The 112,070-nt window shown below is 63.2% G+C and carries 111 protein-coding genes (2 of these 111 cut by a window edge); 46 read left to right on the top strand and 65 right to left on the bottom strand.

Annotation, left to right across the window (positions count from 1 at the left end; translation table 11 throughout):
- Positions 1-141 carry the beginning of a chromate efflux transporter gene (gene chrA / locus V3C40_RS21095; protein ID WP_331778440.1) on the bottom strand. Its footprint begins 1,197 nt before the window's first position, so only the first 141 of its 1,338 coding nucleotides appear in the window; it begins with the start codon at positions 139-141; the stop codon falls past the left edge of the window.
- Between the two features lie 91 nt (positions 142-232).
- Complete coding sequence (locus V3C40_RS21090) at positions 233-3,385, bottom strand: Rne/Rng family ribonuclease (protein WP_331778439.1); 3,153 nt, start codon at positions 3,383-3,385, stop codon at positions 233-235.
- Between the two features lie 696 nt (positions 3,386-4,081).
- Here V3C40_RS21090 and V3C40_RS21085 point away from each other — a divergent pair.
- The 4 genes from V3C40_RS21085 to V3C40_RS21070 all read left to right on the top strand — a co-directional run bounded on the left by V3C40_RS21085 (position 4,082) and on the right by V3C40_RS21070 (position 7,243).
- On the top strand, positions 4,082-5,077 hold the full coding sequence (locus V3C40_RS21085) for an RluA family pseudouridine synthase (RefSeq protein WP_331778438.1): 996 nt from the start codon (positions 4,082-4,084) through the stop codon (positions 5,075-5,077).
- Positions 5,078-5,167: 90 nt separating this feature from the next.
- Positions 5,168-5,827, top strand: a complete 660-nt coding sequence (locus tag V3C40_RS21080) for an HAD-IIIA family hydrolase (protein WP_034754241.1) — start codon at positions 5,168-5,170, stop codon at positions 5,825-5,827.
- On the top strand, positions 5,824-6,201 hold the full coding sequence (locus V3C40_RS21075) for a Rieske (2Fe-2S) protein (RefSeq protein ID WP_175560532.1): 378 nt from the start codon (positions 5,824-5,826) through the stop codon (positions 6,199-6,201). The genes V3C40_RS21080 and V3C40_RS21075 overlap by 4 nt, the downstream gene beginning before the upstream one ends.
- A gap of 40 nt (positions 6,202-6,241) precedes the next feature.
- A complete protein-coding gene (locus V3C40_RS21070; RefSeq protein ID WP_072455402.1) occupies positions 6,242-7,243 on the top strand; it encodes a S49 family peptidase in 1,002 nt (333 codons plus the stop codon).
- A 377-nt stretch (positions 7,244-7,620) separates the two neighbouring features.
- On the opposite strand, the gene V3C40_RS21065 is transcribed toward V3C40_RS21070, so the two are convergent.
- Entirely contained in the window at positions 7,621-8,010 is a 390-nt protein-coding gene (locus V3C40_RS21065; RefSeq protein WP_072455400.1) for a hypothetical protein, read from the bottom strand.
- A 256-nt stretch (positions 8,011-8,266) separates the two neighbouring features.
- On the opposite strand from V3C40_RS21065, the gene V3C40_RS21060 reads away from it, so the two are divergent.
- The 11 genes from V3C40_RS21060 (at position 8,267) to V3C40_RS21010 (ending at position 19,661) form a co-directional block, all read left to right on the top strand.
- Positions 8,267-8,977 (top strand): pseudouridine synthase, encoded by a 711-nt coding sequence (locus V3C40_RS21060; RefSeq protein WP_034754110.1) that lies wholly within the window; start codon positions 8,267-8,269, stop codon positions 8,975-8,977.
- A gap of 88 nt (positions 8,978-9,065) precedes the next feature.
- Complete coding sequence (locus tag V3C40_RS21055) at positions 9,066-10,064, top strand: fumarylacetoacetate hydrolase family protein (RefSeq protein WP_331778437.1); 999 nt, start codon at positions 9,066-9,068, stop codon at positions 10,062-10,064.
- 139 nt (positions 10,065-10,203) lie between these two features.
- Positions 10,204-11,397 carry a flagellar biosynthesis protein FlhB gene (gene flhB, locus V3C40_RS21050; protein WP_034754106.1) on the top strand — a complete coding sequence of 398 codons (1,194 nt, stop codon included), beginning with the start codon at positions 10,204-10,206 and terminating at the stop codon, positions 11,395-11,397.
- Positions 11,394-13,490 carry a flagellar biosynthesis protein FlhA gene (flhA, locus tag V3C40_RS21045; RefSeq protein WP_070303618.1) on the top strand — a complete coding sequence of 699 codons (2,097 nt, stop codon included), beginning with the start codon at positions 11,394-11,396 and terminating at the stop codon, positions 13,488-13,490. The genes flhB and flhA overlap by 4 nt, the downstream gene beginning before the upstream one ends.
- A 305-nt stretch (positions 13,491-13,795) precedes the next feature.
- Positions 13,796-15,124 (top strand): flagellar biosynthesis protein FlhF, encoded by a 1,329-nt coding sequence (flhF, locus tag V3C40_RS21040; RefSeq protein ID WP_034754102.1) that lies wholly within the window; start codon positions 13,796-13,798, stop codon positions 15,122-15,124.
- On the top strand, positions 15,117-15,980 hold the full coding sequence (locus tag V3C40_RS21035; RefSeq protein ID WP_034754231.1) for a MinD/ParA family ATP-binding protein: 864 nt from the start codon (positions 15,117-15,119) through the stop codon (positions 15,978-15,980). Before flhF ends, V3C40_RS21035 begins: the two co-directional genes overlap by 8 nt.
- Positions 15,981-16,025: 45 nt before the next feature.
- Complete coding sequence (locus V3C40_RS21030; protein WP_010400804.1) at positions 16,026-16,757, top strand: RNA polymerase sigma factor FliA; 732 nt, start codon at positions 16,026-16,028, stop codon at positions 16,755-16,757.
- Positions 16,739-17,485 carry a flagellar motor protein gene (locus V3C40_RS21025; protein ID WP_034754098.1) on the top strand — a complete coding sequence of 249 codons (747 nt, stop codon included), beginning with the start codon at positions 16,739-16,741 and terminating at the stop codon, positions 17,483-17,485. The genes V3C40_RS21030 and V3C40_RS21025 overlap by 19 nt, the downstream gene beginning before the upstream one ends.
- Before the next feature lie 5 nt (positions 17,486-17,490).
- Complete coding sequence (gene motD / locus V3C40_RS21020; RefSeq protein ID WP_072455728.1) at positions 17,491-18,285, top strand: flagellar motor protein MotD; 795 nt, start codon at positions 17,491-17,493, stop codon at positions 18,283-18,285.
- 64 nt (positions 18,286-18,349) lie between these two features.
- The gene (locus V3C40_RS21015; RefSeq protein WP_034754096.1) at positions 18,350-18,712 is read left to right on the top strand and encodes a translation initiation factor Sui1; all 363 of its coding nucleotides are present in this window, start codon (positions 18,350-18,352) and stop codon (positions 18,710-18,712) included.
- Positions 18,713-18,794: 82 nt separating this feature from the next.
- A complete protein-coding gene (locus V3C40_RS21010; RefSeq protein ID WP_331778436.1) occupies positions 18,795-19,661 on the top strand; it encodes a hypothetical protein in 867 nt (288 codons plus the stop codon).
- 118 nt (positions 19,662-19,779) lie between these two features.
- On the opposite strand, the gene V3C40_RS21005 is transcribed toward V3C40_RS21010, so the two are convergent.
- From V3C40_RS21005 to flgA, 4 genes are all read right to left on the bottom strand, one after another.
- Complete coding sequence (locus V3C40_RS21005; RefSeq protein WP_072455392.1) at positions 19,780-20,343, bottom strand: FxDxF family PEP-CTERM protein; 564 nt, start codon at positions 20,341-20,343, stop codon at positions 19,780-19,782.
- A gap of 400 nt (positions 20,344-20,743) precedes the next feature.
- On the bottom strand, positions 20,744-21,211 hold the full coding sequence (locus V3C40_RS21000) for a flagella synthesis protein FlgN (RefSeq protein WP_070303619.1): 468 nt from the start codon (positions 21,209-21,211) through the stop codon (positions 20,744-20,746).
- Positions 21,212-21,219: 8 nt separating this feature from the next.
- Positions 21,220-21,528, bottom strand: coding sequence for a flagellar biosynthesis anti-sigma factor FlgM (gene flgM, locus V3C40_RS20995; protein ID WP_034787161.1), 309 nt, complete (start codon positions 21,526-21,528; stop codon positions 21,220-21,222).
- Positions 21,529-21,639: 111 nt separating this feature from the next.
- Positions 21,640-22,335 (bottom strand): flagellar basal body P-ring formation chaperone FlgA, encoded by a 696-nt coding sequence (gene flgA, locus V3C40_RS20990; RefSeq protein ID WP_034754087.1) that lies wholly within the window; start codon positions 22,333-22,335, stop codon positions 21,640-21,642.
- 191 nt (positions 22,336-22,526) lie between these two features.
- On the opposite strand from flgA, the gene flgB reads away from it, so the two are divergent.
- The 13 genes from flgB to V3C40_RS20925 all read left to right on the top strand — a co-directional run bounded on the left by flgB (position 22,527) and on the right by V3C40_RS20925 (position 35,375).
- On the top strand, positions 22,527-22,979 hold the full coding sequence (gene flgB / locus V3C40_RS20985) for a flagellar basal body rod protein FlgB (RefSeq protein WP_034754084.1): 453 nt from the start codon (positions 22,527-22,529) through the stop codon (positions 22,977-22,979).
- 2 nt (positions 22,980-22,981) lie between these two features.
- Positions 22,982-23,383 (top strand): flagellar basal body rod protein FlgC, encoded by a 402-nt coding sequence (flgC, locus tag V3C40_RS20980; RefSeq protein WP_034754081.1) that lies wholly within the window; start codon positions 22,982-22,984, stop codon positions 23,381-23,383.
- 15 nt (positions 23,384-23,398) lie between these two features.
- On the top strand, positions 23,399-24,097 hold the full coding sequence (locus V3C40_RS20975; protein ID WP_331778435.1) for a flagellar hook assembly protein FlgD: 699 nt from the start codon (positions 23,399-23,401) through the stop codon (positions 24,095-24,097).
- 54 nt (positions 24,098-24,151) lie between these two features.
- A complete protein-coding gene (locus V3C40_RS20970) occupies positions 24,152-25,699 on the top strand; it encodes a flagellar hook protein FlgE (RefSeq protein WP_034754076.1) in 1,548 nt (515 codons plus the stop codon).
- A 58-nt stretch (positions 25,700-25,757) separates the two neighbouring features.
- Complete coding sequence (locus V3C40_RS20965) at positions 25,758-26,501, top strand: flagellar basal body rod protein FlgF (RefSeq protein WP_034787153.1); 744 nt, start codon at positions 25,758-25,760, stop codon at positions 26,499-26,501.
- 72 nt (positions 26,502-26,573) lie between these two features.
- The gene (gene flgG / locus V3C40_RS20960; protein WP_034754070.1) at positions 26,574-27,356 is read left to right on the top strand and encodes a flagellar basal-body rod protein FlgG; all 783 of its coding nucleotides are present in this window, start codon (positions 26,574-26,576) and stop codon (positions 27,354-27,356) included.
- A gap of 50 nt (positions 27,357-27,406) precedes the next feature.
- The gene (locus V3C40_RS20955; protein WP_034754066.1) at positions 27,407-28,057 is read left to right on the top strand and encodes a flagellar basal body L-ring protein FlgH; all 651 of its coding nucleotides are present in this window, start codon (positions 27,407-27,409) and stop codon (positions 28,055-28,057) included.
- Between the two features lie 2 nt (positions 28,058-28,059).
- Positions 28,060-29,175, top strand: coding sequence for a flagellar basal body P-ring protein FlgI (locus V3C40_RS20950; RefSeq protein WP_034754065.1), 1,116 nt, complete (start codon positions 28,060-28,062; stop codon positions 29,173-29,175).
- 10 nt (positions 29,176-29,185) lie between these two features.
- Complete coding sequence (gene flgJ, locus V3C40_RS20945; protein WP_331778434.1) at positions 29,186-30,112, top strand: flagellar assembly peptidoglycan hydrolase FlgJ; 927 nt, start codon at positions 29,186-29,188, stop codon at positions 30,110-30,112.
- Between the two features lie 88 nt (positions 30,113-30,200).
- Positions 30,201-32,168 carry a flagellar hook-associated protein FlgK gene (gene flgK, locus V3C40_RS20940; protein ID WP_051991489.1) on the top strand — a complete coding sequence of 656 codons (1,968 nt, stop codon included), beginning with the start codon at positions 30,201-30,203 and terminating at the stop codon, positions 32,166-32,168.
- Positions 32,169-32,219: 51 nt separating this feature from the next.
- Positions 32,220-33,461 carry a flagellar hook-associated protein FlgL gene (flgL, locus tag V3C40_RS20935; protein WP_034754058.1) on the top strand — a complete coding sequence of 414 codons (1,242 nt, stop codon included), beginning with the start codon at positions 32,220-32,222 and terminating at the stop codon, positions 33,459-33,461.
- Positions 33,462-33,626: 165 nt separating this feature from the next.
- On the top strand, positions 33,627-34,070 hold the full coding sequence (locus V3C40_RS20930) for a MarR family winged helix-turn-helix transcriptional regulator (RefSeq protein ID WP_331778433.1): 444 nt from the start codon (positions 33,627-33,629) through the stop codon (positions 34,068-34,070).
- Positions 34,071-34,115: 45 nt separating this feature from the next.
- Positions 34,116-35,375: an MFS transporter gene (locus V3C40_RS20925; RefSeq protein ID WP_331778432.1), complete on the top strand. Its 1,260-nt coding sequence runs from the start codon at positions 34,116-34,118 to the stop codon at positions 35,373-35,375.
- Between the two features lie 9 nt (positions 35,376-35,384).
- Here V3C40_RS20925 and V3C40_RS20920 read toward each other — a convergent pair whose 3' ends face one another.
- A complete protein-coding gene (locus V3C40_RS20920) occupies positions 35,385-36,281 on the bottom strand; it encodes a LysR family transcriptional regulator ArgP (RefSeq protein ID WP_331778431.1) in 897 nt (298 codons plus the stop codon).
- 73 nt (positions 36,282-36,354) lie between these two features.
- Here V3C40_RS20920 and V3C40_RS20915 point away from each other — a divergent pair, with 73 nt between their 5' ends.
- The gene (locus tag V3C40_RS20915; protein WP_331778430.1) at positions 36,355-36,999 is read left to right on the top strand and encodes a LysE/ArgO family amino acid transporter; all 645 of its coding nucleotides are present in this window, start codon (positions 36,355-36,357) and stop codon (positions 36,997-36,999) included.
- Between the two features lie 9 nt (positions 37,000-37,008).
- Here the strand turns inward: V3C40_RS20915 and fliR are convergent, their stop codons facing one another.
- The 13 genes from fliR to fliF form a co-directional block, all read right to left on the bottom strand.
- Positions 37,009-37,875, bottom strand: a complete 867-nt coding sequence (gene fliR / locus V3C40_RS20910) for a flagellar biosynthetic protein FliR (RefSeq protein ID WP_070303629.1) — start codon at positions 37,873-37,875, stop codon at positions 37,009-37,011.
- A gap of 16 nt (positions 37,876-37,891) precedes the next feature.
- On the bottom strand, positions 37,892-38,161 hold the full coding sequence (fliQ, locus tag V3C40_RS20905) for a flagellar biosynthesis protein FliQ (RefSeq protein WP_034754044.1): 270 nt from the start codon (positions 38,159-38,161) through the stop codon (positions 37,892-37,894).
- A 9-nt stretch (positions 38,162-38,170) separates the two neighbouring features.
- Complete coding sequence (gene fliP / locus V3C40_RS20900; protein WP_034754042.1) at positions 38,171-38,947, bottom strand: flagellar type III secretion system pore protein FliP; 777 nt, start codon at positions 38,945-38,947, stop codon at positions 38,171-38,173.
- Entirely contained in the window at positions 38,937-39,527 is a 591-nt protein-coding gene (gene fliO, locus V3C40_RS20895; protein WP_331778429.1) for a flagellar biosynthetic protein FliO, read from the bottom strand. Before fliO ends, fliP begins: the two co-directional genes overlap by 11 nt.
- A complete protein-coding gene (gene fliN / locus V3C40_RS20890; RefSeq protein ID WP_034754038.1) occupies positions 39,524-39,958 on the bottom strand; it encodes a flagellar motor switch protein FliN in 435 nt (144 codons plus the stop codon). The genes fliO and fliN overlap by 4 nt, the downstream gene beginning before the upstream one ends.
- A 176-nt stretch (positions 39,959-40,134) precedes the next feature.
- Positions 40,135-41,121: a flagellar motor switch protein FliM gene (fliM, locus tag V3C40_RS20885; RefSeq protein WP_034754035.1), complete on the bottom strand. Its 987-nt coding sequence runs from the start codon at positions 41,119-41,121 to the stop codon at positions 40,135-40,137.
- A gap of 6 nt (positions 41,122-41,127) precedes the next feature.
- On the bottom strand, positions 41,128-41,640 hold the full coding sequence (gene fliL / locus V3C40_RS20880) for a flagellar basal body-associated protein FliL (RefSeq protein WP_034754032.1): 513 nt from the start codon (positions 41,638-41,640) through the stop codon (positions 41,128-41,130).
- Between the two features lie 186 nt (positions 41,641-41,826).
- Positions 41,827-43,092, bottom strand: coding sequence for a flagellar hook-length control protein FliK (locus V3C40_RS20875; protein WP_331778428.1), 1,266 nt, complete (start codon positions 43,090-43,092; stop codon positions 41,827-41,829).
- A gap of 19 nt (positions 43,093-43,111) precedes the next feature.
- Positions 43,112-43,552, bottom strand: coding sequence for a flagellar export protein FliJ (fliJ, locus tag V3C40_RS20870; protein ID WP_070303632.1), 441 nt, complete (start codon positions 43,550-43,552; stop codon positions 43,112-43,114).
- Between the two features lie 32 nt (positions 43,553-43,584).
- Entirely contained in the window at positions 43,585-44,901 is a 1,317-nt protein-coding gene (gene fliI, locus V3C40_RS20865; protein WP_235194273.1) for a flagellar protein export ATPase FliI, read from the bottom strand.
- Positions 44,902-44,990: 89 nt separating this feature from the next.
- Positions 44,991-45,692, bottom strand: a complete 702-nt coding sequence (locus V3C40_RS20860) for a flagellar assembly protein FliH (RefSeq protein ID WP_070303646.1) — start codon at positions 45,690-45,692, stop codon at positions 44,991-44,993.
- 43 nt (positions 45,693-45,735) lie between these two features.
- Entirely contained in the window at positions 45,736-46,734 is a 999-nt protein-coding gene (gene fliG / locus V3C40_RS20855) for a flagellar motor switch protein FliG (RefSeq protein WP_034754023.1), read from the bottom strand.
- A complete protein-coding gene (gene fliF / locus V3C40_RS20850) occupies positions 46,727-48,442 on the bottom strand; it encodes a flagellar basal-body MS-ring/collar protein FliF (RefSeq protein WP_034754020.1) in 1,716 nt (571 codons plus the stop codon). The genes fliG and fliF overlap by 8 nt, the downstream gene beginning before the upstream one ends.
- A 328-nt stretch (positions 48,443-48,770) precedes the next feature.
- On the opposite strand from fliF, the gene fliE reads away from it, so the two are divergent.
- Positions 48,771-49,073, top strand: coding sequence for a flagellar hook-basal body complex protein FliE (gene fliE / locus V3C40_RS20845; RefSeq protein WP_254798560.1), 303 nt, complete (start codon positions 48,771-48,773; stop codon positions 49,071-49,073).
- A 139-nt stretch (positions 49,074-49,212) separates the two neighbouring features.
- Here fliE and V3C40_RS20840 read toward each other — a convergent pair whose 3' ends face one another.
- From V3C40_RS20840 to V3C40_RS20780, 13 genes are all read right to left on the bottom strand, one after another.
- Positions 49,213-49,959 (bottom strand): flagellar brake protein, encoded by a 747-nt coding sequence (locus V3C40_RS20840; protein WP_080698661.1) that lies wholly within the window; start codon positions 49,957-49,959, stop codon positions 49,213-49,215.
- Positions 49,960-49,984: 25 nt separating this feature from the next.
- A complete protein-coding gene (locus tag V3C40_RS20835) occupies positions 49,985-50,311 on the bottom strand; it encodes an EscU/YscU/HrcU family type III secretion system export apparatus switch protein (protein WP_034787205.1) in 327 nt (108 codons plus the stop codon).
- On the bottom strand, positions 50,304-51,485 hold the full coding sequence (gene fliK, locus V3C40_RS20830) for a flagellar hook-length control protein FliK (RefSeq protein WP_331778427.1): 1,182 nt from the start codon (positions 51,483-51,485) through the stop codon (positions 50,304-50,306). Before fliK ends, V3C40_RS20835 begins: the two co-directional genes overlap by 8 nt.
- Before the next feature lie 26 nt (positions 51,486-51,511).
- The gene (locus V3C40_RS20825; RefSeq protein WP_070303636.1) at positions 51,512-51,838 is read right to left on the bottom strand and encodes a flagellar protein FliT; all 327 of its coding nucleotides are present in this window, start codon (positions 51,836-51,838) and stop codon (positions 51,512-51,514) included.
- A 3-nt stretch (positions 51,839-51,841) separates the two neighbouring features.
- Positions 51,842-52,288, bottom strand: coding sequence for a flagellar export chaperone FliS (fliS, locus tag V3C40_RS20820; protein ID WP_034754008.1), 447 nt, complete (start codon positions 52,286-52,288; stop codon positions 51,842-51,844).
- A gap of 22 nt (positions 52,289-52,310) precedes the next feature.
- Positions 52,311-54,989: a flagellar filament capping protein FliD gene (fliD, locus tag V3C40_RS20815; RefSeq protein ID WP_252867337.1), complete on the bottom strand. Its 2,679-nt coding sequence runs from the start codon at positions 54,987-54,989 to the stop codon at positions 52,311-52,313.
- 233 nt (positions 54,990-55,222) lie between these two features.
- Positions 55,223-55,588, bottom strand: a complete 366-nt coding sequence (locus V3C40_RS20810) for a flagellar protein FlaG (RefSeq protein ID WP_070303638.1) — start codon at positions 55,586-55,588, stop codon at positions 55,223-55,225.
- 84 nt (positions 55,589-55,672) lie between these two features.
- Positions 55,673-57,157 carry a flagellin N-terminal helical domain-containing protein gene (locus V3C40_RS20805; RefSeq protein WP_331778426.1) on the bottom strand — a complete coding sequence of 495 codons (1,485 nt, stop codon included), beginning with the start codon at positions 57,155-57,157 and terminating at the stop codon, positions 55,673-55,675.
- Positions 57,158-57,644: 487 nt separating this feature from the next.
- The gene (locus tag V3C40_RS20800; protein WP_331778425.1) at positions 57,645-58,238 is read right to left on the bottom strand and encodes a PEP-CTERM sorting domain-containing protein; all 594 of its coding nucleotides are present in this window, start codon (positions 58,236-58,238) and stop codon (positions 57,645-57,647) included.
- A 285-nt stretch (positions 58,239-58,523) separates the two neighbouring features.
- Positions 58,524-60,095 (bottom strand): diguanylate cyclase, encoded by a 1,572-nt coding sequence (locus tag V3C40_RS20795; RefSeq protein ID WP_034754000.1) that lies wholly within the window; start codon positions 60,093-60,095, stop codon positions 58,524-58,526.
- 198 nt (positions 60,096-60,293) lie between these two features.
- On the bottom strand, positions 60,294-60,941 hold the full coding sequence (locus tag V3C40_RS20790; RefSeq protein ID WP_034753998.1) for a response regulator: 648 nt from the start codon (positions 60,939-60,941) through the stop codon (positions 60,294-60,296).
- A gap of 30 nt (positions 60,942-60,971) precedes the next feature.
- Positions 60,972-62,474 (bottom strand): sensor histidine kinase, encoded by a 1,503-nt coding sequence (locus tag V3C40_RS20785; RefSeq protein WP_331778424.1) that lies wholly within the window; start codon positions 62,472-62,474, stop codon positions 60,972-60,974.
- Between the two features lie 17 nt (positions 62,475-62,491).
- Positions 62,492-63,079 (bottom strand): hypothetical protein, encoded by a 588-nt coding sequence (locus tag V3C40_RS20780; RefSeq protein ID WP_331778423.1) that lies wholly within the window; start codon positions 63,077-63,079, stop codon positions 62,492-62,494.
- A 115-nt stretch (positions 63,080-63,194) separates the two neighbouring features.
- Here V3C40_RS20780 and greB point away from each other — a divergent pair, with 115 nt between their 5' ends.
- Positions 63,195-63,761: a transcription elongation factor GreB gene (gene greB, locus V3C40_RS20775; RefSeq protein ID WP_035821325.1), complete on the top strand. Its 567-nt coding sequence runs from the start codon at positions 63,195-63,197 to the stop codon at positions 63,759-63,761.
- Between the two features lie 69 nt (positions 63,762-63,830).
- Positions 63,831-64,472 carry a transposase gene (locus V3C40_RS20770; RefSeq protein ID WP_331778422.1) on the top strand — a complete coding sequence of 214 codons (642 nt, stop codon included), beginning with the start codon at positions 63,831-63,833 and terminating at the stop codon, positions 64,470-64,472.
- A gap of 49 nt (positions 64,473-64,521) precedes the next feature.
- Here V3C40_RS20770 and V3C40_RS20765 read toward each other — a convergent pair whose 3' ends face one another.
- The 4 genes from V3C40_RS20765 to V3C40_RS20750 form a co-directional block, all read right to left on the bottom strand.
- Positions 64,522-66,804: a RelA/SpoT family protein gene (locus V3C40_RS20765; RefSeq protein WP_070303641.1), complete on the bottom strand. Its 2,283-nt coding sequence runs from the start codon at positions 66,802-66,804 to the stop codon at positions 64,522-64,524.
- An 82-nt stretch (positions 66,805-66,886) separates the two neighbouring features.
- The gene (gene rpoZ / locus V3C40_RS20760) at positions 66,887-67,090 is read right to left on the bottom strand and encodes a DNA-directed RNA polymerase subunit omega (protein WP_010400723.1); all 204 of its coding nucleotides are present in this window, start codon (positions 67,088-67,090) and stop codon (positions 66,887-66,889) included.
- A gap of 54 nt (positions 67,091-67,144) precedes the next feature.
- Entirely contained in the window at positions 67,145-67,783 is a 639-nt protein-coding gene (gene gmk, locus V3C40_RS20755; RefSeq protein ID WP_080753685.1) for a guanylate kinase, read from the bottom strand.
- 135 nt (positions 67,784-67,918) lie between these two features.
- A complete protein-coding gene (locus V3C40_RS20750) occupies positions 67,919-68,809 on the bottom strand; it encodes a YicC/YloC family endoribonuclease (protein ID WP_034753986.1) in 891 nt (296 codons plus the stop codon).
- A gap of 302 nt (positions 68,810-69,111) precedes the next feature.
- Here V3C40_RS20750 and rph point away from each other — a divergent pair, with 302 nt between their 5' ends.
- The 3 genes from rph to hemW all read left to right on the top strand — a co-directional run bounded on the left by rph (position 69,112) and on the right by hemW (position 71,834).
- Positions 69,112-69,840, top strand: a complete 729-nt coding sequence (gene rph, locus V3C40_RS20745) for a ribonuclease PH (RefSeq protein ID WP_331778421.1) — start codon at positions 69,112-69,114, stop codon at positions 69,838-69,840.
- A 138-nt stretch (positions 69,841-69,978) separates the two neighbouring features.
- Positions 69,979-70,563 carry an RdgB/HAM1 family non-canonical purine NTP pyrophosphatase gene (gene rdgB, locus V3C40_RS20740; RefSeq protein WP_331778420.1) on the top strand — a complete coding sequence of 195 codons (585 nt, stop codon included), beginning with the start codon at positions 69,979-69,981 and terminating at the stop codon, positions 70,561-70,563.
- Positions 70,560-71,834 (top strand): radical SAM family heme chaperone HemW, encoded by a 1,275-nt coding sequence (hemW, locus tag V3C40_RS20735; RefSeq protein WP_331778419.1) that lies wholly within the window; start codon positions 70,560-70,562, stop codon positions 71,832-71,834. Before rdgB ends, hemW begins: the two co-directional genes overlap by 4 nt.
- Here the strand turns inward: hemW and V3C40_RS20730 are convergent.
- From V3C40_RS20730 to V3C40_RS20720, 3 genes are all read right to left on the bottom strand, one after another.
- Positions 71,831-73,006, bottom strand: coding sequence for a tetratricopeptide repeat protein (locus V3C40_RS20730; protein ID WP_331778418.1), 1,176 nt, complete (start codon positions 73,004-73,006; stop codon positions 71,831-71,833). The genes hemW and V3C40_RS20730 overlap by 4 nt on opposite strands.
- A 167-nt stretch (positions 73,007-73,173) precedes the next feature.
- On the bottom strand, positions 73,174-74,904 hold the full coding sequence (locus V3C40_RS20725; protein WP_331778417.1) for a methyl-accepting chemotaxis protein: 1,731 nt from the start codon (positions 74,902-74,904) through the stop codon (positions 73,174-73,176).
- A gap of 120 nt (positions 74,905-75,024) precedes the next feature.
- Positions 75,025-76,098, bottom strand: a complete 1,074-nt coding sequence (locus V3C40_RS20720) for a patatin-like phospholipase family protein (protein ID WP_331778416.1) — start codon at positions 76,096-76,098, stop codon at positions 75,025-75,027.
- 204 nt (positions 76,099-76,302) lie between these two features.
- Between V3C40_RS20720 and V3C40_RS20715 the strand changes: the two genes are divergently transcribed.
- Positions 76,303-77,172: a hypothetical protein gene (locus tag V3C40_RS20715; protein ID WP_331778415.1), complete on the top strand. Its 870-nt coding sequence runs from the start codon at positions 76,303-76,305 to the stop codon at positions 77,170-77,172.
- Positions 77,173-77,247: 75 nt separating this feature from the next.
- Here the strand turns inward: V3C40_RS20715 and tal are convergent, their stop codons facing one another.
- Complete coding sequence (gene tal / locus V3C40_RS20710) at positions 77,248-78,183, bottom strand: transaldolase (protein WP_331778414.1); 936 nt, start codon at positions 78,181-78,183, stop codon at positions 77,248-77,250.
- Between the two features lie 207 nt (positions 78,184-78,390).
- Here tal and V3C40_RS20705 point away from each other — a divergent pair, with 207 nt between their 5' ends.
- The 6 genes from V3C40_RS20705 to V3C40_RS20680 all read left to right on the top strand — a co-directional run bounded on the left by V3C40_RS20705 (position 78,391) and on the right by V3C40_RS20680 (position 86,081).
- On the top strand, positions 78,391-81,255 hold the full coding sequence (locus V3C40_RS20705; RefSeq protein ID WP_331778413.1) for a type VI secretion system Vgr family protein: 2,865 nt from the start codon (positions 78,391-78,393) through the stop codon (positions 81,253-81,255).
- A 10-nt stretch (positions 81,256-81,265) separates the two neighbouring features.
- Complete coding sequence (locus V3C40_RS20700) at positions 81,266-82,198, top strand: DUF4123 domain-containing protein (protein ID WP_331778412.1); 933 nt, start codon at positions 81,266-81,268, stop codon at positions 82,196-82,198.
- 40 nt (positions 82,199-82,238) lie between these two features.
- Positions 82,239-82,691: a DUF3304 domain-containing protein gene (locus V3C40_RS20695; protein ID WP_331778411.1), complete on the top strand. Its 453-nt coding sequence runs from the start codon at positions 82,239-82,241 to the stop codon at positions 82,689-82,691.
- A gap of 273 nt (positions 82,692-82,964) precedes the next feature.
- The gene (locus tag V3C40_RS20690) at positions 82,965-83,417 is read left to right on the top strand and encodes a DUF3304 domain-containing protein (protein ID WP_331778410.1); all 453 of its coding nucleotides are present in this window, start codon (positions 82,965-82,967) and stop codon (positions 83,415-83,417) included.
- Positions 83,418-83,421: 4 nt separating this feature from the next.
- The gene (locus tag V3C40_RS20685; RefSeq protein WP_331778409.1) at positions 83,422-85,590 is read left to right on the top strand and encodes a phospholipase effector Tle1 domain-containing protein; all 2,169 of its coding nucleotides are present in this window, start codon (positions 83,422-83,424) and stop codon (positions 85,588-85,590) included.
- A gap of 38 nt (positions 85,591-85,628) precedes the next feature.
- Positions 85,629-86,081 (top strand): DUF3304 domain-containing protein, encoded by a 453-nt coding sequence (locus tag V3C40_RS20680; RefSeq protein ID WP_331778408.1) that lies wholly within the window; start codon positions 85,629-85,631, stop codon positions 86,079-86,081.
- Between the two features lie 50 nt (positions 86,082-86,131).
- Here the strand turns inward: V3C40_RS20680 and V3C40_RS20675 are convergent, their stop codons facing one another.
- Together V3C40_RS20675 and zwf are read right to left on the bottom strand one after the other, a co-directional pair.
- A complete protein-coding gene (locus V3C40_RS20675; protein ID WP_034750862.1) occupies positions 86,132-86,986 on the bottom strand; it encodes an SIS domain-containing protein in 855 nt (284 codons plus the stop codon).
- 87 nt (positions 86,987-87,073) lie between these two features.
- Positions 87,074-88,546: a glucose-6-phosphate dehydrogenase gene (gene zwf, locus V3C40_RS20670; protein ID WP_034750861.1), complete on the bottom strand. Its 1,473-nt coding sequence runs from the start codon at positions 88,544-88,546 to the stop codon at positions 87,074-87,076.
- Between the two features lie 563 nt (positions 88,547-89,109).
- On the opposite strand from zwf, the gene V3C40_RS20665 reads away from it, so the two are divergent.
- Positions 89,110-90,063 (top strand): chemotaxis protein, encoded by a 954-nt coding sequence (locus V3C40_RS20665; RefSeq protein ID WP_034750860.1) that lies wholly within the window; start codon positions 89,110-89,112, stop codon positions 90,061-90,063.
- A gap of 240 nt (positions 90,064-90,303) precedes the next feature.
- Here the strand turns inward: V3C40_RS20665 and V3C40_RS20660 are convergent, their stop codons facing one another.
- On the bottom strand, positions 90,304-91,200 hold the full coding sequence (locus V3C40_RS20660) for an SMP-30/gluconolactonase/LRE family protein (protein ID WP_331778407.1): 897 nt from the start codon (positions 91,198-91,200) through the stop codon (positions 90,304-90,306).
- Positions 91,201-91,214: 14 nt separating this feature from the next.
- Complete coding sequence (gene pgi, locus V3C40_RS20655; RefSeq protein WP_331778406.1) at positions 91,215-92,879, bottom strand: glucose-6-phosphate isomerase; 1,665 nt, start codon at positions 92,877-92,879, stop codon at positions 91,215-91,217.
- Positions 92,880-93,215: 336 nt separating this feature from the next.
- Here pgi and edd point away from each other — a divergent pair, with 336 nt between their 5' ends.
- The 3 genes from edd to V3C40_RS20640 are packed head-to-tail and all read left to right on the top strand — an operon-like array spanning position 93,216 to position 96,341.
- On the top strand, positions 93,216-95,129 hold the full coding sequence (edd, locus tag V3C40_RS20650) for a phosphogluconate dehydratase (RefSeq protein ID WP_072455326.1): 1,914 nt from the start codon (positions 93,216-93,218) through the stop codon (positions 95,127-95,129).
- Positions 95,130-95,132: 3 nt separating this feature from the next.
- Positions 95,133-95,762 carry a bifunctional 4-hydroxy-2-oxoglutarate aldolase/2-dehydro-3-deoxy-phosphogluconate aldolase gene (locus tag V3C40_RS20645; RefSeq protein WP_070303463.1) on the top strand — a complete coding sequence of 210 codons (630 nt, stop codon included), beginning with the start codon at positions 95,133-95,135 and terminating at the stop codon, positions 95,760-95,762.
- 57 nt (positions 95,763-95,819) lie between these two features.
- The gene (locus V3C40_RS20640) at positions 95,820-96,341 is read left to right on the top strand and encodes a hypothetical protein (RefSeq protein WP_072455324.1); all 522 of its coding nucleotides are present in this window, start codon (positions 95,820-95,822) and stop codon (positions 96,339-96,341) included.
- A gap of 8 nt (positions 96,342-96,349) precedes the next feature.
- On the opposite strand, the gene V3C40_RS20635 is transcribed toward V3C40_RS20640, so the two are convergent.
- From V3C40_RS20635 to V3C40_RS20545, 19 genes are all read right to left on the bottom strand, one after another.
- Positions 96,350-97,366, bottom strand: a complete 1,017-nt coding sequence (locus V3C40_RS20635) for a LytR C-terminal domain-containing protein (RefSeq protein WP_331778405.1) — start codon at positions 97,364-97,366, stop codon at positions 96,350-96,352.
- A gap of 13 nt (positions 97,367-97,379) precedes the next feature.
- Entirely contained in the window at positions 97,380-98,327 is a 948-nt protein-coding gene (locus tag V3C40_RS20630; RefSeq protein WP_034750850.1) for a type II secretion system F family protein, read from the bottom strand.
- Between the two features lie 19 nt (positions 98,328-98,346).
- Positions 98,347-99,321: a type II secretion system F family protein gene (locus V3C40_RS20625; protein WP_331778404.1), complete on the bottom strand. Its 975-nt coding sequence runs from the start codon at positions 99,319-99,321 to the stop codon at positions 98,347-98,349.
- 10 nt (positions 99,322-99,331) lie between these two features.
- Positions 99,332-100,699: a CpaF family protein gene (locus V3C40_RS20620; RefSeq protein ID WP_331778403.1), complete on the bottom strand. Its 1,368-nt coding sequence runs from the start codon at positions 100,697-100,699 to the stop codon at positions 99,332-99,334.
- A gap of 44 nt (positions 100,700-100,743) precedes the next feature.
- Complete coding sequence (locus tag V3C40_RS20615) at positions 100,744-101,895, bottom strand: AAA family ATPase (RefSeq protein ID WP_331778402.1); 1,152 nt, start codon at positions 101,893-101,895, stop codon at positions 100,744-100,746.
- A gap of 36 nt (positions 101,896-101,931) precedes the next feature.
- On the bottom strand, positions 101,932-102,450 hold the full coding sequence (locus V3C40_RS20610) for a TadE/TadG family type IV pilus assembly protein (protein ID WP_051991109.1): 519 nt from the start codon (positions 102,448-102,450) through the stop codon (positions 101,932-101,934).
- Between the two features lie 10 nt (positions 102,451-102,460).
- Entirely contained in the window at positions 102,461-102,928 is a 468-nt protein-coding gene (locus tag V3C40_RS20605; protein ID WP_034750833.1) for a TadE/TadG family type IV pilus assembly protein, read from the bottom strand.
- A gap of 7 nt (positions 102,929-102,935) precedes the next feature.
- The gene (locus V3C40_RS20600) at positions 102,936-104,486 is read right to left on the bottom strand and encodes a Tad domain-containing protein (protein WP_331778401.1); all 1,551 of its coding nucleotides are present in this window, start codon (positions 104,484-104,486) and stop codon (positions 102,936-102,938) included.
- 46 nt (positions 104,487-104,532) lie between these two features.
- On the bottom strand, positions 104,533-104,820 hold the full coding sequence (locus V3C40_RS20595; protein WP_034750828.1) for a hypothetical protein: 288 nt from the start codon (positions 104,818-104,820) through the stop codon (positions 104,533-104,535).
- Positions 104,821-104,829: 9 nt separating this feature from the next.
- Positions 104,830-106,380, bottom strand: a complete 1,551-nt coding sequence (locus tag V3C40_RS20590; protein ID WP_331778400.1) for a type II and III secretion system protein family protein — start codon at positions 106,378-106,380, stop codon at positions 104,830-104,832.
- 22 nt (positions 106,381-106,402) lie between these two features.
- Complete coding sequence (cpaB, locus tag V3C40_RS20585; protein ID WP_331778399.1) at positions 106,403-107,251, bottom strand: Flp pilus assembly protein CpaB; 849 nt, start codon at positions 107,249-107,251, stop codon at positions 106,403-106,405.
- Entirely contained in the window at positions 107,248-108,594 is a 1,347-nt protein-coding gene (locus tag V3C40_RS20580; RefSeq protein ID WP_331778398.1) for an ATP-binding protein, read from the bottom strand. Before V3C40_RS20580 ends, cpaB begins: the two co-directional genes overlap by 4 nt.
- A gap of 31 nt (positions 108,595-108,625) precedes the next feature.
- Positions 108,626-109,246 (bottom strand): methyltransferase family protein, encoded by a 621-nt coding sequence (locus V3C40_RS20575; RefSeq protein WP_034750813.1) that lies wholly within the window; start codon positions 109,244-109,246, stop codon positions 108,626-108,628.
- A gap of 40 nt (positions 109,247-109,286) precedes the next feature.
- Positions 109,287-109,874, bottom strand: coding sequence for an A24 family peptidase (locus V3C40_RS20570; protein ID WP_051991107.1), 588 nt, complete (start codon positions 109,872-109,874; stop codon positions 109,287-109,289).
- The gene (locus tag V3C40_RS20565) at positions 109,871-110,941 is read right to left on the bottom strand and encodes a phosphatase PAP2 family protein (RefSeq protein WP_331778397.1); all 1,071 of its coding nucleotides are present in this window, start codon (positions 110,939-110,941) and stop codon (positions 109,871-109,873) included. Before V3C40_RS20565 ends, V3C40_RS20570 begins: the two co-directional genes overlap by 4 nt.
- A complete protein-coding gene (locus V3C40_RS20560; RefSeq protein WP_080698528.1) occupies positions 110,938-111,111 on the bottom strand; it encodes a Flp family type IVb pilin in 174 nt (57 codons plus the stop codon). The genes V3C40_RS20565 and V3C40_RS20560 overlap by 4 nt, the downstream gene beginning before the upstream one ends.
- A 95-nt stretch (positions 111,112-111,206) precedes the next feature.
- Positions 111,207-111,377: a Flp family type IVb pilin gene (locus V3C40_RS20555; protein ID WP_070303472.1), complete on the bottom strand. Its 171-nt coding sequence runs from the start codon at positions 111,375-111,377 to the stop codon at positions 111,207-111,209.
- An 82-nt stretch (positions 111,378-111,459) separates the two neighbouring features.
- Positions 111,460-111,606, bottom strand: a complete 147-nt coding sequence (locus tag V3C40_RS20550; protein WP_157814672.1) for a hypothetical protein — start codon at positions 111,604-111,606, stop codon at positions 111,460-111,462.
- 241 nt (positions 111,607-111,847) lie between these two features.
- Positions 111,848-112,070, bottom strand: the end of a protein-coding gene (locus tag V3C40_RS20545; protein WP_254671641.1) for a response regulator. It continues 479 nt past the right edge of the window; the window shows 223 of its 702 coding nt (coding positions 480-702); its start codon lies off the right edge, out of view; it ends in the stop codon at positions 111,848-111,850.

Raw genomic sequence — 112,070 nt, 5'->3', positions numbered from 1 at the left:
CCGCTTTTCCACCAGCTCCGCATGCATCATGGCGATTTGCCCGGCCGGGCCGCCAAAGCTGACGCAGCCCAGCTTGAGCCAGTACCAGAAGGCGCTGCGCAGGCTGACGGGGGCGGGAGGCAGGTTGGCGTTCTCGTGCATGGCGGGTGGATGGCAGCAAAAAAGTGGACATAAAAAAGGGGAAGCCTGAGCTTCCCCTTTTATCATTGGCGGCTGGGCGAACCCGGCGCGCTTATGGACGTTGCGTGTTGACCTGGATCAACGGCTCATCCGATTGCGGCGGCAATGGCTTGCGTTCGCGTGGCTTGCGGACCGGAGCGACTGCCTTGGCGGCCGCTTCCTGCGCCAGGCGCAGTTTTTCCGGATCGGTGGCAGCCAGGGTCAGGCCGGCCGAACCGAGCACCGCGCTCAAGTCCAGCGGCGCGGCAGGAGCAGGAGCAGGAGCAGGAGCAACGACAGGCGCTGGCGCTGGTGCCGGAGCAGGCACGGGAGCAGGGGCGGGAGCCGCTTCGGCAACCACCGGGGCAGCTTCCACTACGGCTGGTGCCGCTTCGGCGACTGGCGCCGCTGCTGGAACTTCTTCCGCCGCGGCGGCGGTTTCCACGGCAGCTGCCGTTTCCACGACTGGCGCCGCTTCGACGATGACTTCCGCCGGAGCCGGCGTCGGTGCTGGTTCCGCTTTCTCGGCAAAGCTGTACTCGGCAGCTGGTGCTGGTTCGGCAGCGGCTGGTTCAGCTTGCGCTGCAGCAACGGCGGCTTCGACAGGGGCTGGCGGCACGATCACTTCAGCGGCTGGTGCGGCTTCTTCAACCTTGACCACTTCCACCACTTCGACCACTTCCACGACTTCAGCCACGACGGCAGGAGCGGCATCCAATGCAGCTTCCACTGGTGCGGTAACGGCGACGACAGCGGCGGCGGCCACGACGGCGACTGGAGCGGCATCCGCTGCAGCTTCCGGCGCCGGAGCGACCGTAAAGCTGATCACTGGTGCGTCCTGGCCTTCGTTGTCACCGTTTGCCGATTCGATCAGCTCGCCCGTTTCGCGATCGCGGCGGTTGCGGTTGCGGCCGCCACGACGACGGCGGCGGCGCGGTTCTTCGCCTTCCACGTCATTTTCCGTCTCTTCGCCTTCAGGGCCGGCATTTGCCGACGCTTTCAGCAGGTTTGCCGGTGCGGCGTCGGACTCAGGACCGTTTGACGGCACGACGACATTGACTGCGCTGGCGGTGGCGCCAACCAGTGCCAGCTCTTCAGCTTTCACTTCAGCAACAACAGCCTTGTCGGCGCGTGGTTCGCGTGCTTCGCGTGGCTGGCGTGGCGGACGCTCGGCGCGCTCTGGACGTTCCGTGCGTTCCGGACGCTCGGCGCGTTCAGGGCGTTCACCGCGTTCGCGTGGTGCTGCCGCCGTATCGCCGTTCTCGCGCGCTTCACGCGGTTCGCGTGGCGGACGCGGTGGACGTGGCGGACGGGCCGCTTTTTCCAGTGCTTCCGCTTCTTTCGCTGCATCGTCCTGGGCTGGACGGCCCTGGCCCGGTTCGCGTTCTTCGCGGCCAGGCTTGCCGTTGCGGCCACGGCCACGCGGGCCACGGCTGTTGCGGTCGCCACGGTCGGCGCCGGCCGGCTTGGCTGGTACGACAGGAGCAGGTGCGGGCGCCACCGGTGCCGGAGCGCCGGTGAAGAAGCTGATGATCTTGGCGATCAGGCCCTGTGGTGCGGCAGGCGCGGCCACTGGAGCCGGTTTCGCTTCGACGGGCTTGCGCTCGACCAGCGGTGCCGGCTGGTCAGGGGTAATCGTCTTGACGACGGCTTCCTGGCGCGGCTTGGCTTCTTCCTTCTGGCGCTTGCTGTACGCCATGTCGGTTTCAGCGCTTTCCGCCAGGTTGTAGCTGGCCTGGCTGTCTTCCAGACGCGGGTCGTCGTGCTTGATGCGTTCCAGCTTGTAGTGCGGCGTTTCCAGATGCTTGTTCGGGATCAGGATCACGGCGATGCGGTGGCGGTTCTCGATCTTCAGTACTTCGCCGCGCTTTTCGTTGAGCAGGAAGGCGCCCACGTCCACGGGCACTTGCACGTGGATGGTGGCCGAGTTTTCCTTCATCGCCTCTTCCTGGATGATGCGCAGCACCTGCAGGGCGGACGATTCCGTATCGCGGATGTGGCCGGTGCCGGAGCAGCGCGGGCACGTCACGTGCGAACCTTCGGACAGCGAAGGACGCAGGCGCTGACGCGACAGTTCCATCAGGCCGAAGCGCGAAATCTTGCCCATTTGTACACGGGCACGGTCATGGTGCAGCGCATCTTTCAGACGCTGTTCCACTTCGCGCTGGTTTTTCGCCACTTCCATGTCGATGAAGTCGATGACGATCAAGCCGCCCAAGTCGCGCAGACGCAGCTGGCGGGCCACTTCTTCGGCCGCTTCGCAGTTGGTGTTGAAGGCGGTCGTCTCGATGTCCGAGCCGCGCGTGGCGCGGGCCGAGTTGACGTCGACAGAGACCAGCGCTTCGGTATGGTCGATAACGATGGCGCCGCCCGATGGCAGCGGCACGGTGCGGCTGTACGCCGTTTCGATCTGGTGTTCGATCTGGAAGCGCGAAAACAGCGGCACGTCGTCGCTGTAGCGTTTTACGCGGTGCACCATGTCGGGCATCACGTGGCTCATGAACTGGTGCGCCTGGTCGTAGATCTCGTCGGTGTCGATCAGGATCTCGCCGATGTCGGGCTGGAAGTAGTCGCGGATGGCGCGGATGACGAGCGACGATTCCTGGTAGATCAGGAAAGCACCGTTGGCCGACTTGCCGGCGCCTTCGATGGCGCGCCACAGTTGCATCAGGTAATTCAAGTCCCACTGCAGTTCATCGACGTTGCGGCCGATGCCTGCCGTGCGGGCAATCACGGACATGCCAGCTGGCAAGTCCAGTTTGTCCATGGTTTCGCGCAATTCCTGGCGCTCTTCACCTTCCACGCGGCGCGATACGCCACCGCCACGCGGGTTGTTCGGCATCAGGACCAGGTAACGGCCGGCCAGCGAGACGAACGAGGTCAGGGCGGCGCCCTTGTTGCCGCGCTCTTCCTTCTCCACCTGCACCATGATTTCCTGGCCTTCGCGCAGCGCTTCCTTGACGGAAGCGTTACGCACGTCGACGCCTTCGCGGAAATACGTGCGGGCAACTTCCTTGAAAGGCAGGAAGCCGTGGCGGTCTTCGCCATAGCTGACGAAGCACGCTTCGAGCGAAGGCTCGATGCGCGTGATCACGCCCTTGTAGATGTTGGATTTGCGCTGTTCGCGCCCGGCTGTCTCGATATCGATGTCGATCAGTTTTTGTCCGTCGACAATCGCTACGCGCAGTTCTTCTTGCTGCGTGGCATTAAACAACATGCGTTTCATTTTTATAACTCCGCGACCCGTAGGCCATCTCAAAGCCGCTTCCGGGGAAGCGGCGAAGTACAGGGATATATGCGAGAACGGGAGTGCTGGCGGGGGAAATGCCCAGGCGTGCGGAGCAACAACGCGTACGAGGTATACGTTACGGCCGCAACAGGCGCGGTGAGGTCGATCGTCATGCCGAGTGCACAGGACACTTGCAACTCATCTGAAACAGCCCGGATGAGAATGAACTGCATCGGGGGCAGAGAATGCAAGTGGTCAGCAAATTCAGAGCCAAAATCGTTAGCCGGCTCATTACAGGGATCGCGATGGCGAGGCTTGGCCTCAGCCTATCATCGACAACCCTCAGTATTTGGCCACATACGGGGTTTGGCGAAAACGGCAAGCGTTATCAACTTCATCAACCCGCGAGCCCGACTCGATAAGTCGCGCTAACGGGTACTTATCCTTATAATCCCACACTCACTTCAGCATCTCCACGCGTTATCCGATTACAACTACGGTGCAACCTTGATTCGCGCAGGGATGGTGCATATACATTTTTTTCCACCGAATTTGCAATTTGGCGAGGCCGGTGGAGACGCCCCTGTGTAAAATGTGCTTTTATTCTTACACTCGCAGCAGCCAGGGCCGCAGCAAAAACAATTATATATTCAAAATGAAGGACTTAGAGAGATTTCTGGGAAGACATAGTAAATGAAGAGTCAAAATGATGTTGTTCCCCCTTCAACACCCCCGGTTCAGCCGCAAGCCCAATTCGTAACGATCGCCGAGGAAGAAGCAGGCCAGCGCATCGACAACTACTTATTAAGAGTGTGCAAGGGAGTGCCTAAAAGCCACATCTACCGGATCTTGCGATCGGGAGAAGTGCGGGTCAATAAAGGCCGTATCGATCAGCTGTACCGTCTCGCCGCTGGCGACGTGGTGCGTATTCCACCCGTGCGCGTGGCCGAAAAGGCCCCTACGGGCGCGCCGGCCGCCGAATTCAAGATCATCTTCGAAGATGCGCAGCTGCTCGTCATCGACAAGCCGGCCGGCGTGGCCGTGCATGGCGGCTCGGGCGTGTCGTTCGGCGTGATCGAGCAATTGCGCGCTTCGCGCCCCGACGCCAAGTTTTTGGAACTGGTACACCGCCTGGACCGCGACACGTCCGGCCTGCTGTTGCTGGCAAAGAAACGCACGGCGCTGACCAACCTGCACGAGCAGATGCGCGACGGCGTCACCGACAAGCGCTACCTGGTGCTGGTAGCCGGCGACTGGAAGAATGCGCGCCAGCATATCAAGTTGCCATTGCACAAATATACGACGGCCGAAGGCGAGCGCCGGGTGGCCGTGCAGGCCGATGGCCTGGCGTCGCACACGGTGTTTTCACTGTTGCATAAATATCACAACTTCGCCTTGCTGGAAGCGGAATTGAAGACGGGACGCACGCACCAGATCCGCGTACACCTGTCTTCGTCCGGTTTCCCCATCGCCGGCGACGATAAATATGGCGACTTTGCCCTCAACCGTTCCCTGTTGAAGGCCGACAGCACGCGCGGCGCCCTGAAACGCATGTTCCTGCACGCGCACCAGATCACGTTTACGCATCCGGAAACGGGCAAGACGATGACCCTGAACGCACCGCTGGCTGCCGAATGCGAGCGTTTCTTGGTAAGCTTGGGCAAACCATTGGCCGTTGCCGCACGATAAGTATCCACCGCGTGCGCGCGACACTACTCATAAGGTAGTCAGTTGCCATCATTCATTCTCAAGGAGCCGGCGGCTATGCTGTCGGGAAACATGGCAAGAAAGCAATTTGATCTGATCGTCTTCGATTGGGACGGTACCCTGATAGACAGTACCTCGACCATCGTCAAGTGCATCCAGGCATCGGCCAAAGACCTTGGCTTGCCCATTCCCACCGAGTTGCTCGCTTCGCACGTGATCGGCCTGGGCTTGCAGGAAGCGATGCAGCTGGTGATGCCGGACGTGGAGCCGAAATACCATGCGCGCATGGCCGAGCGCTACCGCTATCACTACCTGTCGCGCGACCATGAGCTGACCTTGTTTCCCGGCGTACATGAGATGCTGCAGGAACTGTCGCAGCAGGCGTACTTCCTGGCGGTGGCCACAGGCAAGAGCCGTGTCGGCCTGAACCGCTCCCTGAATGCCGTCAAGCTGCTGTCCCTGTTCGATGCCACACGCTGCGCCGATGAAACGTTTTCCAAGCCCCATCCGGCCATGCTGCAGGAACTGACGCGCGAGTTGGGGCAGGATATGCGCCGTACCGTGATGATCGGCGACACCAGCCATGATTTATTGATGGCAAGCAATGCAGGCGCGGCAGGTATTGCCGTAGAGTATGGAGCGCATCCGGTGGCGCAGTTGCAAGCTTGCAATCCCCTGTATTCGGCCGCCACGGTGGCCGACCTGCATCAATGGCTGAGCGAGCACGCATGATGACTGATGTTGCGGAAGTGTTGATTTGTGCGGCCGATGCCGTGGCCGATGGTGGCAAGGGCGTGCGCTTTCCCGTCGCTGCCGGCGGCGAAGCGACTACGGGCTTTGTCGTGCGCCATGGCGGCAAGGCGTATGGCTACCTGAACCGCTGTGCCCACGTGCCGATCGAACTGGACTGGGCCGAAGGCGAGTTTTTCGAGTCCAGCGGCTTGTACCTGATGTGTTCGACGCATGGCGCCATCTATGTGCCGGAAAGCGGCTTGTGCGCGGGCGGCCCCTGCAAGGGAGGGCGCCTGCGTCCGATCGCCGTGGCCGAACGCGATGGCCAGCTGTACTGGCAACCCGACGAGTATGTCCAGCCGCTGCCGGCCTGAGGCCGGGGCAGGCTTTATTGCAATTTAAACAAAGTGAATCATGAGCGATAACACGAATGACAAGCTGGACAGTAGCGCGCCAGCCGCCGGCCACGGCGTCCCTGCGGGGAACTGGGAGCGCGACGTGCTGGAAAAGCTGGTATTTGCCACTTTGCAAGAACAACGCGCGCACCGCCGCTGGAGCATCTTTTTCAAGGTCTTCGGCCTGCTGATCGTGCTGTTCGCCCTGTGGGTGTTTTATGACTACAACACGGCCGACGACAGCGAAACCCTGGGCCGCCACACGGCCCTGATCGACATCAACGGCGCCATCGAGTCCGAAGGCAGCGGCTCGGCCGCCGTCGTCATCCCCGCGCTGGACAAGGCGTTTTCCGATAGCGGCTCCGTGGCCGTGGTGCTGCATATTAATAGTCCGGGCGGCAGTCCCGTGCAGGCCGGCATGATCGTCGACGAAATGCAGCGCCTGCGCAAGGGCTATCCGGACAAGCCTTTATATGTGGTGGTCGATGAAATGTGCGCTTCGGGCGGCTATTACATCGCGGCCGCCGCCGACCGCATCTACGTCAACAAGGCCAGCGTGGTCGGCTCCATCGGCGTGCTGATGGATGGCTTCGGCTTTACGGGCGTGATGGAAAAGGTCGGCGTCGAGCGCCGTTTGCTGACGGCGGGCGAGAACAAGGGCTTCATGGACCCGTTCAGCCCCCTGACGGAAAAGCACAAGGCGTATGCGCAAGGCATGCTCAATGAAATCCACCAGCAATTCATCGAGGTGGTGCGGGCGGGACGGGGCAAGCGCCTGAAGGAAACGGCCGATACCTTCTCCGGTTTGTACTGGACGGGCGCGAAAGCCGTGGAAATGGGCCTGGCCGACGATTTTGGCACGGTCGACAGCGTGGCGCGCGACGTCGTCAAGGCGGAAGACATCGTCGACTACACGCAGCATGAAGGCTTGCCGGAACGGGTGCTGAAAAAGTTTGGCGCCGCCATGGGCGCGGGCGCCATGAAAGCGGCCGTGCAGCAGTCACAACCGGCGTTGCGCTGAGGACATCACTCTTGGCTGGCAGGCAAGCCAATCGAGAATGATTTTCAATAAGGTGGTAAATTGGCTTGAAAATGGAGCTGCTTGGGCTATAGTGAAAGCGTAGTTCTTTTCAAGGAGGGGCGATATATCAACTATGTTGTCAGTACTAACTTGATTGGCAGGTCATGGAACTACTCGCCGCATCGCAGATGTGGTTTTGAGTGAATTTACATTCCTCACTAAAGTCCCGATGGGGCTTGGGAACGGCGGCGCAATGCCGCCGTTTCCTTTTGTGCGTCGTTCGTGCCGAATGGGCAAGTGTTGCTCGATGTTGGAGTTGGGCGTGCTGGCAAGGAAGGCATGCGAGGGCAGGGCATGGCCGGTTGGATGGGGGGCGCTCAGACGGCGCAGCCGTTGCAGTGCGCGGGCAGGGCGGTTGCCTGCCGGGACTGCGCTGCGCCGGCACTGGCGTTGGCGCCGGAACTGATCTCGGGCGCTGTGTCCACCATGACGGGCGCCGTCACGTTGTCGGTCTCCGCGTTTGCGTCCGCATCCGCGTGCGCAAAACCGCCGAGTTCCAGCCAGCACATGAAATGGCATTGCGCTTCGGCATGCCAATGCGTCTGGCTCGCTGGCGATGGCGTTGCGTCCGCATCCTGCGGCGCCGGGGCGCTGCTCCAGCGCGCCACGCCGAGTCTGACCTTGTGCATGGCCGCCTGTTCCGTAGCGATGCGCAGGCGCATGTCGGCGATGCTGCCTTGTAAGGCGATGGTATCGGTATGCTTCATACAATGTCCTTGTGAATCGTTGCTTGGTTATTATTCCTAAAGCTCGTTAGGCGGATTCCTAACGAAGTTTCAGTCTATCAATGCGATATTCCGAGCGCTTGATATTGCTCAAAGGAATTGGCCATTTATATCGAAATCTCACCTTGTACTTCAGCTCATCTGTGCATGCGCAAGGCTGGTGCGCCCTCGGCGGCCTTGCGCAGGCCGCGCGCGCGGCCGCTTCACGCTGCCAGCCGCTTCTGGTAAAGTCACGCCCATGAGTAAATTATCCCTAGACCGCATCCTGCAATCGCAGGGTTTTGGCACCCGTAAATATTGCCGTTCCCTCATCGAAGATGGCGATGTCGTTATCGATGGCGTCACCCAGACCAATTACCGCACCACCGTCGAGACCGAAGGCCTGGTGCTGCACGTGTTCGAAGAAGAGTGGGTCTACCGCGCGCACCTGTACCTGGCACTGAACAAGCCCGCCAACTTCGAATGCTCGCGCAAGCCCAGCCATCACCCAGGTGTGCTGACCCTGCTGCCGGAGCAGTTCACCTGGCGCGAAGTCCAGCCCGTCGGCCGGCTCGACCACGATACGACCGGCATGCTGCTGATGTCCGACGATGGGCCGTTTATCCATGCACAGTCGTCGCCGAAGCGCCACGTTCCCAAGATTTACCAGGCCACCACGCAGGAGCCCGTGACCGATGAACTGGTGGCCCTGTTATTGGCCGGCGTGCAATTGCACGACGAGCCGGCTCCGCTGGCGGCCCTCGTCTGCGTCAAGCGCGGCGAACACCAGCTGGAAATCGTGCTCGAGCAAGGCAAGTACCACCAGGTCAAGCGCATGCTGGCCGCCGCCGGCAACCATTGCAGCGCGCTGCACCGTTCCGCCATCGGCAGCCTGACCCTGGAATCGCTGGGCATTGCTGAAGGCGAGTGGTGCTATCTCACGCCTGAGCAAATAGCGCTGCTGGCGTAATCTCTTCCTGATCGCCAAAGCCGGGGATGTCCCGGCTTTTTGGCGTCTTTAGCCCCCTATTGCCTGCATTTGACGAAATTTCCCGCACATGAAATTAGCTACCCTGAACGATGGCACGCGCGATGGCCAGCTCGCTGTCGTCTCGCGCGACCTGAAAACGGCCCACCTGGCCGATGGCATCGCCTCGACCCTGCAAGCGGCGCTCGACGACTGGAGCTTCATCGCGCCCCAGCTCGACTTGCTGTACCAGACCATCAATAGCGGCCGCGGCCATCGCGCCTTCGAGTTCGACCCGGCCAACTGCATGGCGCCCTTGCCGCGCAGCAGCTTGCGCGTGGCCGGCGCATCCTACCTGCAGCAGATCGAGCGGGCCTGCAAGGCGGCGGGACTTGAAGCGCCCGCCAATCTGCGCGATGCGCCAAGGATGTACCAGGGCGCCAGCGACGATTTCCTCGGCGCCCACGATGCCATCATCCTGGCGCACGAGCAGTGGGGCATCGATTACGAGGCCGGCATCGCCGCCATCACGGACGACGTGGCCATGGGCTCGACGCCGGACCAGGCCCACCTGAACATCAAGCTGTTGATGCTGGTCAACGACATCACCCTGCGCAACCTGGCGCCCGACGAACAGGCCAGCGGCTACGGCTTCCTGCAAGCGAAGCCGGCCATGGCTTGCTCGCCTGTCGCCATCACGCCCGACGAACTCGGTGACGCCTGGCGCGGCGGCAAGGTGCATTACGCCTTGCGCTGCAGCCTGAATGGCAAATTGACGGGCCAGCCGAACGCGGGCGCCGACATGGCGTTCAATTACCCGCAATTGCTCGCCCATCTGTGCCAGACGCGCAACGCGCGTGCCGGCAGCGTGGTCAGTGCGGGCGGCGTCGCCAACAAGGAAGTCAAGAAGGGATTTTCCAGTATCGTTGAGCGACGTAACCAGGAGATGATCGCCGATAGCGTCGCCAGCACGCCGTATCTGCTGTTTGGTGATGTTGTTCGCCTGGAAATGCTGGGTGATGACGGGAAGTCCCTGTTTGGCGCGATCGAGCAGACCGTGAAGCAGGCGGAAGCCAGGAAGTCCCGCTAAGGTTTCTGAGGAGCAAAGGAAATGCAGGGGATTTGTCCCCCTGTTCCCCCGATGGCAACAAGGTACTTGACTCGATAATGCTCCATGCCCAGTCCGTATTGCGCCTAGCCAGGCTGCAGGACTTCACCGGAGTTGATTGATGTCGGAAGACAGCGACGCAGAAAAGACCGAAGCCGCGTCACCGAAGCGCCTCGAGCAGGCGCGTGAGGAAGGCGACGTTCCGCGATCGCGTGAAGTGGCCACGTTTACGGTGTTGATGGCGTCCGGCTGCTGCCTGTGGTTTGCCGGCGACGCCATCGTGCGGCGGCTGACTGCTGTCATGGTTTCCGGGCTGACGCTGGACCGGGAGCAGATACTCAATCCCGACGCGATGATGTTGCGCATCGGCTATGACGTGGGCTCGGTCTTGCTGACCTGCCTGCCGTACGCCGCGGCCATCATGCTTGTCGCCCTGGCCTCGCCCGTGCTGGTGGGCGGCTGGCTGTTCAGCTCCAAGGCGTTCACCCCCAATTTTGGCAAGCTCAATCCGATTCGCGGCCTGGGCAATATGTTTTCGAAGAATGCGCTGGTGGAGCTGCTCAAGGCCATTGCCAAGACCCTCGTCGTTGGCGTCGTCGCCTGGATGGTGATGCAGCATCAAAAGGATGCCGTGCTGGGCCTGTCGGTGGAATCCTTGCGCGCCGGTTCGGCCCATTTGATCAGCCTGCTGATCACGGCCTTTTTGCTGATCGTGGGCGCCCTGGGCCTGATCGCCGCCATCGACGGTCCGTACCAGATGTGGCACTACGCTAACAAGATGAAAATGACCTTGCAGGAAGTCAAGCAAGAGTCGAAGGAGTCGGACGGCAATCCGCAGATCAAGGCGAAGATACGCCAGATGCAGCATGAAATGTCGCGCCGCCGCATGATGGCCGACGTGCCGACGGCCGACGTGGTGGTAACCAATCCTACGCACTACGCCGTGGCCTTGAAGTATGGCGAGAATTCGCGCGGCGCACCGCAGGTGGTGGCCAAGGGCATCGACGAAGTGGCGGCGAAGATCCGCGAACTGGCCGGCGAACACAAGGTCGCCATCCTAGAAGCGCCGGCCCTGGCGCGCGCGCTGTACAAGCACACGGACATCGGCGACGAGATTCCCGAGGCGCTGTACGGCGCCGTGGCCGAAGTGCTGGCCTACGTGTTCCAGCTGCGCAGCTACGGCAGCGGCCACGGCGAGCGCCCCGACAAGCCGAAAAAACTCGATGTCCCGCCCGAGCTCGACCCGCTCGACCCCGCATCGCAGACCAAACCCGCAGCAGACGCGGCAGACAAGAATAAAGGAAGCACACCATGAACGGCCTGACCATGCCAGCCTGGCTCAGCGGATTGAAAGGCAACGCCAGCAAGGGCCTCGCCGCGCCGATCATCATCATCATGCTGCTGGCGATGATGGTGCTGCCGCTGCCCGCCTTCATCCTCGACATCTTCTTCAGCTTCAATATCGCACTGTCCATCATCGTGCTGCTGACGGCGCTGTACACGGTCAAGCCGCTCGACTTCATGGCGTTCCCGACCATTTTGCTCGTGTCGACCATGCTGCGCCTGTCGCTGAACGTGGCATCCACGCGCGTGGTGCTGACGGAAGGCCATACGGGTGCCGACGCGGCCGGTAAAGTGATTGAAGCGTTCGGTCACTTCCTGATCGGCGGCAACTTCACGGTCGGTATCGTGGTCTTCATTATTTTGACGATCATTAACTTTACCGTCGTGACCAAGGGTGCGGGCCGTATCGCCGAGGTGGGCGCCCGCTTCGCGCTGGACGCCATGCCTGGTAAACAGATGGCCATCGATGCCGACCTGAACGCCGGCCTGATCGGCGAAGACGAAGCGCGCCGCCGCCGCACGGAAGTGGCGCAGGAAGCGGAATTCTATGGCGCCATGGACGGTGCCAGCAAATACGTGCGCGGCGACGCCATCGCCGGCATCATGGTGACCGTCATCAATATCGTCGGCGGCTTGCTGGTGGGCTTGCTGCAGCACGACATGGGCTTTGCCGACGCACTCAAGAACTACACCTTGCTGGCCATCGGTGACGGCCTGGTGGCGCAGATTCCTTCGCTGATCATATCCACGGCGGCCGGTATCGTTGTCTCGCGCGTGGCCAGCGAACAGGACATCGGCACCCAGCTGGTGGGCCAGCTGTTTGCGAAACCGCAAGTGCTGTATATTACCGCCGGCATCATCGGCGGCATGGGCTTGATCCCCGGCATGCCGAACATGGTCTTCATCCTGCTGGCCTCGCTGCTGGCCGGCTCCGCCTATTTGATCAGCAAGAAGCGCACGCAGGAAAAAGAAGCGGCCGAGAAACCGGCCGAAGCGCCGCAGGCGACCGTGGCGCCCGAGCAGGAAGAAGCGAGCTGGCAAGACATCATGCCCGTCGACACCCTGGGCCTGGAAGTGGGTTATCGCTTGATTCCCCTGGTCGACAAGACGCAGGGCGGCGAATTGCTCAAGCGTATCAAGGGCATCCGCAAGAAATTTGCCCAGGAAGTGGGTTTCCTGGCGCCGCCCGTGCATATCCGCGACAACCTGGAATTGAAGCCGTCCGCCTACCGCATCACCTTGAAAGGCGTGGAAGTGGGCGTGGGCGAAGCGTTCAACGGCCAGTTCCTGGCCATCAACCCCGGCATGGCCAGCGGCACCTTGCCGGGCCTGGCCACGAGCGACCCCGCTTTCGGCTTGCCGGCTACCTGGATCGATGCCAGCCTGCGCGACCAGGCCCAATCGATGGGCTACACGGTCGTCGATGCGGGCACCGTGGTGGCCACGCACTTGAACCATTTGATCACCTCGCATGCGTCCGAGCTGCTGGGCCGCGCGGAAGTGCAGTCGCTGCTCGACCACCTGGGCAAGGATGCGCCGCGCCTGGTGGAAGACCTGGTGCCGAAGATGCTGTCGCTGTCGGCTCTGCAAAAAGTGCTGCAGAACCTGCTGGCCGAGGGCGTGCACATCCGCGACATGCGCACCATCATCGAAACCCTGGCCGAGTACACGGTCAGCACGCAAGACCCGAACGAGCTGACGGCGCTGGTGCGCGTGTCCCTGGGCCGCGCCATTGTGCAGCAACTGTTCCCCGGTGCGGCCGAGCTGTCCGTGATGACGCTCGACAGCCGCCTGGAGCGTTTGCTGATGCAGGCGATGGGCAATGGCGGCGACGGCGCCGGCATCGAGCCGGGCCTGGCCGACACCATCGCCCACCAGGCGGGCCTGGCTGCCCAGCAGCAGGAAGCGCTGGGCCTGACACCAGTGCTGCTGGTGCCAGCGCCGCTGCGCGCCCTGCTGTCGCGCTTCCTGCGCCGCGCCTTGCCTCAACTCAAAGTGCTGTCGCATGCGGAAGTGCCGGAAACCAAGACGATCCGCGTCACGGCGCTGGTGGGTGCGCAGTAGTTATCTTCATTAGCATCGGGGTCAAACCCCCGCTAGCGTTAGCGCGGAGCTTTGCGTTAGCGTCAGTGGGGGTCTGACCCCAGCAGTTGCTTTTGGTCAAAAAAAACATCAATTTCCTCCCGGCAAACTGAATAACGGGTACTTTCCCGTCCTGTTCCTTCGATCGTTTCCTGCAAGCATCGCTAATAATGGAAACTGTCCGAGTGATCTGTGTCCATGTGGAAGACAGCACTCAAGCAACAGGAGTCGATGATGGTCACACAGTTCAGCCAATATTGCGCCACCCCCGCCTTGGGAGGCCGGTCATGAATGTGAAGAAATTTACGGGCGCCTCGTCGCGCGATGCGCTGCGCAAGGTGCGCGAAGCGCTGGGCCCCGATGCCGTGATCCTGTCGAACCGCCAGGCCGATGGCGTGGTGGAAATCCTCGCGCTGGCCAATGACGATGCCGCTTCGCTGGCGTCGCCGCCGGCCGCGTCCGAAATGGCCCAGCCCCGTCCCCAGTTGCAGACCCAGTTCGCCACGCCGCAGCGTCCGGCCGCCCCGGCCCAGCGCCCGGCTGCGCCCCGTCCTGCCGCGCCGCGCCAAGCTGCCTCCGAGCCAGTGGACATGGCCCGCATGCAGCAGATGATGGCCAGCGCGCTGGCGCACGTCAAAGAGAACGCCGCCGCCGAGATGAGCGGCATGATGAATGAAATCCGCGCCATGCGCGGCATGATGGAAACCCAGCTGGCGGAAATTTCGTGGGGCTCGACGCAGCAGCGCGAGCCGCAAAAAGCCGTCGTGCTGCGCGAAATGCTGGCCGCCGGCTTTTCCGCCAGCCTGGCGCGCTATCTGATCGACAAGCTGCCCGCCGGCCTCGACGGTGCGCAAAGCATGCGCTGGATCAAGACCGTCCTCAGCCGCAACCTGAACACGGTGGCCAATGAAGACGCCATGCTGGAGCAGGGCGGCGTGTTTGCCCTGGTGGGCCCGACCGGTGTCGGCAAGACCACCAGCACGGCCAAGCTGGCGGCCCGCTGCGTGATGCGCCACGGCCCGGAAAAGCTGGCCCTGATCACCACCGATGCCTATCGTATCGGCGCGCATGAGCAACTGCGCATCTACGGCAAGATCCTCGGCGTGATGGTGCATTCCGTGAAGGATGAAGCGGACTTGCGCATCGCCTTGAAAGAATTGAAGAACAAGCACACGGTGCTGATCGATACGGTGGGCGTGAGCCAGCGCGACCAGATGGTGACGGAACAGGTGGCCATGCTGTCGGGCGCCGGCGCGGACGTGAAGCGTTTGCTGTGCCTGAACTCCACGGCGACCCAGGAAACCCTCAACGAAGTGGTGCGCGCCTATCAGGGCAGCGGCCTGGCCGGCTGCATCATGACCAAGCTCGATGAAGCGGCGTCGATCGGCAACGTGCTCGACGTGGTGATCCGCCAGAAGCTGAACCTGTTCTATGTGTCGAACGGCCAGCGCGTGCCGGAAGACCTGTACCTGGCCGACCGTGGCTACCTGATCGACCGCGCCTTCAAGCTCAAGCGCGACTCGGCGGCCACGCAGTTTTCCGATGCCGAACTGCCGCTCCTGATGGCGCAGGCGGCCGCCCGCAACAATGAAGCGCGCGGGGTGCACCTTGGCTAATTTCGATTTCGACCAGGCCGAAGGCTTGCGCCGCATGCTGGCCGGCCCGCAGCCGCGCGTCATGACGTTTCTCTCGGCCACGCCGCAGGACGACAAGGGCGCCATGCTGGTCAACCTGGGCGCTTCGCTCGTCTACGGCGGCAATGACGTGCTGCTGCTTGACGCCAGCGGCGGCAGCGATGGCGTGGCCGCGCGCCTGGGACTGGCGCACGGCGCCAGCCTGCGCGACGTGGCGCGCCAGCAGTGCGGCTTGAACCAGGTCATCCACCAGGTGCCGCAAGGTTTTGGCGTGGCCAGCCTGGGCGCGCGCAACCACCTGATGGACAGCATGGACTATGCGGGCGAGGAGGAATTGCGCCGCCTGGGCAAGACTTTCGACGTGCTGGCGCGCCGGAGCGGCATCGTGCTGGTCGACGGCGTCGTGGCAGACGAGGGCGCCTGTTTCCCCGTGCCCTTGATGGCGTCGTCCGATATCGTCGTGCAAGTGTCGACCAGCGCCACCTCGATCAAGGCGGCGTACTGCCTGATCAAGCGCCTGAGCCAGGAACTGGGACGCCGTCCGTTCGGCATTCTCGTCACCGGCGCTTCCGAATCCGAAGCAAAAGTGGTATACGATAATATGGCACAGGCGGCGAGCCGTTACCTGGCCGTGAAGCTGACGTCGATGGGTTCGGTGCCTGCCGATGAGTATCTGCACCGCGCGGCGCGCCTGGGCCGCAGCGTGGTCGATGCGTTTCCGCTGGCCGGCGCCTCGGTGGCGTTTCGCGGACTGGCCGAGCGGCTGGCCCGTTCGGCGGCGCCCGTGCTCGGCGGCACCTTGTACCAGACGGGGAGCCCGCACCAGTTCAGCGCCTGAAGCCAACCGTAGCACCAGATAAGATGAGAAAACAATAAGCAGCCTATGTACACGGTCAAAGGGAAATCGAACAAGGACTATTTGCTGACGGAGCACATTCCGCTGGTGAAGCGTCTGGCGCACCATATGAAGGCGAAATTGCCGCCTTCGGTCGAGGTCGATGACCTGATCCAGGCCGGCATGATCGGCCTGCTCGATGCCATCAGCCGCTATGAAGAGACGCATGGCGCGCAGTTCGAGACGTATGCCGTGCTGCGCATCCGCGGCGCCATGCTCGACGAATTGCGCACCAGCGACTGGCTGCCGCGCAGCATGCGCCAGAACATGCGCAAGATCGAAGAGGCGATGAGCACCTTGCAGCAGCGCCTCGGCCATCCACCGACAGAGTCGGAAGTGGCGAAACTGCTCAAGATGTCGCTGGCCGACTACCAGGAAATGCTGGGCGACGGCGGCGGCCACCAGCTCGTGTACTACGAAGACTTTCATGACCCGGACGGCAATGACAGCTTCCTCGACCGCCATTGCGTGGACGAGGACAGCGACCCCTTGCGTTCCCTGCTCGATACCGATTTCCGGCAATCCGTGATCGATGCCATCGACGCGCTGCCACCACGCGAGAAAATACTCATGGGCCTGTATTACGAAGAAGAGCTGAACCTGAAGGAGATCGGCGCGGTGATGGGCGTATCCGAATCGCGCGTCTCGCAGCTGCATACCCAGGCCGTCGCGCGCCTGCGCGCAACCTTGAGGGAGCAGGCGTGGACTGGTCCAGCGTAATCGGGCTGGCGCTGGCGCTGGCTGGCCTCCTGGTCGGCCAGGCACTGGAGGGCGGCAAGATGGCCTCCCTGCTGCAGCCGGCCGCCTTTGCCATCGTGGTCATCGGCACTTTCGGCGCCGTGCTGCTGCAAACGCGGCTGCGCACTTTCGTGCGCGGTCTGGAAATGCTGCGCTGGGTCTTCCTGCCGCCAGCCGACACGCGCGCCGCGCTGGCGCGCGACATCGGGCAATGGAGCTTGACGGCGCGCCGCGACGGCCCGCTGGCGCTCGAGCGCCTGATGGAAAACACGGCCGACCGCTTCAATGCCAAGGGCTTGCGGATGATCGTGGACGGCATCGCGCCCGACAAGCTGCGCCAGCTGCTCGACGTGGAAATCTCGGCCTACGAAATGGCCGAACGCCAGGCCGTCAAGGTGTGGGAATCGGCGGCCGGCTATTCGCCCACCATCGGTATTCTGGGCGCCGTGCTGGGCCTGATCCACGTGATGGAAAACCTCACCGATCCAAGTAAATTAGGCAGCGGCATCGCCGTGGCCTTCGTCTCCACCATCTACGGCGTGGGCCTGGCCAACCTGCTGTTCCTGCCGGTGGCGAATAAACTCAAGGCCATCGTCTCGCGCCGCGTGCTGCAGTACGAAATCACAGCCGCCGTGCTGTACGACATCGCCACGGGCGACCACACGCGCATCATCGAAGAGCGCGTGTCCAGCCTGCTGCACGAGCACTGACCATGATGCGGCGCGCGCGCAGGAAGTATGACGAGGAACCGGACAACCAGGACCGCTGGCTGATCTCGTACGCCGACTTCATCACCCTGCTGTTCGCCTTCTTTGTCGTGATGTACGCCATTTCTCAAGTCAACGAAGGCAAGTACCGCGTCTTCCAGAACGCCATCGGCCAGGCCTTCAGCCTGGAAAAGGGCGCGCCGCCCATCATCATGGAAGCGCCCCAAGCGATCCCGCTGCCGAATCCCGCCCTGAAACGCCGCACGGAAGCCATCCGCCGCGAGCGTGAACACATGACGCGCCTGGCGCAGGACTTGACGTCGACCCTGGCGCCGCTGGTCAAGGAAGGCAAGGTGCGGGTCACGCAGACGAGCCGCGGCGTGAGCGTGGAAATCAATGCCAGCGTGCTGTTCGACCCGGGCGCGGCGCGCCTGACGGCTGAGTCGGACCAGGCCCTGCGCGCCGTCGCCGTGCTGCTCAAGGACGATACGCACGACGTCCAGGTGGAAGGGCATACGGACGTGCAGCCGATCAGCAATTCCAACTTTGCCTCGAACTGGGAATTGTCGGCCGCGCGCGCCAGCGCCGTGGTGCGCCTGTTCATTGCCAGCGGCGTCAAGGCGTCGCGCCTGACGGCCGTCGGTCACGCCGACAATATCCCCGTGGCGCCCAATGAAACGGCGGAAGGGCGCGCGCGCAACCGCCGGGTCGCCGTGACGATCCTCTCGGGCATCCCGGAAACGGTGACGGAAGTGCCGACAGCGCCCGTGGCGCCGGCACCGGCACCTGCTCCGGCCAACTGACGGTCGTCAACTGCGGGCCGCCGCTTGGTACAATCGCGGCCTTCTTTCTTTTTATTTCTCCATCATGAAAAGCAGCTCCCAGGGCGGTCTCGTCTATTCCACCGAAACGGGCCGCATGTGTCCGGCCTGCCGCCAGCCGCTGGCGCAATGCGCGTGCAAGGCGCAAGCCAAGGCGGCGCCGGCGGGCGACGGCGTGGTGCGCGTGTCGCGCCAGACCAAGGGCCGCGGCGGCAAGAGCGTCACCGTGGTCAAGGGCTTGCCGCTGGACGCCATCGCGCTGGCCCTGCTGGGCAAGCAGCTGCGCACGCAGTGCGGCTCGGGCGGCACGGTCAAGGATGGCGTGATCGAAGTGCAGGGCGACCATGTCGACACCATTCTTGCCGCGCTGACCAGGCTGGGCCACCAGCCGAAAAAGGCTGGCGGCTAGCCGGGGCGCGTGCGAGCGGAGGCGTGCGGCCCGCTGCCATGCGCCTGTGGTAACGTGCATTTCCTTTTATGCGCCACCTCATATGAATAACAAACTGACCGGTATCGCCATCGCCGCTGCCATCGCGGCAGTGCTGGCGGTCGTGTACTGGCCCGCGCCCGATGGCGGCGTACCGGACGCTGCCGCCACTGCCGCCACTGCCGCCGCCAGCGCGCCGCCTGGGCGCAGCCTGGCATCGTATTTGAATATCGATGCCACCCCGGCCGCCGATGCCGCGCCCGTTGTCGTGTCCCTGGCGCAGCGGCTCGAACGCCTGAGCGCCAGCGGCAAGCCGGAAGACGCGTATGCGGCCTATAACCTGATCGACGACTGCATCGTTTTTCAGCGCGAAAGCCGCTTGCCGGGGATGGAATTCGAGCTGGGACGCGAGATGACGGCGGAAGAAAAAGCAGCCCAGCAGCAGTTGTGCGCGGGCATGACGCAGCGCCAGCGCGAGGATCGCCTCGGCTACCTGGCCACTGCCGCGCAAGGCGGCGTGCCGGGCGCGGCCACCCTGTTCCTGTCGGAAGGCCCGTTCGGCGACCGCAGCGCGCTGCGCAACCGTCCCGACGATCCGCTGGTGCAGGCCTGGAAGCGGCAAGCGATCGCCCAGCTGACGGCACAGGCGGACGCGGCGGAACTGACCAGCGTGTCGACCCTGATGATGGCTTACCTGCGCGATGGCGACGTGGTGCAGAAGGACGCGCCGCAAGCGTATGGCTACCTGCTGGCCCTGCGCATGGTCTACAACGACATCCTCACGCCAGGCACGACGAACCCTTACCAGGATGAATACTGGCACTGGCTGCAAAACGAGCTGACGCCGGAACAGCAGGCCGCCGCCCTCACCAAGGCGAATGGCATCGCCGCGAAATTCCGCCAGCATACGGGCCGGCCCGCGCACGGTTGAGTGCGTAGGCCTGCCCCTGCCTGGGCTGGCCCGTGCAGAGGCCAGCCCGTGCGTGGAACCGCTGCGCCTGCCCCGTGTCTGCCAGCTACGGCAGTGCTTGCAGGCGCCCCGATGCCGATCAGGCAGCCATCTTGCGGCGCCGTATGCTATACCCGATCAGGCCCAGTCCCGCCAGCAGCATGCCATAGGTTTCCGGTTCCGGTACGGCCGTGGTGATGGAAATGTCCAGCACGGAATCACGCACGCCGATGCCGCTTGCCACCAAGGTGTAGGTGCCAGGTCCCAGCAGGCCGTCGAAGGTCGAATGGGCAAACGCGCCCAGCACGCCGGTGAAGGTATCCGATTGCACCAGGTTATTGCTGGAGTCGAACAGGTCAATGTTGACGCCAGTCAGGCGGGGACCGAAGTCGTTGGCGCCCGTGACCAGCCAGGCCGCGTTGCCCGTGAACGACTGCACGCCGGCGCCGACCGTAAACGTGGTCGTTTGCAGCAGCGAGCCGCGCTCCGTCGTGAAGGTGTCGACGAACAAGGTGTCTTGCGCCAGCAGCGGCGTGGCCACCACGGCGGTCGATACGAGGTGGTTATAGAACACGGCTTGCGTTTCGGCCTGCGCGACCGGCGCCAGCAGGGTGCAGCCGAGCAGCAGCGCCGCGCCAGCCTTGCTTACTGAGAGAGAGTTCATATCATGCTCCTGTGTACTTGCGATTGAGGTGGTGTGCGTCGTGGCGCAGCGCAAAAGCGCAGGCTGGGGCGTGAAATGGATCAGCTATGCCTGCGGGAACGAAGTTCGTGTCGGCGAGGAAAGTCCCACCTGGAGATGTACGGCGTACGCCAGGGATTAGCATATAGTCATCACCTGTCTCAAGTTTGAGCATGCTCAAACGTGCGGCGTCAAAAAGGGCTTGTGTTGTTTCTGCGTGCGGTGTTGTGGGGGGAATGCGGACGCGCTGGCACCGCCGCAGTCTCCCTGGAGGGAGCGACACGGCGATGATGTTCTCGATGGCAGCCGTATGGGTGCCGCTGCTGGGGACGGCGTCAGGCGTGCAGCAATGGCTTCTTGCTGGGGTGAAACGGGAAGACGCTTAGCCGATGACGACGCGCCGGCTGGCCGGGTTCGACATCGGTTGGCCGCTCGGGCCGTAGAAATTGCCGCTTTGGGCCGTGGGGCGCATGGCGTTCAGGGCGCCTTGCGTGTGCAGCATGTGTTTGTTGACCAGCAGGCTGTTCAGCCGGTTCTGTTCCTTCGCTTCGCGCGTCGTCTCGAGCAGGGCTTTCCACAGGGGCGCCGCCTCGGCTTCGCTGGCGCTGACCAGCCAGTCTTCCATGCCCGCTTCGGCGGCGGTAAAGCCTGCTGCCGCCAGCGCCTGGTGGCGTTGCGCCGCCAATTGGCTCAATTGTCCTACGAGTGCCGTCTTGCGCACCGTGAGCTCCGTGATTGCATCGATGTCAGCGGCAACCAGATGCCGCTGTTCTTCTTTCATCAATGCCAGCAATGTGGTCATGAGCTGTTGCTCGTCGCGCAGGCTGGAAAACGGAGTCACTGATTGCATGAGAGAACCTATCTATTTCGTGAGTGCAGCAAGTCCTTGACTGTGTCGAGGAGACCGTCCGCCACTTTTTCAGAGTTGACCTGGAACTGGCCGTCGGCGATCGCCAGCTTGATGCGTTCGACTTTTTTCGTGTCGAACACGGCGCCGCTGCCGGCAGTTGCACTGGCCGCTAATGCCTGTCCTTGCGGCGACAGGCGTACATTGTCCGACGTCGTCGGTGTTGCCTGGGCTTTCTCGGCATTCCGGGCGCCGGAGGTACTCGCGGGCGCCACCGGCAGGCCGGGATTGCTTTTAATGGTGTTATCGGTAATTTTCACAGCGTGATCCTCGTCTGGTCGAAGTCAAAAAACTCCGGGATATGTGTCATTATCGGCACCTTCTTCCGAAACTTTAGTGCGCCAGACCACAATATCGCTGTCCATCCGGGTTTAAAAGGCGACCTCCACCAAGCCGCCCGCGCGCGCCACGCCGCTGATCTGCTGCCCGCTCTGCGTGCGCACCTGCACCGTCTGGCCATCGCCTGCGCTGCCGATGGCGCGTCCTTCTGATGCCACCTGGAAACCGTTGCCACTGGAAACGACACGCACCAGCTGGCCCTGCATCACCACCGGCTTGCGGCGCAGGGTGTCGAGGCGCATCGGCGTGCCTGGTGGCAAGGAAATATTCGTGCTCGCCCCTACTACCTGGGCCATGTCCGTGGCGATACCTGCCGGCAATGCGGCCAGGTCGCCCTGCATCGTCACCAGCTGGCTGGCGTCGATGGCTTGTCCTTGCGCCAGCGGCACGGCGCTGGCCACGTAGTCGCCCACGACGGCCACGTTCGCCTGCAAATAGATAGTCCAGCTGGAGGGCGCCGTGCAGCGCACGCCGACGGTGGTCTTGCCCCAGGCGCGCGCGCCCGGTGCCATGAACGCTTGCGGCGCGGGGCAGGCAGCCAGGTTCAGGCGCGGATCGACGGCGCCGACGGTGATGGTTACCTTGCCCGGCAAGCCATTGCTTTGCACTTGCAGGAATTGTTCCACGCTGTTGCGCAGCGCTTCCGGCGTTTGCCGGCCGGCGTTTTGCGCCTGGGCCAGCAGTGGCAGGGCGGCAAGAGCGAAGAGGAAAGCAAGCGGTGTTTTCATGGTGATAGGCCTCTGGAATACTGCCATGATAGTGGGCGCGGCCCCGTTCGAAGCGCCGATTAAGGGGTAAAAGTACGGTCTGATCCGGCGATGGTCTTGCTGGTGGGCACCGTACTATGTTTCCTGTCATCACTATACCGCCATCCTTCCGCCATCTCGGGCGCCAGTGGCAGATCTTTCCGGAGCCTGACATGATAGGGAAACTCGACGATTACATGCGCTTCAACGAGACGGCGCTGAGCCTGCGCTCGACGCGCCAGGAATTGCTCGCCTCGAATATCGCCAATGCCGACACGCCCAACTACAAGGCGCGCGATGTCGATTTCGCCGCCGCCCTGAAGGGCGCGATGGCGCGCAAGGACGGCGTGCCGCCGGCCCTGAAGGGCACGGCGCCACAGCATATGCCGGGCAAGGGCGTGGCTGCCGCAGCGGGCGCGGCCGGCGGCGGCAAGGTCGAGACCCTGGCCGACGGCACGCCGCTGCTGTACCGCGCGCCTGCCCAGGGCGCCGTCGATGGCAACACGGTCGACATGGACCTCGAGCGCAATGCCTTTGCCGACAACGCCATCCGCTACGAGGCGGCCGTGACGTTCCTCAACTCGCAGATCAAGGGCATGCTGACGGCCATCCAGGGAGGACAATAATCATGTCGCTATTTAATATCTTCAATGTTTCCGGTTCAGCCATGAGCGCCCAGGCGCAGCGCTTGAACACGGTGGCCAGCAACCTGGCCAATGCCGACAGCGCCACCAGCGCCACGGGCGAAGCCTACCGCGCCAAGCAGGTGGTGTTCGAAGCCGTGCCGATGGCCAACGGCGCCACGGCCGTCAAGGTGCAGAAGGTGATCGAAGACCCGTCGCCGATGAAGCTGGTCTACGACCCGAAGAACCCGCTGGCCGATGAAAAGGGCTACGTCACCATGCCCAACGTGAATACGGTCGACGAGATGGTCAACATGCTGTCGGCTTCGCGTTCGTACCAGACCAACGTGGAAACCATGAACGCGGCCAAGTCGCTGCTCCTGAAAACCCTCACCATCGGCCAATAAGGCTGACTGACCATTATGGCAACCATCGATACCAGCACCGCCACCGTCACCGACCTGATGGCGACAATGAATCCGAAGAAGAACTCGGCCGCGAAAGGCAGCGTCGAGGAAGAAACGAACAAATTCCTGACCCTGCTGGTGACCCAGCTGCAAAACCAGGATCCGATGAACCCGCTGGACAATGCACAGCTGACGAGCCAGCTCGCCCAGCTGTCCACGGTGACGGGCGTCAACAAGCTCAATACCACCCTGGAAACGCTCAAGACCAGCTACCAGCAAGCCGAATCGATGCAGGCGGCCAATATCATCGGCCATGGCGTGTTGACGGCAGGCAAGAACATCAACTTGACCAAGAGCGCGGCCCTGCTGGGCGTGGACCTGGCGACGCCGGCCGACAAGGTCAAGGTCATCATCTACAACAGTACGGGCAAGGAAGTCCATTCCATCGACCTGGGCCCGCAGGACGCGGGTACCTTGCCGCTGGGCTGGAACGGCTCCACGGCCGAGCTCGACAAGGATGGCAAGAACATCGTGCTGCCTGACGGCGCCTACACCTTCTCGGTGGAAGCCACGCGCGGCGGCGCCAAGCTGACCGACGCGGCGGCGCTGATGTTCGGCTCGGTTGCCAGCGTGTCGACGGGCGCGGGTGGCGTGAAATTGAACGTGCCAGGCGTGGGCAGCATCACCATGGCCGACGTGAAGCAGATTTTGTAAGCCGCTCATTTGTAGCGTAGACCCTCTACCCCTAATTTATACCAGGAGAACACAATGTCTTTCCAACAAGGCCTGAGCGGCTTGAACGGCGCCGCCAAATCGCTGGACGTCATCGGCAACAATATCGCCAACTCGGCCACCGTGGGTTTCAAGCAATCGCAGGCGCAGTTCGCCGACATCTATGCCAACTCGCTGTATGGCGTGGGCGGCAACCAGCCCGGTATCGGCGTATCCGTGTCGCAAGTGGCGCAGCTGTTCAACCAGGGTAACCTGGAGAGCTCGTCCAATCCGCTCGACATCGCCATCAATGGCGGCGGTTTCTTTCGCACCAGCGTGAACGGCGCCATCCAGTATTCGCGCAACGGCCAGTTCCAGGTCGACAAGAGCGGCTTCATCATCAATGCGCAGAAAGCCCAGCTGACCGGCTATCCGGCCGATGCGAACGGCAAGATCCTGGCCGGCGCCACCGTGCCGCTGCAGATCGACCCGTCCGACATGGCGCCGCAGGCGACCACCAAGGTCGATACCCAGGTCAACCTCGATTCCAACTCGGCCATGCCGACCGTGGTGCCGTTCAGCGTGGGCGAGCAAAAATCGTGGACCAAGCAATTCCCCGTGCCCGTCTTCGATTCACTGGGCAATGCGCACACCATGTCCAATTTCTACGTCAAGACGGGCACCAATACGTGGGATGTCTACACGGCCACTGACGGCAAGGAAATCACCAGCGCGAAAGTAGCGTCCGCGGCGCAGACCGATGCCGCCTCGCTGGCTGCGCGCGCCGCCTACCAGGCCGCCGTCACGGCCGTGCCGCTGGTACCGGCCAATATCACGGCCGCCGCCGTTGCCTACGGCAATGCGGCCGGCGCCGCCGTGCGCACCGCCGCCGCCGCGGCCGGCGCCAGCCCCGCCCAGCTGGCCGCCATCAGCGCCACCTTTGGCAGCGCCGTGCCCAATGGTGTCAATTCCAGCCTGACGCCAGACCAGATCGACACCAATATTTCCTCGGTGACGGAAGTGCCCGCCGTGAAGTCGGCTTCGCTGGTGTTCAACAGCGTCGGCAGCCTGGACAAGGCCGCCATGCTGGGCCTGACGCCGCCGCAAACCTTGCCGGTAACGGTGAACCTGCCCGTCTTCCCCGCCACGGGCGCAAATGCGAACCTGGCGATCAAGGTCGACTTTACCAATTCCACCCAGCTCAGCTCGTCCACCAGCGAAAAGCGCACCGTGGCCGATGGCTATGCGGCCGGCCAGCTGAGCCGTTTCGTCGTCGGTTCCGATGGCGTGATCCAGGGCCAGTACAACAATGGCAAGACGCGCGACCTGGGCCAAGTGGTGCTGACCAACTTTTCCAATCCGAATGGCCTCGAACCGCTGGGTAACAATGCTTGGGCGGAAAGCTCGACCTCGGGCAGCCCCATGACGGGCGAGCCGAGTTCGGGCAACCTGGGCGACTTGCGCGCCTCGGCCGTGGAAGTGTCGAACGTGGACTTGACGGCGGAACTGGTCAACATGATCACGGCCCAGCGCGCCTATCAGGCGAATGCGCAAACCATCAAGACGCAGGATTCCGTTTTACAGACCCTCGTCAACCTGCGTTAAGAGTAAGGGGAACCGTCCTCGGACGGCTCCCCGCTTTCGTTTTGCACGGAGAAAACACATGGACCGTCTCATCTACACCGCCGGCTCGGGCGCCAAGCACATCCTCGACAAGCAGGCGACCACGGCGAACAACCTGGCGAACGCTACCAGCACGGGTTTCCGTGCCCAGCTCGACTCGTTCCGCGCCGTGCCCGTGGTGGCCGACGGCATGATGCCGACGCGTGCCTTTGTCGTCGATTCGACGGTCGGTTCCGATTTCACGCAAGGGCCGATGCAGCACACGGGCCGCGCGCTCGACGTGGCCGTGGAAAACGGCGGCTGGATCGCGGTGCAGTCGGCCGACGGTTCCGAAGCCTACACGCGCAACGGCGCCTTGAAGCTCAATGAAAACGGCATGCTGCAAACGCAGTCGGGCCTGATGGTGCAGGGCGATACGGGCCCCATGGCCATTCCGCCCGGCGTGACGGTGGCCATCGCCAGCGACGGCACGGTGGGCACGATTTCCACGGACGTGCCGCCAGGCCCGTCGACAGTGCTGGGACGCATCAAGCTGGTCAACCCGCCCGAGCAGCAGCTGGTGCGCGGCGACGACGGCCTGTTCCGCCTGAAGGATGGCACGGTGGCGCAGGCCGACCAGGCCGTCAAGCTGACCACCGGTGCGCTGGAAGGCAGCAATGTCAGCCCCGTCGACTCCATGGTCAGCATGATTGCGCTGGCGCGCCAGTTCGAAACGCAAATGAGCCTGTTGAAGAATGCCGAGAATAACGCGGCGAAAGCCACCCAGATCCTCGCTTTGAATTGATGGGGGCCACCGCATAATGGTCACATAGAAATAGTCTACAGAGCTGACTAGCGCTGTTATTGGAGAAAAATCATGATTCGTTCCCTTTGGATTGCCAAAACCGGCCTGGAAGCGCAGCAGACGCAGATGGACGTGATCGCCAATAACCTGGCCAACGTCAGCACCACGGGCTTCAAGAAGTCGCGCGCCGTGTTTGAAGACTTGCTGTATCAAAATGTGCGCCAGCCGGGCGCGCAATCGTCGCAGCAAACCCAGCTGCCATCGGGCTTGCAGATCGGCACGGGCGTACGCACCGTGGCCACCGAACGCATCCATACGCAGGGCAATCCCCAGGCATCGGGCAATTCGCGCGACGTGATGGTCAACGGCACGGGTTTCTTCCAGGTGCTGATGCCGGACGGCGCTACCGCCTACACGCGCGACGGCTCGTTCCAGACGGACGCCAACGGCCAGCTGGTCACCTCCGAAGGTTTCGTCATCCAGCCCGCCATCACCGTGCCGACCAATGCGCTGAGCCTGACCGTGGCGCGCGACGGCACCGTGTCCGTCACCTTGCCCGACACCGTGGCGCCATCGCAGATCGGCTCGCTGCAGCTGACCACCTTCGTCAACCCGGCCGGTCTGGAATCGAAGGGCGAAAACCTGTACATGGAAACGGGCGCCTCGGGCGTGGCACAAACCAACACCCCGGGCACCAACGGTGCCGGCGTGCTGATGCAGGGCTATATCGAGACGTCGAACGTCAACGTGGCCGAGGAAATGGTCAACATGATCCAGACGCAGCGCGCCTACGAGATCAACAGCAAGGCCATCACCACATCCGATCAAATGCTGCAGAAATTGTCGCAACTTTAATTTTCATAGTCGTCATGCCATCCGCCGCCGGATGGCAGCGGAGGTTCGCCATGCAATACCCCATCATCGCCCTGTTGTCCGCAGTCCTGCTGTCCGGCTGTGCCATCACGCCTACGTCCATCGTGCAATATCCGACCACCACGCGCGCGCCGATGCCGGAACCCGTGGTCGCCAACAATGGCTCCATCTACCAGCCGTCGACCTACCGTCCCGCCTTCGAAGACCGCCGCGCGCGCCACGTGGGCGACACCATGACGATCGCCATCACCGAGCGCACGAATGCCGTCAAGGCGGGCGCCAGTTCCGGCAACAAGTCGGGCAGCGTGGGCTTCAGCACGCCAGGCATGCTGCAGGGCCGCCTGGGCGGCACCGTCTCGGCGAGTGGCGCGACGAAATTTGCCGATGGCGACAACCAGTCCGCCAGCAACACGTTTTCCGGTGTGATCGGCGTGACGGTGATTGAAGTGCTGCCGAACGGCAACCTGATCGTCGCTGGCGAAAAACAGATCGCCATGAACAAGGGCACGGAATTCATCCGCTTCTCGGGCATGGTCAATCCGGACACCATCGGCACGGGCAACGTCGTGCCGTCGACCCAGGTGGCCGACGCGCGCGTCGAATACCGCACCAACAGCCAGATCGACCGCGCTGAAATGGCGTCGATGGCGTCGCGCTTCTTCCTCAGCCTGCTGCCGTTCTGATCATGGCAACGATTACTTTCCCCCGCTTTTTAGTCATCTGCGGCCTGGCTGCTTCCCTGCTGGCGCCCGTGGCGCAGGCCGAGCGTATCAAGGACCTGGCCAGCATCGCCGGCGTGCGCCAGAATCAGCTGATGGGCTATGGCCTCGTCGTCGGCCTCGACGGCAGCGGCGACCAGACCACGCAAACCCCATTTACCATCCAGAGCGTGGCGGCGATGCTGCAGCAGCAAGGCATCAACTTGCCGCAAGGCACCAGTTTGCAGTTGAAAAACGTGGCCGCCGTGATGGTGACGACGGCCTTGCCCGCGTTTGCCCAGCCGGGCCAGCTGCTCGACGTGACGGTGTCGTCGATGGGCAATGCGAAAAGCTTGCGCGGCGGCACCTTGCTGATGACCCCGTTGAAGGGTGCCGACGGCCAGGTGTACGGCATGGCGCAGGGCAATGTGCTGGTGGGCGGCGTGGGCGCGCAAGCGGCCGGCAGCTCCGTTGTCATCAATCACCTGAGCGTGGGACGCATCTCGGGCGGCGCCACCGTCGAGCGCACCGTGCCTTCGGCGCTGGGCGCCAACAATACGATCCGCCTGGAATTGAACGCCACCGATTTCGCCACCGCCAGCCGCGTGGTCGACGCCATCAACAGCCGCTACGGCGCCGGCACGGCCGCCGCGCTCGATGGCCGCGTGATCCAGGTGCAGTCGCCGGGCGGCAGCGACCAGCGCGTGTCCTTCCTGGGCCAGCTGGAAAGCATCGAAGTCAATCCGGCCCGCCTGGCGGCCAAGGTCATCATGAATGCGCGCACCGGTTCCGTCGTGATGAACCAGTCCGTGACCCTGGAAACGTGCGCCATTTCGCACGGCAACCTGTCCGTCACCATCAATGTCGAGCCGCAAGTGAGCCAGCCGGCCCCCTTGTCGGGCGGACGCACGGTGGTCACGCAGACGGCGCAGATCGATATCAAGAAGGAACCGGGCAAGGTCATGCTGGTCAAGGGCGGCGCCTCGCTGTCCGAGGTGGTGAAAGCCTTGAACGCCATCGGCGCCTCGCCGCAAGACTTGCTGGCCATCCTGCAGGCGATGAAGGCGGCCGGTTCGCTGCGCGCCGAACTTGAAATCATTTGATGGATACGCCATGATCAGCCAAACCGACCTCAGCAATACCGCCGCCTATGACGTCAAGGGCATGGATGGCTTGCGCCAGTCCGCCAAGGCGAAGGACCCCGCCGCCCTGAAAGAGGCGGCCACGCAATTCGAAGCCATGTTCATCAACATGATGATGAAAAGCATGCGCGAAGCCACGCCGCAGGACGGCATCATGGATAGCCAGCAAAGCAAGATGTACACCTCGATGCTGGACCAGCAGACCAGCCAGAACCTGGCCAAGCGCGGTACGGGCCTGGCGGACGTGCTGATCCGCCAGTTGTCGTCGTCGAACCAGGCGCTGGCCGCCGATGGCGCCGAAGCGCCATCGCCACGCTCGTCGAGCATGGCGCAGGCGCTGGCCGCCTTCCGCCAGCAGCAGGGCGCCCTCACCGGGGGCGCGAGCGGCGCCACAGGCACCGGCAAGACCCTGAGCGACAAGGCCAACGCCACGCAGGCGCCCCACGTGCGCGCCTTCCAGGAAAAGCTGGGCGTGCATGCGGAAGAGGCGAGCCGCGCCACCGGCATCCCGGCCAAGTTCATGCTGGGCCAGGCGGCGCTGGAAACGGGCTGGGGCAAGCGCGAAATCATCGCCCGCGACGGCAGCAGCAGCCACAACCTGTTCGGCATCAAGGCGTCCAGCGACTGGAAGGGCAAAGTCACGGAAGCCGTCACCACGGAATATGTGAATGGCAAGGCGCAGCGCAAGGTGGAGAAATTCCGCGCCTACGACAGCTATGCGGACAGCTTCAAGGATTATGCGCAGTTGATTACCAACAACAAGCGCTACGAAAAAGTACTGGCCAGCGCGGGCGACGCCAGCACGTTCGCTCACGGCTTGCAGAAAGCCGGCTATGCGACGGACCCGAATTACGCTGCCAAATTGACAAAAATTATCAAGAATTCGCTGGTCGGCTAGCAACCCGCCGTGCTCCCGTGCAGGCCGCGCGCTTCAAGTTTTCGCCGCGGCTGCCGTAAATACATTTGACGGTAACCAATAAGACACCATGACTTCGAATCTACTCAGCATCGGTAAGAGCGGTTTGCTTGCAGCGCAGGTGGGCCTGTCGACGACCGGGCATAACATCACCAATGCCAACGTGGCCGGCTACAACCGCCAGGTGGTGCTGCAGCAGACTTCGCAGTCCAACTATGCTGGCTATGGCTTCGTTGGCACGGGCACGGAAGTGTCGCAGATCAAGCGCCAGTACGACAGCTTCATGGCCACCCAGGTCAATGCCGCGCAAAGCGCGACCAGCTCACTCGACGCCTATTACACGCAGATCAGCCAGATCGATAACTTGCTGGCCGATCCCACGGCGGGCTTGTCGCCAGCCATGCAGGATTTCTTCAAGGGCGTGCAGGATTTCAGCGCCAATCCTTCCTCGGTGGCGTCGCGCCAGGCCCTGCTGTCGAGCGCCGGCTCGCTCGCTTCGCGTTTCCAGGGGTTGAGCGCGCGCCTGACGGAGATCGGCGACGGCGTCAATTCGCAGATCACGTCGAATGTGACGGTCATCAATACCTACGCCAAGCAGCTCGCCGAGTTGAACAAGTCGATTTCCCAGTTGTCGGTCGACGCCAGCAACCAGCCCAACGATCTGCTCGACCAGCGCGACCAGCTGATCACGGAATTGAACAAATACGTGAAGGCGACGGTGCAGCCCGCTGCCAACAATACCGTCACCATTTCCATCGGCGCGGGGCAGCCCCTGGTGGTGGCCGACCGCAGCTTCGAGCTGGCGGCCACGCCTTCGCGCACGGACCCGAACCGCATCGAGGTGGGCTATGTCACGGGCAATACCGTGACCGTGCTGCCGGACAACTCCCTGACCGGTGGCTCGCTGGGCGGCTTGCTGGAATTTCGTAGCGGCACCCTGGACAATGTCCAGAACTCGCTGGGCAAGGTCGCCATCGCGCTGGCCAGCACCTTCAACGACCAGCACAAGCTGGGCCAGGACTTGAATGGCGCCATGGGCGGCGATTTTTTCAAGATCCCCGATCCCGTGATCGGCGCCGACCGCGGCAACAACACCAGCAGCACCACCGTGCTGTCGGCCAAGGTCAGCGACCCGACCAAGCTGACGGCCAGCGATTACAGCCTGAAATATGACGGCAGCAACTATGTGGTGACGCGCGAGTCCGACGGCGCGCACACCATCATCAATCCGTATCCGCAAACGGGGCCGCAAACCATCGACGGCGTCGATTTCTCGATCTCGGGCACGGCCGCCCAGGGCGACAACTACGTCATCCGGCCGACGGCGAATGGCGCGGCCGGTCTGAACGTGCTGATCACCGACCGCAACAAGATCGCCGCCGCCGCGCCGATCGCCACGTCGGCGCCCGTGGCCAATACGGGCTCGGGCAAACTCAGCGCCGGTTCCGTCGACAAGGCCTACCTGACCCCGGGCAATGCCCTGACGGGTCCCGTGACCTTGACGTATGACAAGGCGACCACCTCGCTGACGGGTTTCCCGGCGGGCCAGGCGGTGACGGTCAAGGGTTTGAATGGCGCCACCACGACGTATCCGGCCGGCACGGCGAACATCCCGTATACGGAAGGCGACAACTTCAGCTTTGGCGGCATCAATGTCAGCATGACGGGCGCGCCGGCGCAGGGCGACACCTTTACCATCAAGCCCAATACGGGCGGCGTGGGCGACAACCGTAACGCCGCGCTGCTGGCGGGCTTGCAGACGAAGAACATCCTCGATGGCGGCAATGCCACGTTCCAGGGTTCGTATGCGCAAACCGTCAGCTTCGTGGGCAACAAGACGCGCGAAGTGCAGGTCAGCGGCCTGGCCAGTCTGGCCTTGCTGCAGCAGGTTAGCACCCAGCAGCAGGCCGTCTCCGGCGTCAACCTCGACGAAGAGGCGGCCAACCTGCTGCGTTATCAGCAGTCCTACCAGGCGTGCGGCAAGGTCATGCAGATTGCCAGCACCCTGTTCGACGTGGTGATCGGCCTGGGACGTTAATCAATTTTTGCCGCGACGTAGCGCGCGGCGGCTTTCTGGAAGGGCAGCATCATGCGCATCAGCACACGAATGATTTATGACCAGGGCAGCTCGCAGCTGAACAATCTGCAGGGCGCCTTGAACCGTACGCAGATGCAGCTGTCGTCGAACCGCCGCAATCTGACGCCGGCCGACGATCCGATCGCCTCGGCGCGCGCACTGGAAGTGACGCAGTCGCAATCGATCAATACCCAGTTCGTGACGAACCGTTCGAACGCGAAGAACTTCCTGTCGCAGGAAGAGCTGGCGCTGGGCAGCACCACCTCGCTGATCGCCGACGTCAAGGACCTGGTCCTGAAAGCCGGTAATCCGGCCCTGAAGGACGTCGACCGCGATACCCTGGCCAGGGAACTGGAAGGCCGGCTGACCGACTTGCTGGGCATCGCGAATACGGCCGATGGCGCGGGCGGCTACCTGTTCTCCGGCTATAAATCCACGACCCAGCCATTCAGCCAGACGCCGACGGGCGCCAGCTACGTGGGCGACCAGGGCCAGCGCGAACTGCAGGTGGGTTCGGCGCGCTACCTGGCCACCAGCGATTCCGGCGCCACCGTGTTTGAAAACAACCTGACGGGCAACGGCAAGTTCACCACGGCCGCCGCCGCCGCCAACTTCACGCGCGGCGGCTCGGGCGTGGTCTCGGGCGGAACGGTGACCGATCCGTCGGCATTGACGGGGCATAAATATTCGATCGACTTCAAGGTCACGGGCACGGGGACGGACGCCGTCACCACCTATACCGTCACCGACGCCACCCTGGGCCAGACGGTGCCCAATCCTGCCGTGCCCATCCCCTACAAGGCGGGCGACGCCATCACCTTCGACGGCCAGCAAGTGAACATCACGGGCAAGCCTGCCGACCAGGACAGCTTTACCCTGGAGCCGAGCGCCAAGGAGTCGTTGTTTACCACCGTGAAAAACCTGATCGGCGTACTGCGCCAGACGGGCAGTGGCGATGCTGCCCAGGCGCGCCTGACGAACGGCTTGAACGCCGCGCATAATATTCTCGACACGGCCTACGATAACGTGCTGTCCGTGCGCGCCGACGTCGGTTCCCGCATGAAGGAACTCGATTACCTCGACAGCGCCGGTGATGACCTCGACATCCAGTACGCCACCACCCTGTCGGACCTGCAGGACTTGGACATGGTGAAAGCCATTTCCACCTTCAGCCAGCAACAGGTAACCCTGCAGGCGGCGCAAAAAACGTTCACTTCGATCTCGGGCTTGTCGCTGTTTAACTACATCAGCTAAGAACGGGCATCGGCAGGATGACCGGCAAGCCGGGGCAGGGAGGATATCTCCCGCCCCGGCTTTTTTGCGTCCGCATTCTGGTCACTTAGGCAAGATATGCAGGCAAACTGTGCAGTCTACCTGCATATATGTTATAGTAGGGGCCGTTGATCCACTTTCGCTCCCATGCACACGACACAAGAAGACCACGAACAAGTCCTGCAACTGGCCGGCGAATTGCGCATCCTGATCGGCAAGTTGCGCCGCCGCCTGCGCGAAGAGGCGCACCTGGGGGATGTCAGCATGTCGCAGGCCTCCGTGCTGAGCCGTCTCGAGCGCGACGGCCCCGCCACCGCCAGCAGCCTGGCCCGTGCCGAAGGCATGCGGCCCCAGTCGATGGCCGCCACCGTGCAAGCCTTGACGGAAGCGAGGATGGTGACGGGTTCGCCCGATCCGGCTGACGGCCGGCAAACGATCCTGACCCTGACGGACAGCTGCCGCGCTTGGATCGCGGCGAGCCGCGCCGCGCGCGAAGACTGGCTGGCGCGCACCATCGAAACCCGGCTCACGCCGGACGAAGTCACCGAACTGAACCATGCGGTGGCATTACTCAAACGCTTGGCGGAATGATCCGCTGCTAGACCTTAACACCCGGCAAGGAGCCCGCACGCCCAGATGAACAACACATTCCGTTCGCTACGCATTCCCAATTACCGTATCTGGGCCGGCGGCGCCCTCGTGTCGAATATCGGCACCTGGATGCAGCGCACGGCGCAGGATTGGCTGGTGCTCAGCGAATTGACGCAGCACAATGCCAGCGCCGTCGGCATCGTCATGGCCTTGCAATTCGGCCCGCAACTGCTGTTGCTGCCCCTGACGGGCATGGCGGCCGACTTGCTCGACCGGCGCAAGCTGCTGCTGTGCACGCAGGCGGCCATGGGATTGCTGGCGCTGGGACTGGGCTTGCTGTGCATCAGCGGCCTCGTGCAACTGTGGCACGTGTATGTGTTTGCTTTCCTGCTCGGCTGCGTGACGGCCTTCGATTCACCCGTGCGCCAGACCTTCGTTGCCGAAATCGTCGGCGAGGAAGACTTGACCAATGCCGTGGCGCTCAATTCCACGTCGTTCAATGCGGCGCGCATGCTGGGCCCGGCCGTGGCCGGCTTGCTCATCAGCAGCGTCGGCAGCGGATGGGTCTTCGTCATCAACGCCGTCTCGTTTGCCGCCGTGATCGGTTCGCTGTTGCTGCTGCGCGTGGAATTGCTGCGCCGCGCGCCGCGCCTGAAGGCCACGCGCGCCAGCCTGGGCGAGGGTTTCCGCTACGTGCGCCAGCGGCCCGACCTGATGGCCATCCTGCTGATGCTGTTCCTGATCGGCACCTTCGGCCTGAATTTTCCGATTTTCCTGTCGACCATGTCCGTCACGGCCTTCCATGCGGGTGCGGGCCAGTATGGCGTGCTCAGCTCGATTATGGCTTGCGGCTCCGTGGCCGGCGCCTTGCTGGCGGCGGGGCGCGGCCAGCCCACGCTGGCCTTGCTGCTGGGCGCGGCCGCGCTGTTCGGCCTGGCGTGCGCGCTGGCGGCCGTGATGCCCAATTACTGGCTGTTCGGCATGATGCTGGTGGTCATCGGCATTGCCGCGCAAACCTTTACCACCAGCGTCAACAGCAGCGTGCAACTGTCGACGGCGCCCGCCATGCGGGGCCGCGTGATGGCCATCGTGCTGGCCATTTCGGCGGGCGGCACGCCGCTGGGCGCACCCATCGTGGGCTGGGTGGCCGACACCTTCGGCCCGCGCTGGGCGCTGGGCATCGGCGCCTTGTCCGGTCTGGCGGCGGCCCTCGTCGGCGTGCGCTATCTGGTCAAGCATCACCAGTTGCGCTTGAACGTCGACGTGCGGCGCTGGCGCTTCGCACTCAGCAGCGACCAGCGCTGACGCCAGCTGTCAGGGCGGCAGCAGGCCCGTGCGGGCGGCGGCCAGGATGGCGGCGCTCAAGCCATCGAGCAGGCTCGACGCGGCGCGCGCCGTATGCCAGTGCAGGGGCACGTCCAATGGCGCATCGGGCAGCAGTTCGACCAGGCTGCCATTATCGAGATGGGACTGGATCAGCGCCTGCGGATGCAAGCCCCAGCCCATGCCGGCCAGGGCGGCCGTGACGAAGGCGTGCGACGAGGGCAGGGTGTGGCGCGGCAACTCCACATGCCGATGGCACAGGCGCCGCACCCAGCGCGCCTGCAGCTCATCCTTGGCATTGAACACGAGGCTGGGCGCCAGCGCCAGGCTGGCGGCGCCCACGCCATGGGGAAAATACCGCCGCAGGAAGGCGGGACTGGCGGCCGCCAGGTAGCGCATGGCGCCCAGCGGACGGCTGTTGCAGCCGGAAGCTGGCCGGGCCGTGGCGCTGACGGCGGCCAGCACGGCGCCGCTGCGCAGCCATTCGGCCGTATGGTCCTGATCGTCGACGGCCACTTGCAGCAGCACCGGATGCGCGGCCCCGAAGGCGGCGATGGCGGGCGCCAGCCAGGTGGCGAGGCTGTCGGCGTTCACGGCGATGGGCACGCTGGCGCGCGACATGCCCTGCGCTGCCAGCGCCGGCAAGGTGCCCTGCAAATCCTGTTCCAACAGTTGCACCTGGTCCACGTGCTGGCACAGACGCCGGCCCGTTTCCGTGGCGCGGCAGGGCTGGTCGCGTATCACCAGCGCACAGCCGACGCGCTCTTCCAGCACGCGGATGCGCTGCGAAATGGCCGATGGCGTCACGTGCAAGGCGCGTGCCGCGCGCTCGAAACTGCCTTCGCGGATGACGGCGGCCAGCGCGGCGAGGGCGGCATAATCAAGCATGAATGAAGTTTTCCTTAATTGGCTGTAGAAAAGGTAGTTTGCCTTCATTACGTGCGGCTGGCAAGATCGCCGCATGACACTCCCGACCGCCACCACACCACTCGTTTTTTCCGTCTTTCTCCAGGGCTTGACCTTGGGTCTGGGACTCATCGTTGCCATCGGCTCGCAAAATGCCTTTGTCTTGCGGCAAGGCTTGCGCCGCGAACACGTGGGCGCCATCGTGCTGTTTTGCGCGCTGGCCGACGCGGCGCTGATTGCCGCCGGCGTCCTGGGCATGTCCCGGGCGCTGGGGCAGCGTCCCATGCTGGCCAGCGCGCTGGCGCTGGGCGGCGCCATTTTTCTGGCCGTCTATGGTTGGCAAGCCCTGCGGCGCGCCCGCCGTCCCCAGCAGCTGCACGCCGCCGAGGGCGGTGCAGGTCTCGGCCTGGCTGCCATCCTGGCGCAGGCGGCAGCATTTACCTTGCTCAATCCCCATGTCTATCTGGATACGGTATTGCTGGTGGGGAGCATTGGTGCCCAGCAGCCGGGGGCGCTGCGCGCCTGGTTTATTGCTGGCGCCAGCACGGCCAGCCTGCTGTGGTTTGCCTCGCTCGGCTATGGCGCGCGCTGGCTGGCGCCGTGGTTTGCGCGGCCGCGGGCCTGGCAAGTGCTCGATGGCTTGATCGGCGTGACCATGTTCGTACTGTCGGCGCTGCTGCTGCGCCACGCGCTGGGCTGATAGGTCTGATCAGCGCGCGGGCGGCAGCGGCGCAGGCGCAGGCAGTGCGGGACGCAAGGGGTTCGGCGGCGCCGGCGGTGGTGGCCGGTCGCGCATGGCAAAGCCGCGCGGCAGCAAACGCGCCGTTTCTATGCCGCGCAGGAACATGTTCTGGAAGGGCGTGGCCAGGTAAGGCAGGACCATGCCGATCACCAGCAAGCCCACGCCCAGGGTGACGGGAAAACCGATACCGAAAATGTTCAGCTGCGGCGCGGCGCGCGTCAAGATGCCCAGGGCCACGTTGGTCAGCAGCAGGGCGGCGATGATGGGCAGCGAAATTTGCAGGCCGGAACGGAAGATTTCCCCGCCCCAGGCAGCCAATTGCTGGAAACCGCCGCCGCTGATGGGGCTAGCCGAAATGGGCAGGCTGACAAAGCTTTCCGCCAGCGCCGCAAGCAAGACCAGGTGGCCATTGACGGTCAAAAACATCAAGGTGGCCAGCATGACGAGGAACTGGCTGATGGCGGACGACCTGCCCTTGGTTTGCGGATCAAAGAACGAGGCAAAGCCCAGGCCCATGGTGAGACTGCTGAGTTCGCCGGCCATTTCGATGGCGGAAAACACGATGCGGATGGAAAAGCCCATGGCCAGGCCCACCAGCATTTCCTGCGTGAGGATCAGCAAACCGGGCAGGGACATCGGGTTGACGGCCGGCAAGGCCGGCACGGTGGGGGCGATGATCATGGCCAGCAGCGCGCCCAGGGTCACCTTGACGGTGGCCGGCAGGGCCGCATTGCCGAACAGGGGGGCGGCCGCGATCAGGCCGAGGATGCGGCTAAGCGGCCACAGCAATGCTGCGATCCACGTATTGAGTTCGATGCTGGACAGGGTCAGCATGGCAACAGTGGCTGCACTAACCCACCAGGTTCGGGATGCCCGTAAACACCTGGCGCATGTAGTCGAGCATGACGGACAGCATCCACGGACCGGCCACGACGATGGCGACAAAGATGCCGACCAGCTTGGGGATGAAGGAGAGGGTCGCCTCGTTGATCTGCGTGGCCGCCTGGAATATACTGACGATCAGGCCGATGATGAGGGCGACGAGCAGCATGGGCGCGGCCACCATCAGCGTGATTTCCATCGCATGGCGGCCCAGGGTCATGACGCTTTCGGGTGTCATCTGCTTCCCCTAGTAAAAACTCTGAGACAACGAGCCCAGCAGTAACTGCCAGCCATCGACGAGCACGAACAGCATCAGCTTGAACGGCAGCGAGATCGTCGCCGGCGACATCATCATCATACCCATCGACATCAGCACGCTGGCGACCACCATGTCGATGATCAAAAACGGGATGAAGATGGCAAAGCCGATCTGGAACGCCGTCTTCAGTTCACTGGTGACGAAGGCGGGCACGAGGATGCGCAGCGGCACGTCTTCCGGACCTTGCAGGGCCGGTGAGCGCGACATCTTGGCAAACAGGGCCAGGTCGGCCTGGCGCGTCTGCTTGAGCATGAAGGTTTTCAGGGGATCGACGCCCTTGTCCATCGCCTGCTGCATGGTGATCTTGTTTTCCTGGTAGGGCTGGTAGGCATCCGTATAGATCTTGTCGAACACGGGGCCCATGACGAACAGGGTCAGGAACAGGGCCAGGCCCACCAGCACCTGGTTCGGCGGCGCCGATTGCGTGCCGATGGCCTGGCGCAGCAGGGACAGCACGATGATGATGCGCGTAAAGCAGGTCATCATCAACAGGGCCGCCGGCAAAAAGGTGAGCGACGTCATCAGGATGAGCGTCTGCACCGGCAGCGAGTAATTCTGGCCGCCGCCCGGCGCCGGCGTGCTGTTGAAGGCCGGGATGCCAGGCTGGGCCATCGCCCACAGCGGCAAGGCCAGGGCAACGGCCGCCAGCAGCCAGGTCAGGGGAGTCTTCAAGGTGGACCACGCCATCTGCTGCTTATTTCCCATTGCGTTTTTCGATGGTCTGTTTCAGCCACTCGGAAAAATTGGCGGCCGCGGGGCCGTTTTGCGCCGTGGCCAGTTGCGGCAGGTCGCCTTCCTGGCGCGGCATGGTGGCCAGCGCGTTGATCCGGCCGGGCGAGGCGCCGACGACGATCCACTGGTCGGCCACTTCGACGAGGACGATGCGTTCACGTCCGCCCAGGTTGAGCGAACTGACGACGCGCATCTTGTTGTTACCGCCCATGACCTTGGGGCCATAGCGCTTCATGAACCAGGCCAGGCCGATCAAGAGGGCCAGCACGAACATCAGCGCGAAGATGGTTTGCAGCAAGCTGCCGGCCGAGCTTGCCGGCGCCATCGTCGCCGGTGCGCCGGGTGGCATGGCGGGCAGGGCGGCGGCAGGCGAGGCAGCCGGAGAAGCTGCTGGCGCCGTTGCGGCGGCAGGCGGTATCTCGCTTGCCACGGCGGCGGAAGCGCTGGCGGCGCTGGCCGCCGCTGGTGCGGACGCGGCTGGCGCTTCAGCCAGCGCAATGCTGCATGCCGCCATCAGCGGCAGCATGGTGGAAATCAACAGGCCAGGCTTCATTTATTCAATTTTCGGATGCGTTCGGAAGGCGTGATGATGTCGGTCAGGCGGATGCCGAACTTGTCATTGACCACCACCACTTCGCCCTGGGCGATCAGGCAGCCGTTGACCAGCACGTCCATCGGTTCGCCGGCCAGGCCGTCGAGCTCGACCACGGAACCCTGCGCCAGTTGCAGCAGGTTCTTGATGGCGATCTTGGTGCGGCCCAGTTCGACCGTCAGCTGCACGGGGATATCGAGGATGAAATCGATATCGTTGTGCGTTTCCGACTTCGACGCCTGCTTGGAAAAGTCCTTGAACACGGCGGCGCTGGCCGCGCTGGCCGTATTGGCTGCCTGGTTCTGCAGCGCTTCGGCTTCCGCCTTGGCCTGCTCGGCAATGGCCGCGCCCCAATCGTCTTCCGCGCTTTGGTCGTCTTGGTTGTCAGACATGTGTTTCTCCTGTTGTACAGAGTTGGCCGCCAAGCGGCCAGTGTATATATTAATTGTAACGCCTGGCAAAACCGTAGCGAGCGGCAGTGATTTGTGGCTAAGAAGCGCAACCGTGCTGGAGCACGGTGAGCATCGCAGGCCGCAAAGCGCGACGCGCAGCAGGTTTGGTCAGGTGTTTAGTGGTTGTTCATGTTATCGGCATTGGCGAGGAGTTTCTCCACCTTCAATGCATATTGTCCGTTCAGCACGCCGTACGTGCAATCCATCACGGGCACGCCGTCGACGGTGGCGGCGATCAGTTCCGGAATATTCAGGGGGATGATGTCGCCCACCTTCATGTTCAGGATTTCATCGAACGAGACGCGCGCCGTGCCCAGCGAGGCCACCAGCTCGACTTCGGCGATCTGGATCTGCTGCGTCATCAGGCGGATCCAGCGCTTGTCCACTTCCAGCGCCTCGCCCTGCAGGCTCGAGGTCAGCGAATCGCGGATCGGCTCGATCATCGAATACGGCATGCAGAAGTGAATTTGTCCGGAAACAGAGCCCAGTTCCACCGTAAACGTGGAAGCCACCACCACCTCGTTCGGCGTGGCGATGTTGGCGAACTGCGTGTTCATTTCCGAGCGGATATATTCGAATTCGACGGGGAAGACCGGTTCCCACGACTTGGTATAGGCTTCGAAGACGATGTCGAGGATACGCAGGATGATGCGCTGCTCCGTCTGCGTAAAGTCGCGTCCTTCGACGCGCGTATGGAAGCGCCCGTCGCCGCCGAACAGATTGTCGACCAGCAGGAAGACGAGGCCCGGATCGAACACCATCAGGGCCGTGCCGCGCAGCGGCTTCATGTGCACCAGGTTCAGATTGGTCGGCACCACCAGGTTGCGGATGAACTCGCTGTATTTCGACACGCGCACGGAACCGACCGACACTTCGGCGCTGCGGCGCAGGAAGTTGAACAGGCCCACGCGCAGCAGCCGGGCGAAACGCTCGTTGATAATTTCCAACGTTGGCATCCGGCCGCGTACGATGCGCTCCTGGGTTGCCAGGTTGTAGGTACGAACTCCCGTGACATCTTCCGGCGCCTGCGCGTCGTCCTGGTCTCCGTTGACGCCCTTCAGAAGGGCATCGACTTCTTCCTGGGAGAGGAAATTATCGGCCATGGCTGCTTATTGAATGATGAATGCGGTAAATAATACGTCCGTCACGTCCTGCTCCGGCCCTTTGTCCTCGAACGGCTGGTTCACCTGATTGATGATTTCGGCCGCCAGCTGCTGCTTGCCTTCCACGGTATTGAGTTCGGACGCCTTCTTGCCCGACAGCAGCAACAGCAAGCGGCTGCGCACTTTCGGCATGTTCAGCTTGATGGAATCCATTTCTTCCGGGCTGCCCACCTGCAGGGTAAACGCGATCTGCAGGTATTGCTCGCCATTTTCCGGCTGCAAGTTGACGGTGAACGCATCGACGGGCACGAATACGGGTGGACCTGCCTTGGAAGCGGCATGTTTTTTCTTGCTCGGCGCCGATTCTTCTTTATCGGCCTTGCCATGCAGGAAGTACCAGGCGGCACCGCCACCGATGCCGCCGGCCACCAGCACCGAGGCCAGCACAATGATCAGAAGCTTCTTTTTCGAGGCGCCGGCGGGAGCCAGGCCTGCATCTGCTTTCGGATCTGCTTTCATTTTTGGATTTGCTTTCAATGGTACTCGGGTGCATGGAAGTGGATCACGACGCCATTATGTCATTATCGGCAAATTCTGCGCAGAAGGATGCAGTGAAAAGAGGGCGGAAGCGCCCTCAACTCGCTGTTTTTATACGAAAAGTTATGCCGTGGGGGGCGCCTGTGGCCTGCGGACGACGAATTGTCCTCAGGCAAAGGTATCCACGGCACTCAGGCTGGCCCGGCTGCGCCCGCCCGTCGCCGGCGCGATGGCGATCTCGCCACCGGAAGTGCCACCGCCCTGGCCATTGCCACGGCGTTCGCCCGAGGCGGCGCGTTCGCCATTGTTTTGCTGTTCCGGCGTGCCGGCCGAGACGGTGGCGCTGCCGAAGGCGATGCCCGCTTCGCTCATCATTTCGCGCAGGCGCGGCATGGCCGCTTCCAGCGCCTGGCGTACTTCCGGCTGGGCCGACATGAAGGCGGCGTCGGCCTGGTCATTGGTCACCGTCAAGACCACTTGCACGGGACCCAGGTCGGGCGGATTCAGGGTCAGGGTGGCGCTCTGGTCGCCACCGGCCGCCATCCACACGACTTTCTGCCCCAGTTGCTGGTCCCAGGCTGGCGAGCCGACCCGGCCCGTCAGCTTGTCGGCCGGCACGGCCAAGGCGGCGGCAGCCTGCTGCAGCGCGCCTGGCTGCAACTGGGCCGCCAGGCGGCTCAGGTCGGCTGGTGTTTCCTTGAGGATCGGTTCGGCCACGGCGGCGCCCGCCTTGGCGGTGGCTGCCAGCTGGGCGTCGATGGCCAGCTTGCCCGGTTCGGCCTTGCCTGCCGGCACGCCGGTGCCTGGTGTGGCGGCCGCCTTGCCCTGGGCCTGGCCCAGGCTGTCGGCAAAGTCGCCGCTGTCCGCTTGCGCAATGACGGCGGCCTTGCCGCTGCCCTGGCCGGCTGCCAGCAATGGCCCCGTTGCCAGGCCTTTGCCGTCAGCCTTGACGCTGGAACGCGCGGGCAGTTCCGGCATGGCCTTGGCCGCTGGCGGCTGGATGGCCAGCTGGATGTTGCCCACGAGGGCCAGCATCGCGGCGGCCGGATCGGCTGGCGGCGCTGTTTCGGCGGGAACGTTGGCCTCGGCGACGGTGCTGTCGGTGGCGGGGGGGGCCGCCGCTTCGGTGGACTGTGCTGGCGGCTGGTCGCTGCTGGCAGCGTGTTCTGTGCCCGCTTGCGCCGGCTTCGCTTCATTGGCCGGTGCCGGGGCCGCGGGCGCTGGCGTGGCGGCGGGGCTGGCAGGACGGGCCGCCGGTGCTGCCGCTTGCGTTTGCGCCATATTGCGGCTGGCCTGGCGTTGCTCGATCTGGCGGTTCAGGGTGCGCTGGAAGTCGCCCGCCGTGCCGCTGGTGGACGGCTGGCTGCGGTTGGCTGCGCCCGGCGTGGCGTTCGGCGAGATAATCTGGGAAATCGGGGTTGGCTGGGTTTGCATGATGCTGCCTTAGTGTTGCTTAGCGTTTGTAATAGGCTTGTCGCGCCGCGTGCTCATCCATTGCTTTCTGGTCGCGCTTGTTTTCCAGCTTCAGCGCCTGTTCCTGCGCCCGGTTGTTCAGGGTGGTGTACGACATGCGCTTGCGTTCGGCCAGCTGCCAGCGCATCTTTTCATTGTCGCTGCGCGCTTGCGCATGCTCGACCACTTGCTGCTGGCCCATGATGGCGCTGTCGAGCTTGCCCATGAAAGCCTGGAAATTGCGGTAAGCCATTGGCGTGATGCCGCTGCTCATGCTCGCCTCGAAGCGCTTGGCATAGTCGTCGCGGTAGCCGGACAGCATGTCGAGCTTCTGGCGGCAATCGTCGAGCGCTTTCAGGGCCGCGCCCAGGCGCTTGGCGCAGTCGTCCGTTTCGCGCTGGGCAAGGTCGATCAGGGTTGCAAGTTGGGAAGGAGAAGCCATGGCTGATTATATTCCCGCTATGCAAGTCCTAATCAGTCGAATAGAGCGGTAAGTTGCCCCAAGCTCTCGTCCATGCTGACCCGCTCCGTGATTTGCTGTTGCAAAAACGCCTCGATCTTTTCATGCAGGGCGATGGCCTGGTCCAGCACGGGGTCGGTGCCGGCGCTGTAGGCGCCCACGCTGATCAGATCGCGGCTGCGTTCATAGCGCGAATACAGCTGTTTCAGCTTGCGCGCCTGCTGCTGGTGCTCGTGCGTGGTGATCGAGTGGGCCGCGCGCGAAATCGATTGTTCGATGTCGATGGCCGGATAATGGCCCGCCTCGGCCAGGCGCCGGTTCAGCACGATATGGCCGTCCAGGATGGCGCGCGCCGAGTCGGCGATCGGGTCCTGCTGGTCGTCGCCCTCGGTCAGCACGGTGTAGAAGGCCGTGATCGAGCCGCCGCCTTCCTCGCCATTGCCGGCCCGCTCCACCAGCACGGGCAGCTTGGCGAAGACGGACGGCGGATAGCCCTTGGTGGCGGGAGGTTCGCCGATGGCCAGGGCGATTTCGCGCTGAGCCATGGCGTAGCGGGTCAGCGAATCCATGATCAACAGCACGTTCTGCCCCTGGTCGCGGAAATACTCGGCAATGGCCGTCGCATACGCGGCCCCTTGCAGGCGCATCAGCGGCGGCGTGTCGGCCGGCGCGGCCACGACGACGGAACGGGCCAGGCCTTCGGCGCCCAGGATTTGCTCGATGAATTCCTTCACCTCGCGGCCCCGTTCGCCGATCAGGCCGACGACGATCACGTCCGCTTCCGTGTAGCGGGCCATCATGCCCAGCAGCACGCTTTTACCGACGCCGGAACCGGCGAACAGGCCCATGCGCTGGCCACGGCCCACAGTCAGCATGGCGTTGATCGAGCGCACGCCCACGTCCAATGTGTCGACGATGGGCGCGCGGCCCAGCGGATTGGCGGGACGTACATTGATGGGGGCGCTGTCGACCGTGTGCAGGGGACCGAGCTGGTCGAGCGGGCGGCCAGCGCCGTCGAGCACGCGGCCCAGCAGTTGCGGCCCCACGGGCAAGTGGCGCGCGCGGTCGCTGGGGCGGCGGCGCGGGTGCGCCACGCTGCCGGGGCGGGGGATGGCCGGTTCGACGGAAAACACGCGCGTGCCGGGCACGATGCCCTCGACGTCGCTTTGCGGCATCAGAAACAGGCGCTCGCCTTCAAAGCCCACCACTTCCGCCTCGACCCGGCCGCCATTTGGCAGCGGCACGGTACAGGCGGCGCCGACGGCCAGGCGCAAGCCCACGGCTTCCATCACGAGACCAGCCACGCGCGTGACCCGGCCTGAAATTTGCATCGGTTCGACAAAGCCGACGACGGCCGAACAGTCGCTCAGGTAGGCGCGCCAGCGCGCCGCATGGGCAGTGGGGCCTTTGACGGGCTCGCTCACGGCGCCAGCCAGTCCAGGTCTTTGCCCAGCGCATGCGTCAGGCGCTGCCAGCGGGTGGACGTCTGCGCGTCGATCTGGTTGCTGGCCGTGTCGATCTTGCAACCGCCGCGTTCCACGCTGGGGTCTTCGATGACACGCCAGCCGCCCTTGTCGAGCTCGTCGCCGATGCCGTCGCGCACCACTTGCGCATCTTCCGGGTTGAGCATCAGCAAGGCCGGTTGTTGCAGCACGGGCAAGTATTCGATGGCTTCGCGCACCACGGGCAGCATCAGTTCGGGGCGCACGGGCAAGGCAGTTTTCAGCATGCCCTTGGCCAGCTGCAGGGCCAGTTCCATCACGTCGTTGGCGATCAGTTCGTCTGCCTGGTGCACGGCCGTGCCGAAGTCGACGGCGATGGTTTGCAGGTGCGCCAATTCCACGGCGGAGGCCGCCTTGCCTTGCGCATACGATTCGGCATGGCCATCGGCATGTCCGGCCGCATGGCCTTCCGCATAGCCGGCCGCGCGGCCTTCCTCGAAGGCCGTGGCGCGCGCTTCCTCGCGGATGGCGTCGAGCTCTTCCTGCGTCGGGTATTCGAGCGGCGGGGCCAGCTCTTCCTCGTGCAGTTCGGCAAACGGGTCGAGCTCGGGCTCGGGATCCGGTTCCAGCAGCTTGCGCGCCGCCACCACGCTGGGACGCTCGTCGCCAAACGAGGTCATTTCCCAGCGCTGGTAGGCGGTTTGCTGCTCTTTGGGAATCAAATTAGACAAACGAATCCTCGCCTTTTCCACCTAAGACAATCTGCCCTTCGTCCGCCAGGCGGCGCACGATCTGCAGGATCTGTTTCTGCTGCGATTCCACTTCCGACAGGCGCACAGGGCCTTTCGACTCGAGGTCTTCGCGCATCATCTCGCCGGCGCGCTGCGACATGTTCTTGAAGATCTTGTCGCGCAGCTCCTGCGAGGCGCCTTTCAGGGCGATGATCAGCATTTCCGACTGCACTTCGCGCAACAGCAACTGGATGCCGCGGTCGTCGATGTCGATCACGTTGTCGAACACGAACATTTCGTCCATGATCTTTTGCGCCATGTCGTTGTCGTAGTTCTTGATGTTGTCCATGACGGAGCCTTCTTGCTCGCCGCTCATGAAGTTCAGGATCTCGGCTGCCGCGCGCACGCCGCCCAGCGACGATTTCTTGATATTTTCGTTACCCGACAGCAGTTTCGTCAGCACGTCGTTAAGTTCGCGCAAGGCGGCCGGCTGCACGCCGTCCAGGGTGGCGATGCGCAGCACCACGTCGTTGCGCAAACGGTCCGTGAAGTGGCCGAGGATTTCGCAAGCCTGGTCGCGCTCCAGGTGGACGAGGATGGTGGCGATGATCTGCGGGTGCTCGTTGCGGATCAGCTCGGACACAGATTGCGAATCCATCCATTTCAGCGATTCGATGCCGGACGCATCCTTGCCGCCCAGGATGCGCGACAGCAGCACGGACGCCTTGTCGTCGCCCAGCGCCTTGGTCAGCACCTGGCGGATATATTCGTCCGAATCGAGGCCGACCGTGGAATTGAGTTCCGTCTGCGCGCGGAAGTCGCCGAGCACCTCGACCACCTGCTCGTGCGCGATACCCTTCATGGTGGCCATGGCGGCGCCCAGTTTCAGCACTTCGCGCGGGCCGAGGAATTTCATCACTTCGGCCGCTTCGCTTTCGCCCAGTGCCAGCATCAGGATCGATGCTTTTTGCAGTCCCGTTGTCTCAGTCATTATTGCCTATCCATGCTTTGATCACGTTGGCCACCACGCGCGGGTCTTCCTGCGCCAGTTTTCTGGCCATCGCCAGGTTTTCGCGATAACCGCGGGCAGTGTCTTCTTCCAGTTCTTCCAGTTCCGCTTCGCTGAGCAGGACTTCGTTTTCTTCGTCCGTCTTCTCCAGTTCCGGCTCGATGACGGGCGGCGGTGCGCCGAAATCGTCGATCTTGCGCATCACGGGGCGCAGCATCGGGCGCACGATCTTGATGAAGATATACAGCAGGATCAGGGCCGTGATGAGGAATTTCGCCAATTCCTTGGCCAGCGGCAAGTTGGCCGGGTCGCGCCACCACTCGAGCTTGCCTTCCGGCGCACGGTCGATGCCGTCGAACGGCGAGTTGGCCACGCTGAAGCTGTCGCCGCGTTCCTTGTTATAGCCCATCGCTTCCTTGACCAGATTATTGATCTGGACCATTTCGGCAGGGGAAATCGGCTTGACCGTGACCTTGCCATCCTTGTCGAAAGTACGGCGATAGTTGACGACGACGGCCACCGACAGGCGGCGCAGGCCGCCCATGGACTTCTGCTCGTAGCGCACGGTCTTGTCGACTTCATAATTCGTCGTCGATTCCTTCTGTGTCGGCGCCGTCGGCGCGCCGCCCGGAGCGCCCGGCGCCTCGGCCGTCAATGGCGCCGTCGCCACGCCAGGCGGCTGGTTCGACAGCGCACCCGGCACGCCGGATGGGTTGGCATTGCCGGCGCCCGTCGACTCGCTCGTTTGCTGGCTGCGGATGGTGGACGCTTCCGGCGGCGAATTCGGCTTGTAGGTTTCGGCCGCCTGCTCGCTTTGCGAGAAATCGACATCGGCCGTCGCTTCGGCGCGCACATTGCCTTCGCCGACGATGGGCAGCAAGATCGATTCGACCTGCTTGATCACGCTTTGCTGCAACTGCTGCACGTACTTCAGCTGGTTCGGGTCCAGGCTCTTGATGCCGTTGGCGCGGTCCTTATCCTTTTCCTGGTTCGACAGCAAGGTGCCGGCCTGGTCGACCACGGTGACATTGATCGGCAGCAATTCCGGTACGCTGGACGCCACCAGGTGGACGATGGCGCTCACCTGCAGCTGATCCAGGCCGCGGCCCGGATGCAGGTTCAGCAGCACGGAAGCCGTCGGTTTTTGCTGTTCGCGCACGAAGACGGACGGTTTCGGCAGGGCCAGGTGGACACGCGCCGTGTCGACGGCGGAGACGGATTCGATCGATTTGGCCAGTTCGCCTTCCAGTGCGCGCTGGAAATTGACCTGCTCCAGGAATTGCGACACGCCCAGCTTCTGGTTTTCCATCAGCTCGAAGCCCACGTTGCCGCCCTTCGGCAAGCCTTGCGCGGCCAGTTTCAGGCGCGCGTCGTGGACTTGCTCGGATGGCACGAGAATGGCGCCGCCGCCTTCGGAAAACTTGTGCTTGATGCCCAGCTGGTCCAGCGAAGCGGTGATGGCGCCGCCGTCGCGGTCCGTGTAGTTCGAGAACAGGACTTTGTATTCAGGCGGCTGGTTCCACATGTACAGGGCCACGCCGATGGCGATCAGTGCCGCCACGCCCAGGCCGCGCAGGAAATTCTTGCCCATCGGCGTCTTGGCGAACGCTTGCACGGACTCCACGGGCGAGCGGGCAGGCGCCGGTTCCGGCGGTATGCGGTTCACATCGATTTCTTCGGCTACAGCCATGATTGCCTTCCGGGGCGCGTATGTTTGGTATTGAGTGGGGGCCGCTTCCACTGGAGGAGGGGGCGATATGCAGAATTATCCGCCACTGTCACGCGCTTCAATCGTCCAAATAGAAGGCGCTTTTGCCGCCTGCTCGGCCGAGCGGCTGGCGTTGGCGCTGGTATTGTGGAACCCTGGCAACATGTGACGGAAGTTATTGTACCCGTCGTTGCCTTGCAAGCCAGGGTTTTGTTCTCTGGGTGCAACAGGCATGGAACAGATATGAAGCAGACCAGAATCGGGAGGCAAAGTGAAAACAGGCGGTATCGATAGCAGCAGGATCGAGGCGATGATCGCGCAACTGAAGTCGGCGGCCACGCGGCCGGAGGCGAAAATACCGGCGATCCAGACCGAGATGCCGGCGGCGAAGGTGAATTTTGCCGATGCCTTCAAGAGCGCGCTGGACTCCGTGAGCGGCGCGCAAAAGGCTTCTTCGGCGCTGGGCCAGCGCTTTACCATGGGCGATGAAAAGGTCAGCCTGTCGGACGTGATGGTAGCGATGCAAAAGTCGAGCATCGAATTCCAGGCGACGGTGCAGGTGAGAAACAAGTTGGTTTCTGCGTATCACGAGATCATGAACATGCAGGTGTAAACGTCGCACCAAAGCTACTGCGCGGCGCCCTTTGCGGCCTGCGATGCTCGCTGTACTTCAGTACAGCTGCGCGTCTCGGCCGCAAATCATCGCCGCTCGCTACGCTTTGGCGGGACGTTTGGTGGCCTTTAATTCTGCCTTACCCCAATCCAGCCATGCGCGCATTGCGCTCGCGCTCCAGTCGCGTGATGTAGCGCTGCACGTGCGCCAGCATGCTGCGCGGCAGGTCGACGAACTGGCAGCCGAGGCGGCGGTTCAGTTTGTTGTTCAGCAGGGTCATGTCCAGCGAGTTGCGAATTTGCAAAGTCGCGGTGACGATGCCGACGTCGGGCAAGTCGATGCGGCAACCGGGATAGTCCCTGCCGATCGTTTCGCCCAGCATCAGTTTATTGTCCAGGATGGCGATGCCGCCGCAGCTGATGTCGGCCAGCGGGAACAGGGTATCGGCGCCACCGAGCGAGGGCGGCAGGGGAATCGAGACGCGCACGGGATTGCTCACGGGCGTCGTCATGCGGTAGTACTCGCGCCGCTGCAAACGGATCAGTGTTTCTGGAATGGCAATTTTCAAGGCGGGCGTGCCGCCGTAATTACACTCTTCCACCTGGGCGCTGGCAAACAGGATGCGGATCTTGTCGAGCGAGGTTTCAAATGAAATGCCCGTGGCGGCCAGCATGCGCCGGTTCTGGTCGGCGTTCACGGAACGGTCGAGGATGACGGTATTGTGGTCGGCATCGACTTCCAGGATGGAAGTGACGCACACATCGGATTCACCGTGGATCAGCATGCGGATCAGCTGGTTTTTTTCGCTGATGCCGCGCAGCAAGGCAATGATTTCCCGCCGCGATTCCACTTCAAAATCATGCCAGTTTTCGAGGCCGGAATCCATAATATGTGCTTGCATTGATGCCTGTCTATGTATCGGTGAGGTTGACGCTGGTGTCGGGCGGCGGCGGGATCGGCCCGCCATTCGCAGATTCAATATGATATAACCAGGCCAGCAGTTCCGCAATCGCCCGATACAGGCCGGGCGGAATCTGGCGGTCCAGGTCGACATCCATCAGCAGCGCCACCAATTCCTTCGATTCATGCACGAACACGCCGTGTTCGCGCGCCGTGCTGATGATCTGGTCCGCGATCAGGCCGCTGCCCTTGGCTACCACCTTGGGCGCCGGCGTGCCGCTCTGGTAGGCCAGCGCGACGGCCGTCTGCGGCACCTTGCGTCTGGTGTCGTCAAGCATCGTCTTCTCCAGCCGCCGCCTCCGGCTTGCCGGCGATCGTCAGCGACGACAATGGCCAGCCGGCCGCATCGAGCGACGCTTCCAGCCGCGCCGCATGCTGGCGCAAGGTGTCGGCGCTGCCTTCGCTGCCCGCCTGCAACTGGATGGATACGCGGCCGCCCTGCAGGACCACATGCGCGGCCAGGTCGCCCAGCAGGGGGAACTGGAAGCGCACATTGCTGCGCCAGGCCGTCGCTTCCTCGTCGCCATCGCGTCCTTCGTGCTGCTGCCCTTCCGGCGCATCACGGCTGATATCCCACTGCATCTTCTGGCCGGGCCAGGCTTCGCCCTGCCACTGCACGCGCGCCTGTTCGTGCGTATGCAGCTGCAAATTGATCAGTTGCGCCGAAGCGAGGTCGGTGCCCGTTCTGGCCATGTCGCCCTGTGCCGCCTTCTGCATTTGCGGCTCCAGCAGCAGCGAGGCCAGCGGCCGCTTGCCTTCGGCCCATTCGGCCACGTGCGATTCATAGAACAGGCCGCTGCTGCCGACCGCATCGCGCAGGTTCTGGGCCACCTGGGCCGGAGCGGCGCCGGGCGTGGCCATCAGCGGCGTCTTGCCGACCAGCGACAGGGGTGCGCCGGGCACGCTTTCGGCCTGGCTGAGCACCGTGCTGATGGCGCGCGCGGTGGTGCTCAGCTCTGGCGCGGGCGTGTCGCCGGCCAGGGCGGGCAGCAGATTGGCGGGTGTCAGGGGTGCACGGCTGAGCAGGGTGGCGGCCGTGCTGCTGGCGCGCGTGCCCGCCTGGGCGGCACCGGCCTGGGGGCCGCGCAGGTCGGCTGCTTCCGGCTCGGCTTCCGCGTCCGCATATGTCAGCAGGGCGCTGGCGGGCTGGTCGCGGTTATTACCGATTTGAAAAGAGGGGCGGGGATTGATGCCGATCAGGGTCAGCGGGATTTCCGTGCCCGGCTGCGCGCCGGCGGGCAGCTGCATGCGGGCCGGCGTGCCGGCCACGCGCACAAGGAAGCTGCCGTCGCCCATGCGGGCCAGCACCTGTCCCTGCATGGATTTGCCGATCAGTCCCTGCAGCGAGCGCTGGAATTCGGCCTGGCGCGGGTCGGCGACGCTGTCGGCCGCCCGCGTGCCCTTGACCGGGGTCAGGGGCGTCATGCCGATCGCATCCATCTTCGGCAACATGATAGCTGACCTTGCCCCGTGGGCGTTTAGACGCCGTAGGCGTTGGCCAAGCGCCGCTCGGTCCCGGTGCTGTTGATCAGCTTGGACAAGTGGGCCATCCACGGCATGGTCAAATCGCGGATCTTGCGGTCGTCTTCGAGGATCTGCTTGATCAGGGCGACCTTGCGCTGGCGGCCGGCGCTTTCCAGCACGACTTTTTCTTCATTCGCCTTCAGCGCGGCCACATGCGCGCTCACTTGCTGTTCCAGCGCTTCGAGCTCGTCCCAGTCGGCATTGCTGGCGGCGGTCACCATCCGGCCCGTCAGGGTCTGCATGGCTTCGTAGGTGGTCAATACTTCTTGATTGGTCATCATGGGTCAGGCGCTCGCAAGGCTGGGCATACGTTTCAAATCGGCGCCGGGAATGGCGGCCGGCGTGGCGCCGATGGCGTTCCAGGTTTCGCGCAGGTCGGTCAGCAGGCGCTGCACTTCTTCCAACAGGCTGATGTCGTTTTTCAGGTTGGCCATCAGCAGGCGCGCGCTCATGTATTCGTACAGGGCGTCGAGGCCTTCGGCGATTTGGCCGCCAGCGTCCTTGTCCAGGCTGGCGCGCAAGCCATTGTCGATGATCTGGATGGCTTTCGAGATGGACTTGCCTTTTTCCGGCACATTGCCCGATTTCATGTGCATCTGTGCGCTGAGCACTGCCACCAGGGCGCCGTCGTACAGCATCACGATCAGCTTGTGCGGCGAGGCCGAGACGATGCCCGTCTCCAGGCCGACCTTGGCATAGGCGTTGACGCCGCGTTGTTGGGTTCCAAACATGTAATTCTCCTGATGATAGCGCTTAACGGTTGGCGGCGATGGCGGCCAGCTGCTGGGTCAGATAGGTCTGCGTGGTCTGCATGGCACTCAGCGACACGTCGAGGCGCGAGAACTGGGCGCGATAGCGCGCTTCGATGGCGGTCAGTTTTTCGCTGAACTTGTCGCGCTGCGCCGCCACCGATTTCAGGGTTTCGTTGATGCCATTCGTGCGGCCGGTGATCATGCCGTCCGTCCCCAGGAAGGAGGTGGCCAGATTGTTCAGCTGGTAGGCATAGCCTTGCGAGAAGCTGACGGTGCCGCGCGGGCCGATCGTGCCGCCAGTTACCTCGATTTTCAAGCCTTCCGACGACGAACCGGGCGCGCCCGTCAGCGTCTGACCGGAGCCGATGACCGGTTGTCCGCCCAGGGTGCCAGCCACGTCGGCACCCTTGACGGGCTTGGCCGTGCCAAACAAGGTTTCAATGGTGGTTCCCGTGCCGTTGCTCAGGGCCAGGTTCGACACGGAACCATAGCGGCTCGAGGCCAGCACCAGCTTGCCCGTGCCATCGATCGAGGCGGACACGGTGGCGCCATTGTCCGAGAAGGCTTTCACGCCATTGATCGACGATTGCACCAGCGCCGCCAGCTGGGCCGGTGTGTAGGTGCCGGCCGGTATCGTCACCTGGGCCGTGTTCTTGGCGGATGAAGGATCCGTATCGTTCAGGGTCACGTTCCAGGTGGTATCGCTGGCGATGGTCGTGCTGGCGCCCAGCACGCCGGTCGAGGTGAGCGAACCCTGGCTGGCCATGGTGGTGATGCTCAGTTCATACGTGCCGGGCTTGGTTGCCGCCGTCGAGCTGGTAAAGGAGACGTTGCTGTCGCTGGTCTTGCCGATGGCCGAGAACAGGCCAGCGATATCGCTGAAATTGGCACTGATGGCCTTGTCGAGTTTGCTGGAATCCAGCGCCAGGCTGCCGTCTTTCTGGAAAGAAATACCCACCTGGCTGAGGGTACTCATAGTGCTGTTCAAGCCGGTGATCGGCGCGCCCAGCTGTCGGCGCAGCTGGCTCTGGATCGATTGCACGGTCGAGTCGCCCAGCAGGACGCCGCCAGTCTTGGTGTCGGGATTGTACGCCGTCATTTTACCGATCGCCGTGTTCAGTTCGTTGTATGCCTTGACGAAGGAGTTGATGCTGGTCTTGACGGTGGTGGTGTCTTTGGCAACGGACAGGCTGCTGCTGCCGACCTTGGCGATGTTCAGGGTAATGCCTTCGATTGCCGTATCGACGCTGTTCGAGCTGCTGGTGATGGGAATGCCGTTAACACTGAACATGGTGTTCTGTGCCGCGCTGTTCTGCTTCAGATTCTGCGCGCCGCCAACGTCGTAGGCCAGCAAGGATTCCAGGGCACTGTCCGCAGGCTGGCCGTCACTGCCGCTCAGCGAGATTTTCATGGCCGAATTGGCGCCCGTCTTGCTTGAGCTGAGCACCAGGTGGAACGGTTTATCCGTGCCGTCGGAAACGATGCTGGCCGTGACGCCCAGACCGGCGTTGTTGATGGCGTCGCGGATGCCTTGCAAGGTATTGTTTGTCGAATCAATGACGACCGACCCCGTTGCCTGCGTCGCATCCTGGGTAAAGCCGGCACCCATGTAGCTGCCGACGGTGCCCGCCGTCAGGCCGGCCGCGGCCGGATTGCTGCCAGCGATGATGATGGGGCTGGCATTGCCCGATGTCAGGGTGATGGCGCTGGCAATTGTCACATTCGAGCCATCGTTGCTTGCGCCCGCTGCCTTGCCGATGCCACCGCTGACGCCACCCGTGACGACCTCTTCAATATTGATGTTGGAGCCATCGGCGCGCGTAAATTGCAAGGTGCCATCGGCAGCCTTGCCCGTGACCGTGATATTGGCTGCGGCCAGCGCATTCGAGACGGCATTCGGCCCTTCCAGCTTCGCATCGAGGCTGGCGGCGGTGATACCGGCGCCGGCGGCCACGTTCTCGCCTTGCGAGACGATTTCAATGCCGCCAACGGACAGGGAATAGCTGCTGCCCGCGCCGCTGGTGGCGACATTGCCATACGTGCCGAACATGGCGGCATCACTGCTTGCTGGCTGGGCTGTCGCCGTGACGCCCGTGGTGCTGCTCTTGGCATTGATGGCATCGGCCAGCGCGCGTGCGCTTTTCGTGCTGGCGTCCGTCGGGATGGCCGTGCCGTTGAGGCTCAGCGAACCGTTGCTCACGCCGTTCAGCAGTGTGCTGCCGCTCAGGGCCGTGCCTTTGGTGCCAAAGGTGCCGCCGCTTGCCGAGCCGAGCTGGAAGGAAATCGTCGTCTTGGCGCCCAGGCCGATGGTCGACAGCTTGCTGGCCATGCCACCTGACGTCAGGGTCTGCGCCTGCGCCAGCTGCGAGACATTGATATTGTAAGTGCCGGCCACGGCCTTGGCGCCAGCGCTGGCGGACAGCACCAGCGGATCCGATGGCGTGGCGCTGACGGCGCGGAAATTGTTCGAGTTGGTCAGTGACGACAGCGAGCTCTGGAAGGTGCTGATCGAACCGCCCAGTGTACCCAGGGCGCTGAGCTTGGCCTGGTAGGAAGCCGTTTTCTTGTCGTAGAGATTCAGCGGCGCCGACTCAGCCGTCATCAGCTTCTCGATGATGGCATTGACGTCCAGCATGCTATTGCCGATGCCCGGAGAGGATAAGGTTGGTGTGATGGCCACTGCATGCTCCTAGGAAAACACTAATATAAGCTGTTATCGGCAGAATCAATCAGGACTTGAGAGGGGGATTTACCGCGCTGTTTTCATTTCGGGGAAAAAAGCGGCCTGGTGTGCGTAAAGGGTTGCTCTTGTGGTAATAAGAATACGGGGGCCGGCAGGCTGGCTGGCGGACCCCGGTGTCGTGCTGATGCATGGCGAAACATGGCAGCGCGGACGGTTTTGCATGGCATCCGTCAGGCGCTTTGGCTGATGAGCGCGCCTTTGGCTGACTCGAAGGCCTTGGCCAGCGCCAGGGCTTCCTTGGTCGGGATCTGCCGCAAGACTTCCTTGGTTTCCTGGTCGATCACCATGACGACCGTGCGCTGGCTGTCCTCATCGACGGAAAATTCCAGGCCCTGGGTCTTGATTTGCGATGACTGGTTCAGTTCAGATACCGCCTGGTCCAATTGGGCGCGGCTGGGTTCCTGCTCATTTTGCTGCGTTGTCACGGCGTCAGTGGTGCTGCGAGATGCCGCGGCACGCGCCGGCGCGATGTCTGCCGGAGTGTAACTCTTCTCGATCCGGCTGGCCGAGGCGGCTGATATCGTGTCTATAGTCATGGTGCTCTCCTAGTGAAAATTCCCCTGCCGAAAAAATCCGGCAGGGGAACCTGGGTCTGGCGATGTGACGAGACTAATCGAAGATTAGCCGCGCAGCAGGCTCAGCACGCCGTTAGGCAGCGAGTTTGCTTGCGCCAGCATGGCGGTACCAGCTTGTTGCAGGATCTGGCCGCGGGTCAGGCTGGCTGTTTCTGCTGCGAAGTCGGTATCGACGATGCGGCTGCGCGATGCGGACAGGTTTTCCGTCGTCGATTGCAGGTTCGAAATCGCCGAGGAGAAGCGCGATTGCAAAGCACCGTACTGAGCGCGTTGGCTGTTGACCGTCGACAGTGCCGCATCGGTGATCTTCAGGGCCAATTGCGCGCCCGCAAACGTCGTGACGTCCAGCGATGCAACCGATTTCAGCTGCGAACCAGCATTCGTGGTTCCAGCGGCCGCCGCACCCAGGCCCAGGCCGGAACCCGCATCGGTCACGGAGAAGCTGCTGTCCGAATCGAACGTCACGCTGCCGTTGGCGATCGCAACGCCAGCTACGCCCTTGGCATCAGCGGCCGCCGACAACGTGTTATCCAAGTTGTAGGTTTTGACGTCCAGCTTGACAGCAGCCGTGGCGCCATTCGTCACCTGGATGTCGGCACCATTGGCATTACTCAGCTTGATGCCAGGATTTTTGGCGTCAAAACTTGCCGTGATGCCCGTTTTGGCGGTTTGTGCATTGATCGCGTTGATGCCGGCGGCAAAGTCGGCCGCCTGGTTGGCGGCGCCGGTGACGGTGAACGAAACAGTCACGGCATCAGCAGGTGCAGAATTATCGCCGTTCAATTTGAACGAGTACGATTCCGCACCCAAGCCCAGGTTGGCTTCGGTTTTTGCCGTGGCGGTGACGCCGGTGCTTGCCGTTTTGGCATTCAATGCGGCAGCGATCGACTTGGCGGTGTCGCCTGCAACGGTGGTGTACTTGTCGGTACCCAGCTTGCCGTTGACGGTGACATCTTTGGCTGCAACGACGTTGGTCGTGGTCAGTTTGGCTGCAACAGCGTTGTTTTCAACGCGGTTGTTGCCATATGTGTTCGTCAGGAAGTTCGCGCCGTTGGCGGAAATCAGCTGGTTCGCATCGGCGCCGACCTGGAAGTTGGCCGTACCCATGGTGCCATCGAGCAGTGCCTGGCCGTTGAACGAGGTGGTCGTGGCGATACGGTTCAGTTCCGAGTTCAGCTGCGTCACCTCGGTTTGCAGCGCCTGGCGGTCGCTCGACGAGTTGGTCGAGTTCGACGACTGTACGGCCAGTTCGCGGATACGTTGCAGGATGTCGCCCGAGCTCGACAGTGCACCTTCGGCCGTTTGGGCCAGCGAGACGCCGTCGTTTGCATTGCGGGTTGCTTGGGTCATGCCGCGGATTTGCGACGTCATACGGTCGGAAATCGCCAGACCAGCAGCATCATCCTTGGCGCTGTTGATGCGCAAGCCAGAGGACAAGCGTTGCAGCGAGGTGCTCAGGGATGCTTGCGAGGAGCCCAGGTTGCGTTGCGAGTTCAGGGAAGCGATGTTGGTGTTAATTACTGCAGCCATGTTAATTCTCCAGACAGGTACTACATTGCGCTATGTGCTAGTCACTTTGGCCTGCCCCGCTGTTCCGGGACAATCAAGCCGCTGTTGTTTAGGGTAACGGTTGCTCTGCGGGAAAATTTATGGCGAAAAGTGCTTTAAATTTTAATTTTTAGCCCTTCAGTTTGTCGCATGCCGCGCGCTAGACGACATGCTTTTTGGAAACTTTAGGGTGAAAATAATTTTATTTTTATATGGTGCGCATGCTGGCGGCATGCTGGAGGGAGGGGGTGTTATTGTTTACGCCATGAAGTTGCCGTCCAGCTGGGCAGCGGGACGGCATGGCGTAGGCCGGCCGGACTCAGGCGGCCAGGATCCTCGTCCTCGTCCTCGTTGGCAGGGGCCGGGATAGGCGAGGAAAAAGTGGATCAGGACTTTTTGGTGAGGTCATATGGCGGACGGATCGTTCGTGCCCGACAAGCGATAGCATATTATCCGCCAGTTGTTGTGTTCACGATTTCCGTTTACGTCGAACAATGAAACCCATCAAGCCTAAACCTGTGAGTAACATGGCATAAGTTTCGGGTTCGGGAACTGCGGAGGTAAATGTCAGGGACAATGTTTGAGCGCCAGATGGAAAACCGGTGAAGTCAGTCCAGTTTTGTCCTTCTATAGAGGATTTCATCATGAATCCCACAGGCGTACCATTTTTATAAGCCTTGTTCAGATATTCTGTCAGGTCGATGGGTTTTTTTTGGCTTATATTGGTTGCTGTCTTTGCTACCAATCCCCCGATGGGATTCGGAGCGGTATAGTAATTAAAGGATACCCAGGTTCCATCGGTAAGATAAACCTCCATGCTACGGGCAGTTATCGGTGTCCATAAAAGCCCCGATGTCAGCGTGACGGAGGGATCATAGGCTGGCAAGATGAACTTTTCATACAGGCGGCTATATCCTTCGCCAAAAATAGCCCCTACTTCACCTCTATCTAAGGTGTTTGTGTTGCCGTTGCGGGTATTGTAAAAAGTTGATAGGTGCTGGCTGCTTGTGATGGAAATTTCTTTGGCAGCCGCCTGGGAGACCGCAGGCATGATTGCAGCCATGAAGATTGCGAGCGCGAATAAGGTATTTGAGGATATATTTTTAATGCACTTAAGTGGACTTCTTTTCATATGGCATGCCCTGAAAGGTTGATTTAATAAAATTATTGGCATAACTGGTGTGTGTAGCCTTTTCTTAAAAAAAAGCACACAACCATGTTACATTGCCAATTAAGTCATTAAAACGATCAAGGTTAATTTTTTAGTAATTCGCCGAGTGATTTTTTTTCGGTAATGCCCCGAGGCAAAGTGATTGAGGTGCTGTGTGTTGCTTCGCACCACATGGGTTCACTCCGCCACCACCACCCGGTTCTTGCCCGTCTGCTTGGCTTGGTACATGGCGCGGTCGGCGCGCTTGACCAGCTCGGCCTGGTCTTCGTTGGGCAGGCGCAGGGCCACGCCGGCGGAAAAGGTGATCAAGACTTTTTCGTTATCGTGCAGGAAGAAATGCCGGGTCAGCTCGCGCTGCAGGCGCGTCATCGTCGACGAGGCCGCCTCGACCGTCGTTTCCGGCAGCAGGATGAGGAATTCCTCGCCGCCGAAGCGGGCGATGACGTCCATCGAGCGCAGGGTTTCCTTGACGATTTTCACCAGGTGTTTCAAGGCGGCATCTCCGGCCAGGTGGCCGTAGGTATCGTTCAGGCGCTTGAAGTCGTCAAGGTCCAGCATGGCGATGCATAGCGGCGTGCCGCGGCGGTCGGAGCGGGCCGTCTCGCGCTCGAACACGTCGTCCAGGCCACGGCGGTTCAGGCTGCCCGTCAGCTGATCTTCCCGCACCAGTTCGCTCATATGCTGGAGCTTTGCTTCCAGGGTGTGGATGCGCTGTTCCGCATCCTGCACTTCCTGGCGCGCCAGTACCATCTTGTCGCGTGCGCGCAAGGCCTCGTTCTGCACCATGCGCGTTTCGCGCAGGACTTCGTCGAGAACGCTGTTCAGTTCGCTGATATTTTCCGCCTGGCTGATCTTTTCCGAATAGCCGCCGATCTTTTCATGGAAGTCGCCCGTACTGGCCGCCACTTGGCCCAGGCGGTCGATGAAGGTCATCATCATGTTCTTGACCGTCAGCTTGACGTCGGACAGGCTGTGCTTGAGCTGGCTTTGCTTGTAGATGACTTCCTTCAGGCTGCGCGTGGCGTCTTCCAGCGCGCGCTGGTCGAGCGGGCCGGCGATCAGGTTTTGCACGGCATCGACCTGGCCGCGCAGCCAGCTGTCGTCGTCGAGCAACTGGCTGACGTTATCGAGCAGCAGCTTGAACAGGCGCAGCAGCAGTTCCTGCTGCTCGGCCGTGTCGCCGCTTTTCAGTTCGATCTGGTAGCACAGCTGTTTCAGGCGCAGTGCCGCTTCGTTCAGCGCTTCTTCCGTATGGGCCTGCTTGATGGCCGCGCCCAGCGATTCGGCCTCTTCCACCAGTGCGGGCGTGCCCGTCAGCAAGGTGGCGACGGCAAAGCCCAGGGTGCGGCTGAGCAATTCACGCAGGGTGCGCGTCTGTTCGCCGTCCGGCAAGGGCGGCAATTCGATGCCGCCGCCTTTCTTGACCTGTTTCTCCGCCAGCTGCGCCAGGGTGCGCGCATAGCTGTCCCAGTCGCGCGCTTTCAGTGCGCGCTGGAAACGCTTGCCAAAGTCGCCCAGTTCGCCCGCCGATTCGCTCATCTTGGCGGCAAATTGCGTCAGGACGTTTTCCGCGCCGCTCTCCGTCGGTGCGCTGGCGGCCAGCACGGCGCCCGGCGCCGCAGGGCTGTCCGCCGATTCGCTGATGCCGGCGATTTCATTGTAGATATCGCGGTAGGCGCTCGGCGTGGGGGCGATGCGGCGCGTGGCCAGGCGGCGAAACGCTTCGCGGGCGATATCGGCCGGGTTCATCGCGGCGGCGGCGGTATTCGTGGCGCCAGCGGGAGCGCTTGCTGGTGAAGATGGCAATTTACTGGACATGTAGGCACAGCCTTTTCAGATATTTCTCATTATCCCCATGATATGCGAGTTGGCAAAGAACTTATTGTGCGAGAAGCAAGGAGAAGTCCTGTCAATTCGCCCGATGCCAGCGGGCATGCCGCTTTGCCGTCAATCCACCAGCTGGTTGCGGATCGCGTAATGTGTCAGTTCCGCGCTATTCTTGAGTTTCATCTTGACCAGCAAGCGGGCGCGGTATTCGCTGACGGTTTTCACGGACAATTTGAGCTCTTCGGCGATGGCGCCCACGGCCTTGCCCGAGGCAATCATCACCAGGGTCTGGTATTCGCGGTCCGACAAGGTGTCGTGCAAGGCCGTTTCGTGGTCTTCGCCCACCGTGTTGGCCAGTTCCTGCGCCAGCGAGGCGCTGATATATTTCAAGCCCTGCGCCACCTGGCGGATGGCCGTGACCAGCTCGCGCGGCGCGCTCTGTTTCGTCAGGTAGCCGGCCGCGCCCGCCTTGAGCGAACGGATGGCGTATTGGTCCTCGCGGTGCATGGACAGCATCAGCACGGCCAGTTCCGGCTTTTCCTTCTTGATCTGCTTGAGTACCTCGATGCCGCTGCGGTCGGGCAGGGATATGTCGAGCAGCAACACCTGGCATTTGGAGCCACGGAACAGCTTGATGGCGTCGTGGCCATTTTCGGCTTCGCCGGCCACGATGATGTCCTTGGTATCGGCGAGGATTTGCTTCAAGCCTTCGCGCACGATCGCGTGATCGTCGGCGATGAATACCCGGATGGTGGCTTTTTCTTTCATGACTGCATTGTTTCCTATCTGATTCACCCACTAGGCCGCGTCTGGCGGCGGCCCGCTGTGCGCTGGCGCACTGGCTGCAGCCGCTATTATCGCCTCTCGCGCGGTGGTCAGCCGGATTTTTATGCTCAGGATGGTGCCGCCATCCGACCCATCCATCAGGCTCAGGGTGCCGCCCAGCGCGCTGGCCCGTTCTGCCATGCCGCGGATGCCGAACGACTGCGGCTTGGCGCGGTCGGACAGGCGCATGCCGACGCCATTGTCGGCGATCGACAGGCTGATATGCTGGCGCTGCCGGGCCAGGCGCACGCTGACCTTGCTCGCCTGCGCATGCTTGGCGATATTCGTCAGCGCCTCCTGGGCGATGCGGAACAGGCTCGTCGCCTGGTCCAGCTCGAGGTCGATGTGCTGGCGGTTCGAAATGAACTGGCATTCGATGCCTGCCTGGCGCGCGAATTCCTTGACTTGCCAGTCCAGCGCGGCGACCAGGCCCAGGTCCAGCATGGACGGGCGCAAGTCCAGCGAAATGCGGTGCACGGCGTCGATGCTGCGGTCGACCAGGGCGTCGACATAGTCGGCCTTTTCCTGCAATTGCGGATCGTCCGGCGGCAGGCGGCGCGCCAGCATGGCCAAGGCCATCTTGATGGCCGTCAAGTTGCCGCCCAGGTCATCGTGCAGTTCGCGCGCCAGGCGCGTGCGTTCGTGTTCCTTGACCTTGTCGATATGCGCAGTCAGCTCGGCCAGGCGGGCGCGCGACTGGCGCACTTCGATCTGTTCGAGCCGGCTTTCCGTGATGTTCGTCATGATGCCTTCCCACTGCACCGTGCCGTCGGCCAGCGCGCGCGGCGTGGAGCGCAGGTTGATCCATTTGACGTCCTTCCAGGCGTCGATCCATATGCGGCCTTCCCAGTTCCAGCTCCACAAGGCGTTTTTTGAGGCCTGCATCGATTCCAGATACGAGGCGCGGTCGTCGGCGAGGATCAATTGATAGAATAGTTCCGGGCGCGCGTGCAGCAGTGCCGGGCTTAGGCCCAGCAGGGCTTGGCAGCCGTCGCTCAGGTAGGCAAAGGACGCCCGTCCATCCGGATGCAGGCAGAACTGGTACACGAGGCCCGGCGTATTCGAGACGATGGCGTTGAAGCGCGACTGCACCTGCGCCAGGGCGGCGGCCGTCGCCTGCGGCGTGCGCAAGTCTTCGCCTTCGGCCAGCAGCAGGGCGCGGCCGTGGCGGTGGGCGCGCGACAACTGCAGGCTGAGCGAATACAGGCTGCCGTCGCGGCGGCGCTGCTGCACGTGCAGCCGGGCTTGAGCGCCGATGCTGTCGTCCAGGGTAGCCAGCACGGCGGCCAGTTGCTGCCCATCGAGCTGCGGCGCCAGCGTGAAGGGTGTCATCGCCAGCAATTCCTTGCGTGCGTACTGCAAGTTGCCGCAGGCGGCATCGTTGGCGTCCAGCAATTGCAAGCTGGCCGCGTCGTACAGGTAGATTTCCGGCGCCGCCGCGCGCATGGCGGGGGCCAGCCGGGGAGTGTCGTGCATGGAGTTGGCTTTCTTCATCAGCGGCGGGCGCGCCAGAAGGCGGCGAAGCGGCGCAGGACCCTGGCCGGGTGGGAATTATGGCGTCCTGGCGTACCTTTGCGCAAGCGCTGCCACCAGGCACGGCGGGCGCGGCCCAGCGCGGCCGACAGCCGGCTGACTCGGCGCCATGGACGCGTGGCGCGCAGGCGGGCGATCCAGCGGTCCTTGGTTTCCATGAACAATCCATGCCAGCGCGCAAACCATGGCAAACTCAACAGGGTAGGGCGCGTCAGGCTGTACAGGCGCGCGACGGCGGCCGCGCCGCCCAGCTTGGCGATGACGATCACGCCGATGCCGGAAAACGCATGGCCGCGCGCGATCGCCAGCAGGGCCAGCAGCTTGACGGGAAACAGCAGCACGGCCGGCAGCACGAAGATGGCCAGTGCCCAGTAAGGCGGCAGGCGCTTGATCCACGCTTCGAGTGCATGCAGGGGCGGAAATTGCGCGATCACCTGCATGATGCGGGCCCCGGTCGCCCACAGCCATTCCTCGATCAGCAGGAAGATGGCGGCCAGGTAGACCAGCGGCGCGAACAGCCAGCGCCTGACTCTGTAGAATTTTTTCATCCGTCTCCGTGTGCGGCGCAGGTTTGCCGCGATTGCCACGATGATACGTCAAAAAAGCCCGTTTGCCCCCGCATCCCGTGTGCCCGCGGCTCTCTGGCGGGGCTACAATAGACAGATGAATAAAGCCTTTGTAAAAGAATCCGACAACGACGACGATGAAGAAGCGGCCGCGCTGGCGCTGGCCATTCCCGCCGGCGCCAAGAACTACATCACGCCGGCCGGTTACCAGCGCATCAAGGAAGAGCTGCTGCAGCTGATCGACGTCGACCGTCCGGAAGTGGTGCGCATCGTCCATTGGGCGGCGTCGAATGGCGACCGTTCGGAAAATGGCGACTATATCTACGGCAAACGGCGACTGCGCGAGATCGACCGCCGCATCCGCTTCCTCACCAAGCGCATGGACCTGGCCGCCATCGTCGACCCCAGCGTGCACCATGGCAACGACCAGGTGTTCTTTGGCGCCACGGTAACTTACCGCACCAGCGACGGCGAAACGCACACCATCACCATCGTCGGCATCGACGAGTTCGATCCCCTGAACGGCAAGATCAGCTGGGTCTCGCCCATGGCCCGCACCATCACCAAGGCGCGCGAAGGCGACGTGATCACTCTCACCACGCCGCTGGGCGAGCAGGAACTGGAGTTGCTGGAAGTGACGTATCCGGCGCCGGGGGAGGGGTAGTTTGCGGTGACGCAGGGTTCGTCTTGATAAGCCTGTCACGCTGGGACTTTTCTTGATGGGAGAACGACCATGGCCCGCGTCCAGCGTTTGTTTATGCCTGGCATGCCCTTGCATGTGGTGCAGCGTGGGGCGGACAGGCAAATCTGCTTCTTTGATCCCGCCGATTTCCTTTGGTATTTGCAGCAACTGCAGCGGCACTCACATGCGCAAAGCTGCGCGCTGCATGCCTATGTCCTGATGACAAATCATGTGCATTTGCTGCTGTCCGCAGATAGTGTTTTGGCTGTCTCGCGCATGATGAAGGCGCTAGGGCAAGAGTACGCACATTACATCAACTGGCGGCGCCATCGTAGCGGCCCGTTGTGGGACGGGCGCTACAAGTCCTGTGTTGTGCAGGATGTGAGCTACTTGTTGATATGCCAGCGCTACATCGAACTCAATCCCGTGCGGGCCGGCATGGTACGTTATTCGGGGCATTACCGATGGTCCAGCTATCGTTGCAATGCAGAGGGGCGCGAGGATGCATTGGTATGTCCACATTCACTCTACTTGAGCATGGGCAAAAACAAAGGCGAGCGGCAGCAGGCCTATACTGCGTTATTTCATGCTGATGAGGAAACGGCGCTTCAGGTATTGCGTGCCGCCAGCCGTGGCAATGCGGTCGTTGGAAGTGCCAAATTTGTGAGGGAACTGCAAACCCGCAAAGCATGAGGGCCGGGGTCGGACCCTGAGGGTCCGACCCCAGTCTTCGCTTTGGGTTTTAGTTACGCTCGCGCAGGATGCGGTTCACGCCGGCCACTCTGCGCACATTGCGCAGCAGAGCGGCCAGGTGGACCCTGTCCTTGACTTGCACGGTGAAGCGCAGCTGGTCGAGGACGTTGTCCTTGTCTTCGTCCATGCCGACATAGATGATGTTGGCGTCGGATTCGCCGATTTCGGCGGCCACGCGTGCCAGGATGCCCCGCTCGCTGTTGATCAGCACCTTGATGCGGCAGTCGAAGCGGCGGTTCAGTTCGGTTCCCCAGCGCACGGCGATCCAGCGGTCCGGTTCCTTGGCGCGCTGGCGTTTCGCTTGCGAGCAGTCGCTCGTGTGCACGAGCAAGCCCTGGTCGCGGCGCAGCTGGCCGATGATCTGGTCGCCCGGAATCGGCAAACAGCATGGCGCCAGTTGCACGGAGACGCCTTCGCTGCCGCAGATGGTGACAGGGTCGAGCTCGCTGCCGCTGTTGTGTTCCACGGGCATGCTGGCCGCTTCGCCGCCGATCAAGCCGAAGATATGGCGCGCCACCAGGGTGGCCATGCGCTTGCCGATGCCGATGTCCGCGTACAGCTCGTCCATGGAATTGGCGCTCGATTCGTTGAGCAGGCGTTCGACCAGTGGCGCTTGCAGGTCGGCGTCGATGTTCAGGGTGTGCAGCGCCTGCGACAGCAGTTGCTGGCCCAGGGCGATCGATTCGGGCAGGTTGATCGTGCGCAAATGGTGGCGGATGGCCGAACGGGCCTTGCCGGTGCGCACGAACGACAGCCACGTCGGGCTGGGGCGCGACGAAGAATCGGTGATGATTTCCACGATGTCGCCATTGTGCAGCTCGGTGCGCAGGGGCGAGGTTTCGTTGTTGATCTTGACGGCCACGGTCTGGTCGCCGATGCCCGTGTGGATCGAGTAGGCGAAGTCGATCGCCGTGGCGCCGCGCGGCAGGGCGATGATCTTCGACTTCGGCGTAAACACGTAGACGGAATCGGGAAACAGGTCGACCTTGACGTGCTCGAGGAATTCGGCCGAGTCGCCCGTCTGCTGCTGGATGTCGAGCAGGGATTGCAGCCACGCATGCGTGCGCTGCTGCAGGTCGGACGGGTTCGATTCGCCGCTCTTGTAGAGCCAGTGCGCCGCCACGCCCGATTCGGCCGTGCGGTGCATTTCCTGCGTGCGGATCTGGAATTCGACCGGTGTGCCGTACGGGCCGATGACGGTCGTGTGCAGCGACTGGTAGCCGTTCAGCTTGCGGATCGCGATGTAATCCTTGAACTTGCCCGGCATGGGCTTGTACAGGCTGTGCAGGGTGCCCAGGGTCACGTAACAGTCGGCAAAGCTGCCCACCACCACGCGGAAGCCGTACACGTCCAGCACTTGCGAGAACGACAAATGCTTGCTGCGCATCTTTTTATAGATGTCGTACAGGGTCTTTTCGCGGCCCGTGACGTCGGCCTCGAGCTCGGCCATGGACAAGGTGCTTTTCACCGCTTCCATGATCTTGTTGACCACTTCGCGCCGGTTGCCGCGCGCCGCCTTGACGGCTTTCGCCAGGGTACGGTAGCGCATCGGGTACAGGTGCGAGAACGACAGGTCCTGCAGCTCGTGGTAGATGTTGTTCAGGCCGAGGCGGTGCGCGATCGGCACGTACACTTCCATGGTCTCGCTGGCGATGCGGCGCTTTTTCGCCGCCGTCATGAAGTCCAGGGTGCGCATATTGTGCAGGCGGTCGGCCAGTTTGATCAGGATCACGCGCACGTCGGAGGCCATGGCCAGCAGCATCTTGCGGAAGTTTTCCGCCTGCGCTTCGATCTGGCTCTGGAATTCGATCTTTTCCAGTTTCGACAGGCCGTCGACCAGGTGCGCGACCGGTGCGCCGAAGCGCTCGATCAATTCATCTTTCTTGACGTCCTGGTCTTCCATCACGTCATGCAGCAGGGCGGCCATGATGGCTTGCGCGTCGAGCTTCCAGTCGGCGCAGATTTCGGCGACGGCGATCGGATGCGAGATATACGGCTCGCCCGAGCGGCGCATCTGGCCCAGGTGCATTTCGTCGGAGAAGCGGTAGGCTTCCTTGACTTTCTTCAGGTCGGCGGGAGACAGGTATTCGGCCAGCTTGTCGGCCAGATGGCTGACGGAGGCCACGCCGAGGGCGGGCGCTGGCGGTGCTGCGGGGGTGTTGCTGCCGGACGTGCCGGTGCCGGGCGCGGAAGCGCCCTGCGGTTTTGCCGCCTGGCGCGGGGCCAGGGGCGGCAGTGCTGCGGAAGTCGTGTCGGCTGGGGTCAGACTCATAAAACGTCGCGTTGCTTCACAGTGTGAATAAAGGATACGGTAGAACCAGGGGTCAGCACTGTTCCGGCACGCGGGTTCCCAATTACATCGGGACCTTTTTCAGCATTTCGATGCCGACTTTACCGGCAGCGATTTCACGCAGTGCGACAACGGTAGGCTTGTCCTTGGCTTCCACCTTCGGGGTGTGGCCTTGCAACAACTGGCGTGCGCGATAGGTCGCAGCCAGGGTCAGCTGGAAACGGTTAGGGATCTGCTTCAGGCAATCTTCGATTGTGATACGGGCCATAGTAACTCCTAAATTTGTGTGCGTGGTGCTGTGTGAACTGGCGTGCAGAAACGATTATTCTGCGTGCAGGCCCAGCTGGGCGAATAGCGATGCGTTGCGGGCCGCTTGTTGCGCAAACCGGCAACGGGCCGCTCTCACGATCGCGCTCAGTTCGGACAAAGCGACCGTAAACTCTTCATTGATAATAACATACTCGAACTCGGGAGCGTGTGCGATTTCGCCGCCGGCCGCCAGCAGGCGGCGCGTGATCACGTGCGGCTCGTCCTGGCCGCGCTTGTTCAAGCGTTCTTCCAGCGCATCGATCGACGGCGGCAGGATGAAAATGCCGGCCGCGCGGGGGAATTGCTTGCGCACCTGGCGCGCGCCCTGCCAGTCGATTTCCAGCAGGATGTCGGTGCCGGCGGCCATTTGCTGTTCCACCATGATGCGCGAGGTGCCATAGTAATTGCCATGCACTTCCGCCCATTCCAGGAATTCGCCCTGGTCGGCGCGCGCGACAAAGTCTTCCGCCGTCGTGAAATAGTACTCGCGCCCATGCTGCTCGCCCGGACGGGGCGCGCGCGTGGTGGTCGAGATCGACAATTTGATGCCGGGCTCTTGCGCCAGCAATGCATTGACCAGTGTCGATTTGCCGGCGCCCGATGGCGCGGCAACCACGAACAGGCTGCCGGAGAAGGCGGTAGGGTGGCTCATGCGGATCTTTCAATAATCGTGTTGTTGGCGCCGATGCTCGCGCAAGCGGCGCCCAATCCGCTATTTTACCAAGAGGCAAGGCGGCGAGCCAGTCCCAAAGCGGCCGGCATGGAGGATGCCTGGCCAGGCTGGCCCTTATTCCAGGTTCTGCACCTGTTCGCGCATCTGCTCGATCAGCAGCTTCAAGTCCATCGAGGCGTCGGCCAGTTCCTTGACGGACGCCTTGGCGCCCAGGGTATTGGCTTCGCGGTTCAGTTCCTGCATCATGAAGTCGAGGCGCTTGCCCACTTGGCCGCCCTTGGTGAGGATGTGGCGCGTTTCGCCCAGGTGGGCCGACAGGCGCGCCAGTTCTTCCGATACGTCGATGCGGATGCCGTACAAGATCACTTCCTGGCGGATGCGCTCCATGGCGTCCTGGCGCGACAGGGCCGAATTCGAACCCTGGCTGGCCAGGCCCAGCGCGTCCTGCATGCGCTCGATGGCTTTTTGCTGGAAAGCCGCCACCACTTGCGGTATCAATGGCGTGATGCGCTTGACGATGGCTTCCATCGCTTCGATGCGCGACACGAGCACGGCTTCGAGCGCCGCGCCTTCGCGCTTGCGGCTGTCGACGAAAGCGGCCACGGTGCGCTTGGTCAGCGCGCCCACGTCCGCCTGCAAGGATTCCTGTCCCACTTGCGCTTCTTCGATGACGCCAGGCCAGCGCAGCAGTTCGGCCACCGTCATGACGGGCGCGGAGACAAAATGCTGGCCCACTTCGTTTTGCAGGCGCGCCAGTTCGGTCAGCAGGGGCAGGTTCAGCGCCTGCGTGCCGGCCGTCGCGGCCTTGCGGCCAAAGCTCAGGCGTACCTCGACTTTGCCGCGCGTGATGGCGGACATGACGGCGGCGCGCAAATCAGGCTCCAGAGCCCGCAGATCGTCGTTGATCCGGAATTGCAGGTCGAGAAAGCGTGAGTTGACGCTCTTGATTTCAATTGTCAGTGTGCCTGCAGCACCTTCGCTGGTGGCAACCGCGTAGCCTGTCATGCTTGAAATGCTCAAAGGATTCCCCGATTTGGTCTTGTATACAGTCACTTATACACTTAATCAGCCAGCGCAGGCAATACCGCCCGCGCCGCAAAACAGGACCGAAGTGCTCGATGGCCTGGAAATTGCTGAATAGTGTGCGTTTTACGGCATTGTAAAGAAAATTGTGTTTGGCGGGGCAGGATTGTATGGATCATGTGTGCGCCGCCCGCCATTGCGCCTTGCGCTGTTGCATGGCCGCAAATAGACGGGCGCGCGGTGGTAGAATCGCTGCCGCAACCCCAATCACACAGGACATCCCCATGACATTCGAATCCCGCCCGAGCGGCCGCGCCGTCGACGCGCTGCGCGCCATCCGCATCACCCGCCAGTACACCAAGCATGCCGAAGGCTCGGTGCTGATCGAGTGCGGCGACACCAAGGTCATCTGCACGGCCAGCATCGAAGACAAGGTGCCGGGCTTCCTGAAGGGCAAGGGCCAGGGCTGGTTGACGGCCGAGTACGGCATGCTGCCTCGCTCGACGCACACGCGCATGGACCGCGAAGCGGCGCGCGGCAAGCAGTCGGGCCGCACGCAGGAAATCCAGCGCCTGATCGGCCGATCGCTGCGCGCCGCCTTCGATCTGCAGGCATTCGGCGAACGCACTCTGCACCTCGATTGCGACGTGATCCAGGCCGACGGCGGCACGCGCACGGCCTCGATCACGGGCGCCATGGTGGCCGCGTATGACGCGTTTACCCAGCTGCAGGCGCGCGGCGCGATCGCCGCCATCCCAGTGAAAAGCTTTGTCGCCGCCATCTCGGTGGGCGTCTACCAGGGCATGCCGGTGCTGGACCTCGACTACGTGGAAGACTCGGGCTGCGACACGGACATGAACGTGGTGATGACGGAAGCGGGCCACTTCATCGAAGTGCAGGGTACGGCAGAAGGCGCCGCATTCGACCGAGCCGGCATGGACCGCTTGCTGGACCTGGCGCAGGGCGGCATCGCCGATCTGATCGCCATGCAGAAGCAAGCCCTCGGCATTTAATCTTTACACAGATTTACACATCGCCGCCCGCCGCGCCGGGCAACAAGCCCGTTTTTGCCGCCGTTGAGCGCGGCGGTGGGCCAAGGTGAGGGGAGCGCAAAAGGTTTACAATGTCGGCACTTCAACCGGACTACTGACATGACCCAACGCCTCATCCTCGCCTCCAACAACGCCGGCAAGCTCAAGGAATTCAACGAGCTGCTTTCGACCATCGGTTTTTCCGTCCACGCCCAGGGCGAGTATGACGTGCCGGAAAGCGACGAGCCGTTCCACACCTTCGTTGAAAACGCTCTGCAGAAGGCACGCCACGCGTCGCGCCTGACGGGTTTGCCGGCGCTGGCCGACGATTCCGGCGTGTGCGTCAATGCGCTCGGCGGCGCGCCGGGCGTGTACTCGGCGCGCTATGCGGGCGAGCCGAAATCGGACGCCGCCAACAGCGCCAAGCTGATCGCCGACCTCGAGGCGCATGCCGACAAATCCGCGTACTACTACTGCGTGCTGGTGTACGTGCGCCATGCGGACGACCCGCAGCCCGTGATCGCCGACGGCCACTGGAATGGCGAGATGATCGCCACGCCGCGCGGTAACGGCGGCTTCGGCTACGATCCGCATTTCTTCCTTCCCGCGCTGGGCAAGTGTGCGGCCGAACTGACGTCCGATGAAAAGAACGCGCTGTCGCACCGTGGCCAGGCCCTGCGCGCGCTGGTGGAAAAGCTGCGATGATCCCGATCAAACTGGTGGGCGCCGTTGCCAAGTCGGCAGCCAAGCCCGGCGCCGCTCCCGCGCCGCAGGAAGGCATTTCCGGCGCGGCCGGGGCGGCTCTGAAATACCTGCAGCCGGGCGCGCTGAACCTGACGGCCCTGCCGCCGCTGTCGCTGTACATCCATTTCCCGTGGTGCGTGAAAAAATGCCCGTATTGCGACTTCAATTCGCACGAGGTGCGCGGCGACTTGCCGGAAGCCGAATACCTGGCGGCCCTGCGGCTGGACCTGGAAATGGCGCTGCCGCTGATCTGGGGCCGCAAGATCCACACGATTTTCATCGGCGGCGGCACGCCCAGCCTGATGTCGGCGGCGGGCCTGGACCGGCTGATGTCGGATGTGCGCACCCTGCTGCCACTGGAGCCCGATTGCGAAATTACCATGGAAGCCAATCCGGGCACCTTCGAAGCGGAAAAATTCAAGTCCTACCGGGCCAGCGGCATCAACCGTTTGTCGATCGGCATCCAGAGCTTCAATGGCCGCCATTTGCAGGCGCTGGGCCGCATCCACGACGACAATGAAGCGCGCCGCGCGGTGGAGATCGCGCACGCCAATTTCGACAATTTCAATCTCGACCTGATGTACGCGCTGCCCACGCAGACGCTGGACGAGGCGCGGCAGGACCTGGAAACGGCGCTGTCGTTCGCGCCGCCGCACCTGTCGCTGTACCACCTGACGCTGGAGCCGAACACCCTGTTCGCCAAGTATCCGCCCGTGCTGCCGGACGACGACGAGAGCGCCGACATTGCCGACATGGTGGCCGCGCGCGCGGCGCAGGCGGGCTACGGCCGCTATGAAGTGTCGGCCTATGCGCAGCCGGGCCGCCAGGCAAAGCACAACCGCAATTACTGGGAATTCGGCGATTATCTCGGCATCGGCGCTGGCGCGCATTCGAAGATATCGTTCCCGCACCGCGTGCTGCGCCAGGCCCGCTACAAGCAGCCGCGCGCCTACATGGATGCGGTACTGGCCGGCAACCCGGTGCAGGAAGAGCGCGAACTGGCGCGCGAGGAAATGGGTTTTGAATTCATGCTCAATACCCTGCGCCTGACGCAGGGCTTTTCGCCGAACCTGTTCGCCGAGCGCACGGGCCTGGCCCTCAACGCCATCGAGCAGCCGCTCAATGCGGCCGAAGCGAAAGGCTTGCTGTACCGCGACCACCAGGTCATCCGCCCGACGGAACGGGGATTGTGCTTCCTGAACGACCTGCAGCAGATGTTCCTGGAAGATTAATGCGTGGTGACGGCGCGCAGGCGCTGCAGCTTGGCCGCATAGAGCGTGTGGTCGCTGCGCGTGGTGCTGCTGCTCATCGCCAGTTCCAGCTGCTTGCCGGCCTGCTCCAGCTGGCCCAGGCGCGCATAGGCTTGCGCCAGCCAGAAGTGGAACTCGTGGTAGTACGGGTCGCGCGCGATTTCACGTGAAAACAGCTGTATCGCCCGCACGTAATCGTTTTGCTGCATGGCCGCCTTGCCCAGGTTGAAGTAGTGGAAAGGCGGCTGCGGCTGCAGCGCCAGCAGGCGCCGGCGCAGCGGCAGCGCTTCATTCTGCAGGCCGGACGCTTCCAGCGCCTGCGCCAGGTTCGACAGCAGCACCGTGTTGTCCGGCGCGCGCGTCAGCGCATGGGCGAACGTGCGCCGCGCTTGCGCCAGGTTGCCATGGCGGAACTGGACCACGCCCAGGGTGTTGTAGGCGCCGGTGAACGAGGGGTCCTGCAGCAGCGCTGCCCGGGCCCACCAATACGCCTGGTCCAGCTGGCCTTCGCTCATGCTTTCGGCGGCTCGGTTGTTCATGTACATGGCGAGCACGGTTGCTTCGTCGAGTTCCCGCGTGCGGTAGCTGCCCATCTCCGCGGACGGCAGGAAATCGATCACCATCATGCCCTTGGCATCGTACCTGCCGGATTTGTCGTCCAGCCGCTGGCCCAGTACGAGGTTGACGTGGCCGGCGACAAAATACATGTCGCCGCTGCGGCTCCAGCTTTCTTCACCGAGCACCTCCTGGTAGCGCACCTGCAAGCCCATTTCATGCGCCAGCGCCGCCGTCATGATCACCAGCGACAGGCAGTTGCCCTGGCGCGCCGCGAACGTTTCGCGCGCATTGCGGGTCATGGCCGCATCGTATTCGAGTTTCAGCCTGCTCTTGTCGTACAGGGCGTCATACAGGGCCGCGCGGTCGTTCTTGTTGCGCGCCTCGCGCCGCACTTGTGTGCGCACATACTGGCGCATGGGCTCGTCGATGGCAAAGACCTGGCTGGCGTCGATGGCGGCGGTCGGGGCGAAATCGCTGTCGTTGAAGATGGGGGGCAGGCTGGCAGGCGGTGCGACGCTGCAGGCCGCCAAAACACAGCAGAGCAGGGCGGCGCCCAGGTGCTTGAAGCAAGGGGCGGAAACAAGATAGGGGCGCATGGTCTCTCCCTGGAGGCGCCGGCTGTCTCATGTCGCGGTGGCGCGCCAGTCCCACCTGAAATCAGTATCGGCGCGCCTGGCGCCGCTGTCAAATAGTTTCAAGCGCCTTGCCGCCGCCGGCACGGCGCTTGAAACTGTGCTTGAAAACCGGGCTTGAACCCCCGGGCTTAAAATTCTTCCCAGTCGTCGCCGGCGATGTGCGATGGCGTTTTGTGCGCCGCCGCACCGGCCGCCTTGGGTGCTGCCGGCTTGCCGGCCGTGGCCTGGGACTGGCGTGGCGCGAGTTTTTGCGTGCTGGCAATGGCGACCTTGGCTGGCCGCGCGGCGCGCACGGGCGCCGCCGCGACGACGTGTTCGAGCTGGAAGCCGGCCGCCACTTGCGCCAGGCGCGCGGCCTGGTCCTGCATGCTTTCGGCCGCGGCGGCCGCTTCTTCCACCAGGGCCGCATTTTGCTGCGTTACCTGGTCCATCTGCGCGATGGCCTGGTTGACCTGGTCGATGCCCAGGCTTTGTTCGGCACTGGCGGCGGTGATCTCGGCCATGATGTCGGTGACCCTGCGCACGCTGTCGACCACTTCACCCATGGTGCTGCCCGCCTGCTGCACCAGCCGCGTGCCATTGTTGACCTGTTCCACCGAGTCGCCGATCAGGGTCTTGATTTCGCGCGCCGCCGCGGCCGAGCGCTGCGCCAGGCTGCGCACTTCCGTGGCGACGACGGCAAAGCCGCGTCCCTGCTCGCCGGCGCGCGCCGCTTCGACGGCCGCGTTCAAGGCCAGGATATTCGTCTGGAAGGCGATGCCGTCGATGACGCCGATGATGTCGACGATTTTCGTCGATGCCGTATCGATGGCGCCCATGGTGTCGACCACCTGGCTGACGATGCTGCCGCCCCGTTCGGCCACGCCGGACGCGGCCACCGCCATCTGGTTGGCCTGGCGCGCATTGTCCGCATTCTGCTTGACGGTGCTGGTCAGTTCTTCCATCGACGACGCCGTCTCTTCCAGCGAGCTGGCCTGCTGCTCCGTGCGCGCCGACAAATCCTGGTTGCCGGCGGCGATTTCGCCCGACGCCGTGGCAATCGCGTTGGTGCCCGTCTGCACTTCCGACACCACCTTGCGCAGCGCCTCGTTCATGCCGTGCAGAGCGCGCATCAGGTCGCCGATTTCATCGCTGGCCGCCTTGCCGAAATGCGTGCGCAAGTCGCCGTCGGCCACCGTTTCGGCCACTTTCACGGCGGCCTTCAACGGCTGCGTGATCGAGCGCGTGATCAGCCAGGCGCAGACGCTGCCCAGCGCCACCACCAGCACGCACAAGGTCAGCAGCAGGGTGAAGCTGCGCCCGTTGGCTGCCTCGATCGCGTGCGCCGTGGCGTCGATGGCCTGGCGCTGCTGCGACAGCAGGGCCTTGACGTTGTTCTGGTATTTGGCGGCGGCCGGCGCGAAGCTGTCGCGGTAGGTGCTTTCCGCCTGCGCCGCGTCGCCGGCCTTGCGCGCATTCATCACCAGGGTCTTGGCATCCTGGTACTTGACGCGCTCGGCGATGGACGATTTGAAGATGGCTTTTTCTTCGTCGCTGTCGAGCAGCGCCTCGATTTTCTTCAGCAGTTCGCTGCCCTGTTTGGTGCTGTCGGCGATGGTGTCGGCAAACACGCTGGACAGGGTTTCATCCGTGCTTTTGGCGATCATCGAGGTGCGCGCGATGGCCGAATAGATCAGCACGTACCAGTCCGATACGAGGCGTTCCTTGGCCAGCGGTTTTTCCATCATTTGCCGCGTCGCTTCGGCATTCACGTGGGCGCTGTACAGCGCGTACGAGGTGGAGATCACGGACAGCAGCAGCACCAGCGCGAAGCCTGCAGCCAGGCGCGTGCCGATACGAAGGTGGGAGAGGGCGTGCATGGTTGGAGCTCCTGTCGCAAGGGGATTTAATTGCCTGTGCGACATAGTATGCACTGAGAAGTGACCAAGAGGCGAGCGAAACGCGCGCTTGTTTTGGCGTCTGTTGCAGCCACGCCCGTGCTACAGATCGCCCGCCTGGCGCAAGTCCGGCTGCTCGGCCCAGCGGGCGAAGGCGGCCGCCATGCGCTCGCTTTCCGCGATGGCGCGGCGCCAGTCGCGCATGCGCGCCGCGTGGTCTTGCCCGTAATGGGGGAAGTCGCGCCGGTCCGGCAGTTTTCCATTGGGCAGGCTGGCCACGAAGGCGGGCGACGGCGAGACGAGGATCATGTTGTCGAGTGCGCTATCGCCGCTGCGCGCGCGGCGCCAGGGCATGGCCTTGTCCAGCCAGCCCGGTACGATATGGTCGGCAAAATGCGGATACAGCACGAGGTCCGGTTCGCGCTGGTAGGGCAGGTGCAAATGGTAGTCGACCAGGCCGCCGTCCCAGTAGCGCCCGGGTGGCGCGCCGGCGATGTCCGTGACCGCATCGAGCACCAGCGGAATCGAGCCGGAGGCCAGCAGCGCGTCGCGCAGGTTGTCTTGCGCCAGCGGCACGAAGTGGGAATGAAAGGCGTCGAAGCGCGAACGCAGCCAGCTGGCGCCGTCAGGTCCGGCATGGAACACGGTGCGCTCCAGCGAGGCGGCCAGGCGCGCGCGCGCCACGGCGTTGCCGGCGGCCGCCATCAGGAAGCCGCGCCGGTCGCGCCATTTGCCCGGCTGTGCCAGCGCGCCGATGCCGCGTACGGCCAGCACCGACAGGCTATGGCGTTCGTGCCGCAGCAGCTGCGCATCCTGGCCATCGAGGACGGCGTCGAGCAGGGCGCGGCAGGTGCGGCTGACGTGCGCCGCCTCGGGTTTGTCGGGATAGCGCTGGCCCACGTATTCGCGCACCAGGCGGCGCTGCGCGGCGACAGGGTCGGGGAACACGGCGGCGGCCATGCGCCAGGCGCCGATCGAGGCGCCGACGAACTGGCGCGGACGCGGCGCTTGCGGCAGGAAGTGGCCGAACAGCCAGCAATCGAGCTGGTGCAGGATCAAGCCTTTCGGCCCGCCTGCGGCGGCAGGAACGATGGCGATATCGCTGGCGCGCACCCCGTTTTCGGCGATGCGCGCCCGGGCGCGGCGGCCCAGGCGGATAGTGATCGGTGATTGCATGAGTAGTCGTTGGCGGCCTGTAGCCAGGTATTTTACCGCCAGCGTGGCGCCACGACACAGTCGCGCTCGTTATAGTCCCATTGTTGGTATTAATAAATTTCTTTAAGGCAACTATTCTCTTGAGAAATGTTGCATAATATTGGACGTTGAATTTTTGGCATGTGCCAAGGATTCCTTATGTCTTGCTTTTTTTATTGGAATCGTATGCAACTGAATCACGCTTTTGTTCTGACCCTGATCGCCGCTTCGCTTGCCGCTTGCGGTGGTGGCGGTTCTTCTTCCCCATCCGACACGTCGGTTGCCGTGAATACGGCCAAGCCTGCCGATCCGGTGGCGCCCGTCGTTCCTGTCGTTCCTGTCGTTCCCACGGTGCCAGCGGCCACCGGCGAAAACACGGGTAGCGTCAGCGCCCGTTTCGTCAATGGCGACAATAGCCGCTTCATCTTTACGGCTATCGGCTTGCAGAGCAGTGGCAAGGCCAGCCTGCTGGTCCAGGATACCTCCGGCGCCTTGAGCAATATCGGCAGCATCGTACTGACGGGCAACCCGTCCGTGACGCGCGAAATCAGCGGCGACGCGGCTTTTGCACAGGGACGCTGGTTCAAGGGCTCGTTCAGCAACAGTACTGGTGCCACGACGTTGACCGGTAACAATGCCAGCGCGCATTACGTCGCCTACAACGTGCTCGCCGCATTGCCAGCGACCGGTACGTTCACCTGCGATGCCGGCACGTTCACGGCGCCAAGCTATACGGGCGGTACGAACATCTCGTCGAGCGGCTACTTCGGCACTGCCAGCGGCACTGCCAGCATGTCCTTCGATGCCTCCGGCGCCAAAATAGCGCTGGCCATCGACGCCAGCGCTGGCGGCAGCACGGGCAAAGTATCGGCTTCGACGACCATCGCTTCGCCAGGTTCCAGCAGCATCACCGGCGGCTACCTGTCGAACGGCACGGGCGCGCAGCTGATGCTGGGCGACGGCGGCGCCGGCCGCTATCTGCTGATCGCCGCCTACAAGGCGCAGCTGGCGAATGGCGCCAATTACCAGGGCGTGGCCACGTTCCGCTGCTCCTGATCGCACGGGCATGAAAAAAGCGGCGTCCGTGCAATGCACGGCGCCGCTTTTTTTCGTCCGTCGCGATTGCCGCGATTAACGCAGCGCCGCGATCATCTGTTTCAGCTTGCCGGAATCGATGCAGAAGGCGCGGATGCCTTCGGCCAGTTTTTCCGTCGCCATCGCGTCTTCATTCATCATGAAGCGGAAGGCTTCTTCGTTCAGCGACATTTGCACGATGTTGGTCGATGGCGCCGCTTCGGCGCTCAGCTTGCGTTCCACCGGCGCATCGCTGTCGGCCAGTTTTTGCAGCAGGTCGGGGCTGATGGTGAGCAGGTCGCAGCCGGCCAGTTCGAGGATTTGCGACGTGTTGCGGAAGCTCGCGCCCATCACCTCGGTCTTGTAGCCGAACTTGCGATAGTAGTTGTAGATGCGGCGGACCGATTGCACGCCCGGATCTTCCGCGCCCATGTAGTCGATACCCGTCGATTTCTTGTACCAGTCGTAGATGCGGCCGACGAACGGCGAAATGAGCTGGGCGCCCGCTTCGGCGCAGGCAATCGCCTGGGCCAGCGAGAACAGCAGGGTCATGTTGCAGCGGATGCCTTCCTTTTCCAGGATGGCGGCGGCGCGGATGCCTTCCCAGGTGGAGGCGATCTTGATCAGCACGCGTTCGCGCGGGATGCCCGCGTTCGAATACAGGGCGATCAGGTCGCGCCCCTTGGCGACCGTGCCTTCCGTGTCGAACGACAGGCGCGCATCGACTTCGGTGGAGACGCGGCCGGGGATGGTTTGCAGGATTTCCACGCCAAAGGCGATCAGCAGGCGGTCGATGATTTCGGCGGTCGAGGCGTTCGGATGGTCGCGCACGGCCTTTTCCAGCAGCGGCTTGTATTCATCCTTTTGCACGGCCTTCAGGATCAGCGACGGATTCGTCGTCGCATCGCGCGGCGTGTATGCCTGGATCGATTGGAAGTCGCCGGTGTCGGCCACCACGGTAGTAAATTGCTTCAGTTGTTCGAGTTGGTTCATGGCTGCACGGGAAAGAGTGAATGGGCTTGCCGGGCTATTGTACCGAATTCACTGCCTGAAGCATCGACTATTGGCTTGCCCGCGCACTACTTACTCAATTGAATCTTGCTTTTTTGAGAACTCGCGCATAATTGCCTGGACTTGTTTATTTTGTACATTGTTTTAATAAGCAATGTGCGATGCCACTCTCCAGATGAAGAGCATCTTTTGACACAAGATATCGTTAGCGCGGTAGCCGCCTTCAACGGCGCGACACGCCTGTATGCATTGTCCATCGGCGACGATGGACAGGACAGCGGCTTGCTGGTCGAAGCCTTTGCCGCCGACGAACGGCTGCAGGAGGTTGGCGCGCGCGACATCATCGCCTTGTCCACCAGCGCCCATGTGGCGCTGGCGTCGCTGCTGGGCCAGCCGGCCAGCCTGCACGTCAGCCTGGCGGACGGCACGCGCACTCTATTTTCCGGCTACATCAGCGCCGCCGCCACGCTCGGCAGCAATGGCGGACTGGCGCGCTACCGGCTGCGCATCACCCCATGGCTGTGGCTGCTGACCCAGGCGCGTAACAGCCGCGTCTGGCAAGACCGGAGCGTGAGCGCCATCGTCGACGAGGTCTTGCAGGCGTATGCGCCGTACGCGCTGTGGCGCTGGAGCGACGAGGTGGCGTCATTCATGCAGGAAGCGGGCGAGCGCAGCTATTGCTGCCAGTACCGCGAATCGGACTACGATTTCGTGCGCCGCCTGCTGACGGAAGAGGGGTTGGCCTGGCGGTTTGACGGTCAGACCATGATCGTCTTTGCCGACAGCAGTCAGGTGTGCGCCACGCCCGAGGACGCCAGCAGCGCGCAAGGCGGCGGCTTGCGCTTTCATGGCGCGCGCGTCGGCGAACCGGGCGACAGCGTGCAGGCCTTGAGCGCGCGGCGCAGCCTGCAGGTGGGCCTGAGCAGCGTGCTCAGCTATGACTACAAGGCGAAAAAGGCCGTGGCCGCCAGCGTGCCGACCAACACTGCGCTCGGCGGCAAGAATGCGCCGGTGCTGGAAAGCTACGATACGCCGGGCCAGTACTGGTACGCCAGCGCCGCCCAGGCGCAACGCTACGCGCAATTGCAGATGCAGGCGCATGAAGCGCGCGCCCAGCTATGGCAGGCGCGCTCGACCGTGCGCACCCTGCGCGCCGGCACGCGTTTTACCCTGACGCAGGGACCATTGCCGCCCGCCGATGGCGCCGCACCCGAGTATGTCGTGCTGCGCGTGGCCAGCATCGGCGTCAACAACCTGCCGGCGCCGGCACTGGAGGGATTGGCGGAACTGTTCGGCCCGATACCGGAATTGCTGGAGGAAACCGTGGCGCAGTGGGGCGACGGTTTTCCCGATGTCGCCGCCGCGATCACCCAGGCGCAAGCCAGCGGTTACGCCAACTGCATCGAGATGATCACAGCAAGCACGCCGTGGCGTCCGCTGCAGGATGGCAACGATGCGCGCCAGCATGCCACGCCGACGGCCCTGGGCAGCCAGAGCGCCATCGTCGTGGGCGCCGATGGCCAGGACGCGGCTAGCGGCGCCGATGAAATCTATTGCGACAGGCTGGGCCGGGTGCGCATCCGCTTTCACTGGCAACAGGAAACGGCCGCGACCTGCTGGGTGCGCGTGGCGCAGCGCGCGGCCGGCGGCGGCATGGGCAGCCAGTTCCTGCCGCGCATCGGCCAGGAAGTGCTGGTGCAATTTTTGGAAAACGATATCGACCGGCCCGTCATCATCGGCGCGCTGTACAACGGCCAGGGCGAGGGCGGTACCAAACCGACCCCGGGCGGCATCGGTGGCGAGCCTGGCGACGCCGGCGTGTTCCAGCCGGCCCACGATCACGCGGTAGCGGGTCAGGGCAATCTGGCGGGCGGCAACAATCCGCTTTGGCACGGGGCATCCGCCGCTAGCGCCGGCCATCGCAATGCCAGCGCGCAGTGGGGCATCCGCAGCAAGGAGTTCGGCAAGGCGGGCGGCCTGGCCGGTTATAACCAGCTGCTGTTCGACGACACGGACAGCCAGGGCCGGGTACAGCTGAAAAGCAGCCATGCGGCCAGCGAACTCACTCTTGGCCACTTGATCCACGGCGCCGACAATTACCGGGGCAGCCTGCGCGGCGCCGGCGCCGAGCTGCGCACCGATGCGTATGGCGCGGTGCGGGCGGGCGCCGGGCTCCTGATTTCCAGCTACCTCGTCAACCACGACGCGCGGGCACGCGACCCGGCCGGCGACAATGCGCCCGGCATGGCGCTGCTCAAGCAGGCGGCCAAGCTGGGCGAGACTTTCAGCGAGGCGGCCGTCACGCATCAGGGGGTGGCCTATGCGGCGCACTTGGGGGCGACGGCGCCCGGCAGCAGTGCGCTCGATGCCAAGGCCGCGCCGTTGCCGGCATTCTTGACCAGTGCCTCGGGCATGCTGAGCCGCGACAGCGTGGCGGCCGCCAGGAGCGACGCGGCCGGCAAGCCCGTCGCGCCAGCCGAAGACAAGCTGCCGCACAGCAGCGACGCCATCATCGCGGTGGCGGCCAAGGCGGGCCTGGGCGTGGTGGCCGGCCAGGATATGCAATTGTCGAATGGCGAAACGGCAACATTGATGAGTGGGCTCGATACACAGTTCGCCAGCGGCGGCCAATGGCGATTGCACACGGGCCAGGCGATCGGCATGCTGGGCGGCGTCGTCAAGCCGGGCGAAGGCGAGCTGGGCGTCCAACTGGTGGCGGCCAGCCAGCCCATCGAAGTGCAGGCCCAGTCCGACGAGATCAAGGTGCAGGCGCGCGAAGAGGTCAATGTCACCAGCGCCAACGCGCACATCGACTGGGCGGCGGCGAAAAGCATCCGCCTGTCGACGGCGGGCGGCGCCAACATCACGATCGAGGGCGGCAACATCACGATCCAGTGCCCGGGCAAGATCACCGTGTTTGCCGGGAAGAAAAGTTTTATCGGGCCGGTACGGCTCGCTTATCCATTGCCGGCGCTGCCTGCCAGCGTCTGCAAAGCGTGTCTGCTGGCAGCGTTGCGTAGCGGCAGCCCGTTTGTCGCGCCCACGGCAGCCTAGAAAAGGAGCCATGATGTACTTTGCCATCGATCTTCCCGACCCGGAAGTTCCAGCACTGATCGCGCAGCAACTGCAGGCCTTGCGTGCGGACGCGGTAGTGGCGAACGGCGGCCGGCCCCTGCATCTGCTGGCGCTGCTCGACGGCGCCTGCGACGAGGAATTTTTCACCAAGCGCTACCCGAGTCGCTTGCGGCGTCAGTCGCTGTATGCGTATACCTCGCTGCAAAACTTCAAGAGCGCCGCACCGCATCTAATGGCGGCACCATCGGCAAGCAGCGAGCAGGCCGAGTGGCTGCAGCGCCTGTTTTCGCTGTGCGCAGGCAAGCCCATGCTCAGCATCATCGCCAGCACGCTCAATATCGACCAGCTGGAGCAGCATCTGCGCCCCTATTTGATTGCCATCACGCCAGACACCGTCGAATGGCCCGTGCGCTGGGCCGATACGCGCATATTGCCGGCCTTGCTGACGGCTTTGACCCCAACGCAGTCTGCGCATTTGCTGAGTCCCATCTACCGCTGGTGGTCACTGCGGCGCGATGGCTCGCTGATCAGTTGGCAGGGCGAGGCGCAGACCAGTCCCGTCCCTGCGGAGTTTGATAAATTTCCCCTCGGCGACACGGCCTTTGCCGCCCTGGTGGATATCGCCGAGGCCGACGCCATCCTTGCCAATCTGCATGATGTGCAGCCGGACCTGTTTCATTCCGGCACCCCGGCCGAGTGCCACGCGCGCGTGGTGCGTCATTTGCTTGTGGCAAACGCCAGCGGCATCGAGGCGGCAGGCCAGCGTCAGCATTTCAGCGCCCTGGCCTTGATGCTGGCCGATGATTTTACCTTGCATCCTGCGATGGCCAGCCTGTTGCGGCGCACGCGCCAGGGGGCGAATTATCTGTCCGAGCTCGACACGCTGCCCGACGATTTCTGGCAGGCGCGCTCTGCTGCCTAGCTTTGCTCCCTCAACTGCTTACTTTTATAAAAGGAAAATCATGAAATGGATTATGTATCTTGGCATCGCCTTGTTGCTGAGCGGTTGTGCGGTCAAGGCCAGGCAGATTGAAGAAGCCGGCCCAAGTCCTACCGCGACGGCGCAGGTGGGTATTGTCAACCATACGGGGAAGTATATTTATTCCGCATCGGTGGATGGAGCGGGAGGGGCCAATATGGCCAGATGGGGGGCGGGCGGGGCAAATATTTGCTGTACATCGATTCCCCGCGTATGGCATCCAGGAATGAATGTCTTGGTGCGGTGGAATATGCCTGAAGGGCACACTGATGTCATTAAGGAAAAAATGGTCGAAATTGAAAAATATGATAGGCCAGGAGATATTTATATGCACTTTTTTGAGAATGATGAGGTGAGAGTTGTTGTGTCGAATGATGCAGGATATGGAAAAGATCATCCGATTCAACACATGGCTAATCCATCGACTAAAAAATGAATCCTTAAGATTAAAGCACCACCTTTCAAGGCTACGATCCCTGTCGATGTTTTCTTAAAGCCAGACGTGCGTGATCAGCCAAAAAAATGCTCAAGGTACATGTGATGTGGCTTCAGACGCACTGTGTAACATAGCTGGCCAGCCAGTTGCGGCGGACGCGCCAGGGTGCGAATTACCTGTCCGAGCTCGACACGTTGCCCGACGATTTCTGGCAGGCGCGCTCTGCTGCCTAGCCTTGTTTCTTCAACTGCTAACTTTTATAAAAGGAAAATCATGAAATGGATTATGTATCTTGGCACTGTCTTGCTGCTGAGCGGCTGCGCCTTAAAGACCCGGCAGGTCGAGCCAGCTGGCCCAAGTCCTACCGCGACGGCGCAGGTGGGTATTGTCAACCATACGGGGAAGTATATTTATTCTGCATCGGTGGATGGGGCAGGAGGGGCCAATATGGCCAGATGGGGAGCGGGGGGAGCTGATGTTTGTTGTGCTTCTATTCCGCGGGTATGGTATCCGGGAATGAAAGTCTTGGTGCGTTGGAATATGCCTGAAGGGCGTACCGACGTTATTAAAGAAAAAATGGTGGAAGTGGAAAAATACGATGAGCCTGGGGATATCTATATGCATTTCTTCCCCAATGATGAGGTGAGAGTTGTCGTGTCAAATGCCGGAGGGGGGGCAAAAACTCATCCTATTCTTCACTCCGGCAAACCTGCCAATATTCCTTGATATTATGATCAGTGAAACTCCCAATTCAGCGCCGTTTCCCGTCGATTTTTTTCTAAAACCGTCGACGAAAGAACAATCCGAAATTGCCAAGGAGGCATGTGCTAAGAAAGATAGCGCGCCGTGCAGTATTCCAGTAAGGGTTGGACTTTTCTTTGATGGAACCAATAATAATCTGGAGCGCGATAGGAATGGGGTTAGAACAGGCGTGCTCGACCCGAAAACAAAGAAGCCTATTCCTATAAGTAATGCTGTGGTCGACGCCAATAGTGCCAGTCATAGCAATGTGGCGCGGCTATTTTCGAGTTTTCCATCGAATAAACGGGGTACGGGATATTTTCGAAATTATATTCCTGGCGTCGGAACTCCATTTGTTGAAATCGGTGAATTGACTGAATCGGATGAGGGGAAAGCTTTTGCCAAAGGAGGGCAGCCGCGCATTATCTGGGGATTGTTGCAGGTTTTAAATGCAATTCATCGAACGGTATATGGAGATGAAATTCCATTATATAAATCAGATAAGGCTGGCGAACTTGCCCGTGCTTATGATAATGCCGTAGGCCACAAAAAGGTGCCGCATCCCTCAACCGGCAGGGAGCGCTTCATGACTCACTCGGACTGGTTCGCTGAGCATATTGAAAAACTAAGGGAGGCGATGGCGGCACGGCCCAAGCCGCATATCCCATCGCTGACCCTGTCCGTGTTCGGTTTTTCGAGGGGCGCCGCCGAGGCGGTGGCGTTCTGTCAGCTGTTTGCCGATTTGCTCAAGCCGGGCGAGAAGGGGCCGGAGTTTGCCGGCATCCTCGCCAGCATCGATTTTCTTGGCGTCTTTGACACGGTGGCAACCGTCGGCAGCTCGGCGTCTGTGGCGCAAACCACGATCGCGCCTGGCGCGATGTTCGATGGCCATTGGGCCTGGGCCAATGAATTGCTCAAACCGTTGCCGTCCTGCGTCATGGCAGGCTTGCATTGTATTGCCACGCATGAGCAGCGCATGAATTTTCCCGTCACGCGCCTGACAGGGAAAATCGAGGAAGTGTATTTCCCTGGCGTGCACTCGGACGTGGGAGGCGGCTATGGTCCGGGCGAGCAGGGAAAGGGACGCGGCGGACAAGCGGCCTTGCTGTCGCAAATCCCGCTCGCGCATATGTTCAAGGAAGCGCGCCTCAAGGGCGTGCCCTTAATACCGTTCAGCGAACTGGAACTTCGCGATCAGGAGGATTTCCAGGTCAGTCAAGAGCTTGCCAAAGCATGGGAAGCATATACCGCCGAGCTTAACAAGCAAGGCGCCTTGCTGAGCAAGCACATGGAGCTGTATTACCGCTGGCGCGCCGTGCGCGTCAAGACCCTGGAAGCCACGGCCAGCTTCAAGGCGGCCAACGCGCAGGAGCGGGAGGATCTGGGTTCCTACAACCGCTTGCTGGCAGGCGATCTGGAAGCGCTGCGCGCGCGCAAAGCCTTCCGTCATGGTGATGAGGGGCAACCGTTCAGCGCCAGGGATATTGCGCGCATCAATCACTGGCAATACTATCGCGCGCAAAATCACACGTCCCTGGATAAATGGGAAGAATTTGCGCTCGATATATTCGATCACCCCAAACCGCTGCCGCCCGAAGTGATGCGTTTTTTTGACGACTATGTACATGATTCCCTGGCCGGCTTTTATATGGCCGGCGAAGTGACGGAATACGACAAGCGCGCCAGGATCGCTTCGTTCGCCAATAAACCGCCTAAGGACGGCTTTTATAAACGCGCGTATGAGTTCAGCCGGAAGACCGAAGCCGCGCAACTGAAACAGAAGAATGGCGAAGCATTGACGCCGGAAGAGGAAGCACTGGTCAAGGAAGCGCAGTACGGCACTCCCTATCCGATCCGTACGGATGCCGACAGCGCTGACATGCGCAGCGGGGTGATCACCACGCAAACCTATACGCGTCGCGAGGGCGGTGGCTATATCCTGCGCCGTGGCTATTACCCGCAAAGCGGCTTCTTCCGGAAAAGCGTGCACGAAAACGAGTTGCAACGCATGCCGACGGCTGGTATCAAGGCGAAAGAAACACCCGAAGAATTCGTGTGGAGCGAAAACTTGATACAAGATATTGCGCAAGCCAAAGCCGATGAAGAGATTTACCTGGCGCAGCAGCGCTACGCAACGCGGGCCGAGGCGCTCGCATAGGACGTAATTTCAGCGTGGCTGGAGCCGAAAGGAAAAATATGAAATGGATTATTTATCTTGGTACTGCTTTGCTGCTGAGCGGCTGCGCGTTCAAGGCCAGGCAGGTTGAGGTAGCCGGCCCAAGTCCTACCGCGACGGCGCAGGTGGGTATTGTCAATCATACGGGGAAGTATATTTATTCCGCATCGGTGGATGGGGCCGGAGGGGCCAATATGGCCAGGTGGGGAGCGGGAGGGGCAGAAATTTGCTGTGCCTCTATCCCGAGAGTGTGGTATCCGGGGATGATGGTTCTAGTGCGGTGGAATATGCCTGAGGGGCATACCCACGTAATCAAAGAAAAGATGGTGGAAGTGGAAAAATACGATAGACCGGGAGATATCTATATGCACTTTTTTCCCAATGACGAAGTGAGAGTTGTTGTGTCAAATGTGGATGGTGATAGTAAAAATCATCCTATTCTTCATTCCGGAAAACCTGCAGATATGCCTTGATGTCTGTCGCGAAAAGGATGAGCGCCAGCGAGGCTGGCGCCGATGGGGGATCAGCCGATGAAGGAGTCGAACTGCATGTCGAATTCCTGCAGCGCTTTCTGCGCATTCTGCATTTTCTTGCGGAACTCCGGTCCCCGTTGCAGGGCCAGGCCCACGGCCAGCACGTCGATCACGACCAAGTAGGCCAGGCGCGCGGAAATTGGGGTGTAGGGGTCGGTGTTGAAGACCAGGTCGATCGGGATCAGCACGGTCGCCAGGTCGGCCAGCGGCGTGCCCGATGGGGCCAGCACGACGACGTCGGCGCCGCCGCGGCGCGCCAGTTTCACGGAGCGCACCAGGGCGGGGCTGTTGCCGCGCTGCGAGATGGCCACCAGGCAGTCGCCGCCGCGCAGCAGGGCTGCGGCGATGCTGTGGATATTCGGATCGCTGTAGGCGACCGTCGGCACGCCCGAGCGGAAGAACTTGTGCTGCGCGTCTGCCGCCACGATGCCGGACGTGCCCTGGCCATAGAATTCGATCTTGCTGGCGCGCGACAGGATGTCGAGCGCGCGCTGGATCGCTTCCGGATTCAGGTTGTTGCGCAGGTCGAGCAGGGTGTTGATCGAGCGGCTGCAGATTTTGTTCACCAGGTCGGCCGCCAGGTCGTCCTGCGCTGGCTGCTCGTTCGCGCCCGGCATGGCCAGGGCCAAGCCCTGCGCCAGCTTCAGCTTGAATTCATGCCAGCCGTCATAGCCCAGGGTGCGACAAAAGCGCACCACGGTCGGTTCCGACACCTGCGCGCTTTTCGCCAGTGCCGTGATGTTCTGGCTGACCGTCTGGTTAGGCTGGTCAAGCACGGCCAGCGCGACCTTTTTCTCCGACTTGGAGAGCGAATCGAGCTGGGTGCGAATGGAATCAAGCAGCATCAGGGTAGTCTTCTGGTAGGTGTTCAGGAGTGTAGGGATAATAGGTAAAGGGCCTGCCCATCTGCGGGCAGGCCCCTGTTTTGCCTGTTAATCCTCGGGTAATGCTTCTTCACGCCACTGCAAGCCATCGCGGCCGATCAGGGCGCTGGCGGCCGCAGGGCCCCAGGTGCCTGCCGTGTACGGAATCGGCGCGCTGTCGTTCTGTTCCCAGTTGTCGAGAATCGGCTCGACCCATTCCCAGGCCGCTTCCAGTTCGTCGCCGCGCATGAACAGGGTCAGCTGGCCGCGCAGGACGTCGAGCAGCAAACGCTCGTAGGCATCCATGCGCGGGGTCTTGAACGATTCGCGGAAATCGAGTTCCAGTTCCGCCGGTTTCAAGCGCATGCCGTCGCCCGGGGTTTTTGCCATCAGGTTCATGCGCAAGCCTTCGTCCGGCTGCAGACGGATCACCAGGCAGTTCGGCTGGAAGCTGGAGGTCGGCTGGTTGAAGATCGAGTGCGGGATCTGCTTGAAGCGCACGACGATCTCGGCCAGGCTGTCGGCCATGCGCTTGCCCGTGCGCAGGTAGAACGGCACGCCGGCCCAGCGCCAGGTGTCGATTTCCGCCTTCAGGGCAACGAAGGTTTCGGTGCGCGAATGTTCCGGCGCATCCGGTTCGTCGCGGTAGCTCGGCACGGTGGCGCCGTCGACGTGGCCCGCGCGGTACTGGCCGCGCACGATGTTTTGCGCCAGGGTGGTGGGCGTGAATTTTTTCAGCGAGCGCAGTACTTGCAGCTTTTCATCGCGCACGGCGTCCGGCGCGATCGAGGTCGGCGGTTCCATGGCGACGATGCACAGCAGTTGCAGCAAGTGGTTTTGCAGCATGTCGCGCAGCGCGCCCGAAGTGTCGTAGTAACCCATGCGGTTGCCCACGCCCAGCTTTTCGGCGATGGTGATCTGCACGTCGGAAATCCATTCGCGGCGCCACAGCGGTTCGAACAGGATATTGCCGAAGCGCAGGGCCAGCAAGTTCTGCACGGTTTCCTTGCCCAGGTAGTGGTCGATACGGTAGATCTGCGATTCCTGGAACACCTTGCCCACTTCGGCGTTGATCTGCTTGGCGCTGGCCAGGTCGCGGCCCAGCGGTTTTTCCAGCACCACGCGCGAATTCGGCGTCACCAGGCCGTTGTCTTCCAAGTTGTCGCAGATCAGCGCGAACAAGTGCGGCGGCGTCGCCAGGTAGTACACGCGCGTCAGGTCGGCATCGCCGCGCAGCGCTTCGACCAGCGGCGCGTACGTGGCCGCATCGCTGGCGTTGAGCGACACATACACGATGCGCGCGCAGAATTTGCTCCAGGTGGCGGCATTCAGGGTGCTGGCCTTGATATGCGGGCGCGAGTTGGTTTCCACCATTTTCAGGAAGGCATCCTGGCCGCTGTCCTGGCGGCCCACACAGATGATGCGCGCCGTCGGCGGCAAATCGTTCGCGACGTCGCGCGCATACATTGCAGGCAACAACTTGCGCATTGCTAAATCGCCGCTGCCGCCAAACAGGACCAGGTCAAAATCGGTAAGTGCCATAAGTGAGTGTCGTCGCAAAAGTAAAAGGGCCGGAGCGGGGAGGAAGCCGACCGGAAGTGCCAGTCTGTCGCTACTATAATCGGTGGTGTAAATTTACTACGTAGAACAGGCAATTGCAAGAAATTTTACTACATTCCGGCCGCTGCCGTCGCCATTTTGCCCGCTATGCATGGCTGCGATGCCGGCATGGCCATTATATGCCGTTCGCTGGCCTGGGTAGGCTATCGCGATTTGCACGCGGCGTTTCAAAGTAACCATGGTTGCCAGGGAAATTTCTAGTTCTCCACGTCATCATTTGCGCTGTAGCAACAGGCAAAGCAAGAAATGCTGTCAGGATCGCCGTTGGCAGCGTAAAGTAGCTTTGGAGAAAGTAAAAAACCGTATAATTCAAGCTCGAATCGATAGCAACTATTGGTTGTAAGAAATTGTACGATACATACTGCACCGCTAGCGCCGGCCATGCCCCGAACCCGCCATCCGACGTCCATGCGACGTGCAGTCCGCATTGTCCGCAGCATCAGGGGCAGGCGACTTAACTTTACAAGACGGCTCAAGGGGACACAATGAATTCAATGCAGCAAGATGTCGATGAACGCACCAGCCTGACAGGCAATAACAAATTCGAACTGTTCCTGTTCAAGCTCGGTACCAGTGATCACTCGACCAGCCGCGAACTGTTCGGCATCAATGTGTTCAAAGTCCGTGAAATCATGGAAATGCCTGCCATCACGGCGGTGGCCGGTTCGCACCCGCACATGTTGGGCGTGGTCAATATCCGTGGCCAGATCGTGCCCGTGATCGACTTGCCGATGGCGGTCGGCTGCAAGAGCAGCGGCTTGAAGATACTGATGGTGACCGAATTTGCCCGCTCGACACAGGCGTTTGCCGTGGAAGAGGTCGATGAAATCGTGCGCCTGGAATGGAACCAGGTGCTGTCGGCCGAATCGAGCGTCGGCGGCGGCCTCGTCACCAGCATTGCCCGCCTCGATGGCGATACGGACAAGACACGCCTGGCGCAAGTGCTGGACGTGGAGCAAATTCTGCGCAACGTGCTGCCGTCGGGCGACCCGGACGTGGACGAGAACAGCATCGGCCCGCAAGTGCGCTTGCCGGCCGGCGCCGTGATCCTTGCGGCCGACGATTCCTCGCTGGCCCGCTCGCTGATCGAAAAGGGCCTCGAAGCGATGGGCGTGCCTTTCATCATGACCAAGACGGGCAAGGAAGCATGGGAACGCCTGCAGGCGATCTCGGCCCAGGCGGCCACGGAAGGCAAGACGGCGAAAGACAAGGTCGCGCTGGTGCTGACGGACCTGGAAATGCCGGAAATGGATGGCTTTACCTTGACGCGCAACATCAAGAACGATGGCCGTTTCTCCAACATCCCCGTGGTGATCCACTCGTCGCTGACGGGCTCGACCAACGAAGACCACGTCAAGGGCGTGGGCGCCGATGGCTATGTGGCCAAGTTCGTGGCGGCTGAATTGGCCGAGACGATACGCAAGGTATTGTCGCGGTAATCCGGCGCGGCCATGGCCAACACGGTTGTCGGATTACGCGGGCCTTCGTCCCGCTAATCCGACCTACGCCGTTGCGCAAGAAAAAGCGCCGGACCCTCGCGGGTGCCGGCGTTTTTTCTTGCTGACAAACGATTACGGCTGGTCCGCCACGCCTCTGGGCACGTGGCAGTCCGGTAGGTCGGATTGGCGCAGCGAAGCTGCGCGTAATCCGACGCCGTCACGGTCAACAATGGTGTCGGATTACGCCTGGTAAGCTGTTTCCGGCTGGCCCGCCACGTCCACGCGCACGGACAGCACGTGGCCCGTCAACGGGTAGTCGGCGATTTCGGCGGCGGAGCGGTTGTGGCTGGCGCTGGTGATGTACAGGGTGCGCAGGTCGGGGCCGCCGAACGTCACCATGGTGGGGCAGCGCACGGGCACGGTGATTTCGCCCAGCAGATGGCCGTCGGGGGCGAAGCGCAAGATCTTGCCGCCTTCAAACATGGCCGACCAGTAATTGCCTTCGCTGTCGACGGCCGCGCCATCGGGGCGCCCGCCGTAATCAAACGCTTTCTTGTCCGTGGAAAAACGCTGGAACGGTTGCGGCGCGGAAATGGCACCCGTGGCTGCATCGAAATCGAAGCGGTCGATGCGGTGCGTGGTGGTATCCGAGTGGTACATGGTGCGCTTGTCCGGGCTGAAGCCCAGGCCGTTCGACACGGTCATGCCGCCCGACCAGACCTTGCGTACTTGTCCCTTGTCCAGCACGAACATCTCTGCCGCATCGGCGCTGCGCGGCTCGAAAATCGTGCCGACCCAGAAACGGCCTGCCGGATCGACCTTGCCGTCGTTGAAGCGCGTGGTGCTCATGTCGAATGGCGCCGGGGCGATTTCCGCCAGACTGCCCGTCTTTGTGTCGAGGTGGGCGAAACCGCTGCGCAAGGCCACGATCAGGCCGCCGCCCGCATTGATGGCCAGCGCCGACGGTTCCGTCGGCATATTCCATTGCTCATGCTTGCCGCTGGCCGGGTGCAAGCGGTGCACGGCGCGGCCATCGATATCGACCCAGTACAGGGCCGCTTCCTTGCCATGCCAGAGCGGGCATTCGCCCACTTGCATGGGCTTGTCGCTCACTACTTTGATTTCGTAAATATTCATAAACCTCAATTAAGTTAGTACGCCGCCTTGGCGGCTTTCGCCAAGGCAATCAAGCCATTGGTCGAGCTGTCGTGGTGGTCGGGACGGGCTTCGCCCGTCAGTTCGGCCTGGATTTTCTTGGCCAGCACCTTGCCCAGTTCCACGCCCCACTGGTCGAAACTGTTGACGTTCCACAAGACGCCCTGCACGAAGGTCTTGTGTTCGTACAGCGCGATCAGGGCGCCCAGAGTGGTCGGGGTCAGCTGGTCCATCAGGATGGTGTTGCTGGGGCGGTTGCCGGGGAAGGTCTTGTGCGGCACCAGCGCTTCGATCTCGCTTTCCGGCAAGCCTTGCGCCTGCAGATCAAGACGCACTTCTTCGCCCGTCTTGCCCGTCATGAAGGCTTCCGACTGGGCGAAGCAGTTCGCCAGCAGGGCATCGTGGTGGCCCGGCAAGTCGTGCGTGGCGCGCAGGGCGGCGATGAAATCGATGGGTGTGATGTCCGTGCCCTGGTGCAGCAGCTGGAAATACGCATGCTGCGCATTTGTTCCGCAATCGCCCCAGATGACGGGGCCGGTCGGCACGCCGACGGGCACGCCATCCTTGGTGACGCGCTTGCCGTTGCTTTCCATGTCCAGCTGTTGCAGATAGGCGGCAAAGCGGCTCAAGTCCTGGTGATACGGCGCGATGGAAACGGAGCCGCAGTCGAGGAACTGGCGGTTCCAGAAACCGACCATGGCCAGCACGACGGGCATGTTCTGTTCCAGGGGCGCCTGGCGGAAATGCTGGTCCATCGCATGCGCGCCGGCGAGGAAATCGCTGAAGTATTCAAAGCCGACGGACAGGGCCACGGCCAGGCCGATCGACGACCAGACGGAATAGCGGCCGCCGACCCAGTCCCAGAACGGGAACATATTGTCTGGCGAAATGCCGAAGTCGACGATGGCTTGCGTATTGGTCGAGACGGCCACAAAATGCTGGGCCAGATCCTTTTCTTCGCCTTCGAGCAGGAACCAGGCGCGCGCAGTGTTGGCGTTGAGCATGGTTTCAGCCGTAACAAAAGTTTTCGAAGCCACGATGAACAGTGTCGTTTCCGGATCGACCTTGGACAAGGTCGCTTCCATGTCGTGACCGTCGACGTTGGAAACAAAGTGCATTTCCAGGCCCGGGTTGGCGTAGGAGCGCAGGGCCAGGCACGCCATTTTCGGGCCCAGGTCCGAGCCGCCGATGCCGATGTTGACGATGTCGCAAATCGGCTTGCCCGTGTAGCCGAGCCAGCTGCCATTGCGCACCTTGTCCGTAAACGCTTTCACGCGCTGCAGCACATCTTGCACGTCGGCATCGATATCCTGGCCATCGACGACCAGCCTGGTGCCGCGTGGCGCGCGCAAAGCCGTATGCAGAACGGCCCGATGTTCGGTAAGATTGATTTTCTCGCCAGTGAACATGGCTTCGCGCTGCGTTTCCACGCCGCGTTCGCGGGCCAGGTCCATCAGCAGGCCCATGGCGGTGGCGTCGACACGGTTCTTCGAGTAATCGAGCAGCAGGCTGGCCGCATCGACGGTCATGCTGGAAAAGCGGGCGGGGTCGGCCGCGAACAGCTGGCGCAGATGCACGTCGCGCAGGCTGGCGCTATGCGCTTGCAGGGACTGGAAACTGGCGGTGGCGGTGATGGCAGGAGTAGGTGCTGGCTGGCGCATGGCGGTCGGCTTGGGTGCTTGTCTCGGTTGAAAGGAGCGCGGCGCGTTCGTCGTGGCGAACAGCGGATCCGGCATTGGTATGAGAATAATACATCAGAAAAACGTAATTTCACTACAGTTTGTGACGCGAAGCGGATTTTGTTGTGCTTTTTTTAGCGATGGCGCCTGCGACATATAAGAGCCATGTTGGCACGTGCCGGTATGCGATATTTGCCGGGTTTGCCTTGATACGCCGCAATCTGTCGCTTATTTGTGTTGCTGGCCCATGCAAGAGCGCTTCTTCTTCACCATTTTGTAGTAAAATTTCACGAAATACTCATTTTTAAGGAAATCCATATGGCGCTGCATCCAGTAGTCGAATCCGTAACAGCGCGCATCATCGCGCGCAGCCGGCCATCGCGCGGCGCCTACCTGGCGCATCTGGATGCGGCCCGCATCCAGGGCGTGCAGCGCGGCGCCCTGTCGTGCACCAACCTGGCGCACGGCTTTGCCGCCTTTCCCGCCAACGACAAGCTGTCGCTGAAGGAATACAAGAAGCCGTCCGTGGCCATCGTGTCCTCGTACAACGACATGCTGTCGGCGCACCAGCCTTTCGAAGGCTTCCCGCAGATCATCAAGCAAGCCGTGCGCGAAGTGGGCGCCGTCGCCCAGTTCGCCGGTGGCGTGCCCGCCATGTGCGATGGCGTGACGCAAGGCCAGCCGGGCATGGAACTGTCGCTGTTCTCGCGCGACACCATCGCCATGTCGACGGCCGTGGCGCTGTCGCACAATATGTTCGACGCCGCCCTGTACCTGGGCGTGTGCGACAAGATCGTGCCGGGCCTGTTGATCGGCGCGCTGCACTTCGGCCACTTGCCGGCCGTATTCGTGCCGGCCGGCCCGATGACGTCGGGCCTGTCGAACAAGGAAAAAGCCCAGGTGCGCCAGTTGTATGCGCAAGGCAAGGCCACGCGTGAAGACTTGCTCGAAGGCGAATCGAAAGCCTACCACGGCGCCGGCACCTGTACCTTCTACGGCACGGCGAACAGCAACCAGATGCTGATGGAAGTAATGGGCCTGCACATGCCGGGCGCCGCCTTCATCACGCCGAACACGCCGCTGCGCGATGCGCTGACTGTGGCCGCCTCCCAGCGCGCCGCCGCCATCACGGCGCAAAGCGCCAGCTATTTGCCCGTCGGCCATATCGTCGACGAAAAATGTATCGTCAACGCCGTCGTGGGCTTGCTGGCCACGGGCGGCTCGACCAACCACACCCTGCACCTGGTGGCGATTGCCAAGGCGGCCGGCATCGTCATCGACTGGAACGATTTCAACGAGCTGTCGGCCATCGTGCCGATGCTCACGCGCATCTACCCGAACGGCGACGCCGACGTGAACCATTTCCACGCGGCCGGCGGCACCGGTTACCTGATCCGCGAATTGCTGGACGCGGGCTTGCTGCACGAAGACGTCAACACCATCCTGGGCCACGGCTTGCGCGCGCACTGCATGGAGCCGTTCCTCGGCGAAGACGGCAAGGTCTTCTGGAAAGATGCTCCAGCCGCCAGCGCCGACGAAAACGTGCTGCGCCCCGCCTCGAATCCGTTCGCACCGGACGGCGGCATGGTCCTGGTCGCAGGTAACCTGGGCCGCGCCGTGATGAAGGTCTCGGCCGTCAAGCCGGAGCACCGCACGGTCGAAGCGCCTGCCCTCGTGTTCAATTCGCAGGAAGAATTCATGGCCGCCTACAAGGCGGGATCGCTGGACCGCGACTTTGTCGCCGTGCTGCGCTTCCAGGGCCCGCGCGCCAACGGCATGCCGGAACTGCATGCGCTGACGCCGGCGCTGGCCAATCTGCAGGATGCGGGCCGCCACGTGGCGCTGGTTACCGATGGCCGCATGTCGGGCGCGTCGGGCAAGGTGCCGGCCGCCATCCACGTGTCGCCAGAGATTCTCGCCGGCGGCCCGCTGGGCCTCGTGCGCGACGGCGACATCATCCGTCTCGACGCCTTTACCGGCGTGCTCGAGGCGCTGGTGCCGGCCGACGTCTGGCACGCGCGTTCGCTGGTGACCGCCGACCTGTCGCCGAATCACATCGGCATGGGCCGCGAGCTGTTTTCCATGTTCCGTTCCACCGTCAGCGCGGCGGAAGAAGGTGCCACCACCTTCGGCCTGCCGTCGCCGATTCCCACCACCGTCGCCTTGCACGACGCCGACAATGTCGGTGATACCGTACCGGGTTCCGATGAAGACTTTTTGGCTAGGAAATAAGAGATGACCATGACACTACTGGAAATTATGCGCACCTCGAGCGTGATCCCCGTGATTGCGATCGACGATCCTGAACACGCCGTACCGCTGGCGCGCGCGCTGGTGGCGGGCGGCATCCGCGTGCTGGAAGTAACCTTGCGCACCAAGCACGGCCTGGAAGCGATCCGCGCCATGTCGGAAGTACCGGGCGCCATCGTCGGCGTGGGTACCTTGACCCGTCCCGAGGAATTCGTGCAAGCGCGCGATGCGGGCGCCGTCTTCGGCGTGTCGCCAGGCCTGACGTCGGCCCTGGTGGCGGCGGCGAAAAGCAGCGGCTTGCCTTTGCTGCCAGGCGTGATGACGCCGGGCGAAGTGATGGCAGCGCGTGAAAACGGCTTCCAGCAGCTGAAACTGTTCCCGGCCGTGCCGGCCGGCGGCATCGGCATGCTCAACGCGATTTACGGCCCGCTGCCGGACGTGACGTTCTGCCCGACCGGTGGTATTTCGCAAGAGACGGCGTCGCAGTTCCTGGCGCTGAAAAACGTCGCCTGCGTGGGCGGTTCGTGGCTGACGCCAAAAGACGCGATCGCGGCCGGCAACTGGGACCGCATCACGGAAATCGCCAAAGCTGCCAGCGGCTTACGTTCGGTTTAATCGGTACCTGTGCGGCAAGCTCCCATGCTTGCCGCTTCTTTCTTCTGACGGAGTGCCATGCGCGTCTTGCGCCGCCCCCTCACCATCGGCGAAACCGCCATGGCCCGCAGCGTCTTCCAGGGCGCCATCGACTACGCGCGCGTGCGCGTCGTGCGCGGCTCCTTTCTACCGTTTGGCTTGCAGGATCAGAACACGGCGATGACGCCGCGCGGCAGCCTGCACTTCATGCCGGCCCAGTACCGCGACGATTTCTCGCGCGAAGGCAACAGCGGCAAGCTGTTCTTCATCCACGAAATGGTGCACGTGTGGCAGTACCAGCTTGGCTACAGCGTGCTGCTGCATGGCGTGCTGCTGGCGCTGCGCGGCGGCTACATCGGCCAGCGCGCCTACCGCTACGATGCGCAAGCGGGCGGCGTCTTGTCCGACTTCAACATGGAGCAGCAGGGCGACATCATCGCCCACTACTTCGGCGCGCGCCAGCTGGGCATTCCTGCCTACGTGGCCAAGCTGCCGCAGCTGCAGGATATCCTGCAAGGCTTCCTGATCAATCCCACTGACCGCCGCCTGCTGCCGCGCTGATTTCACCGTTACTGCGCCAGGTTCGATGCCAGGCGTATGTCCGGTGCATGCAGGCTGGCCGGCGCATCCTTGCCCAGCAAGATACGCAGGTCGGCACCCGCGCCGACGCTGCTGTCGTCCGCCGCCTGCAGCTGCGGCATGCCGCCCAAGGCCAGGGCCAGGGCGGCTGCCGCCTGCGCATGGCCGGGGCGGTAGACGATGCTGCTGGCCTGGACGCCGTACGGCCGCTGGTTGCCCAGCCGCAGCACGCTGATGCCCATGCCGCCCAGCATGCCGCGCATGCGCGCCGCCATCCCCGTTGCGCCATTGCCGTTGATGACTTCCAGCCGTGGCAGGGTTGCCACCGGTGCCACCTGTTTTGCCGGCGCTGGCAAGGCGGCGTGCGCCGCCACGGGCGCGTCGCGCCAGCTCAGCGTGAAGATATTCGGCTGCGATTGCGTCAGCTGCAGGCGGCTGGCAGGCGCCGCTGGCGCGGGCGCCGGGGCCAGGTCGGGCACGATGGTCTCCGCGGTGGCATCGACTGTGACTATGCTGCGCGCCAGCGCCGCGATGGTGAGATCCAGATTGGCGCGCGCCGGCTGCTGGCCGTTGTCGAGCTGCAGCGACTGGCGCAGCACGCTGGCCGCCTGGGCATAGTCTCCCTGCAGGTACAGCACGTAGCCGAGGTTGTTGTAGGTCCTGGCCGTCGGCGCCTCTTGCGCCAGCGCCTGCAGCATGCCGCGCGCCGTTTCCAGCTGGCCCAGCTGCGCGTGCAGCACGGCGGCGCCATTGCGCGCGTCGGCCGAGTCGGGCGTCAATAGCAGGGCTTCGCTGTAGGCTTCCATCGCCGCGCGCGGGTCGCCCAGTTCCTGCATGCGCTTGCCCAGCTTGCAGAAAGCGGCGCTGCGGGTGGCGGGGCTGTCGTCGATGCGCGCCTGGGGCGGCGCAGCATGGTTGCTCTGAGTGGCCGGGCCGGGCAGGTGGCCGCAGGCGGGCAGCAGGCCGGCGCAGGCGAACATGAGCATCAGGGTGGTGTGCTGTGACATGGCGGTTCTCCGGTCAGCTGCCGCTGCCCATGCTGGGCAGGAGCACGCGGTAGATTTGCAGGAAGGCTGGTCCCATCAGGACGACCAGCAGCGAAGGGAAGATGAAAAAGATCAGCGGGAACAGCAGCTTGAGGGCGATCTTCGCCGCTTCTTCCTCGGCCAGCTGGCGGCGCTTCGTGCGCAGCTGGTCCGACTGCACGCGCAGCGAGGCGGCGATGCTGGTGCCGAAGCGCTCGGCCTGGATCAGCATGGCCACCAGCGCGTCGACATCCTCGACGCCCGTGCGCAGGGCCAGGTTGCGCAGCGCCCGCTCCTTGGTGTTGCCGGCGCGCAGTTCCAGCATCACCAAGTGCAATTCCTCGGCCAGCACGGCGCTTTTCAGGGCGATTTCGGCCGCTACCCTGGCCAGCGCCGCATCCATGGCCAGGCCCGCTTCCACGCACACCGTCATCAAGTCCAGCGCATCGGGAAAGCTTTCGAAGATGTCGCGCTGGCGCCGTTTGATCATTTGCGCCAGCACGATATTGGGCAGGTAGTAGCCGATGGCGGCCACGATCAGCAGCCAGAACAAGAGAGCTTTGCCCGCCATCTGGCTGCCCGACGCGCTCAGCCCCAGGAACAGCAGCAGGGGCAGGCCGATGGCCAGCATGGTCTTGGCGGAAAAGAACAGGATGGGCGCGGACGCCTGGCGCAGGCCGGCATTCATGAAGCGCCGGCGCATCACGGAGCCTTCCCAGCCCTGGTCGGGCAGCGACAGTTTGGCCAGCGGGCCGCTCAGGCGCACCATGCGCGCCAGCCAGGGGCTGGGCGCGGAGGCGCCAGGCGCGGCCGCGCTCTTGCCGGTGGCGTTGTCCATGCGCTGGCGCAGGGGATCGGGGGCAAAGCTGCGCATGGCCACCAGCACGGTGCCGAAGACGGCGATGAAGAGCAGGGCGAGAAAGGCGAAATGGACGGGATTCATGAGGATTCTCCTTGCGGGCTCAGACGCGGATGCGGATGATATTGCGCATGACCAGGATGCCGCACACCATCATCACGAGTGCGCCGACGAGCATCTTGCGTCCGCCCGGATCGACGAACAGCATTTCCAGGAATTGCGGATTGGTCAGCTGGATCATGGCCGCCGCGCCGAAGGGCAGCAGCGACAAAATCCAGGCCGACAGCTTGCCTTCGGCCGACAGCACGCGCACCTGTCCCAGCAGCTTGATGCGCTCGCGGATGATGCGGCTGATGCTGTCGAGCAGTTCGGCCAGGTTGCCGCCCGTTTCGCGCTGGATCAGCACGGCGATGACGAAATAGCGCAAGTCCGTGCTGGGCACGCGCGTGGCCAGGTTCATCAGCGCATCCTGCATGGCGATGCCGAAATTGACTTCGTCGAAAGTGGCGCGAAATTCCACGGCCAGCGGCGCGTTCATTTCATCGCCGACCATTTTCAGGGCGGTGGGGAAGGCGTGGCCGGCGCGCAGGGCACGCGCCATCAGATCGAGCGCATCGGGCAATTGCTGCTCGATGCGCTGCAGGCGCTTGGCCTTGGCGCGCAAGACCACCAGCAGCGGCAGCAGGGCCGCGCCGGCCACCAGCGGCAGGAGCAGCAGCCACGGCACGCTGAAGTAGCTGAGCAGCAAAAACGCGGCGCCGGCCGCAGCCAGCATCACGCCGGCGAAGCTGGCCACGCTCCAGGTCAGGCCCGACTGTTCCAGCAGGCGGTCGAGCGCATGCACGCGGGGCACGCTGAGCAGCACGCGCTGCAGGGCCGGGGTGTCGCTCAGCAGGCGTTTCTTGATCATCGAGCTGCCCGTGTCGCCATGCGCGCCGGCCGACATGATGCGCAGGCGGCGCGCGACCCTTTCCGCTTCCGGGCCGCGCGAGGTGTTCCACGCCAGGTACACGCCCTCGATCAGCAGTACCACGGCGATGAAGGTGAGGATGGCGAATACGTAATAGAGATAGTCCATGATGCTCCCCTTAATGGTACTGGCGGGCGGGATCGAACAGGGTTTCCGGCAGGCTGATGCCGAAGGCGCGCAGGCGTTCCAGGAAGCGCGGCCGCACGCCGCTGGCATGGAAATGCCCCTGCACCGTGCCGTCCTCGCCGATGCCTGTCTGGCGGAAGGTGAAGATTTCCTGCATGGTGATCATCTCGCCTTCCATGCCCGTGATTTCCTGGATCGACGTGACCTTGCGCTTGCCGTCCGTCAGGCGCGACACCTGCACCACCACGCTGATGGCCGAACTGATCTGCTGGCGCATGGCTTTCACGGGCAGGGCCGCGGAAGCCATGCTGATCATGTTTTCCAGCCGCGTCAGCGCGTCGCGCGGAGTGTTCGCGTGAATGGTGGCCATCGAGCCTTCATGACCCGTGTTCATGGCGCCCAGCATGTCGAGCGCCTCGGCGCCGCGCACCTCGCCCAGGATGATGCGGTCGGGGCGCATGCGCAGCGCGTTGCGCACCAGCGCCCGCTGCGTCACTTCGCCCTTGCCCTCGATATTCGGCGGGCGCGTTTCCAGGCGCACCACGTGCGGTTGCTGCATCTGCAGTTCGGCCGCGTCCTCGATGGTGACGATGCGCTCGGCCGTGCTGATGAAGCCGGAAATCGCATTGAGCATCGTGGTCTTGCCGCTGCCCGTGCCGCCCGAGATCAGGATGTTGACCTTGGCCTTGCCCAGCGCCTGCAGGGTGGTGCTCATTTCTTCCGTCAGGCTGTGCTTGAGCAGCAGGTCGGCCAGGCGCAGGGGCTGGGCCGAGAAGCGGCGGATCGACATCACGGGGCCGTCGATGGCCAGCGGCGGGATGATGGCGTTCACGCGCGAGCCGTCGGGCAGGCGCGCATCGACCATGGGGCTCGACTCGTCGATGCGCCGGCCCACGCGCGAGACGATCTTGTCGATGATTTTCATCAAATGCGCATCGTCGGTGAAGCAGACGTCGCTCAGCTCCAGGCGGCCATGGCGCTCGACATACACCTGGCGGTAGGTGTTGACGAGGATATCGGACACGCCGGGATCTGCCAGCAGCGGTTCGAGCGGGCCGAAGCCGAGCACCTCGTCCTGGATGTCGCGGATCAGCGAGCGCCGTTCCAGCTCGTTGATCACCACATTGTCTTCCGTGAGCAAGTCGCTGACGAGGATTTTCAGCTCTTCGCGGATCTGCTCGCGCGACAGGCGCTGCATGCCTTCCAGGTCGACGCGGTCGAGCAGCGCCTGGTGGGTGCGGTGCTTGAGCTGCTGGTAGCTCTGGCTGGCTGCGCCCTGGTGCGCGGCATCGTCATTCAGGCTGGCGTCGTCCTGGGCATAGCCCAGGCGGTCCCGCAGGGTGAGTTTTTCGACAGTCATGATCGGTCTCCGGTAAATGTAGGGGATCAGGCGCGCTGTAGGGATCAAGCGCGCGCCAGCAGCCGCGAAACCCAGCCTTGCGCGGCGGGCGGGGTTTCGCCGGCCATGCTGGCGGCCAGTTCCTGCAGGGCACGCGAAACGGCGTTGTGCGGCGTCAGCTTGAGGATGGGCACGCCCTGGCTGACGGAGGCTGCCACCGCTTCGTAGTGGTTGGGGATGGATTTGTAGACGTGCTTGCCATATGCCGCTTCCAGGTCGGCCACGCGGATGCTATCGCTGCTCGCATAGCGGTTCAGGATCAGGCGGATCTTGTCTTCGCGGTAGCCGAGGCCGCGGAACACGTCGAGCAGGCGCTTGCCGTCGCGCACATACGGCAACGTTGCCTGCAGCACGGGGAAGATCAGGTCGGCCCGGTCCAGCGCGCGCACGCTGACGGGGTCGAGTCCGCGCCCCACGTCGAGCAGGATATAGTCGTACTGGCTGCGCGCCAGGGTCAGCAAGCGGTCGATATGGTCGGCTTCGACGTCGGCCGCGTGGGCCGGGTCGTCGGCGGCGGCCAGCACGCTGTAGGCGGGCGTGATCTGGATCATGCTGGCGGTCAGCAGCGAAGCGTCGAGGCGCACGATCTGCTGCGACAGCTGCGACAGCGTGGTGGCCGGCTTGTGGTCCGAGACGAACAGGGCGGCGTCGCCGAACTGCAGGTTCAGGTCGAACAGCGCCACCTTGCGCTGTTCGCCGGCGGCCAGCGCGTAGCCGAGGTTGGCGGCGATGAAGGTGGCGCCGCTGCCGCCCTTGCACGAGACGAAGGCCAGCACCTGGCCCTTGCGCGTGACCTGCTTCAGCAGTTTTTCCTCGATGCGGCGCAAGGCGGCGCACAGGGCCGCGTCGTCGTCCGGCTGCAGCACTTCGCGCACGCCGGCGCGCATCGAGCGCAGCAGGAATTGCGGACTTTGCTGCGGGCATTGCACGATGATGGCCAGGCTCGGATGGCGTCCGCCCAGCAGCTCGAGCTGTTCCAGCTCCGCCTCGCCCGTCTGCTCCTGCTCCAGCAGCAGCAAGTCCGGCGTGACGCCGTTGTCGAATACATCGGGTATGCTCGCCAGCAGGGTGACGCGGTCGGCCGTGCTGCGTTCGCGCAGCAAGCGGGTCAGCCGTTTGAGCTGGGCTTCATTCTTCGAGACGATGACGATATTCACTTGGTACTCCCCGGTAAAAGTGTTCGGTAAAGGCGTTCAGTTGATCTGGAAGCCCAGGCTTTCGGCGTGCATGACCACGACCGAGGCTGGTACGGCGATATTGAGAAAACCGAACAGGCTGACCATCGGCGTGTAGCTGACGTTGTCGATCGAGACGCGCACGCTGTCGATGCAGCTGGCCGTGCGTGTGATGTCGCCGCAGGCCGACAGGTTGTCGCCCGGGTCCGTCGGCGGCAAGGTCACTTCGGCGCCGCTCTTGTTCAGGTAGCGGATGGTGATGTTGGCGGCCGTCAGTTCCGGCGCGGCCGGCAGTGCCGTGCCGCCGAACAGGGCCAGGGTCTTGATGGCGTCGGTCTCGTCGACCCAGCGCACTACCGCTTCGCGCGCTGCGCGGCGGCTCACTTCCTGCACCGTGTTGTACAGGTACAGCATGCGGCCGAATTCGAGGATGCCGAACAGCAGGGTGAAAAACAGCAGCGACACCAGGGCGAATTCGACGGCGGCGGCGCCGCGCTGGCGCCCGGCTGGAGGAGAAGATGAAAGGCGGTGGCGCATGGCGTTCTCCTTACAGCATGTAGCGCATGGTGGTGCGCGGCGAAAGCGGCGTGGCATAGCTGCTGGCCGCGCCGATCACGAACGGCAGGTACTGGCCCACCGACAGCGTGTAGTTGACGACTTCGACGCGGATGCCGCCCGGCGCCGTGCCATCGTTGCAGTTGCTGTCGTTGAACGCCGCGTCCAGGCAGGTGACCGTCACGTTGGCCGTGGTGAAGTCGCTGATGCCGGCGCTGAGGGCCGCATCGACCACCGTCTGCCTGGCCGCCGGCACGCCCTGCGAGGCGATGCCGGCCTTGGCCTTGACGGACATGTTGCGCGCCGCGTCGCGCGTGGCCTTGGTCAGCGCGTCGTAGTACCAGAAGGCGCGGCCGAAGCCGAAGATGCCTGCCAGCAGGGTGATCAGCAGGGCCAGCACGATGCCGAATTCGACGGCGGCGCCGCCGCGCTGCCTGAGGGGGGAGTGGTGGATGCGCATGGCCGCCTCACTTGTAGAGTTTGATTTCGGAATTCGGCACGGGCTCGATCAGGCCCGCGAATTCGACGTCGAGGCGCTTGGTGCCGCCGCTGAAATCGGCCTTCATCGTCATGAAGAATTTGCCGATGCCCACCGCGTTCATGGTGCCGCACGAAGCGGGCCCCACGGGCGCCGTACGGCAGTCGACCAGCACCACGTTGAGGATGCGCCGGTTGCGCTGGCCCGGATGGGCCGGCGAAGGCGCCTGGAACGTGGGCCCGCTGGTCTGGTTGTACGGCGAAGGCGGCGTACTGGCAGGAAAGCCTGCGCCGGCGCTGACGGGGTAGCTGGCCGTGTCGAAGTAATTCGCCTTGGCCGTGCTGTACATGGGGTTGGCGTTGCCGTCCGCGACGCTGTAGGCCGTGCCGGCCTTGGCCGGGGTGGCGCCATTGCTTTGGTAGGCGGGGCCGTAGGACCACAGCACGCCGTAGCCGGAGAACTGGGCGAACGTGGCCGATGGCGCGGGAACCGTGCCAGCCGACGGCAGCTGGTAATTCGGCTTGTTGCCGGCCAGGCTGACGGGCTGCTGGCTGGGCAGGGTGCTGGCGCCCGGTTCCATCCAGCTGGCGGGCGGCGAGCTGGCGGCGGTGGCGGCGCAGGGCGACGCGGCGCCCACGCACGGATATTCCTTGATGTTGGTGTCGGGCGGCGCCGTCGCGGGGTCGCACACGGACGGGCCGCCGTAATCGTCGAAGCGGGAATTGAGCGAGGCGGCCAGCGACGCCGTCAGCCCTGTGTTCGTGTAGACCTGGCCCGTGCCGCTGGTGATGACGGCGCTGCTGCCCGTGCACATGAATGGCGCGGTGGAGGCGGCGCTCGCGTGCGAGGCGCTGCAGGTGCCGGGCGGCGCGTCGACGGGATTGATCAGGTAGGGATCGGAAGGGCCGCCCAGCGGATTGAGGCCGAACAGGTTGTAGGTGACGCCGCGGCGGAAACCGAATTCCACCAGTTCCGTCAGGCCCGTGCCGGCCGGCGCTGCCGGATACGTGTATTGCGCCGTCTTGTTGGCCGGATCGACGGCGCACACGCCGATCGGCGTGACGTCGTTGACGAAGCGGCCCGCCACTGCCACGCCCGAGGTACTGGTGCTGGCGATGCCGGCGATGCCCATCAGGTAGGTGGCGAAGGTCTTGCTGCCCGTGTCGACGCGGATGAAGGTCTGGCCCTGGGGACTGGTGCGGGCGCTGGCGCCGGACGACCAGGGACCGTCCGGGCTGGGGCCGAACTCGATGTTGGCGGCCGTGATGGTCAGCGCGGTGGAAAAATCGTAGCGGTTCTTTTGCGCGATGGCGATGGCCTTGGCCTGCGCGTTGTCGATGCCGTCCGCGCTTTGATTGAGTTCCACGGCGCCGGCCAGCGCGGCGCTGTCGGCGCCGTTCTGCAGTTCCGCCTTGGCGATGTACAGGTGGCCCAGGTCCAGCACCAGGCCGCCCATGGCAAACAGCACCACCAGGGTCAGCCCCAGCACGATGGCGATCGCGCCCTGCTGCTTGTCGTGCCTGCGAAATGGGGTGTTCATGGCTGTCTCCTGGTGGCCTGGGGGAAGTGCATCGCGGGACCGGCGCCTACTGGCGTCCGCCCACGCCGATGGTGAAGACATTCGGTTGCGGTTCCGGCGCCGCGAACGATTTCTGGTAGCGCTGGTAGGCGCTGACGCCGGCCTTGCCGTCGATGCCGCTGACGGGGTTGGCATTGCGGTAGGCGTCCGGATACATGATCTGCTGCGCCTTGAGCAGGGCCACCGATTCGCCGAAGTGCGAATCGAGCACGGGCGTGGTGGTGGCGGCGCAGCCGGCCAGCAGGACCAGCAGCGACAGCAGGGTGGCGCAAGGCAGGCGATGTGCGGTTTTCATGGTGTTCTCCTATTTGAGGTCGAAGCCGGCGGCAGGCTGGGGCGCGGCCGCTTGCGGCTGCATGGGCGCTGGTGCCGCTGCGCGCGCCGGTGCGCTGCCTTCCATTTTTCCCTGCATGAACATGTCGCCGCGCGTCGGCTGGATGTAGCCGTCGGTGGGCAGCTTGTAGTCGGGCGGCAGCGGCTTGACCAGGTGCGGCGTGATGATGAAGACCAGTTCCGAACGGTCCGTCTGGAAGTCCGTGCTGCGGAACAGGGCGCCCAGCACGGGCACTTCGCCCAGGCCTGGCAGGGCCTTGATATTGCTGGTCACGTTGTTCTTGATCAGGCCGCCGATGGCGAAGCTCTGGCCGTCGAACAGCTGCACCGTGGTGGTGGCGCGCCGCGTCGTAAACGATGGCAGGATGGCCGTGGCCGAGATGCCGGTGGCCGTGATGCCGATGCCGTCCTTGTTCAGGTCCGACACTTCCGGCGCCACCTTCAGGTTGATGCGTCCCCCTTCGAGCACGGTGGGTGTGAATTTCACGGCCACGCCGAACTCCTTCTCTTCCAGCGTGATGGTGGGCACGCCGTTATTGTTGCTCTGGCTGACGGGGATGAATATCTTGCCGCCGGCCAGGAAGCTGGCCTCCTGGCCGCTGATGGCCATGATGTTCGGTTCGGCCAGCACCTTGATCAGGCCATCGCGTTTTTGCGCGTCGAGGTTGAAGAAGTTGTTCTTGCTGGCGCCGCTCAAGCCGCTGGGATTGTTGCTGAGCAGGCTCGACAGCAGCGAGTACGACCAGCTGCCGATGGTCTTGTTGATGCCCAGGCTGGCGCCCAGCTGGTCGACCAGCACCTTCGACACTTCGGCCACCTTCACTTCCAGCATCACCTGCTGCGGCGCGGCGATCGACAGCAGGTTGATCACGCGCGGTATGTTCGCATCGGGCGCTGCGGCGGGTGCTGCGCCCGAGGCGGCGCCGCCGCTGCGGGCGCTGCGCTGCACATAGGCGTTGGCCAGCGACAGGGCCTGGTCGGCCTTGACGACATCGCTGACCATGCCCGACAGGATCAGGGTGTCGCCCGCCACCGTGACGTTGATCTTTTCGTTCGGCAGCAGTTCGGCCATGCGTGCCTGCAGGCTGCTGCTGTCGATGCCGACGGCCAGGTCGATGATGGTGGCGTCATTGCTCTTGTTCCACAGGATCAGGTTGGTGGTGCCGACGGAACGCCCCAGCAGGTAGACCTCGTTGGGGTTAAGCAGGATGACGTCGGCGATGCGCGGGTCGCCGACGGACATGCGGCTGGCTGCGAACGGCAGGCGCATCAGGGTCGACTTGCCTTCGGCCAGGCTCATTTGCGGCGCCATCTCGGTGCGGCCGGCGCGCGATTCGCTTTGCGGCGGCGTGGCCTTGGGCCGGGTGGTGGCGCGGCTGCTTTTGGCTGCCCCGGTGTCGGCGGCAGCGGCGGCAGCGGCGACGGGTTCGCCGCGTGCCTGGGGCGCCAGGGCGCCGATCATGGCGAGGGCAAGCGCCAGGCTGAGTACCCGGCTTCCGCTTGCTGTGCAATATGTGCTCATGGCGTGACTCCTCTGGTGCAGGTTAGAATTGTTGGGAGCTGCGTTCCAGCCCCTTGATGACATCGACCTTTGGGCCGGCCTGTGGCGCGGGTGCGGCGGCGGGACGGCGGCGTGGCAGCGGCTTGGCTTGCACCATGGCGGCGGGGGCTGCCATGGCGACCTTTTCATCGAGCAAACTGGACTTGGTGGCGCCTTCCGTGTTGACGGGTTTGTCCTCGATCTGGTTGCGCAGCACCAGCGACAGGGTGCCCACGCTGCGTGCCAGGTCGAGTTTTTCCGCCTGGTCCGGCGTCAGCTCCAGGGTCACGGCGTTGACCACCTTGGGCTTGGTGTCGTCGCGGCTCGATTCCTGGGCGATGGCCAGCACGAGGATGCGTTCGAGCACGATCTTGGAAATGTTCGGATCGCGGTCCGGCGTCTTGCGGGCCCCTTCGCCCTGGGTGTTGACGAGGATGTCGACGAAGTTGCCGGGCAGGGCGAAGCCGGCCACGCCCACCACATCGTTGACGCGCACGGTCATGGCGCGCTTGCCCTCGGCGACGACGGCCGACAGGCCGCCTTGCGTGCCGGGAGGCGCCAGCTTGCCTTCCATGATCGGTTCGCCGTGCTGGATGCTGGTGCGCGTGACGCGCGTTTCCAGCAGTTTCGGATCGTTGATGGCACCGGGCGGCAGCGCGTTCGACGGCCAGTCCACCATGCGTACCATGTCGGGCGTCAGGCGCGCGCCCAGGCTGATGTCGACCTGGGCCACGGCCACCTTGTTGATGTTGCCCGAGGCTTGGGCATTGATCCAGCGCGCGGCCACGATGACCGCGGCGAACGCCAGGATGACCGCAATGGCCATCATCGTCAGAGCGCGTGCGTTTCTCATTTTGCTTCCCCTTTGTGCTGGACCGCTTCCGGTCCGTTATGTGTGCTTGCAAGGTCGTCATCGCTGCCGAAATAGTTTTTCCATGCCCACAGCAGCCCTTCCGGCGACAGCTGCGCCGCGTGGTCTTCATAGCGCGCCTGGTCGCAGATCTGCGCGAGGATGTCGCGTGGATAGCAGGCCAGCAAGGGCCGCCCGTACTGGCTGTGCAGGTGCAGCAGATAGGTGTAGGAGGCTTCGTCGAAATTGATGCCCAGCTGGGCGCAGGTGCTGCGGAACACGGCCAGGTAGTGGTAGGCGGTCAAGGGTCCCACATGGATCTTGTAGCCGATGCGGCGCAGGAAGGAATCGTCGGCCAGGTGCTGCGGCGCCAGGTTCGACGAGAACACGACGATGACGTCGAAGGGCACGGGGAACTTGTAGCCCGTGTGCAGCGACAGGTAATCGATGTGGCGCGCCATCGGCACGATCCAGCGGTTCATCAGCTCCACGGGCGAGCAGCGCTGGCGGCCAAGGTCGTCGATGATGAAGATGCCGTTGTTGGCCTTCAGGTGCGGCGGCGCCTGGTACAAACGGGTGCCCTGGTCGAATTGCAGGTCCAGCATGTCGAGCGTCAGCTCGCCGCCCGTCAGCACGGCGGGACGCTCGGCGCGCACCCAGCGCGGGTCGGACGGCACGGGGCCGCCGCGCGACACGGTGTGCAGCATGGGGTCGAGGAAGGGCAGCACTTCGCCGTCGACCATTACGGCATGCGGCAGGGCGATGGCGCCGCTGAGCAGGCCGTTCAGGCGCTCGGCCAGGTAGCTCTTGCCGCTGCCGGCGGGGCCGTGGAAGAACAGGGCGCGTCCGGAATTCATGGCCGCGCCCAGTTGGTCGAGCACGGCCGAACTGGCCACCACGTTGCGAAATTCGCGCTGCACGTCGTCGCGGGTGACCTGCATGTCCGCCACGCTTTGCGCCAGCACCTGGTTGCTGTAATCGGCCAGGGTGACGGGAGCGGGACCGCTGTAGGCATTGCGGCGCATGTATTCGGCGGCGCGCAGGCGGCCCTGGTCGCCCAGCAGATAAGACAGGTCGGCGTCGGTGCCGCTGCCGCCGTTGCGGCGCGCTTCGCACAGTTTTTCGGCGCGCATGAAAGTGAGCAGCGGCTCGAGCACGCCGGCGCCCAGTTTCACGTGCGTCGACAGGGCGGGCAGGCCGATCTGGCCGCGCTGGAAGAGTATCTTGACCAGTAGTTCGACGAGGAACAGGAAGGGCAATCCCGTTTCCTCGACCGTGCGTGGCGCGCGCTTGGCGGCCGGTTCGACGCCGCCGCCGTCGCTGCGTTCTGGATAGGTGTCAGGCATGATGGATGCTCCTCGCTCGGGTGGCCGGATATCAGAAAATGAAGGGCAGCAGGCGGTACTTCACCTGGCGCATGTAGACGCGATAGCGCACGTCGGTGGACAGGAAGCGCTCTTCGCGCAGCAGGCGCATCACCATCATCGTCATCGTCGCCACATAGATGATGGTGTTGGCGAGCGAGGTATTGGCCAGCAGGTAGCCGCTCAGGGAAATCAGGTAGCTGGCATACAGCGGATGGCGTACCACGCGGTACACGCCACCCGTCTTGATCTCGCGCTGCGCCGCCACCAGGCCGAAGCTGCGGTTCAGCGACAGCAGGCCGGCGATCTGCAGCAGGCTGCCGACGGCCAGCAGGTAGCGCGCGCCTGGCCAGATGGCCATGTCGGCTGGCGCGAAGAGGAAGGGGGCGAAGGTGGCGCCGATGGCCAGTAGCCAGTCGCCCGCATCGGTGGAAACGCTGACGGGGGCCGAACGCACGATGAAGAACAGGGCGGCCAGGGTTTCGGCGACGCAGAACAGCAGATAGCTCCAGTCGCCGCTGTGCAGATAACCGACCACGTGGGCACTGGCGAAGAACGCCCACAGGCAAGCCATGGCGATGCTGGTGAGCAGGCTTGCGTGGCGCGAGTGGCAGAAGGTGGCGAGGGTGTCCATGGTCAGTTCCTATGGTGGCGGGTCGTCGGAGTGGCGCGTTTCAGCGCAAGCTCCACAGGTGGGTGTAGTGCAGGAATACCTGCAGCAGGGTGCCGCTGGCAATGGCGAAGGCGTAGGCCAGCTTGCCGGTGGCGGGCGGCGGTTCGGCGATGGTGGCGGCGCCGCCGGCAAGGCTGTGCAGCAGCGCGCCCAGCATCATGTGATAAGTGTTTTTCAGCACCTGGCGCAGGCGCTGTCCCACCAGTGCGGCGGCCAGGGCCAGCACGCCGCCGCACAGGAAGGTCAGCAGGGCCGCTTCGAGCACGGCGTCGGGGCCGAGGAAGGCGCCGCACATGGCCATCAGCTTGACGTCGCCGGCGCCCAGGGCGCGCAGCAGATACATGGGCAGCAGCAGGGCCAGTCCGGCGGCGGCGCCGGCCAGCGCCTGCAGCAGTCCCAGGCCGCCGAAGGCCGCGTCGAACAGGCCGGCGCCCGATGGCACGAAGCTGTTCAGGATCAAGCCCGCCAGGGTGCCCCACAGCACCAGCCGGTTCGGGATGCGGCGCGTGCGCAGGTCGTGCCACAGGGCGGCAGCGAGCAGGGTGGCCAGCACGGCCAGGCACAGCAGCATGGGCAGGTGGGCGTTCATGATGTCAGTCCTTCCTTGCCCATGCAGGGCGCCGTGGCCATGTGCACGGCCGGCGCCGCGGCCTGGCTGCCCAGCAGCCGTCCCACCAGGTGCCACACGAGCGCCGCGCCGGCCGCGCCGACATAGCCGTCGAGCGCATAGTGCCAGCCCAGGTGGATGGAGCCGAGCAGTATCAGTACGGCGAAGGCGGACAGGGCGATGCCGGCGGCGCGGTTGACGTTCCAGCCCACGATGGCCATCAGCACGGCCGTGGCCACATGCATGCTGGGCATGGCGGAGATGCCCAGCTCGCCGTTCGCGCCCTTGCTTTGATAGCCTTGCCACAGCATCTCCTGCACCTGCAGGGCCCAGACGGGGACGTGCTGGTTGGCGTCATGCAGGTAAGCCATCAGCGGCGCATACGGATCGCTGGCGTGCAGGTGGCCGTAGTAGCAGGGGCCGACCGAGGCAAACAGCACGGCCATGATGCTGCCCAGGACGATCCACGTCAGCGCAAAGCTGAGAAGGAACTGCATGCGCAGCAGCGGGCGGCGCGTGTCGAGGATGAGCCAGTACAGGATGGCGTAGAACAGGAAGAACCAGAAGTGGTAGCTGAAGTTGAGCAAGCCCGTGACGAGCGGGTGGCCCAGCAGCGGCTGCAGCCTTTCCCACGGGGCCTTGCCGCCATGCAGCGCGACGTCCCAGGCGGACAGGGTGGCATCCCAGGTGTAGGGGTGCAGGCGCGGGATGGCGCCCTTGATGACGGTGAAGCTGGAGGCGAAGACGGGGATCAGCAGCATGGCCGGCAGCGCGTGCAGCAGGCGCTCGTTGCTCAGGTAGCGGCGCAGATCGTGGTACAGATAATGGCACAGGCGGTGCGGGCGTTTCATCACCATGACGTGGATGGTGTAGCCGCACAGGATGAAGACGGGGCCCGTGAGGATGGCCACGAGGAAGCCGGCCAGCACGTTGAGGATGTCCGCTGCGCTGGGCAGGCCGCCGGCCAGCAGCATCGCCACGGCGGCGTACGGCAGCACGATCAGCAGCAGGGCGCGGTGGGTGCGCAGCGAGAGGCGCAGGGTATTCATGACAGGGCCAGGACCACTTGGTCCTTGACGTAGACAAACAGCAGCTTGACCTGGTCGCCAAGCACGGTGATCGTGATGACCAGCACGACCGCGATCAGGCCCGCCAGCAGCGCGTATTCGATCGCTGTGACGGCGGACTCGTCGGATACACGGCTGAAGAGAGATTTCACGATGGGCCTCGCTATGCGTCGTCAAGGTGGGTGTGCCGGGGGAGACTGGAAAGCGTAGTCCGGGCCGGCGCAGGGCCGGTCCGGACAGCACCGCATCAGTTCGCAGCGGTGAGCTTGGTGCCGATGGTGCTGAAGGTTTTTTTCAGCTGCGTGCCGACGATGGTGATGGCGGCGATGATCACGACGGCAATCAGGGCAGCGATCAGGCCGTACTCGATTGCGGTGACGCCATCTTCTTCGCGGATAAAGTTTTTGATGAGGTTCATGACAACTCCTGGTGTGGTTAAGGTACGGCGGTGGATGAAACGGCATGACGGTGTTGCTTCCTGCTGCTACGACCTGGCGCGCTCATGGGCTTTCGCCCAGTGCCAGCAGTCCGATGATGCATACCACCGCCATGAGGGCCGCCACCAGGGCATAGCGGTAGAACGCAGCCTTTTCCTTGCCCTGCAAGTAGGTGATCAGGGCGGTCGGAAGAAACTTGTCAAGGCGCATGCTGTGCTCCGTGTCGTGGTGGGCCGTGCGGTGATTTGCACTCCGGTAAATCCACTATAGAAGTTGGCACCTTGATCTACATCAGAAGAACATCCTTTTATTGCAAGGAGGAACTGCTTGTTTTTTTCGTGACAATTGTCATGGTCGAGTCTGGCGCGCAGACACAACGGCCGTGCCGCTGGCTGGCGAAGGGGAGGCGGGAGGAAATACGCGGCCGTGGCCGCGCGGGGATGCAGCAGGATCAGGCGCCGGGCGGCAATTGGCCCAGCTGGTGCTTGGTGGCGTAGGCGTACAGTTCCAGGCGGTTGTACACGCCCAGCTTGCGGTAGATCGACGTCAGGTGATTGCGCAAGGTGTGTTCGGAGATGAACAGCTGGTCCGCCAGCAGCTTGGCCGGCGTGCCGCTGCCGTGCACCAGCGCGGCGATGATCTTTCTTTCCTTGAGGGTCAGGCTGGCGATGGCG

This window comes from Janthinobacterium sp. LS2A (assembly GCF_036543145.1).
GTDB lineage: Bacteria > Pseudomonadota > Gammaproteobacteria > Burkholderiales > Burkholderiaceae_D > Janthinobacterium > Janthinobacterium aestuarii.
Note: the sequence above shows the minus strand (reverse complement) of the source record. Positions and strands in the feature narration are given on the sequence as shown.

What these genes read in the sequence shown, in the direction of transcription:
- V3C40_RS20640 (WP_072455324.1), top strand. Translation starts at nt 95,820, where the DNA reads ATGCGCGTCTTGCGCCGCCCCCTCACCATCGGCGAAACCGCCATGGCC.
- V3C40_RS20685 (WP_331778409.1), top strand. Translation starts at nt 83,422, where the DNA reads ATGATCAGTGAAACTCCCAATTCAGCGCCGTTTCCCGTCGATTTTTTT.
- flhB (WP_034754106.1), top strand. Translation starts at nt 10,204, where the DNA reads ATGTCGGAAGACAGCGACGCAGAAAAGACCGAAGCCGCGTCACCGAAG.
- V3C40_RS20675 (WP_034750862.1), bottom strand. Translation starts at nt 86,986, where the DNA reads ATGCTGCTTGATTCCATTCGCACCCAGCTCGATTCGCTCTCCAAGTCG.
- V3C40_RS21030 (WP_010400804.1), top strand. Translation starts at nt 16,026, where the DNA reads ATGTACACGGTCAAAGGGAAATCGAACAAGGACTATTTGCTGACGGAG.
- V3C40_RS20955 (WP_034754066.1), top strand. Translation starts at nt 27,407, where the DNA reads ATGCAATACCCCATCATCGCCCTGTTGTCCGCAGTCCTGCTGTCCGGC.
- V3C40_RS20835 (WP_034787205.1), bottom strand. Translation starts at nt 50,311, where the DNA reads ATGCTTGACGACACCAGACGCAAGGTGCCGCAGACGGCCGTCGCGCTG.
- V3C40_RS21075 (WP_175560532.1), top strand. Translation starts at nt 5,824, where the DNA reads ATGATGACTGATGTTGCGGAAGTGTTGATTTGTGCGGCCGATGCCGTG.
- V3C40_RS20795 (WP_034754000.1), bottom strand. Translation starts at nt 60,095, where the DNA reads ATGAACCCGGCCGATATCGCCCGCGAAGCGTTTCGCCGCCTGGCCACG.
- hemW (WP_331778419.1), top strand. Translation starts at nt 70,560, where the DNA reads ATGATCCCGATCAAACTGGTGGGCGCCGTTGCCAAGTCGGCAGCCAAG.
- V3C40_RS20860 (WP_070303646.1), bottom strand. Translation starts at nt 45,692, where the DNA reads ATGACCTCGTTTGGCGACGAGCGTCCCAGCGTGGTGGCGGCGCGCAAG.
- fliK (WP_331778427.1), bottom strand. Translation starts at nt 51,485, where the DNA reads ATGTTGCCGAAGATGGATGCGATCGGCATGACGCCCCTGACCCCGGTC.
- V3C40_RS20570 (WP_051991107.1), bottom strand. Translation starts at nt 109,874, where the DNA reads ATGAACGCCCACCTGCCCATGCTGCTGTGCCTGGCCGTGCTGGCCACC.
- V3C40_RS21085 (WP_331778438.1), top strand. Translation starts at nt 4,082, where the DNA reads ATGAAGAGTCAAAATGATGTTGTTCCCCCTTCAACACCCCCGGTTCAG.
- V3C40_RS20665 (WP_034750860.1), top strand. Translation starts at nt 89,110, where the DNA reads ATGAATTCAATGCAGCAAGATGTCGATGAACGCACCAGCCTGACAGGC.
- V3C40_RS20720 (WP_331778416.1), bottom strand. Translation starts at nt 76,098, where the DNA reads ATGCAATCACCGATCACTATCCGCCTGGGCCGCCGCGCCCGGGCGCGC.
- cpaB (WP_331778399.1), bottom strand. Translation starts at nt 107,251, where the DNA reads ATGAGAAACGCACGCGCTCTGACGATGATGGCCATTGCGGTCATCCTG.
- V3C40_RS20625 (WP_331778404.1), bottom strand. Translation starts at nt 99,321, where the DNA reads ATGGACTATCTCTATTACGTATTCGCCATCCTCACCTTCATCGCCGTG.
- V3C40_RS20695 (WP_331778411.1), top strand. Translation starts at nt 82,239, where the DNA reads ATGAAATGGATTATGTATCTTGGCATCGCCTTGTTGCTGAGCGGTTGT.
- flgB (WP_034754084.1), top strand. Translation starts at nt 22,527, where the DNA reads ATGATAGGGAAACTCGACGATTACATGCGCTTCAACGAGACGGCGCTG.
- V3C40_RS20875 (WP_331778428.1), bottom strand. Translation starts at nt 43,092, where the DNA reads ATGCAAACCCAGCCAACCCCGATTTCCCAGATTATCTCGCCGAACGCC.
- V3C40_RS20730 (WP_331778418.1), bottom strand. Translation starts at nt 73,006, where the DNA reads ATGCGCCCCTATCTTGTTTCCGCCCCTTGCTTCAAGCACCTGGGCGCC.
- fliR (WP_070303629.1), bottom strand. Translation starts at nt 37,875, where the DNA reads ATGCTGACCCTGTCCAGCATCGAACTCAATACGTGGATCGCAGCATTG.
- flhA (WP_070303618.1), top strand. Translation starts at nt 11,394, where the DNA reads ATGAACGGCCTGACCATGCCAGCCTGGCTCAGCGGATTGAAAGGCAAC.
- fliI (WP_235194273.1), bottom strand. Translation starts at nt 44,901, where the DNA reads ATGCAAATTTCAGGCCGGGTCACGCGCGTGGCTGGTCTCGTGATGGAA.
- V3C40_RS20620 (WP_331778403.1), bottom strand. Translation starts at nt 100,699, where the DNA reads ATGACTGTCGAAAAACTCACCCTGCGGGACCGCCTGGGCTATGCCCAG.
- V3C40_RS20700 (WP_331778412.1), top strand. Translation starts at nt 81,266, where the DNA reads ATGATGTACTTTGCCATCGATCTTCCCGACCCGGAAGTTCCAGCACTG.
- V3C40_RS20660 (WP_331778407.1), bottom strand. Translation starts at nt 91,200, where the DNA reads ATGAATATTTACGAAATCAAAGTAGTGAGCGACAAGCCCATGCAAGTG.
- fliJ (WP_070303632.1), bottom strand. Translation starts at nt 43,552, where the DNA reads ATGGCTTCTCCTTCCCAACTTGCAACCCTGATCGACCTTGCCCAGCGC.
- flgA (WP_034754087.1), bottom strand. Translation starts at nt 22,335, where the DNA reads ATGAAAACACCGCTTGCTTTCCTCTTCGCTCTTGCCGCCCTGCCACTG.
- V3C40_RS20800 (WP_331778425.1), bottom strand. Translation starts at nt 58,238, where the DNA reads ATGGCTGCAATCATGCCTGCGGTCTCCCAGGCGGCTGCCAAAGAAATT.
- V3C40_RS20575 (WP_034750813.1), bottom strand. Translation starts at nt 109,246, where the DNA reads ATGGACACCCTCGCCACCTTCTGCCACTCGCGCCACGCAAGCCTGCTC.
- flhF (WP_034754102.1), top strand. Translation starts at nt 13,796, where the DNA reads ATGAATGTGAAGAAATTTACGGGCGCCTCGTCGCGCGATGCGCTGCGC.
- fliL (WP_034754032.1), bottom strand. Translation starts at nt 41,640, where the DNA reads ATGAAAGCAGATCCGAAAGCAGATGCAGGCCTGGCTCCCGCCGGCGCC.
- fliE (WP_254798560.1), top strand. Translation starts at nt 48,771, where the DNA reads ATGATCGCGCAACTGAAGTCGGCGGCCACGCGGCCGGAGGCGAAAATA.
- fliS (WP_034754008.1), bottom strand. Translation starts at nt 52,288, where the DNA reads ATGTTTGGAACCCAACAACGCGGCGTCAACGCCTATGCCAAGGTCGGC.
- V3C40_RS20965 (WP_034787153.1), top strand. Translation starts at nt 25,758, where the DNA reads ATGGACCGTCTCATCTACACCGCCGGCTCGGGCGCCAAGCACATCCTC.
- pgi (WP_331778406.1), bottom strand. Translation starts at nt 92,879, where the DNA reads ATGCGCCAGCCAGCACCTACTCCTGCCATCACCGCCACCGCCAGTTTC.
- V3C40_RS21090 (WP_331778439.1), bottom strand. Translation starts at nt 3,385, where the DNA reads ATGAAACGCATGTTGTTTAATGCCACGCAGCAAGAAGAACTGCGCGTA.
- V3C40_RS20770 (WP_331778422.1), top strand. Translation starts at nt 63,831, where the DNA reads ATGGCCCGCGTCCAGCGTTTGTTTATGCCTGGCATGCCCTTGCATGTG.
- V3C40_RS20580 (WP_331778398.1), bottom strand. Translation starts at nt 108,594, where the DNA reads ATGCCTGACACCTATCCAGAACGCAGCGACGGCGGCGGCGTCGAACCG.
- fliG (WP_034754023.1), bottom strand. Translation starts at nt 46,734, where the DNA reads ATGACTGAGACAACGGGACTGCAAAAAGCATCGATCCTGATGCTGGCA.
- flgL (WP_034754058.1), top strand. Translation starts at nt 32,220, where the DNA reads ATGCGCATCAGCACACGAATGATTTATGACCAGGGCAGCTCGCAGCTG.
- fliF (WP_034754020.1), bottom strand. Translation starts at nt 48,442, where the DNA reads ATGGCTGTAGCCGAAGAAATCGATGTGAACCGCATACCGCCGGAACCG.
- gmk (WP_080753685.1), bottom strand. Translation starts at nt 67,783, where the DNA reads ATGAGCCACCCTACCGCCTTCTCCGGCAGCCTGTTCGTGGTTGCCGCG.
- V3C40_RS20825 (WP_070303636.1), bottom strand. Translation starts at nt 51,838, where the DNA reads ATGATGACCAATCAAGAAGTATTGACCACCTACGAAGCCATGCAGACC.
- V3C40_RS20950 (WP_034754065.1), top strand. Translation starts at nt 28,060, where the DNA reads ATGGCAACGATTACTTTCCCCCGCTTTTTAGTCATCTGCGGCCTGGCT.
- greB (WP_035821325.1), top strand. Translation starts at nt 63,195, where the DNA reads ATGAATAAAGCCTTTGTAAAAGAATCCGACAACGACGACGATGAAGAA.
- V3C40_RS20780 (WP_331778423.1), bottom strand. Translation starts at nt 63,079, where the DNA reads ATGAAAAAATTCTACAGAGTCAGGCGCTGGCTGTTCGCGCCGCTGGTC.
- V3C40_RS20565 (WP_331778397.1), bottom strand. Translation starts at nt 110,941, where the DNA reads ATGAATACCCTGCGCCTCTCGCTGCGCACCCACCGCGCCCTGCTGCTG.
- flgC (WP_034754081.1), top strand. Translation starts at nt 22,982, where the DNA reads ATGTCGCTATTTAATATCTTCAATGTTTCCGGTTCAGCCATGAGCGCC.
- V3C40_RS20550 (WP_157814672.1), bottom strand. Translation starts at nt 111,606, where the DNA reads ATGCGCCTTGACAAGTTTCTTCCGACCGCCCTGATCACCTACTTGCAG.
- V3C40_RS20970 (WP_034754076.1), top strand. Translation starts at nt 24,152, where the DNA reads ATGTCTTTCCAACAAGGCCTGAGCGGCTTGAACGGCGCCGCCAAATCG.
- V3C40_RS20810 (WP_070303638.1), bottom strand. Translation starts at nt 55,588, where the DNA reads ATGACTATAGACACGATATCAGCCGCCTCGGCCAGCCGGATCGAGAAG.
- rph (WP_331778421.1), top strand. Translation starts at nt 69,112, where the DNA reads ATGACATTCGAATCCCGCCCGAGCGGCCGCGCCGTCGACGCGCTGCGC.
- V3C40_RS20680 (WP_331778408.1), top strand. Translation starts at nt 85,629, where the DNA reads ATGAAATGGATTATTTATCTTGGTACTGCTTTGCTGCTGAGCGGCTGC.
- V3C40_RS20805 (WP_331778426.1), bottom strand. Translation starts at nt 57,157, where the DNA reads ATGGCTGCAGTAATTAACACCAACATCGCTTCCCTGAACTCGCAACGC.
- fliN (WP_034754038.1), bottom strand. Translation starts at nt 39,958, where the DNA reads ATGTCTGACAACCAAGACGACCAAAGCGCGGAAGACGATTGGGGCGCG.
- edd (WP_072455326.1), top strand. Translation starts at nt 93,216, where the DNA reads ATGGCGCTGCATCCAGTAGTCGAATCCGTAACAGCGCGCATCATCGCG.
- V3C40_RS21065 (WP_072455400.1), bottom strand. Translation starts at nt 8,010, where the DNA reads ATGAAGCATACCGATACCATCGCCTTACAAGGCAGCATCGCCGACATG.
- V3C40_RS20610 (WP_051991109.1), bottom strand. Translation starts at nt 102,450, where the DNA reads ATGCGCCACCGCCTTTCATCTTCTCCTCCAGCCGGGCGCCAGCGCGGC.
- fliQ (WP_034754044.1), bottom strand. Translation starts at nt 38,161, where the DNA reads ATGACACCCGAAAGCGTCATGACCCTGGGCCGCCATGCGATGGAAATC.
- V3C40_RS20715 (WP_331778415.1), top strand. Translation starts at nt 76,303, where the DNA reads ATGCAACTGAATCACGCTTTTGTTCTGACCCTGATCGCCGCTTCGCTT.
- V3C40_RS20690 (WP_331778410.1), top strand. Translation starts at nt 82,965, where the DNA reads ATGAAATGGATTATGTATCTTGGCACTGTCTTGCTGCTGAGCGGCTGC.
- V3C40_RS21015 (WP_034754096.1), top strand. Translation starts at nt 18,350, where the DNA reads ATGAAAAGCAGCTCCCAGGGCGGTCTCGTCTATTCCACCGAAACGGGC.
- V3C40_RS20595 (WP_034750828.1), bottom strand. Translation starts at nt 104,820, where the DNA reads ATGAAAACCGCACATCGCCTGCCTTGCGCCACCCTGCTGTCGCTGCTG.
- V3C40_RS20600 (WP_331778401.1), bottom strand. Translation starts at nt 104,486, where the DNA reads ATGAACACCCCATTTCGCAGGCACGACAAGCAGCAGGGCGCGATCGCC.
- V3C40_RS20635 (WP_331778405.1), bottom strand. Translation starts at nt 97,366, where the DNA reads ATGTCACAGCACACCACCCTGATGCTCATGTTCGCCTGCGCCGGCCTG.
- fliP (WP_034754042.1), bottom strand. Translation starts at nt 38,947, where the DNA reads ATGGGAAATAAGCAGCAGATGGCGTGGTCCACCTTGAAGACTCCCCTG.
- V3C40_RS20750 (WP_034753986.1), bottom strand. Translation starts at nt 68,809, where the DNA reads ATGACAGGCTACGCGGTTGCCACCAGCGAAGGTGCTGCAGGCACACTG.
- motD (WP_072455728.1), top strand. Translation starts at nt 17,491, where the DNA reads ATGCGGCGCGCGCGCAGGAAGTATGACGAGGAACCGGACAACCAGGAC.
- V3C40_RS21080 (WP_034754241.1), top strand. Translation starts at nt 5,168, where the DNA reads ATGGCAAGAAAGCAATTTGATCTGATCGTCTTCGATTGGGACGGTACC.
- zwf (WP_034750861.1), bottom strand. Translation starts at nt 88,546, where the DNA reads ATGGCACTTACCGATTTTGACCTGGTCCTGTTTGGCGGCAGCGGCGAT.
- flgK (WP_051991489.1), top strand. Translation starts at nt 30,201, where the DNA reads ATGACTTCGAATCTACTCAGCATCGGTAAGAGCGGTTTGCTTGCAGCG.
- V3C40_RS20790 (WP_034753998.1), bottom strand. Translation starts at nt 60,941, where the DNA reads ATGAAAGAAAAAGCCACCATCCGGGTATTCATCGCCGACGATCACGCG.
- V3C40_RS21000 (WP_070303619.1), bottom strand. Translation starts at nt 21,211, where the DNA reads ATGCAATCAGTGACTCCGTTTTCCAGCCTGCGCGACGAGCAACAGCTC.
- V3C40_RS20785 (WP_331778424.1), bottom strand. Translation starts at nt 62,474, where the DNA reads ATGCACGACACTCCCCGGCTGGCCCCCGCCATGCGCGCGGCGGCGCCG.
- V3C40_RS21010 (WP_331778436.1), top strand. Translation starts at nt 18,795, where the DNA reads ATGAATAACAAACTGACCGGTATCGCCATCGCCGCTGCCATCGCGGCA.
- V3C40_RS21060 (WP_034754110.1), top strand. Translation starts at nt 8,267, where the DNA reads ATGAGTAAATTATCCCTAGACCGCATCCTGCAATCGCAGGGTTTTGGC.
- tal (WP_331778414.1), bottom strand. Translation starts at nt 78,183, where the DNA reads ATGAACCAACTCGAACAACTGAAGCAATTTACTACCGTGGTGGCCGAC.
- V3C40_RS20645 (WP_070303463.1), top strand. Translation starts at nt 95,133, where the DNA reads ATGACCATGACACTACTGGAAATTATGCGCACCTCGAGCGTGATCCCC.
- fliM (WP_034754035.1), bottom strand. Translation starts at nt 41,121, where the DNA reads ATGGCCGATAATTTCCTCTCCCAGGAAGAAGTCGATGCCCTTCTGAAG.
- V3C40_RS20630 (WP_034750850.1), bottom strand. Translation starts at nt 98,327, where the DNA reads ATGAATCCCGTCCATTTCGCCTTTCTCGCCCTGCTCTTCATCGCCGTC.
- V3C40_RS20840 (WP_080698661.1), bottom strand. Translation starts at nt 49,959, where the DNA reads ATGGATTCCGGCCTCGAAAACTGGCATGATTTTGAAGTGGAATCGCGG.
- V3C40_RS20930 (WP_331778433.1), top strand. Translation starts at nt 33,627, where the DNA reads ATGCACACGACACAAGAAGACCACGAACAAGTCCTGCAACTGGCCGGC.
- flgG (WP_034754070.1), top strand. Translation starts at nt 26,574, where the DNA reads ATGATTCGTTCCCTTTGGATTGCCAAAACCGGCCTGGAAGCGCAGCAG.
- V3C40_RS20765 (WP_070303641.1), bottom strand. Translation starts at nt 66,804, where the DNA reads ATGAGTCTGACCCCAGCCGACACGACTTCCGCAGCACTGCCGCCCCTG.
- V3C40_RS20590 (WP_331778400.1), bottom strand. Translation starts at nt 106,380, where the DNA reads ATGAGCACATATTGCACAGCAAGCGGAAGCCGGGTACTCAGCCTGGCG.
- V3C40_RS20555 (WP_070303472.1), bottom strand. Translation starts at nt 111,377, where the DNA reads ATGAACCTCATCAAAAACTTTATCCGCGAAGAAGATGGCGTCACCGCA.
- V3C40_RS20605 (WP_034750833.1), bottom strand. Translation starts at nt 102,928, where the DNA reads ATGCGCATCCACCACTCCCCCCTCAGGCAGCGCGGCGGCGCCGCCGTC.
- V3C40_RS21070 (WP_072455402.1), top strand. Translation starts at nt 6,242, where the DNA reads ATGAGCGATAACACGAATGACAAGCTGGACAGTAGCGCGCCAGCCGCC.
- V3C40_RS20975 (WP_331778435.1), top strand. Translation starts at nt 23,399, where the DNA reads ATGGCAACCATCGATACCAGCACCGCCACCGTCACCGACCTGATGGCG.
- V3C40_RS20925 (WP_331778432.1), top strand. Translation starts at nt 34,116, where the DNA reads ATGAACAACACATTCCGTTCGCTACGCATTCCCAATTACCGTATCTGG.
- V3C40_RS21005 (WP_072455392.1), bottom strand. Translation starts at nt 20,343, where the DNA reads ATGAACTCTCTCTCAGTAAGCAAGGCTGGCGCGGCGCTGCTGCTCGGC.
- V3C40_RS20920 (WP_331778431.1), bottom strand. Translation starts at nt 36,281, where the DNA reads ATGCTTGATTATGCCGCCCTCGCCGCGCTGGCCGCCGTCATCCGCGAA.
- V3C40_RS20915 (WP_331778430.1), top strand. Translation starts at nt 36,355, where the DNA reads ATGACACTCCCGACCGCCACCACACCACTCGTTTTTTCCGTCTTTCTC.
- V3C40_RS21055 (WP_331778437.1), top strand. Translation starts at nt 9,066, where the DNA reads ATGAAATTAGCTACCCTGAACGATGGCACGCGCGATGGCCAGCTCGCT.
- V3C40_RS20725 (WP_331778417.1), bottom strand. Translation starts at nt 74,904, where the DNA reads ATGCACGCCCTCTCCCACCTTCGTATCGGCACGCGCCTGGCTGCAGGC.
- rpoZ (WP_010400723.1), bottom strand. Translation starts at nt 67,090, where the DNA reads ATGGCCCGTATCACAATCGAAGATTGCCTGAAGCAGATCCCTAACCGT.
- flgJ (WP_331778434.1), top strand. Translation starts at nt 29,186, where the DNA reads ATGATCAGCCAAACCGACCTCAGCAATACCGCCGCCTATGACGTCAAG.
- rdgB (WP_331778420.1), top strand. Translation starts at nt 69,979, where the DNA reads ATGACCCAACGCCTCATCCTCGCCTCCAACAACGCCGGCAAGCTCAAG.
- fliO (WP_331778429.1), bottom strand. Translation starts at nt 39,527, where the DNA reads ATGAAGCCTGGCCTGTTGATTTCCACCATGCTGCCGCTGATGGCGGCA.